At 48.5% G+C, this 115,343-nt stretch carries 97 protein-coding genes (2 of these 97 running past the window's edge); 27 read left to right on the top strand and 70 right to left on the bottom strand.

The window, feature by feature from the left end; genetic code table 11:
• From phnY to OIR97_RS12250, 4 genes are all read right to left on the bottom strand, one after another.
• On the bottom strand, positions 1-1,314 hold the 5' portion of the coding sequence (phnY, locus tag OIR97_RS12235; protein WP_169545991.1) for a phosphonoacetaldehyde dehydrogenase. Its footprint begins 123 nt before the window's first position; only the first 1,314 of its 1,437 coding nucleotides appear in the window; the start codon lies at positions 1,312-1,314; its stop codon lies beyond the left edge, outside the window.
• 14 nt (positions 1,315-1,328) lie between these two features.
• Entirely contained in the window at positions 1,329-2,567 is a 1,239-nt protein-coding gene (phnA, locus tag OIR97_RS12240) for a phosphonoacetate hydrolase (RefSeq protein ID WP_169545992.1), read from the bottom strand.
• Positions 2,568-2,744: 177 nt separating this feature from the next.
• Positions 2,745-3,473 (bottom strand): isochorismatase family protein, encoded by a 729-nt coding sequence (locus OIR97_RS12245; RefSeq protein ID WP_169545993.1) that lies wholly within the window; start codon positions 3,471-3,473, stop codon positions 2,745-2,747.
• Between the two features lie 105 nt (positions 3,474-3,578).
• A complete protein-coding gene (locus OIR97_RS12250) occupies positions 3,579-4,748 on the bottom strand; it encodes a substrate-binding protein (protein WP_169545994.1) in 1,170 nt (389 codons plus the stop codon).
• A 252-nt stretch (positions 4,749-5,000) separates the two neighbouring features.
• On the opposite strand from OIR97_RS12250, the gene OIR97_RS12255 reads away from it, so the two are divergent.
• Genes OIR97_RS12255 through OIR97_RS12270 form a run of 4 tightly spaced genes read left to right on the top strand, consistent with a single transcriptional unit; the run spans position 5,001 to position 8,264 of the window.
• Positions 5,001-5,741, top strand: a complete 741-nt coding sequence (locus tag OIR97_RS12255) for an ATP-binding cassette domain-containing protein (RefSeq protein ID WP_169545995.1) — start codon at positions 5,001-5,003, stop codon at positions 5,739-5,741.
• Entirely contained in the window at positions 5,734-6,435 is a 702-nt protein-coding gene (locus OIR97_RS12260) for an ABC transporter ATP-binding protein (protein WP_169545996.1), read from the top strand. Before OIR97_RS12255 ends, OIR97_RS12260 begins: the two co-directional genes overlap by 8 nt.
• A 9-nt stretch (positions 6,436-6,444) precedes the next feature.
• The gene (locus OIR97_RS12265; RefSeq protein ID WP_169545997.1) at positions 6,445-7,296 is read left to right on the top strand and encodes a branched-chain amino acid ABC transporter permease; all 852 of its coding nucleotides are present in this window, start codon (positions 6,445-6,447) and stop codon (positions 7,294-7,296) included.
• Positions 7,293-8,264, top strand: a complete 972-nt coding sequence (locus tag OIR97_RS12270; RefSeq protein ID WP_169545998.1) for a branched-chain amino acid ABC transporter permease — start codon at positions 7,293-7,295, stop codon at positions 8,262-8,264. The genes OIR97_RS12265 and OIR97_RS12270 overlap by 4 nt, the downstream gene beginning before the upstream one ends.
• Here the strand turns inward: OIR97_RS12270 and OIR97_RS12275 are convergent.
• The 7 genes from OIR97_RS12275 to OIR97_RS12305 are packed head-to-tail and all read right to left on the bottom strand — an operon-like array spanning position 8,254 to position 18,509.
• Positions 8,254-9,981 (bottom strand): hydantoinase B/oxoprolinase family protein, encoded by a 1,728-nt coding sequence (locus tag OIR97_RS12275; RefSeq protein ID WP_169545999.1) that lies wholly within the window; start codon positions 9,979-9,981, stop codon positions 8,254-8,256. The genes OIR97_RS12270 and OIR97_RS12275 overlap by 11 nt on opposite strands.
• A gap of 1 nt (position 9,982) precedes the next feature.
• Positions 9,983-12,016 (bottom strand): hydantoinase/oxoprolinase family protein, encoded by a 2,034-nt coding sequence (locus OIR97_RS12280; protein ID WP_169546000.1) that lies wholly within the window; start codon positions 12,014-12,016, stop codon positions 9,983-9,985.
• 31 nt (positions 12,017-12,047) lie between these two features.
• Positions 12,048-12,635: an amino acid synthesis family protein gene (locus OIR97_RS12285; RefSeq protein WP_169546001.1), complete on the bottom strand. Its 588-nt coding sequence runs from the start codon at positions 12,633-12,635 to the stop codon at positions 12,048-12,050.
• Positions 12,632-13,501, bottom strand: a complete 870-nt coding sequence (locus OIR97_RS12290; RefSeq protein WP_169546002.1) for a UPF0280 family protein — start codon at positions 13,499-13,501, stop codon at positions 12,632-12,634. The genes OIR97_RS12285 and OIR97_RS12290 overlap by 4 nt, the downstream gene beginning before the upstream one ends.
• A 3-nt stretch (positions 13,502-13,504) precedes the next feature.
• A complete protein-coding gene (locus tag OIR97_RS12295; protein ID WP_169546003.1) occupies positions 13,505-14,932 on the bottom strand; it encodes a 6-hydroxynicotinate reductase in 1,428 nt (475 codons plus the stop codon).
• The gene (locus OIR97_RS12300; protein ID WP_169546004.1) at positions 14,929-17,667 is read right to left on the bottom strand and encodes a molybdopterin-dependent oxidoreductase; all 2,739 of its coding nucleotides are present in this window, start codon (positions 17,665-17,667) and stop codon (positions 14,929-14,931) included. The genes OIR97_RS12295 and OIR97_RS12300 overlap by 4 nt, the downstream gene beginning before the upstream one ends.
• The gene (locus tag OIR97_RS12305) at positions 17,664-18,509 is read right to left on the bottom strand and encodes an FAD binding domain-containing protein (protein ID WP_169546005.1); all 846 of its coding nucleotides are present in this window, start codon (positions 18,507-18,509) and stop codon (positions 17,664-17,666) included. Before OIR97_RS12305 ends, OIR97_RS12300 begins: the two co-directional genes overlap by 4 nt.
• 186 nt (positions 18,510-18,695) lie before the next feature.
• On the opposite strand from OIR97_RS12305, the gene ung reads away from it, so the two are divergent.
• Complete coding sequence (gene ung / locus OIR97_RS12310) at positions 18,696-19,406, top strand: uracil-DNA glycosylase (protein ID WP_169546006.1); 711 nt, start codon at positions 18,696-18,698, stop codon at positions 19,404-19,406.
• Positions 19,403-20,149 carry a glycerophosphoryl diester phosphodiesterase gene (locus OIR97_RS12315; protein WP_169546007.1) on the top strand — a complete coding sequence of 249 codons (747 nt, stop codon included), beginning with the start codon at positions 19,403-19,405 and terminating at the stop codon, positions 20,147-20,149. The genes ung and OIR97_RS12315 overlap by 4 nt, the downstream gene beginning before the upstream one ends.
• Before the next feature lie 64 nt (positions 20,150-20,213).
• On the opposite strand, the gene OIR97_RS12320 is transcribed toward OIR97_RS12315, so the two are convergent.
• The 7 genes from OIR97_RS12320 to OIR97_RS12350 form a co-directional block, all read right to left on the bottom strand.
• The gene (locus OIR97_RS12320) at positions 20,214-21,083 is read right to left on the bottom strand and encodes a GNAT family N-acetyltransferase (RefSeq protein WP_169546008.1); all 870 of its coding nucleotides are present in this window, start codon (positions 21,081-21,083) and stop codon (positions 20,214-20,216) included.
• Positions 21,084-21,094: 11 nt separating this feature from the next.
• Positions 21,095-22,726, bottom strand: a complete 1,632-nt coding sequence (locus tag OIR97_RS12325) for a Na/Pi cotransporter family protein (protein WP_246202071.1) — start codon at positions 22,724-22,726, stop codon at positions 21,095-21,097.
• Positions 22,727-22,799: 73 nt separating this feature from the next.
• A complete protein-coding gene (locus OIR97_RS12330; protein WP_169546190.1) occupies positions 22,800-23,927 on the bottom strand; it encodes a 2-aminoethylphosphonate--pyruvate transaminase in 1,128 nt (375 codons plus the stop codon).
• A 173-nt stretch (positions 23,928-24,100) separates the two neighbouring features.
• Positions 24,101-25,504: a (R)-1-hydroxy-2-aminoethylphosphonate ammonia-lyase gene (pbfA, locus tag OIR97_RS12335; RefSeq protein WP_169546010.1), complete on the bottom strand. Its 1,404-nt coding sequence runs from the start codon at positions 25,502-25,504 to the stop codon at positions 24,101-24,103.
• 3 nt (positions 25,505-25,507) lie between these two features.
• The gene (locus OIR97_RS12340; protein WP_169546011.1) at positions 25,508-27,214 is read right to left on the bottom strand and encodes a putative 2-aminoethylphosphonate ABC transporter permease subunit; all 1,707 of its coding nucleotides are present in this window, start codon (positions 27,212-27,214) and stop codon (positions 25,508-25,510) included.
• Between the two features lie 4 nt (positions 27,215-27,218).
• On the bottom strand, positions 27,219-28,319 hold the full coding sequence (locus OIR97_RS12345) for a putative 2-aminoethylphosphonate ABC transporter ATP-binding protein (RefSeq protein WP_169546012.1): 1,101 nt from the start codon (positions 28,317-28,319) through the stop codon (positions 27,219-27,221).
• A 108-nt stretch (positions 28,320-28,427) separates the two neighbouring features.
• Entirely contained in the window at positions 28,428-29,450 is a 1,023-nt protein-coding gene (locus OIR97_RS12350) for a putative 2-aminoethylphosphonate ABC transporter substrate-binding protein (protein WP_169546013.1), read from the bottom strand.
• 332 nt (positions 29,451-29,782) lie between these two features.
• Here OIR97_RS12350 and OIR97_RS12355 point away from each other — a divergent pair, with 332 nt between their 5' ends.
• Together OIR97_RS12355 and OIR97_RS12360 are read left to right on the top strand one after the other, a co-directional pair.
• A complete protein-coding gene (locus tag OIR97_RS12355) occupies positions 29,783-30,670 on the top strand; it encodes a LysR substrate-binding domain-containing protein (RefSeq protein WP_169546014.1) in 888 nt (295 codons plus the stop codon).
• Between the two features lie 9 nt (positions 30,671-30,679).
• Positions 30,680-31,543 carry a DMT family transporter gene (locus OIR97_RS12360; RefSeq protein ID WP_169546015.1) on the top strand — a complete coding sequence of 288 codons (864 nt, stop codon included), beginning with the start codon at positions 30,680-30,682 and terminating at the stop codon, positions 31,541-31,543.
• Positions 31,544-31,597: 54 nt separating this feature from the next.
• Here the strand turns inward: OIR97_RS12360 and OIR97_RS12365 are convergent, their stop codons facing one another.
• Positions 31,598-32,776: an iron-containing alcohol dehydrogenase gene (locus tag OIR97_RS12365; protein WP_169546016.1), complete on the bottom strand. Its 1,179-nt coding sequence runs from the start codon at positions 32,774-32,776 to the stop codon at positions 31,598-31,600.
• 9 nt (positions 32,777-32,785) lie between these two features.
• Complete coding sequence (locus tag OIR97_RS12370; RefSeq protein ID WP_169546017.1) at positions 32,786-34,177, bottom strand: aldehyde dehydrogenase family protein; 1,392 nt, start codon at positions 34,175-34,177, stop codon at positions 32,786-32,788.
• Positions 34,178-34,459: 282 nt separating this feature from the next.
• On the opposite strand from OIR97_RS12370, the gene OIR97_RS12375 reads away from it, so the two are divergent.
• Positions 34,460-35,218 (top strand): DeoR/GlpR family DNA-binding transcription regulator, encoded by a 759-nt coding sequence (locus OIR97_RS12375; RefSeq protein ID WP_169546018.1) that lies wholly within the window; start codon positions 34,460-34,462, stop codon positions 35,216-35,218.
• A 15-nt stretch (positions 35,219-35,233) separates the two neighbouring features.
• On the opposite strand, the gene OIR97_RS12380 is transcribed toward OIR97_RS12375, so the two are convergent.
• The 4 genes from OIR97_RS12380 to OIR97_RS12395 all read right to left on the bottom strand — a co-directional run bounded on the left by OIR97_RS12380 (position 35,234) and on the right by OIR97_RS12395 (position 39,986).
• The gene (locus OIR97_RS12380) at positions 35,234-36,100 is read right to left on the bottom strand and encodes a type 1 glutamine amidotransferase (RefSeq protein ID WP_169546019.1); all 867 of its coding nucleotides are present in this window, start codon (positions 36,098-36,100) and stop codon (positions 35,234-35,236) included.
• A gap of 47 nt (positions 36,101-36,147) precedes the next feature.
• A complete protein-coding gene (locus OIR97_RS12385; protein WP_169546020.1) occupies positions 36,148-37,002 on the bottom strand; it encodes a TauD/TfdA dioxygenase family protein in 855 nt (284 codons plus the stop codon).
• Positions 37,003-37,132: 130 nt separating this feature from the next.
• A complete protein-coding gene (gene pdxR, locus OIR97_RS12390) occupies positions 37,133-38,587 on the bottom strand; it encodes a MocR-like pyridoxine biosynthesis transcription factor PdxR (RefSeq protein ID WP_169546021.1) in 1,455 nt (484 codons plus the stop codon).
• Positions 38,588-38,618: 31 nt separating this feature from the next.
• Entirely contained in the window at positions 38,619-39,986 is a 1,368-nt protein-coding gene (locus tag OIR97_RS12395) for a type I glutamate--ammonia ligase (RefSeq protein ID WP_169546191.1), read from the bottom strand.
• A gap of 390 nt (positions 39,987-40,376) precedes the next feature.
• Between OIR97_RS12395 and OIR97_RS12400 the strand changes: the two genes are divergently transcribed.
• The gene (locus OIR97_RS12400; RefSeq protein ID WP_181017955.1) at positions 40,377-42,071 is read left to right on the top strand and encodes a formate--tetrahydrofolate ligase; all 1,695 of its coding nucleotides are present in this window, start codon (positions 40,377-40,379) and stop codon (positions 42,069-42,071) included.
• 57 nt (positions 42,072-42,128) lie between these two features.
• Complete coding sequence (locus OIR97_RS12405) at positions 42,129-43,130, top strand: GlxA family transcriptional regulator (protein WP_169546023.1); 1,002 nt, start codon at positions 42,129-42,131, stop codon at positions 43,128-43,130.
• Here OIR97_RS12405 and OIR97_RS12410 read toward each other — a convergent pair.
• From OIR97_RS12410 to OIR97_RS12445, 8 genes are all read right to left on the bottom strand, one after another.
• Positions 43,127-45,169 (bottom strand): ASKHA domain-containing protein, encoded by a 2,043-nt coding sequence (locus OIR97_RS12410; RefSeq protein ID WP_169546024.1) that lies wholly within the window; start codon positions 45,167-45,169, stop codon positions 43,127-43,129. The genes OIR97_RS12405 and OIR97_RS12410 overlap by 4 nt on opposite strands.
• Positions 45,162-46,067: a methyltetrahydrofolate cobalamin methyltransferase gene (locus tag OIR97_RS12415; RefSeq protein ID WP_169546025.1), complete on the bottom strand. Its 906-nt coding sequence runs from the start codon at positions 46,065-46,067 to the stop codon at positions 45,162-45,164. Before OIR97_RS12415 ends, OIR97_RS12410 begins: the two co-directional genes overlap by 8 nt.
• Before the next feature lie 70 nt (positions 46,068-46,137).
• On the bottom strand, positions 46,138-47,238 hold the full coding sequence (locus OIR97_RS12420) for a methylenetetrahydrofolate reductase (RefSeq protein ID WP_169546026.1): 1,101 nt from the start codon (positions 47,236-47,238) through the stop codon (positions 46,138-46,140).
• On the bottom strand, positions 47,219-47,758 hold the full coding sequence (locus OIR97_RS12425; RefSeq protein WP_169546027.1) for a methylenetetrahydrofolate reductase C-terminal domain-containing protein: 540 nt from the start codon (positions 47,756-47,758) through the stop codon (positions 47,219-47,221). Before OIR97_RS12425 ends, OIR97_RS12420 begins: the two co-directional genes overlap by 20 nt.
• Positions 47,758-48,057, bottom strand: a complete 300-nt coding sequence (locus tag OIR97_RS12430; protein WP_169546028.1) for a virulence factor — start codon at positions 48,055-48,057, stop codon at positions 47,758-47,760. The genes OIR97_RS12425 and OIR97_RS12430 overlap by 1 nt, the downstream gene beginning before the upstream one ends.
• The gene (locus OIR97_RS12435; RefSeq protein WP_169546029.1) at positions 48,047-48,682 is read right to left on the bottom strand and encodes a DUF1638 domain-containing protein; all 636 of its coding nucleotides are present in this window, start codon (positions 48,680-48,682) and stop codon (positions 48,047-48,049) included. The genes OIR97_RS12430 and OIR97_RS12435 overlap by 11 nt, the downstream gene beginning before the upstream one ends.
• Positions 48,682-49,368 (bottom strand): corrinoid protein, encoded by a 687-nt coding sequence (locus tag OIR97_RS12440; RefSeq protein WP_169546030.1) that lies wholly within the window; start codon positions 49,366-49,368, stop codon positions 48,682-48,684. Before OIR97_RS12440 ends, OIR97_RS12435 begins: the two co-directional genes overlap by 1 nt.
• A 24-nt stretch (positions 49,369-49,392) precedes the next feature.
• Entirely contained in the window at positions 49,393-51,831 is a 2,439-nt protein-coding gene (locus OIR97_RS12445; RefSeq protein WP_169546031.1) for a GcvT family protein, read from the bottom strand.
• A 256-nt stretch (positions 51,832-52,087) separates the two neighbouring features.
• Here OIR97_RS12445 and OIR97_RS12450 point away from each other — a divergent pair, with 256 nt between their 5' ends.
• On the top strand, positions 52,088-53,626 hold the full coding sequence (locus OIR97_RS12450; protein WP_169546032.1) for a trimethylamine methyltransferase family protein: 1,539 nt from the start codon (positions 52,088-52,090) through the stop codon (positions 53,624-53,626).
• Here OIR97_RS12450 and OIR97_RS12455 read toward each other — a convergent pair.
• From OIR97_RS12455 to OIR97_RS12465, 3 genes are all read right to left on the bottom strand, one after another.
• A complete protein-coding gene (locus OIR97_RS12455) occupies positions 53,623-55,836 on the bottom strand; it encodes a sensor histidine kinase (protein WP_169546033.1) in 2,214 nt (737 codons plus the stop codon). The genes OIR97_RS12450 and OIR97_RS12455 overlap by 4 nt on opposite strands.
• A 153-nt stretch (positions 55,837-55,989) precedes the next feature.
• A complete protein-coding gene (hutC, locus tag OIR97_RS12460; protein ID WP_169546034.1) occupies positions 55,990-56,739 on the bottom strand; it encodes a histidine utilization repressor in 750 nt (249 codons plus the stop codon).
• An 11-nt stretch (positions 56,740-56,750) separates the two neighbouring features.
• Positions 56,751-58,121, bottom strand: a complete 1,371-nt coding sequence (locus tag OIR97_RS12465; protein ID WP_169546035.1) for a formimidoylglutamate deiminase — start codon at positions 58,119-58,121, stop codon at positions 56,751-56,753.
• A 61-nt stretch (positions 58,122-58,182) separates the two neighbouring features.
• On the opposite strand from OIR97_RS12465, the gene hutI reads away from it, so the two are divergent.
• From hutI to hutU, 4 genes are read left to right on the top strand one after another with little or no spacing between them, the layout of a single operon-like run.
• Complete coding sequence (hutI, locus tag OIR97_RS12470; RefSeq protein ID WP_169546036.1) at positions 58,183-59,412, top strand: imidazolonepropionase; 1,230 nt, start codon at positions 58,183-58,185, stop codon at positions 59,410-59,412.
• A 31-nt stretch (positions 59,413-59,443) separates the two neighbouring features.
• The gene (hutH, locus tag OIR97_RS12475; protein WP_169546037.1) at positions 59,444-60,982 is read left to right on the top strand and encodes a histidine ammonia-lyase; all 1,539 of its coding nucleotides are present in this window, start codon (positions 59,444-59,446) and stop codon (positions 60,980-60,982) included.
• A gap of 5 nt (positions 60,983-60,987) precedes the next feature.
• Complete coding sequence (gene hutG, locus OIR97_RS12480) at positions 60,988-61,797, top strand: N-formylglutamate deformylase (protein WP_169546038.1); 810 nt, start codon at positions 60,988-60,990, stop codon at positions 61,795-61,797.
• Between the two features lie 11 nt (positions 61,798-61,808).
• A complete protein-coding gene (gene hutU / locus OIR97_RS12485; RefSeq protein WP_181017956.1) occupies positions 61,809-63,476 on the top strand; it encodes a urocanate hydratase in 1,668 nt (555 codons plus the stop codon).
• A 2-nt stretch (positions 63,477-63,478) separates the two neighbouring features.
• Here the strand turns inward: hutU and OIR97_RS12490 are convergent, their stop codons facing one another.
• The 5 genes from OIR97_RS12490 to OIR97_RS12510 form a co-directional block, all read right to left on the bottom strand.
• The gene (locus OIR97_RS12490) at positions 63,479-63,790 is read right to left on the bottom strand and encodes a cupin domain-containing protein (RefSeq protein WP_169546040.1); all 312 of its coding nucleotides are present in this window, start codon (positions 63,788-63,790) and stop codon (positions 63,479-63,481) included.
• Entirely contained in the window at positions 63,768-64,436 is a 669-nt protein-coding gene (locus tag OIR97_RS12495; protein WP_169546041.1) for a TetR/AcrR family transcriptional regulator, read from the bottom strand. The genes OIR97_RS12490 and OIR97_RS12495 overlap by 23 nt, the downstream gene beginning before the upstream one ends.
• Positions 64,437-64,517: 81 nt before the next feature.
• Entirely contained in the window at positions 64,518-65,504 is a 987-nt protein-coding gene (locus tag OIR97_RS12500; protein WP_169546042.1) for a phosphatase PAP2 family protein, read from the bottom strand.
• A 103-nt stretch (positions 65,505-65,607) separates the two neighbouring features.
• Entirely contained in the window at positions 65,608-66,528 is a 921-nt protein-coding gene (locus OIR97_RS12505) for an SDR family oxidoreductase (RefSeq protein ID WP_169546043.1), read from the bottom strand.
• Between the two features lie 30 nt (positions 66,529-66,558).
• Entirely contained in the window at positions 66,559-67,026 is a 468-nt protein-coding gene (locus OIR97_RS12510) for a MaoC family dehydratase (RefSeq protein WP_169546044.1), read from the bottom strand.
• A 159-nt stretch (positions 67,027-67,185) separates the two neighbouring features.
• Between OIR97_RS12510 and OIR97_RS12515 the strand changes: the two genes are divergently transcribed.
• Positions 67,186-68,052, top strand: a complete 867-nt coding sequence (locus OIR97_RS12515) for an alpha/beta hydrolase (protein WP_169546045.1) — start codon at positions 67,186-67,188, stop codon at positions 68,050-68,052.
• Between the two features lie 26 nt (positions 68,053-68,078).
• Positions 68,079-69,050: a 2-hydroxyacid dehydrogenase gene (locus tag OIR97_RS12520; protein ID WP_169546046.1), complete on the top strand. Its 972-nt coding sequence runs from the start codon at positions 68,079-68,081 to the stop codon at positions 69,048-69,050.
• Here OIR97_RS12520 and OIR97_RS12525 read toward each other — a convergent pair.
• The 5 genes from OIR97_RS12525 to OIR97_RS12545 are packed head-to-tail and all read right to left on the bottom strand — an operon-like array spanning position 69,047 to position 74,193.
• A complete protein-coding gene (locus tag OIR97_RS12525; protein WP_169546047.1) occupies positions 69,047-70,579 on the bottom strand; it encodes an alkaline phosphatase family protein in 1,533 nt (510 codons plus the stop codon). The genes OIR97_RS12520 and OIR97_RS12525 overlap by 4 nt on opposite strands.
• A gap of 6 nt (positions 70,580-70,585) precedes the next feature.
• Positions 70,586-71,218: a PqiC family protein gene (locus OIR97_RS12530; protein ID WP_169546048.1), complete on the bottom strand. Its 633-nt coding sequence runs from the start codon at positions 71,216-71,218 to the stop codon at positions 70,586-70,588.
• Between the two features lie 2 nt (positions 71,219-71,220).
• Positions 71,221-72,936, bottom strand: a complete 1,716-nt coding sequence (locus OIR97_RS12535) for a PqiB family protein (protein WP_169546049.1) — start codon at positions 72,934-72,936, stop codon at positions 71,221-71,223.
• Complete coding sequence (locus OIR97_RS12540; RefSeq protein ID WP_169546050.1) at positions 72,929-73,555, bottom strand: paraquat-inducible protein A; 627 nt, start codon at positions 73,553-73,555, stop codon at positions 72,929-72,931. Before OIR97_RS12540 ends, OIR97_RS12535 begins: the two co-directional genes overlap by 8 nt.
• Positions 73,555-74,193: a paraquat-inducible protein A gene (locus OIR97_RS12545; RefSeq protein ID WP_169546051.1), complete on the bottom strand. Its 639-nt coding sequence runs from the start codon at positions 74,191-74,193 to the stop codon at positions 73,555-73,557. The genes OIR97_RS12540 and OIR97_RS12545 overlap by 1 nt, the downstream gene beginning before the upstream one ends.
• A gap of 281 nt (positions 74,194-74,474) precedes the next feature.
• Here OIR97_RS12545 and cysD point away from each other — a divergent pair, with 281 nt between their 5' ends.
• Both cysD and cysN read left to right on the top strand, forming a co-directional pair.
• On the top strand, positions 74,475-75,383 hold the full coding sequence (gene cysD / locus OIR97_RS12550) for a sulfate adenylyltransferase subunit CysD (RefSeq protein ID WP_169546052.1): 909 nt from the start codon (positions 74,475-74,477) through the stop codon (positions 75,381-75,383).
• Positions 75,384-75,394: 11 nt separating this feature from the next.
• Positions 75,395-77,281 carry a sulfate adenylyltransferase subunit CysN gene (cysN, locus tag OIR97_RS12555; protein ID WP_267177724.1) on the top strand — a complete coding sequence of 629 codons (1,887 nt, stop codon included), beginning with the start codon at positions 75,395-75,397 and terminating at the stop codon, positions 77,279-77,281.
• Here cysN and rfbA read toward each other — a convergent pair.
• Positions 77,278-78,153, bottom strand: coding sequence for a glucose-1-phosphate thymidylyltransferase RfbA (gene rfbA, locus OIR97_RS12560; protein ID WP_169546054.1), 876 nt, complete (start codon positions 78,151-78,153; stop codon positions 77,278-77,280). The genes cysN and rfbA overlap by 4 nt on opposite strands.
• Before the next feature lie 161 nt (positions 78,154-78,314).
• Between rfbA and OIR97_RS12565 the strand changes: the two genes are divergently transcribed.
• Both OIR97_RS12565 and OIR97_RS12570 read left to right on the top strand, forming a co-directional pair.
• A complete protein-coding gene (locus tag OIR97_RS12565) occupies positions 78,315-79,475 on the top strand; it encodes an adenylate/guanylate cyclase domain-containing protein (RefSeq protein WP_169546055.1) in 1,161 nt (386 codons plus the stop codon).
• A 79-nt stretch (positions 79,476-79,554) separates the two neighbouring features.
• Positions 79,555-83,181, top strand: a complete 3,627-nt coding sequence (locus tag OIR97_RS12570; protein WP_169546056.1) for a hydantoinase B/oxoprolinase family protein — start codon at positions 79,555-79,557, stop codon at positions 83,179-83,181.
• A 46-nt stretch (positions 83,182-83,227) separates the two neighbouring features.
• Here OIR97_RS12570 and OIR97_RS12575 read toward each other — a convergent pair whose 3' ends face one another.
• The 5 genes from OIR97_RS12575 to OIR97_RS12595 form a co-directional block, all read right to left on the bottom strand.
• Positions 83,228-84,160, bottom strand: coding sequence for an ornithine cyclodeaminase family protein (locus OIR97_RS12575; protein ID WP_169546057.1), 933 nt, complete (start codon positions 84,158-84,160; stop codon positions 83,228-83,230).
• Positions 84,161-84,242: 82 nt separating this feature from the next.
• Entirely contained in the window at positions 84,243-84,683 is a 441-nt protein-coding gene (locus OIR97_RS12580; protein ID WP_169546058.1) for a YHS domain-containing (seleno)protein, read from the bottom strand.
• A 98-nt stretch (positions 84,684-84,781) separates the two neighbouring features.
• Positions 84,782-88,489 carry a methionine synthase gene (gene metH / locus OIR97_RS12585; protein ID WP_169546059.1) on the bottom strand — a complete coding sequence of 1,236 codons (3,708 nt, stop codon included), beginning with the start codon at positions 88,487-88,489 and terminating at the stop codon, positions 84,782-84,784.
• Between the two features lie 54 nt (positions 88,490-88,543).
• Positions 88,544-89,458: a methylenetetrahydrofolate reductase [NAD(P)H] gene (gene metF / locus OIR97_RS12590; protein ID WP_169546060.1), complete on the bottom strand. Its 915-nt coding sequence runs from the start codon at positions 89,456-89,458 to the stop codon at positions 88,544-88,546.
• Positions 89,455-90,411, bottom strand: a complete 957-nt coding sequence (locus OIR97_RS12595) for an ArsR/SmtB family transcription factor (protein ID WP_169546061.1) — start codon at positions 90,409-90,411, stop codon at positions 89,455-89,457. The genes metF and OIR97_RS12595 overlap by 4 nt, the downstream gene beginning before the upstream one ends.
• A 307-nt stretch (positions 90,412-90,718) precedes the next feature.
• Between OIR97_RS12595 and OIR97_RS12600 the strand changes: the two genes are divergently transcribed.
• Together OIR97_RS12600 and OIR97_RS12605 are read left to right on the top strand one after the other, a co-directional pair.
• Positions 90,719-91,576 carry an MlaA family lipoprotein gene (locus tag OIR97_RS12600; RefSeq protein ID WP_169546062.1) on the top strand — a complete coding sequence of 286 codons (858 nt, stop codon included), beginning with the start codon at positions 90,719-90,721 and terminating at the stop codon, positions 91,574-91,576.
• A 16-nt stretch (positions 91,577-91,592) separates the two neighbouring features.
• A complete protein-coding gene (locus OIR97_RS12605) occupies positions 91,593-92,237 on the top strand; it encodes an MlaC/ttg2D family ABC transporter substrate-binding protein (RefSeq protein ID WP_169546063.1) in 645 nt (214 codons plus the stop codon).
• Positions 92,238-92,280: 43 nt separating this feature from the next.
• Here the strand turns inward: OIR97_RS12605 and phoB are convergent, their stop codons facing one another.
• The 8 genes from phoB to OIR97_RS12645 all read right to left on the bottom strand — a co-directional run bounded on the left by phoB (position 92,281) and on the right by OIR97_RS12645 (position 100,526).
• Positions 92,281-92,961: a phosphate regulon transcriptional regulator PhoB gene (gene phoB / locus OIR97_RS12610; RefSeq protein ID WP_169546064.1), complete on the bottom strand. Its 681-nt coding sequence runs from the start codon at positions 92,959-92,961 to the stop codon at positions 92,281-92,283.
• The gene (phoU, locus tag OIR97_RS12615; protein WP_169546065.1) at positions 92,961-93,704 is read right to left on the bottom strand and encodes a phosphate signaling complex protein PhoU; all 744 of its coding nucleotides are present in this window, start codon (positions 93,702-93,704) and stop codon (positions 92,961-92,963) included. Before phoU ends, phoB begins: the two co-directional genes overlap by 1 nt.
• A gap of 24 nt (positions 93,705-93,728) precedes the next feature.
• On the bottom strand, positions 93,729-94,529 hold the full coding sequence (gene pstB / locus OIR97_RS12620; protein ID WP_407696656.1) for a phosphate ABC transporter ATP-binding protein PstB: 801 nt from the start codon (positions 94,527-94,529) through the stop codon (positions 93,729-93,731).
• Positions 94,530-94,557: 28 nt separating this feature from the next.
• Positions 94,558-95,865 carry a phosphate ABC transporter permease PstA gene (gene pstA / locus OIR97_RS12625; protein WP_169546067.1) on the bottom strand — a complete coding sequence of 436 codons (1,308 nt, stop codon included), beginning with the start codon at positions 95,863-95,865 and terminating at the stop codon, positions 94,558-94,560.
• Positions 95,858-97,099 (bottom strand): phosphate ABC transporter permease subunit PstC, encoded by a 1,242-nt coding sequence (gene pstC / locus OIR97_RS12630; RefSeq protein ID WP_169546068.1) that lies wholly within the window; start codon positions 97,097-97,099, stop codon positions 95,858-95,860. The genes pstA and pstC overlap by 8 nt, the downstream gene beginning before the upstream one ends.
• A gap of 75 nt (positions 97,100-97,174) precedes the next feature.
• Complete coding sequence (locus tag OIR97_RS12635; protein ID WP_169546069.1) at positions 97,175-98,203, bottom strand: PstS family phosphate ABC transporter substrate-binding protein; 1,029 nt, start codon at positions 98,201-98,203, stop codon at positions 97,175-97,177.
• Between the two features lie 131 nt (positions 98,204-98,334).
• Positions 98,335-99,711: an ATP-binding protein gene (locus OIR97_RS12640; protein WP_169546070.1), complete on the bottom strand. Its 1,377-nt coding sequence runs from the start codon at positions 99,709-99,711 to the stop codon at positions 98,335-98,337.
• Positions 99,712-99,773: 62 nt separating this feature from the next.
• Positions 99,774-100,526, bottom strand: a complete 753-nt coding sequence (locus OIR97_RS12645; protein ID WP_169546071.1) for an SIR2 family NAD-dependent protein deacylase — start codon at positions 100,524-100,526, stop codon at positions 99,774-99,776.
• Positions 100,527-100,654: 128 nt separating this feature from the next.
• Between OIR97_RS12645 and OIR97_RS12650 the strand changes: the two genes are divergently transcribed.
• Positions 100,655-101,101, top strand: coding sequence for a hypothetical protein (locus tag OIR97_RS12650; RefSeq protein ID WP_169546072.1), 447 nt, complete (start codon positions 100,655-100,657; stop codon positions 101,099-101,101).
• Here OIR97_RS12650 and OIR97_RS12655 read toward each other — a convergent pair.
• On the bottom strand, positions 101,095-101,517 hold the full coding sequence (locus OIR97_RS12655; protein WP_169546073.1) for a VOC family protein: 423 nt from the start codon (positions 101,515-101,517) through the stop codon (positions 101,095-101,097). The genes OIR97_RS12650 and OIR97_RS12655 overlap by 7 nt on opposite strands.
• Positions 101,518-101,746: 229 nt before the next feature.
• On the opposite strand from OIR97_RS12655, the gene OIR97_RS12660 reads away from it, so the two are divergent.
• A complete protein-coding gene (locus OIR97_RS12660) occupies positions 101,747-103,543 on the top strand; it encodes a tetratricopeptide repeat protein (RefSeq protein WP_246202083.1) in 1,797 nt (598 codons plus the stop codon).
• Positions 103,544-103,963: 420 nt separating this feature from the next.
• Here OIR97_RS12660 and OIR97_RS12665 read toward each other — a convergent pair whose 3' ends face one another.
• The 10 genes from OIR97_RS12665 to OIR97_RS12710 form a co-directional block, all read right to left on the bottom strand.
• Positions 103,964-104,944, bottom strand: coding sequence for a type II secretion system F family protein (locus OIR97_RS12665; RefSeq protein WP_219821761.1), 981 nt, complete (start codon positions 104,942-104,944; stop codon positions 103,964-103,966).
• A gap of 13 nt (positions 104,945-104,957) precedes the next feature.
• Positions 104,958-105,959: a type II secretion system F family protein gene (locus tag OIR97_RS12670; protein ID WP_169546075.1), complete on the bottom strand. Its 1,002-nt coding sequence runs from the start codon at positions 105,957-105,959 to the stop codon at positions 104,958-104,960.
• The gene (locus OIR97_RS12675) at positions 105,959-107,347 is read right to left on the bottom strand and encodes a CpaF family protein (protein WP_407696682.1); all 1,389 of its coding nucleotides are present in this window, start codon (positions 107,345-107,347) and stop codon (positions 105,959-105,961) included. The genes OIR97_RS12670 and OIR97_RS12675 overlap by 1 nt, the downstream gene beginning before the upstream one ends.
• Before the next feature lie 515 nt (positions 107,348-107,862).
• On the bottom strand, positions 107,863-109,104 hold the full coding sequence (locus tag OIR97_RS12680) for a nucleotide-binding protein (protein ID WP_169546076.1): 1,242 nt from the start codon (positions 109,102-109,104) through the stop codon (positions 107,863-107,865).
• A 26-nt stretch (positions 109,105-109,130) separates the two neighbouring features.
• Positions 109,131-109,823: a CpaD family pilus assembly lipoprotein gene (locus tag OIR97_RS12685; protein WP_169546077.1), complete on the bottom strand. Its 693-nt coding sequence runs from the start codon at positions 109,821-109,823 to the stop codon at positions 109,131-109,133.
• A gap of 4 nt (positions 109,824-109,827) precedes the next feature.
• Positions 109,828-111,234: a type II and III secretion system protein family protein gene (locus OIR97_RS12690; RefSeq protein WP_169546078.1), complete on the bottom strand. Its 1,407-nt coding sequence runs from the start codon at positions 111,232-111,234 to the stop codon at positions 109,828-109,830.
• An 11-nt stretch (positions 111,235-111,245) separates the two neighbouring features.
• A complete protein-coding gene (gene cpaB / locus OIR97_RS12695) occupies positions 111,246-112,136 on the bottom strand; it encodes a Flp pilus assembly protein CpaB (RefSeq protein WP_169546079.1) in 891 nt (296 codons plus the stop codon).
• A 79-nt stretch (positions 112,137-112,215) separates the two neighbouring features.
• Positions 112,216-112,722 carry an A24 family peptidase gene (locus OIR97_RS12700; protein ID WP_169546080.1) on the bottom strand — a complete coding sequence of 169 codons (507 nt, stop codon included), beginning with the start codon at positions 112,720-112,722 and terminating at the stop codon, positions 112,216-112,218.
• Positions 112,723-112,765: 43 nt separating this feature from the next.
• Positions 112,766-112,981, bottom strand: coding sequence for a Flp family type IVb pilin (locus tag OIR97_RS12705; RefSeq protein WP_219821763.1), 216 nt, complete (start codon positions 112,979-112,981; stop codon positions 112,766-112,768).
• Between the two features lie 74 nt (positions 112,982-113,055).
• Positions 113,056-113,283, bottom strand: a complete 228-nt coding sequence (locus OIR97_RS12710; protein ID WP_169546082.1) for a Flp family type IVb pilin — start codon at positions 113,281-113,283, stop codon at positions 113,056-113,058.
• Between the two features lie 510 nt (positions 113,284-113,793).
• Between OIR97_RS12710 and OIR97_RS12715 the strand changes: the two genes are divergently transcribed.
• Positions 113,794-115,343, top strand: the 5' portion of a protein-coding gene (locus OIR97_RS12715) for a pilus assembly protein (protein WP_169546083.1). Its footprint extends 19 nt past the window's final position; 1,550 of the gene's 1,569 nt are visible here — the first part of the coding sequence; its start codon is at positions 113,794-113,796; its stop codon lies off the right edge, out of view.

A 115,343-nucleotide genomic window follows, 5' to 3' on the forward strand; every position in this document is an offset into this window, starting at 1 on the left:
ACCAGGCACTTCCCAGACATTGACGGTTCCGACTTTCAGGTCGCGGATCAACCGCTGGATAGCAGGCCAGTTATCTGTACAGACGCCCGAGGACAGTCCAAATGCTGTTGAATTGGAAATGCGAATAGCGTCGTCCAGGTCCGTGAATCGGATAACCGGCGCAACAGGTCCAAATGTTTCTTCACGCACAAGTTCGCAATCAAATGGCACATGATCCACAACCGTCGGAGAATAAACCGCACCATCCCGCTTGTTGCCGATTTTCAGGACCGCCCCTTTTTCAATCGCGTCATTCACACGATTTTCAAATTGGATGGCAGATGCTTCATTAATGACCGTTCCCATATCCATGGTTTCATCGAACGGGTCACCATATTTTATTTTTGCTGTTTTTTCTGTCAGCAATGCAACAAACTCATCTGCAATGCTATCGGCAACCAAAATGCGTTTCACTGCTGTGCAGCGCTGACCCGAGTTTTTATAGGCCCCCGCGACAGCCAGATCGGAAGCCTTATCAAGATCCGCATCCTCCAGAACGATGAGAGGATCATTTCCTCCCAGTTCAAGAATTTTGCGTTTGTAGCCTGCTTTTTCAGCAATATATTTTCCAATAGGGACACCGCCTGTAAAGGTCACAAGTTCAGCATCTTTATTGATCAGCATTTCATCTGCGATATCTTCCGGGTGACCGGTCACGACAGAGAACATCGCCGGTGGCAACCCGGCTTCGTACAGAATATCAGCCAGCAACAAAGCCGTGAGCGGCGTTTTCTCGGTTGGCTTGAGAACCATGCAGTTATTTGTTGCGATAGACGGCGCGACTTTATGCGCGACCTGATTGAGCGGATGATTGAACGGCGTAATTGCACTGATCGCCGACAATGGCTCCCGTAAGGTAAAGATTTTCCGCTCTTTACCATGAGGGGTGATGTCACAGGAATAGACCTCGCCATCGTCCAGAATGCACAGCCGTGCAGAAAGACTGAACACATCATAGGCCCGGCCTACTTCATACAGACTATCTTTCTTACAAAGTCCAGCTTCCGCTGTAATCAGGTCAGAAATTTCATCTTTGCGTTCAACAAGCAAATCCGCTGTTTTTTGCAAAATGGCGTACCGGTCGTGGCGCGAAAGGGTCGGCTGGTAATCAGATGCAGTTTGAAACGCCGCTCTTACATGCTCGACCTTACCTGCTGGAATTGTACCGACAACCTTGTTACTAAAGGGATTAACCACATTAATAACGTCCGGTGTCGCTACTTTTTCGCCTGCGATCCGCATTGTTTCAACACGGATATCCGTTGGATGTCCCATTTAGGCCCCCTTTTTTATTGAGCGTAATTCAGCGCCAAATCAAAGATATCGAAATTCCGAAGAGCGCGCCCTTCTTCCAGTCCGACAACAGGCTTGTTACACAACAACGGCACGCGCTGTTCTGAAATACCACCATGCGAGCGAAGCGGCTCTTTCAAGGCACTTAGATCGTGGCGGCTCGCGCTGGTCCCCAATACTTTATGGGCTGTAGACACAAGGATAACGTCCCCGGTTCTGTCTTCTCGCAGTTCGAACCTGGCGCACCCTTCTTCACGCGAGAGGCTTTCCATAATCCCGTCCAGGCCTTTCAGACGGGCAATGATCTCGTCCCGATTTTCTTCTGGCAAATAGGCTGTCGCAAACGAGCCAAGTGCACCGTGGTGAACAACATAAGGGTCCGTAATCGGCAGGATAACCCGTGCAGCCCCTTCCCCTAACCATTCGTCCAGAACGTCCTGAAGGAAAATGACATCCGGTTCACCCGCGTCTGTATGCTTGGATTTCATACCATGATCCGCCGTGAGGGCAATCACCGCACCGCGGGCATCCAACTCTGCCATATATTTGTCAAGCATGGCGTAGAATTCGTTCGCTACAGGCGTCCCTGGTGCATGTTTATGCTGAATATAATCTGTGGTTGATAGATACATCAAATCAGGTGCATATTCGTCCATCAGCTTAACACCACAAGCAAAGATAAACTCGCTCAGTTCGGCGGAATAAACAGAGGGTACGTCCCGGCCAATCCACTCAGCAGCATTATCGATGCCATTTTCAGCTAAGGTCGCCTCAGCTGATTTTTCTGAGGAAAAACAGATGGCCCGGCCAGATGTCACGTCCAACCCGTTCCCCAGCAAAGTCCGCAGCTTATCCTTAGCGGTTACCACTGCTATTTTTGCACCCTTATCAAAAAATGCTTTAAAAATTGTCGGCACCCGCAGGAATTTGGGGTCATTCATCATGACTTCTGCGTCAGCTTCCACGTCGTAGAAATAGTTCCCGCAAATGCCGTGAACCTTTGGCGGCTGGCCGGTAACAATGGACAGATTATTTGGGTTAGTAAAGCTCGGCACGACACAATCAGCCCGCAAATCTGCACCGGAAGCTAACGCCTTTTCCATATAAGGCATGACACCATCTTTTATAGCCTGTTCGATATAAGCAGGCTCACTTCCGTCGATACACACGACGACAACGGGTTTTTCAGGCCAGGCATAGGTCCGATCATTTACGGAAACCGGGGCATTTGACATGGAGGGGTCCTTCACTGTTCATCACTGCTTGAATTGATTGTTCTGCACTTTAAAAACAAACAATCTTACTGGTTCTGTATTTCAGAATTGTGAGGAGTATGGGAAGGAAAGGAAAATAAATCAAATCGATATTTATAATCATTTTGATCATTTCAACTTATATAATAAAAACACCCTCTATCGGACTGCTCCCACCAAATTGGCCCCGCGAGAAGCCATAAAATAAAGCCCCATATAATGCGTAATATCCTGTGGGTGCGCCGCCACCTCTGGAAGCCCCGCCCCGATCGCAACGTCTTTTGGCAAATCGTAGGTCGAACAGCCTTTATCATAAACGTGGATTTCCTTAAGGCCTGGCATCATATCGTGATTGCGCGCGCTCAGACTGGTCAACACAAAATCCATAACGCAGATATCTGTACAAATCCCCACAACCAGAATATCTGTAAGATTATGCTGCCTGACCCAGTCAACAACGGCATTTTTCCCGGACCTATCGAATGCGCCGATAAAACCGTTAATGCAATCTTTGCGGACTAATAGAGTATTCGGGTCCGTTTCAAGCCATTTAAGCTCTGGTACAAGTTCCTCCTCACCCGTTCCCTGTTCACAATGCGGCGGGTAAGGCGGCTCAGGTTTTCCCGGCTCGTGAGTATCAAGAAACGCAAGCATGGGCCATCCTTGCCCTGTAAACAACTTGGCCAACCGGTCCGTCTCCGAGACCATAACGGATACTTGTTCGTTCGGCACAGGCGGTGCCAGGTTACCCGCACCGACAGACGCAAATCCGTTCACTTCATCAACAATAATCAATCCCACCCGCTCGCAATCTTGTTCAAGATCAAGCTGGCCAATTTCCAATGGCATCTGATCGGCCAATGCATTTGTGATGTCCTGTTGTTTCATTCTACTCCTCCGCCCATCAATTTCTGGCGACCCTGCAGTGCAGATTATACAGAAAAGGGACTAATTCGAGGCGAACCAATCCCTTTCCTGCAGAACAGGATCGTGTTATCCGCATTGCCCTTCAGGGGCAATAACACCCAGTTTTTTCTCAACGTTCAGGGTACCGTTCCCGGTCTTGCCGATATACATATTCATGGCGACATGATGGTCATTCTCAGTAATCATGGCCTTACCGGTTGGGATATCAAATGACAGACCGCCCATGCCATCGATCATGGCTTCTTTATCCACCTTGCCCGCTTTTTCGATGCCTGCTTTCACAGCCATCAACGAGTTATAATGGGTCATTACATAAAACGAAACAACAGCGTCATCGCCTTCTTTTTTACGAATTTTGGAGACAAATTCCTGAACGCCGGCTTCATCTGAATTTGCAACCATCGGCAATCCAGCATACATGCCCTCCCCTTTTCCGGGTCCAAAAGCCCCAAGATAGGTTTCCGCAAATCCCAGAAAAGCGATCGTTACCTTTTTTGTCAGCCCAAACTCTTCGGCTTGTTTGATGAAGGTAATACCGTCCGCACCGGGCAGGGCAAACAACAAAATCTTAGCGCCGGAATCCGCGATTTTACGAATGACTGAAGAAAAATCTTTCACGCCAAAAGGTGTATACTCTTCGCCAACTGTCTCGCCGCCAACTGTTTTGATCATCGCGCCAGCCGCTTTAAACATATTACGGGGCCACACATAATCAGCGCCGAACATGTAATAACTATTTCCAACCCCTTCTTCTTTCAAAAAGGGAATGAGCGGTGCTGTATCCTGATTAGGAACGGTGTTAAACGAGAAAAGATACCGGTCACAAATCCCCCCTTCGTAGTTGGTCGCATATAAAAGAGGGGTTTTCAGTCGTTTCATAGTGCCTGCCATCGCATCGCGGGCAGCCGATGTAATCGGACCCGAAACTGCCATGACTTCATCCCGTTGAATGACTTTCCTTGCCCGTTCGACAGAGGTTTTAGGGTCGGTTTTATTGTCTTCGTAAAGCACTTCCACCTTGTGCCCCATAATACCGCCTGCGGCGTTTATTTCAGAAGCAGCGAGATCCAACCCCATCTGCGCTTGTTTACCAAACAGCTCCAACCCCCCTGAAAATGGTTGAACAGCCCCAATTTTGATTGTTTTTCCAGCGGCAATCGCTGGCATCCCAAATCCTGCTGTCGCCGCAACGGCGCCGGCTGAGGCTACAAAACTTCTACGCGAAATCTTTATCATTGATTACCCCCTAAAATTATTCGTTTACAAATGATATCTTCTCATAAAAAATAGGACATCACCAGCAACTTCTGTCACCCTTTATGTAGAAAAACCGGAACATCACAAGAGAACAAAATCAAAATGCGCAAAAAAGTGATTATATGATCAAAATTCAGGCATATTCTTATGTATACCTACGATAGTTTCATAGGTTTGCTGATGAATTTAAACCAAAGACCATCTGTATACTTACGAAAATGAACAAACCTTATGGCTTTTCTTGAAATAACTTCCCTCCAGAAAAGATTCGGCGGTTTAAAAGCCGCAGACAATGTCTCCCTGTCTTTGGAAAAAGGAAGCCTGACGGCGTTAGTCGGACCAAACGGATGCGGCAAATCCACATTATTCAATCTCATTACAGGGGCGATCAAACCAGACGCCGGGAAAATTCTTTTTGATGGTCGCGACATTACAGGCGGTGCCCCGCAGCAAATTGCACGGCACGGCGTTGGTCGCAAATTTCAAGTCCCCGCCATTTTCTCCGAACTGACGGTTCGTGAAAACCTGACCGTCCCCTTCTTAAGGCACCGCCGGTTATTTGGCCATAAAACCGCCGACCTGAACCGGATCAATCAAATCCTGAAGACCATTAAACTGACGGACAAATCAGACAGCACCGCAGAAGCTCTCTCCCATGGTGAAAAACAGTGGCTTGAAATCGGGATGATCCTAGGACAATCCCCCTCACTCATCCTCCTCGACGAGCCAACCGCCGGTATGACGGCCAATGAAACAGCGGCAACAGCCCTGCTTATCCGGGAAATCAATATGAAAGAGAATGTGACGTTACTGGTGATCGAACATGATATCGGGTTTATTGAACAACTGGATTGCCCGGTCAGTGTAATGGCCCGCGGCGCGATTTTAAAATCCGGCAATTTCAAAAGCATCAGAAACGACCCAGAAGTACAGGAATTATATTTTGGAAGCGCTGAGACCTCTCATGCTTGAAATAAAGGGCCTTAATTCTGGGTATGGCGAAGCTCTGGTATTGCAGGAATTTTCCTGTTTTATTCCGGAAGGAAAAATCACTGCCCTAATGGGACGGAATGGCATGGGGAAAACCACTCTGCTCAAAACCATCATGGGCCTGATCAGAGCCAGTAGCGGGCAGATCTGCCTGCAGGATGTCCCCATCCAAAAATTGGAAACCTACAAAATTTCACAGTCTGGTATAGGCTATGTCCCACAAGGCCGTGAGGTTTTTGAGCAATTTACCGTCTATGAAAATTTACGTCTGGCTGCCCTTGGCTCATCCCTGAAGAACCTGGAAATCCTACCGCAGATTTACAATTGGTTTCCTATTCTTGAGGAAAGAAGAGATCAAAGGGCGGGAACATTTTCCGGCGGTCAGCAACAGATTCTGGCAATTGCGCGAGCCCTCGTCACACGGCCCAAACTACTGCTGCTGGATGAGCCTACCGAAGGAATACAGCCCAGCATAGTCCATGAAATTGGCGTAAAGTTGTCTGAAATTGCCTCGACAACAGGCCTGACAGTCCTTTTGGTCGAACAAAATGTCGACATGGTGAAAACAATGGCAAATACCGTTGCCTTTATTGAAAACGGAAAGTTAATGGAACAGGTGGACATCCATGACCTTGAAGAAAATGATGCGCTTTTACAGCGTTACCTATCGATATAGGAAGGCATTATGGACATATTTCTATCGCTAATCGATGCCGCATCCTATATCCTGATCCTCGTCTTGATCGCCTTGGGCCTGATGATTGTGTTTGGCATGATGGGCGTCATCAATATGGCGCATGGCGAGCTTTTTATGATCGGTGCCTATGTCATGGTGGTTTGCCAATCAGTGGGCCTGCCTTTTTTTGTTGGGCTAATTGCTGCGCCGTTGGTTGTCGGACTTCTTGGACTGGTTATTGAAACCCTCCTTATCCGGCACATATACCTTCGCCCGCTCGATACAATTCTTGCGACCTGGGGGTTATCAATCGCCCTTAAACAGGCCATCGTCCTGATCTTCGGTCCAGAATCCCAAAGTATCGCCAGTCCTATAAATGAAACACTGACGATCGGGGAATTCTCGTATCCGGCCTACCGCTTACTCGTGATGTTAGCCTCGCTATTACTGATCGGCGGCACTTTCTGGGTTTTTCTGAAAACTGATTTCGGACTAAAAGCCCGCGCGGTTATCTCGCGGCCGGATACGGCGGCCACTCTGGGCATCAACACCCGTTATCTCTATCGCTGGAGCTTTATTATCGGGACGGCCTTGGCCGGACTGGCCGGTGCGCTGATAGCCCCGACCATCAGCGTGGATCCTCAAATGGGATTGGGCTACCTGATCCCTGGCTTCCTCTCCATATTGGTTGGCGGCGCCGGGCCGTTGGCTGGCGTGCTGGTCGGGGGGGCTGCGGTTGGCGGAACAAACAGCCTGCTTACTGTTTGGATTTCTCCGGTTGCCGCTCAAATAGCCGTGTTTTTGCTGGCAATCCTTGTTATTCGCCTTCGCCCCGAGGGGATTTTGGGAGGAAAGAAATGAGACATCTCCTACCCATACTGATCCTTGGCGCATTATTCGCTATCGCCCCATTTTTTCTGGGAAGTTACTGGGTTTCGCAATTGAGCTATTACCTGATCTACGGGTTGCTGGCGTTATCCTTATCCCTCGTGTGGGGTTTTGGGGGCATCCTATGCTTTGGGCAGGCTATTTTCTTTGGCATCGGCGGGTATGTTATGGCGGTCATGACCAAGGGGATGATCTCGCCGCTCCTTATCAACAGTTATCTGGGATTGTTTACCGCAGTTTTTTCATCTGCGCTTTTTGCCATTATTCTTGGTTATTTTCTATTTGCCGGAAAAGGGATCAGCGGTCCTTATTTGGCAATCGTCACCTTGGCGATTGCCATCGTTCTCGAACGATTGATGAGTAATTGGTATGATTTGGGCGGATATAACGGATTGCTGGATATTCCCCCGCTCAATATCGGGCTTTTCTGGTTTGACTATGAACTTTGGGACACGGTACCGATTTTCTACACGCTCCTGACAATCGTGTTCAGTGTCTTCATCGCTGTTTCCCTGCTGACAAAATCATCTTTCGGGATATTACTCACAGCGCTAAAAACCCACGAAAATCGCCTTTCATTCTTTGGTTTTAGTGTTTTACAAATCAAACTGACAGTCTTCGCCATCAGTGCAGCCATGGCTGGTCTTGCGGGTGCTTTATTTGTGACCGTGGATGGGTTTGCCTCGCCAACACTTATCGGGTTCACCCTTTCAACAGAAATCCTGATATGGGTGGCTCTTGGTGGCAAAGAGATGTTGATGGCCGCTTTTTTAGGGGCCGTTCTGACCAGATTTGCTGAAAACTGGCTATCCGAAATTTTTGGTGATTTCTGGATCCTATTGTTAGGCAGCGCGTTTATGATCAGTGTGGTTTTACTGCCAAAAGGGCTAATTGCAACCCCTTTGGCACTCTTGGCGAAAAGAACAGGGCTTAAGCTTTAGCCCTTCGTTTTTCGGTTTCAGACCGCAGAACCTGCCCGGTTTCATCCAGGAGAACGCCAAATCGTTCTTCTGCCTGTCCTGCTGAATAATATCCGCGCATGACATCCTCGGCGACCTGATCAGGGTCTCGCTTGAACGCCGAACCGAAGCCACCGCCGCCCGGCGTGGAAACAGAAATACTATCCCCGACTTCAATTTGAATATCCTGATCTTTTGATAAATGCGGGGGAATGTAATCCTTTCCATCCGCATGAACCAAAACGGTGTTCAAGCCACCATCTTTGCCGCCTAACGCACCCAGCGGCCCGTATCGCCCGTGATCCATTACCATGGAAGCCCGTGCCTGCCCCCGGCGTAATCTGATTTTATAATTTACGCCGAAACCGCCACGATATTCACCAGCCCCGCCAGACCCTTCATGAAGGGAATATTCTTCGAACAAAACAGGGTAATATTGTTCCATGACTTCAATAGGAGTCGTCTTAGAGATCCCAATGGTCGAGCAGCCATTCGATAGACCGTCACCGCCCTGATAGCCACCATAACCGCCTCCTGAAATGACGTACATGACATAGGCTTTATCCCGTTCAGGATCATAACCGCCAACAGCCAGATTGCCTGATGTGCCCGCTGGCGCGGCAAATAATAGTTCCGGCATAACATCAACAAGCGCGTTAAATACAGCTTCGGCAATACGCTGGCTTACTTCAGCCGCACAGCCGGAAACCGGTCTTGGATATTTCGCATAGAGGAATGTTCCCTCCGGATCCGTTATTTTTAACGGCTCAAAGGTACCTGCATTAATCGGAACTTCTGGAAAAATATGCTTTATTGCCAAATAGATAGAAGACTTTGTTGTCGCAATAACTGAATTCATCGGACCCATGCAAGGGTCACTGGACCCGGACATATCAAAATGAAGCTCGCCCCCTTTGGATGTAACCTTCATGTCAATTTTCAGGGGCTCATCCACAACACCATCAGAATCCACATAAGCGACCCCATGATAGTCGCCATCTGGAATATCCGCGATTTTCGAGCGCATCTGTTCTGATGCACGCGCCTTCAGTTCCTTGATTGACTGGCTGACAACATCTTCGCCATAACGATCCAGCAGATCTGTAAGGCGCTGCTCTCCAATTGATAGAGCCGCGGCCTGTGCCTTGATATCACCAATTCTTTGATCTGCTATTCGAATATTCGACAGAATAATCGACAGAATTTCCTCATCCAGCACACCTTCTTTAAACAGTTTAACGGGCGGCAGACGCAAGCCTTCCTGTTCAACCTCAGTGGCATTTGCCGAAAAGCCTCCTGGAACTGAGCCCCCCAGATCAGGCCAGTGCCCTGTATTTGCCAGCCAGGACCACAGTTTTCCTTTATAGAAGAAGGGCCGAACAAATTTAACATCCATAAGATGCGTGCCGCCCAAATAGGGATCATTTACAATAAAAATGTCCCCAGGCTTTACATCTTTCGCGCGCTCAATCACTGCTTGCGTCGAAAACTGCATTGTCCCGACAAAGATGGGAAGGCCCAACTCACCCTGGGCAATCAACTCCCCCGTATCCGCAGCATAAATCCCGTCTGAACGGTCGAGTGCTTCTGAAATCACCGGACTGAAAGCCGACCTGACAAATGCCAGATCCATTTCGTTGCAAACCTGAATAAGGCCGTTTTGAATCACGGCCAGCGTAATTGGATCAAGTTCTTTCATCTTACACCTCCACAATCAGGTTGCCGATAGGATCTGCCGTTACCTTGCAACCGGGCTCCACAATAATTGTGGTATCCAATTGCTCAATGATTGCGGGTCCCGCAAAGTCAAGCCGGCTTGGCAATGCATCCCTTTGATAAACCGGTGTGTCGAACAACGTGCCGTCAAACATCACAGGACGCCGTGTTCTTTCAGCCTCCTCCAGGGTTTTCTTTTGATTGCGACCGATCAAGACAGCAAGGTCAAGGCTTTCCCGACGACCAATAACCGCCGTATGTAAATTCACCAGGACGGCCTTGATCTCCGGTAACTCCACCGCAAAGCGCGCCCAGTATACTTCATCAAAGCGCTTTTGGAGCTCTTCGAGAGTCACATCAGGCCCGCTGATTTCGACACTGAGCATATGGCTCTGTCCTTGGAATTGCATATCGGCGGTAAAAAGAAACACCAATTCCTCGGTTTTAACGCGGTCCCGCTCTATCATTTTTTTACCGTCTTCAATTTGCTGACGGATGATTTCCTGCACCTGATCTATATCAAGAGATGCAAGCGGCGTATTCACAGTGTTTACAAAATCATGACGCAAGTCAGACACGACACACCCCAGTGCATTCGTGATGCCTGGCCGGGCGGGCATGACCACCCGCGGAATAGAAAGCTCTTTTGCAAGGGCAACACCATGCAATGGTCCCGCACCACCAAATGCAAACAAGGCAAAGTCACGTGGATCATGCCCCCGCGATAGACTGACCATGCGAATAGCGCCTGCCATTTTGTTATTGGCGACTTGAAGAATGGCCGTGGCCACCTCTTCCGCATTCATATTGAAATGCACACCAATTTCACTGACAAAAAGATCTTTAACTTCCTGAAGAGAAACCGGACTATCAACTGACAGGAGTTTCTCTGCGTCCAGACGCCCAAGAACCAGATTTGCATCTGTGATGGTGGGGCGTCGCCCGCCTCGACCGTAACAGATCGGGCCGGGTGTTGCGCCTGCGCTTTCCGGGCCTACCTGAAGCATTCCTGCCGCATTGACAAACGCAATCGAACCACCGCCAGCACCGATCGTATGAACATCCACCATGGGTACGTGGATCGGCATACCATATTCCAGATCAAGCTCAGCCGTCACTTGCGGCACCCCATCCTGAACCAGACCAACATCAGAACTGGTCCCGCCCATATCATAGGTGATCACTTTATCAATACCCGCTGCCCGGCAGGTTGCCGCGGCAGCCATAACACCGGAGGCCGGACCGGACATCACCGTATTGACAGCGCTCTCAGCCACAATCCGCGAAGAAACACTTCCCCCGTTCCCTTGCATGACAAGCAGATCATGGGCAAAGCCCTGATTGGTCAATTCATCCTGAAGACGATTGATATACCGATCCAGAACCGGACGGATTGCCCCATTGATCGCCGCGGTCGTACCGCGTTCATATTCTCGATATTCGGATAATATCTCATGACCCGCCGTCACAAACCGATTAGGCCACATCTCACGGGCAATTTCCAACGCCCGCGCTTCATGCGATCGGTTTTTATAGGAATGTAGAAAGTGAAGAACAAGGCTTTCCACATCCTGATCAATCAATTGCTGGATCGCCGTACGCAAGGCCGCTTCATCGAGCGGAATAACAACCTGACCATCCGCGTCAATCCGCTCAGGAACCTCAAGACGGTATTCGCGGGAAATCAAGGGTTTAAACTGTCCCTTGAGCCCATAAGGCTGCGGACGGGTTCGACGTCCCAGTTCCAAAACATCGCGAAAGCCTTTGGTGGTGATCAGGCCAACCTTGGCGATCTTCCGCTCCAACAAAGCATTGGTTGTTGTCGTTGTCCCATGATTGATTGCAAAGACTTCGGAAAGCTTTGTACCAACATTTTCAATGGCGTTAATGACACCAAATGCCTGATTATCCAGTGTGGTTGGCACCTTTGTGACGGAAACTTCCCGTGTTTCCGTATCTACGGAAATCAAGTCAGTGAAGGTACCACCAACATCCACCCCAATTACTCTGCCTGTCATATGAAAATCCGTTATCGTTGATTTTTATTAATTATCGAAGGCCGTCATTGGCGGAGATGTCATCAACCGTCAAACCGCCTAACCGTGCATGTGGACGGCCGCCTGTTGTCATGACCAGGGCAAAAACAATTTCTCCGCGCCGTGGACTATCGGGAAGGCCAACTTCCATTGCATCGAAATGGCTGCGAACGTAGGAAGCATCTTTATGGGTGATGGGTATTTCCATCCGTGCGCCCACACCTGCGACCTTTTTGGATGATGGAACAATGGCATATGCCTGACCAAGGGCTTCACGCATGGCGTAACCGCCGGCGACATGCCAGCAGGCACCATGTTCCATTTCGCCGTCTTCACCAACAATAGCACCTTTGCCGTAACTACAGATTTTCTCCGGATCACCGCCCAGCGCGTTTATCAGCTGCTTCGCAACCTTAAGTCCCAATGGTTTCAGCGCTTCCATGAAGGGAGTGATATCCTCAACATATTTGCCCGCGTAAGGGTTATCAACAACCGCAATGATGGATCCTCGCAAAATGGGGTCCTCAAGAACCGGCCCGCCTTCATGGTAGACTTCTTCGATTTGTGTGGAAATTTTCCGCACTTTAACAAGATCTGTCATGCTATTTTCCTTACTTGAATTTTTTCATCTGATAACAGGCTACAGCTCTGCCCTTGCAACGCAAAATAAGCAGACTGAATGAGCCCAGCCTCCCTCATATTTTTTGCAACGCGCATCCCTTGGGCAAGCGCATTTTTCTTTTCCACTTCCGTCAGCGGTCCAACGTCGGTTGTCACCATCATATCGCCAAGATCCGTATCGTCTCGAACGTCAAAAGCGGGCTTTTGCATAACAGCAGGGCTTTTTACAAAAACATGACCCGCAATGACCGTGGCCGCCACATCCGCTGTCGCCGCACAATTTGCCAACACTGTCACAGCATCAGCGATCCCCGGAGACAATGATCGACCTCGCCAGCCTGAAGTTGCTACGCCGCCAATCCCGTCCTGAGCCGAGATGGTAATTTTCGCATCAATCGAGGGGGCATCCTGATTATTGACAATCCCGCTTGTAAAAACAGAGCCCCTCCCCAAAAACAAAGCGATATCACCACCGTTATTCACATACAGTTTTTCCAGTCGGCGCCCCTTGAGCATGGCCGTTTTAACGTGATCAGCAACGGCTCCGGCAACCGCCGCCATTGCGGTAACAAAGTAATCATCTGAAAATTGACGGGCGGCAATCCATAAAGTTTGAGAAAGACCGTTCATTGCGGGCGCAATCTGTCCTGAAACGGGCCGTTTCAGAACACTTAAATCCTCAACAAGTGTCGAAAGAATACTCGAAAAGGCGACCGCTCCCTGTTTATAGGCTGCCTCAATTTCCTCCCGTTTGCCAAAGGCTTCTGCGACAATGTCAATTGGGCCGTGCTGAAGATGCAATCTTCGCCCGTCTACCATTAGCCTGACTGTCGCCTGACCGGTCATTTTTCAGTTTCCTGCAATTTTCACCAACCCGTCGCGGGTCAGCACATCTGAGATCGGAATGATACTGTCCTTATGGCCACCCAACGCCTCGAAATCTTCTCGCGACATTGAAAATTCAATTGGCGCAACCAAGGCCGGGGTCGGCACATATCCAAACGAATTTTCAGGCATTGCCATCACATCAACAATGACTGTAATCCCGCCACCCGGCCAAATATAAGCCGGTGCGCCCCCACAGGTAACACGCGTCAAAGCCTCTTTCACCGACCGGGTCAATCGCACTGGATTTTCAGTGACCCCCGCACGCAAAGACCCACCTGCACCTGCCATGAACAGCACGGTGCACAAAGCAGGTTCACAATTTTCGGCAATCCGATCAACAACGAGTTTTATTTCATCCGGCATCGAGGCCGGAACCGGTTTCAGTTCCTCATCCAAAACGAAATATGCGCTATCCTGACCGGTTGTGGAAACCATCAGTAATGTCATGCCCGGACGGGCCTTTTTGGGATCGACTTTGTCAATAATATCCAGTGGATTGGTGATATCCGTTCCGCCCCATCCGGCGCCATGTTCGGCTACCTGAAAATACCGACCCGGCGTTGAACGTCTTCCCCGCACTTTTATCCCTGAAACAGGCATCTCTAGAAATTGTCCAGCCTGATGTTCGGTAAGGACGCCTGTAATATGATCATCGACAACGATGACCTCGTCCACTTTTCCATGCCATTGCGGCGCAAATATACCAATGGTCGCGGAGCCGCACCCGACACGCATCCGTTCTTCTTCATCCCCATCAATGATGGGCGGCTTCCCGGCCTGAACAGTTATTTTAGCGCCGCCCTCGACTTCGAGATCAACAGCCTGTTTGTTGCAAAGCGCCAATAACGTATCACAAGTCACTCGTCCTTCTTTTTTGGACCCGCCAGTTAAATGACGGACGCCGCCGAGTGACAGCATCTGGCTGCCATATTCAGCCGTGGTAACATGGCCAACCTGCTCTCCATCGGCATATACAGCCGCCGTTTCTGGTCCAACATAACGGTCCGTATCGATCTTTACTTTGACACCGCAATAGCTGAAAACACCTTCAGAAACCACTGTAACCGTGTCCACACCATCCGCTGTTGCGCCAACAATAAAGGGTGCAGGTTTATAATCCGGATAGGTCGTTCCTGAACCGACACCCGTAACAAATGTATGCCCTTTCGGAACAAGATCGCCGTTCCACTGGCCACTGGTTTCAGTAAAAGGGACCTGTTTTTCAGCATTTTCAAGAACGACCAACGGGTCGACACGGGTAAGAACACCGTCCACATTGGCATATCGATCACAGGCGCCGGAACGCCCCGTCCGAATTCGGCAAAGCACAGGACAGGCATCACATCGAATTAACCCATCATCTTTTGCTGCTGTTTTTGCATCACTCATTGTGCGGCCTCCTTCTCGTTAAGGGCTGCCTTTAACCGATGGGGAAGAAGCGGCGCCTCAGTGACCCGCACTCCCGTTGCATGACGCACCGCGCCAAAAATAGCAGGCGCTGTTGGAACCAGTCCGGGTTCACCCACGCCCTTGGCCCCAAAAGGACCCAATGGTTCGGCATCTTCCACAATCAGTATTTCCATATCGGGCATATCCCCGAATGTCGGGATTAGATAATCATGCAGGTTTTCGGTCACACCCGGTACGAACTCTTCCATCAAGGCAAGGCCCAGCCCCTGTGCAATCCCTCCGTGGATCTGACCCTCAACCAATTGTGGATTGATGGCCTGCCCCACATCATGGGCGGCAATAATTTTAATTACCTTTGTCGTTCCCAATTGTGTATCAACCTCAACAAGGGCGATCTGAGCTGCAAACCCGTAGGTCGCATACGGCACACCCTGCCCGTTTTCATCAAGCGGTGACGTCGGTGGATCAAAATTACCGGACCCAAAGAACACATTACCCTTCTTGATTTCGGGAAGCGCTGTGAGATCAACCTCATGTTTCGCATTTTTATCGGTGATCGTGAGAATAGAGCCCTCTATTGCAAAGATGGCATCCTCACCGGCGTTCACGTGACGCAAGATCTGTTGCCGCAACTCAAGACCCGCGAGTTCCGAAGCTTTCCCAGAGACGAATGTTTGACGTGAGGCAGAGGTTTTACCCGCATCTTCCGTTAAATCGCTGTCTCCCATGATATAATGGAAATCAGAAACCGGAAGCCCGGCCGCATCGGCACAGATCTGCGGCATAATCGTATTCGAGCCCTGCCCAATATCAACGGCACCGTTATAAAGTGTAATTTTACCGTCTTTATTGATACCCACTTCCATCGTTGACGGATTGGAAAGCGATGTATTACCAATGCCGTACCACATGGCACCGATCCCCACGCCCCGTCGCAAAACACCATCACTTTTTTCATTAAAAGCACGCGCAAGCGCGTTCATTTCGCCCCAGCCAGGTTTCAGTTCTTCCAGACAGGGCGCCATACCCGCACTGGCTTGCAAAACCTGACCGGTTGCCGTGGCCTCTCCAACCCGAATTGCATTTTTTAATCGGATTTCCAGCCGATCCATTCCAAGCTGTTCCGCCAAATCATCCATCATTGTTTCATGGGCAATAGCGGCTTGCGGAACGCCGAAGCCCCTAAACGCACCTGCTGGCGGTGCATTGGTAAACAGTCCGCGGCCCGTAATATGGACATTAGGAACAAAATAAGGACCGCTTCCGTGAACGGGAACCCGCCCGGCAACCGTAGGTCCCCAAGATGCATATGCGCCAGTATCAAAGTCCGCAGTCATTTCCGCAACAACGAGTTTACCGTCCTTGTCCGCAGCAAAACGGCTTCTGACCTCCGACGGGTGACGTTTGGTGCTCGCCGCCATACTTTCCGGTCGCTCATAAACATAGGCAACAGGGCGATCATATTTCATGGCCGCGACAGCAAGAATGGGCTGTATGGACACATCCAGCTTACCCCCGAAACCACCGCCGACAGCAGTTGGAATAACCCGGACCCGCTCTTTTTCAACTTGCAGAACGTTCGCAATCTCATCCAGATCGATATGGACGGCCTGTGTGGTTACCGTTACTTCAACCCGGTCCCCAACGCGTTGCGCCCAACCTGCCTCAGGTTCAATATAGGCATGTTCAACAAACCGTGTTTGAAAAGACCCTTCCGTGACGGCTGCCGCCTCGTTCAATCCCTGCTCAATGGATCCTTTCGCCACATGACCGGAAATCAGAACATTCTCTGGCTTATCTTCATGCAGTTGCGCGGCGTTTTTTGACCGTGCTGCATCAAGTCCAATCACTGGCTCCTGCAACAGAAATTTTATCGGTAGATCATCCAGTCCTATTGACTGAACCACATCTTTAGTACCGACAACAGCAACAACAGCATCGCCGCGATACCGAACAACACCGTCGGTTAAAACTGGCTGATCCTTACCCACTGGATAAATACCAAACCGGTTAAACGGGATATCCTTATAGGTCAGTATATCGTGAAGCCCGTTCCACGCATCAATAACCGATGACATATCACCAATCTCGACACTGGCCGATGGATAGGGTGAACGCAGAATCCTGACCCAGAACGCATTTTCTGGAATATTATCCGCCCCATATTTTTCAAGGCCGTTCAACTTTTCTTCAGCGTCCAGTTTCGCAATAGACGCACCAACCGCCTGACCGGCTTCTGGCTCAAGCGTCGAGTGCTCGCCCGCTGCGTCCATGACCGCATCGACAATTTTCTGATACCCTGTACAACGACACAAAACCCCTCCCAACGCGTCTTCAACAGCGTCCCGGCTCGGCGCGTCATTTTCCGCCAACAAGCTACTTGCCGCCATCAGCATCCCCGGCGAACAAATACCGCATTGTGCTGCACCGTGGCGACTAAAGGCCTGCTGCAACTTGTTGAGAGAACCGGCCTGCGCCAACCCTTCAACTGTTGTTACAGATTTGCCTTCAGCCTGTATAACCGGCGTGAGGCAGGAACAGACCTGTTCCCCATCAAGGGTCACCGTACAAGCCCCGCAATCCCCGGCATTACAGCCTACTTTTGTGCCCGTTAGGCCCAATTTGTCCCGTAAAACCTCTGACAGGCGGGTAACGGGCTGCGTTTCAACCGATACTGTCTTTCCATTTACATTAAGTTCTATCGATCTTGTCATGATGCTGTACCCCAACTGGAAACCATACGGCGAATGAGCGTTCTAGCCGCATCTTTTCTATAAACCGCCGTTGCACGGACATCATCAATCGGGTTGAGAGATGAAAAATGAGCGTCCTGTATATTTCTCGTAAGGGTGCTGTTTATTTGCTGACCAACAAGGATGTCTTCCAGTTCGGTCAATCGGACGGCCACTTCCGAGCAGGCCCCAACAGATAAACGACAATGCGTAATCGTGCCCGAGGCATCCCATTCGACCGTTCCTGCGACCATCGCCAGTGAAATCACCAGATATTTCCGAGACCCAAGCTTCAAAAAAGAGCCCAGACTGTTCGCCGCCTGACGGACCGGAATATGTATTGCTTTCAAAATTTCTGTGGGCTGCAATGCCGTTTTTCGATTTCCCAGAACAAATTCGGATATTGACAACATACGGCTTCCTTCAGGCGAAAGGACCTCGACCGCGGCATCAAGACTTAGAAGAACGGGAACGCCGTCAGCAGCAGGGGACGCATTGCATAGATTACCACCGATGGTCCCTGAATTTTGGATCTGACGCCCACCAACTTCTTTTGCTGCAAGCTTTAAACCATCAAAGACAGGCGGCAGGTCAGCATTAACTATATCAGTCCAGCAAGTAGCTGCGCCGATGACCCAGTGATGATCAGTTTTTTCTATTCCGCGTAACTCTGAAATGGCACTAATGTCCAGAATATCGTCATCCAGCTTTCGTCCCACTTTCGCTGGATAATAATCAGTTCCACCGGCAAGAACCGTCAAATGACGACTTGGAAGCAGCGCCATTAGGTCAGACAGGTTATCCGGCCGAAAATATTCTCCCATATTTCTCGGACCTTCTTTTTGTATGTATACATATGATAATGAAGTATTATTCCACTATGTCAAGCGCTAGCCTCCTACAAAATTGAAATTATTGCTTCTTCTTTCTGTGACCCCATAATAAAACAGCAATAGTTCAACGGTAAAACGAAAAGCTGGAAGAGGTTCTTAAGTCAGGATGGTAGCCGGGTGCCCGAAATAATACTCGAAGAAAGTTGGAAAACAGAATTACAGGAAACGCTGAACCAACCTTTCATGAAAGATTTGTTTCGCTTTCTTATGACAGAGACACAACACGGAAAAACCATCTATCCCCAAAAGGACCAGGTCTTTTCGGCCTTCACCATGACTCCGTTTAACGCGGTGAAAGTGGTTATCCTGGGCCAGGATCCGTATCATGGCCCCGGACAAGCCCATGGGCTAAGTTTCTCGGTTCCTGAAACAGTTAAAACACCCCCCTCACTTGCAAATATCTACAAAGAACTGAAACGGGACCTGTCTTTACCGATCCCGAAAAGCGGATGCCTGACCAGCTGGGCCGAACAAGGCGTCCTGCTATTAAACAGTGTCCTTACTGTCGAGCAGGGAAAAGCGGGATCTCACCAAGGTAAAGGCTGGGAAAAATTCACGGATGCTGCGATCGCCGCCCTTAATAACAACGCTGATCATCTGGTTTTTCTTCTATGGGGGGCTTATGCTCAGAAAAAGGGTAAAATCATCGACAGAAAAAGGCATCTCGTTTTAAACAGCCCCCATCCCTCACCCTTGTCGGCACATCGCGGTTTTATTGGAAATTCTCATTTCTCGCAGGCAAACGAATACTTAATCAAGCATTTTCAAACACCAATAGACTGGTCCATAAAAGACCAGCAGGATAAACAGCAGGAGCTTCTGGTATGACATCCAATTATTTTTTTGACACAATGCCGCGTATCATTGGGCATCGTGGCGCAAAGGGATTGGCCCCGGAGAATACGCTGGCGTCCTTTAAAGCAGCAGCGAGAGCCGGTGCAAAATCCATTGAAATAGATGTTACCGTTACCAAAGACGACAAAACCGTTATTCACCACGACACGAACCTTAACAGATGCACCAACGGTGACGGCCCAGTTTTGTTGAATAACTTTGAGGCAGTTCGTGCACTGGATGCCGGCTCCTGGTTTGCCCCTGAATTTTCTGGTGAAAAAATACCGACACTGGCAGAGGCTCTTGAATTAACATCCGAGTTGGGAATGAGCCTCAATCTTGAGGTAAAACCAGTTGATGGCTGGCAGCTCCCCACCGCCAATATTGTCGGGCAGCAATTAAAAGAAGATCTGCCCAAGGATTATCCCATGCTGATTTCGTCGTTTAGCGAAGAGGCGTTGGTTCGCACAGGCCACTATGTTCCGCATGTTCCATTAGGGTATCTGACAGATGCTATTCCGCCGGACTGGGAACGTCGGCTGATTGATACAGGGGCAGCAAGCCTTCACGTCTACCATCCTTTTGTAACCCGCGAAATTGTTCAAAAAGTGCAGGCTGCTGGTTATAAGTTTCTAGTCTATACAGTGAATGATGAAGACACAGCAGCCCGATTGCTGGATTGGAATGTTGATGCAATCATCACAGATTTTCCGGACCGATTAGGGCGCCTCGTGTAAAAAGCCCTGCCCCTTCTGATTAATTCATTCAAACCGGGCGCTCGATATGTTTCTCAGGCTTCGCTCACCCAAAAGCCTGAGAAATAATTGCATAAGCCTCTGATTGTAGATTTTTGAGAGGTCCCTTGCCGCGAACCATAACCGGCGATGTGCCTTCCAAACAGAAACCCTCCCGCTCCATCCCCGCGCAAAAGGCTTCCTGATGGCTTAATATGTCAATTCTGAAGTCTTCGGAACGCCCATAAATCAGCATCTGAACCAAAGCACAAGCGATGGACGGGTCTATTGCGACAACAGGCCCGATCACAGTCATTGATTTCCGTGGACCGGCCATGGCATATCCCAGGATTTGACGTGTTTTCTGATCAAAAACCGCCATCGTCCGATATCCAGCGTGAAACATGGCAGTAAGAACCTGACCACGATCCACTTGATTACACTTTCTGTCAAAATCAAGAACGCCTTCCCACAAGTCAGGTGAAACAGGGTCAAATCGGCAGCCTGGCAAAGAAGGAACGGAAACCTGCGTTGAGCCGTTCGGACGCACCAAGCGATGGCAGTCAGCGATACGACGGTAACCTCTAGACTGGTAAACAGGAAAGCCGTCTCTGGTTGCAATAAGCTGGACAATAGATCGGTTCAGGTCAAGACTGTCTTCAGCAGCATCCAGCACCCGCGAGGCCAGCCCCAATCCTCGAAAACGCTGTCTTACAATGACACTGCCAATAGACGCCAGATGATCACGATATCTAAATAAAGCGGCAGTAGCGGCAATTTCATTGGCCTCGTCAACCAGCAAAAAAATCTGTCCTGATGATAAAATGATACGCCAGTTTTCAGCACTAAATCCCCAGCCGACCTCATCGGTCATCTGGACCAGATTTTCAACTTCATTTCTATGGAGTTGCCGAAACCGAAAATCTGAGTAGGTCATGGGTTTCCTTATTAAAGGTTTTCAGGTTGCCCAACGTTTTTTCTTGATTTTTCCTTCTTCTTCGCCTTTTTCATGTCTTTGAGGCGCTTCTCTTTTTCCTGAACAATGGGGTAAGCGACAGAAGAAATCAAAGAACTAACGCGCCTCAAATCACTGAGCAATCCAAGGTGAATAGCACTGGAACTTTCATCCATATTGCCATCTTTGCGCAACCGTTCCAGATGACCGTTCACCGCTTTCTGTTCGGCGTCTCGTAACGCTTGCTTCTGATGAATGAGGCTGGCCGCCTGCATCTCCTCGCGTGTCAGGAAGACACTGAAAGACAGTTTGAGATTTGACAGAAGCATATCAAAGAGTTTTTTGTGATCGACGATATCTTCGCGAGAGAACGTAACCTGTTTACTGGCTGTTCGTTCGACCAGTTCAGCAAGGTTCAAAACAACGATATTGCCCACATTTTCCAGATTAGTGGTGAATGTCATGATTTCCGTGCAGCGTCGCTCGTCTTCATCTTCCAGCATTTCCCGGCCCAATTCTGTCAGATAAGCCTTGATGCCGGCGTTAAATTCCTTGATGACCTCATCGGACTCGCGCACTTCGTTCAACAAGAAGTTATCATTCTGTGCAAACGCCACCTGTAGATCGCGGAACATTTTCTCCAGAACATCGCCCATTCTTAACGTATCTCGAACGGCATTGGCCAGGGCAAGCTGGGGGCTGTCTAGTGCGGCCCGGTCCAGATGAATTGGACGGCGGGCGTTATCGCTACCTGTTGTTTTTGCCGGAATAAGCCGCTCTGTCAATTTTCCAAGAGGGCCGGTAAAGAAAATGAAAAATAGCGCCAGACCCAAATTAAACAGAGTGTGGAAGTTGACAACCTGCCGCGCCGGATCGGCTTCAAGCTTGGCAAGCTCTGGCCCGACAAGCCCAAGGACTGGTAATAAGACAACGACACCTGTCAATCTGCACAGAAAATTTCCAAGCGGTGGACGACGGGAGGCTTCATCCCCGTTTAAAGTTGCTAACACCGGGGGCAACGCGCCGCCAAGATTAGCCCCTAAAACCATCGCCAGTGCAACATTTTGCGGGATACCGCCTGTCGCCACTAACGTCAGGATAAACAGAACAGTTGCCAAACTGGAATGAGCGACAAAAGTAATCAGAGCTCCAATAACAACGGTTAAGACAGGCTCGCCCGCCAGCGAGCTGAAGACAAATTGGGCAACTTCAGAATCTCGTATCGGACCAGACGCAACAACCAGTAATTTAAGAGCTGTCAGCATTATTCCTAAGCCAAGGAATATTCGGCCCAGGTTTTTAGCCCGCGTTGTTTTGGCTGTAGAATGGCGGATAAAGCCGATAAACAACAATGCCGGTGCCATCCAGGAAAGATCGAAACTAAGGGCTTGAGCAACCAGTGTTGTTCCCACATCAGCACCCAGCATAACGGCGATCCCGGCAGACGCGGTGACCAGGCCCCGCCCCGCAAAAGAGGCCGTCAACAAGGCCGTCGCCGTACTACTTTGTAGAAGCATGGTGACACCAAGCCCACCAAGGAAGGATTTAAACCTGTTTTTCAGACTGAAATTCAGTATTTTTCCAAGCTCCCGCCCAAATGCGCGGGTTACGCCCGTATTTACCATTCTCAGCCCCCACAAAAGCAGAGAAACTCCGCCCAGCAGGCTAATCAATACCGATGTTGCGTCCAATGCTTTTCTATTTCACTCCATCTGGTGGGGCAAAGTTTTTTACCCCCATAGCTTCACAGCTTTCTTTAATTGCCCTCAGCACTCCTTCCATCACGGTTTGATCAAGAAGGCCAATACACCCAACCCTGAAACTGTCAGCAACAGTCAGCTTGCCGGGATAAATAATAAATCCTCTGGATTTAATTTCTTTGTAAAAGCGACCAAATTCAAAATTGGGATCGTTCGGGCTGAAAAAGGTGGTGATAATAGGGGATAACCACGCATCTTCCAAGAGGGTTTCAAACCCCATCGACCGCATTCCGGAAACCAAAACATTTCGATTGTTAGTATAACGGGCAAGGCGGCCCTGAACACCCCCTTCAGCCTCGTGTAAATGAAGGGCTTCCAGGAAAGCGACAACCGTGTGAGTAGGCGGTGTAAAACGCCACTGACCGGTCTTATTCATATAGACCCACTGATCATGAACATCCAGACTAAGGGAATGACTATTACCTTTGGCCGCCTCCAAAGCATCCTTACGTGCAATCAGAAAACCAAAGCCGGGCACGCCTTCAATGCATTTGTTGGCAGAAGACACCATGACTTCAAACGGAATTTCAGAAACGTCCAACGGGACGGCGCCAAACGCGCTCATACTATCGATGATCAGCTTCCGGCCATGACGTCTGACAACGTCAGAAATTGCTTTGACCGGATTAAGGATGCCGGAACTGGTTTCACAGTGAACGACAACAACATGTGTCACGTCTTTATGTTCTGTGAGCAAAGCATCTACTTCTTCAGGCATTGGCGGCAGGTAATCGCCTTTATCAAGGGTTACATAAGCACGACCAATATAGTCCAGCGTTTTTGCGGACCGCTGCCCATAGGCCCCGTTCATCAAAATTAAGGCTTTTCCGTCTTTTGGGATGAAGGAGGCAAGAGCGGCCTCCACAGAGAAAGTCCCACTTCCCTGCATTAAGACACAATCATATTCTGCCTCACCGCCACACATCGCGACAAGACGGGTTCGGATTTCCTTGCTAACCGCTTTGAAATCATCATCCCAGGATCCCCAATCCTTCAACATCGCCGTTTTCGTTGAAGCGGCGGTGGTCAGCGGGCCGGGTGTCAGCAAATATGGTTCTTCCCCCATCGGGAAGACGCCTTGACTGGTCAAGATTTCATTTTTTGAAACGGCGTTCTGTGTCACATTCCTTCTCCTTAGTTCAGAGGAATAATTGCCTATAGGTCCATATGGCCGAGCCGTCATCGATAAGTCAAATTGCTATTTATAATCCAATATATAAGTTAAAACGATACAATGGCTTATGACACCTTTTTGATCGCTGCATCCAGAATATCCAGGGCAAAATCCATCTGATCCTGTGTCGTTATCAAAGGTGGCGTCAGCGTCAAAACATTCCCCATGGTCGTTTTAAAACTGAGGCCTTCATCAAAGGCGCGGTACAGAATTTCTTCAGCCGCGTCATTGGCACCTTCCTTTGTTGCCCTGTCCTGCACAAGGTCCAGACCCAACAAAAAACCACGCCCCCGAACATCGCCAATCAGCGAATATTTGGACTTCATATGTCGCATGCGATCCAAGGCGTAAGCCCCTATTTTCGCAGCATTTTCAACAAGCCCTTCGTCTTCAATAATCTGAATAGTGGTGAGCGCGGCGCGCGTCGTTACCGGGTTTTTCTCGTGGGTATAGTGACCAATGGCATAATCCCCTAAAACATCCAGATCAGGATGGCATAAAGTCGCGGCGATCGGCAGAATGCCTCCCCCTAATGCCTTGCCCATTACTAAAATATCAGGAACAACATCGTCATGATCACAGGCGAACATTCGCCCCGTTTTACCCAGCCCTGTCGGGATCTCATCAAAGATCAAAAGGGCACCAGCATCATTGCAGGCCTGTCGCACCATTTTCCAGAACCCTTCAGGCGGATTATAAGGAACCGCCCGGGCAGGCTCTGCGATAACGGCAGCAACATTGCCCTCTTTCTCCAGGACATACCGGATCATGTTGGCGCAGGTTGTTTTGCATAGGGACAGGTCCGGTTGGCCGTCCTCATTCACTTCATATCCGTAAGGGCATCGATAACAGGCATAAGGTGCAACATGCTCTGTCCCTGGCAACAACGGACCAATCGCCTGACCGCGGAAAAGTTGCTCCCCTCCGATACTCGAGGCACCAAACCCGGCCCCGTGAAACGCATCCCAAAACGAGATTGTCTTAAATCGCCCGGTCTTGGCACGGGCTACTTTAAGCGCCATTTCAATGGCATCGGACCCACCGGTCGCAAAAAGAACCTTGCCCAGATCCCCGGGAGAAATATCCCGGAGTTTTTCAGCAAGTTCAACAGCCGAATCACAGGTAAATCGCCGAGGAGCAAATGGCAGCTCATTCATTTGCTTGGTGATTGCCTCTTTCAATCGCGGATGCCCATAGCCGATGTGGTGGACATTATTGCCGTGAAAATCCAGAAGCTTCCGGCCCTGCCCGTCAATGATATATGCGCCGTCAGCCGCCTGAATGGTATTCAGGCATGGCGTGGAAACCGATTGATGCAGAAAAACCTGTGCGTCCCGGTCCAAAAGTTGTTTTGAGTGCGGATCAATATTTCGAGCCGCCCATTCCTGTCGCCGGGGAGAGGAATTGACATCCCCCTCCGACTGGTGGGGCTTTAACGCATCCCGCGACCCCGAACTTCCTTCTGACATAGCTTAGCGCTTTCTCCAGGCCTGTGTTCTGGCAGCCAGTCCACGCGTTAGCAGCGCATGGAAAATACGAACAACAGCAGAGGTTGCAACAATCACCATACACATCGCGGCGGCAGGTGCGACATCTCCGGCATCATCCATATTAAGAGCGGCAATAGACGCCAGTGTCGTATCTGATGAATACAGAAATATGACAGCCGAAACAGTTGTCATTGCGTTGACGAACAGATAAATCGAAATATCCAGAATGGCGGGCATACAGACCGGGATTGTTACCCTTATGAATGTCCGGAAAAACGGCACTTTCAAAGAGGCCGACACCGTTTCAAATTCTGGATCCATTTGCTTCAATGCCGTCATCGCCGTTAAGTGGCTAACCGTATAAAAGTGGGCAATCGTGACGATCACAAGAATTGCCATGGTTCCATAGATCACTTCCAATGGATTGTCGGGATGATTGAAGAAGAAAATATACGCCAGCCCAAGAACCATACCGGGCACAGCCATCGGGATCATGCACAGGAACTGAATGACCCCGCGCATAACTTTGGCACCCTTGGCTTTCTCAACCATATACGCACCGGTAAAAATGATTATGGTTCCAAAAACAGCCGTATAAGCCGCCATTCTCAGGGAATTATAAAAAGACTCCCAGCCGCCGCCATCCATCACGTCGAAATTATAGTTATTAAGGGATAATTCGAGATTATAAGGCCAGAAGGTTACAAATGAGGCATATCCCGCCATTCCAATAATGCCGATGATCATCAGGCTCACTGTCAGACAATATAGGAAGAAAATCTTATTCAGCAGGGAATGCGGTTTTGGCTGATAAGGTACGGCCCTCGCCGTCAGCATCGCCACCTGTTTTCTTTGAACGAACCTGTCCACCATAAAAGCGAGGATCGCCGGAACCAGCAGGACTACACTTACCACAGCCCCCATTTCAAAATTCTGCTGTCCAATGACCTGCTTGTAAATATCGGTCGCCAGAACGTTATACTGCCCGCCGATCACCTTCGGAATACCGAAGTCTGTGATCACCAGCGTAAAAACCACAAAGATTGCGCTGATCAAACCGTATTTTATGCCCGGTAGCGTTACTGTAAAGAACGTGCGAACCCGGCTTGTTCGCAAAGCTTCAGCGGCTTCATACAAACGCGCATCAGCAATTGAAAATGCGGCAATCAAAATCATCAAAGCGTGGGGAAAGGTGTAAAAAACCTCGCCCATAATAATCCCGATAGGACCATAAATACTGTAATCGCCCATCAATCCTTTCAAAACCCCCTGTCGCCCGAAAAGGTATACAAAAGAAATACCGGGCAATAAGGAAGGCGCCAATAATGGAAGGAGTGCCGCCCCTTTGAACAAAGCCTTACCGGGTATGGTAGACCGAGACAGGATAAAGGCGAAAACTGAGGCCAGGCTGATCGTGATGATCGTTGAGATGATCGCAATGAAGAAACTATTGTTGATCGAATAAAACAGAGCGGGCGTCGAAAAATAGTCGATATAATTGGCCAAGCCAATAAAAACACCGTCTTTGTTTTGCGTACTCTTTGACAACATGGCATAGAGCGGCATCAACAATGTAATAACCAGCCATAAGCCAATTCCCAGAATGAAGGCCCGCATGATCCAGTCATCGCGGCTCAATTTTGGTTTTACGATCGTCGGCTCTCGTTCGGATAAAGTGTGATCTGTCATCGCCTTACCCTTGTGAGAAAATATGAATACGGTTCTTCGGCAATGCGACGCGCACTGTTTCACCTACCGTAATCTTTTTATCGCGGATCAGGTTGATAGAGAAATCCGCTAAAATTTCACTATTCCCGTCGCCGTAATCCAAAGATGCCCGACAGAATGACCCCAAAAATTCCAGATCCTTCACACGTACATCGAACGAATTGTCGGTTGTCTCATCCAAGTCCCGAACAGCAATATCTTCAGGCCGGACGCAGGCGAGAACTTCATTGCCATCCAGCCGTTGTTTTTCCGCGTCAGATAGTGTCAGGGCGTGCCCGCCAAGCGAGACCGTGCCTTCATTACTTTTCTGCGCCTTGAGGAAATTCATGGTTCCCACAAACTCCGCCACAAAAGGAGAGGCAGGATGCCGGTAAATTTCCATTGGTGTACCAACCTGCTCGATGACACCATCATTCATCACGACAATCCGATCCGCCATCGTTAAGGCTTCTTCCTGATCGTGAGTCACCATAATTGTTGTTACGCCAAGTCGGCGCTGCAATTCTTTCATCTCATGACGCAAATGCACACGCACCTTCGCATCAAGGGCCGATAAAGGTTCATCTAAAAGCAAGAGACCGGGGGACATGGCCAAGGCTCTGGCCAGCGCGACACGCTGCTGCTGCCCACCAGACAATTGGGCCGGAAACTTGTCTTCCTGTCCTTCAAGTCCAACCAGCGATAATAATTCTGATACCCGGGATGCGACATCCGCTTTGGATGACCGCATATTCACCAGTCCATATCCAACATTGGCTGAAACGCTTAGATTTGGAAACAATGCATAGGACTGAAAAACAATACCAAAATCACGTTCCGAAGCGGGCAAGGCCGAAATATCGGTACCGCCCTGAAAAATGCTGCCCGATGTCTGGATATCAAGACCGGCGATTGCACGTAACATGGTTGTTTTTCCGCAACCGGACGGCCCAAGGAAGCACACGAATTCACCTTCGAAAACCTCTAAAGAAATATTCTTCAGGGCGGTAAAACTTCCAAATTTCTTGGTAATATTTTCTGCTTTCAGATAGGCGCTTTTCGCCGCATCGGTCCCACTACTTTTCATAAGGCTACTCGCATTCTCTCTTTTGACACTTTGCCAATTTACAGCTTAACAGATGGCATTCCCGCAATCTTGCGTGCGGGAATGCCTGCAGTTCACAATAGGTACGAACTATTTTGGATCTGATTTAGAATCGTAACGCTTCTGCCATTCAGCGAGAATGTTTTTGCGGTTTTTAGCCGCCCAGGCAAAGTCGTTTTTGATCATTGCTGTCGCAATCTGTGGTGGGAAATGCTCAACCGGTTTCGCAACTCCTGGATAAGCAACGACCGCATAACCTTCGTTATACATTTCGTTTGCCTTCTTGGAGACAGACCAGTCTGCCAGCGTTCTTGCCGCTTCCATATTCTTTGATCCTTTCAGGATCGCTGTCGCCTCCATATCCCAGCCGACGCCTTCGGTAGGAACAACAATTTCGAGCGGGGCGCCTTTTGCTTTGGATTTAGCTCCGCGGAAAGCGAATGAAATACCGATTGGAATTTCGCCAGCAGCCGCAAGTTTACAAGGCTTGGAACCTGAATGGGTATAACGGGCAATATTTTCATGGAGCGAGTCCATGTATTTCCAGCCCCCCTCTTCGCCGAAAAGCTGCAGCCAGGAAGAAACGTCAAGGAAGCCGGTTCCGGACGAGTTCGGATTAGGCATAATGATCTGGTTTTTATAAACAGGCTTCGTCAGATCTTTCCAGGACGTTGGAATTGGAAGACCTGCTTTTCCAGCTTCAACCGTATTATAACAAACAGAAGCAACCCAGGCATCCATGCCTGTCCACTTGGTTGGGTTTGCACTATCGCGGAATTTTGGATCTAGCTTTTCAACACCTTTTGGTGAATAAGCTTCCAGCATGCCTTCTTCACCCAGCAGCATCAGACTTGTTGCGGCCAGCCCCCAAACGATATCAGCTTTAGGATTGTTTTTTTCGGCCAGCAATTTGGCTGTAATGATACCGGTCGAATCCCGAACCCAGTTAATCTTGATATCTGGGTGATCTTCATTAAATTTTGCCGCATATTTCTTAAGGTCTTCTGCTTCGACAGCTGTATAGACAGTTAATTCTGCCGCCGCTGCTACAGATGACAAGGCAAGAATGCCTGCAACACTTCCAAGTATGGATTTGAGAATTTGTGACTTCATGGTTAGCTCCGTTCTGTTAGACACCCAATAATTTTATCGGCTCACACTTGTCACACAAAACTGTGAACCGAAAACACGCTGAACTAATGAAGGCTTATTGTTATAAATTTATGACAACCCTCATAGAACGACTTTATTTGATTATAGTTTCAAAATCTTCCAAAATATTTCTGTCAAACGACACTTTTTAAGCCAATTTCCAAATTTATGCTCAAAAATCCCACATTTTAGAATAAATGAACGAGATTCTCCCAAATCTCTTGACCAAACGATAACGCGTTTCTTAACATAATCAAAAGTTTTTTATTTTATTAATCTTATAGGCTCAGGTTATGTATCATTCTCAGTTGCGGGCATTCCATGCTGTTGCAACCCAAGGCGGCTTCTCAAAAGCGGCCGCTCATCTTGGTCTAACTCAGCCTGCTTTATCCGATCAGGTGAAAAAACTTGAAGAGCGATTTAACGTCTTATTATTCCACAGACATAAGCGGGTTGTCAGGCTGACGCAACTGGGCGAACAATTGCTGGAAATCACTCAAAGAAAATTCACACTTGAGAAACAAGCCGTTGACCTGCTGTCCGCCCATCAGAAACTTGAAAAAGGGCACTTGAATATCGCAGCGGACACGCCCCTTCATGTTATTCCGTTAATTGCCCGGTTCAAGCGCGACTTTGAAGGGATCACAATTTCACTCAGAATAGGTAACGCAGAAGAAATTCTAAACGGCTTGCAGAATTTCTCTTACGATCTGGGAATCGTTGCCGATATGCAGGAAGACAGCCGCTTTCACTCTGTTACGCTATGCCGGGACCCACTGGTTGCTTTCGTCTCGAAAACCCATCCCTGGGCGACAAAGCAAGGCGTCACCCTGAAAGAGCTTGCAAACGAGACGGAACTCATACTCAGAGAACCCGGTTCGCGAACCCGCAATCATGTCGAAAGAGAATTTTCCATGGCTGGACTTAGCTTGAAAGTTGCACTGGAAGTTCAGGGAAGAGAAGCGGCCAAAGAAGCTGTTGCCTCCAACCTAGGAGTGGGAATTGTCAGCAAACCAGAATTTGGTCACGACTCGCGTCTGGTGGAGATTCCCTTATCTGATTGTTCAGCCACCATGACAGAGTCGCTTGTTTGCCTGCGCGAAAAACTGGAACTCCGGAGCGTTAAAGCTTTTCTAAATGCCAACAAAATTGTCGAAACAGTTGCGCCTTCTGTTCAGTAAGTAAATATTTTGACCCTTACAATTATCCTCCTCGTTCTGTGTTCTGCTTTTTTGCATCCGTTATGGAACTTACTTGCAAAAAAAGACAATGAACCTCAATTCGCTTTCATTACCCTGTCGTTTGGTATTGCGGTGGTTGGTCTTATCCATGGCTTGCTGATCGGTGCTGACTTCTGGCTTGACACAGATCAATGGATGCTGATCTCTGCCTCGGTTGCCGGACAGCTTCTTTATAATCTGGCGCTGGCCGCAACGTTAAAACGTGGGGATCTTTCAGCCTATTACCCGATTATCAGAGCCTCTCCCGTTTTTATCGTTGCCTTCAGCTTTCTTGTTTTGGGAATTCACTATTCCCTTCTGGTTCTTGTCGGCATTACTCTTGTCTTGATCGGAGCCATTCTTCTTCTGTATCGCCGCGGGCACAACCTGCTGGATGATGGGAAAACGCTAGGCCTTGCGACACTCGCCATGTGTGCCACTGGTATTTATTCACTGGCGGATTCCCGCCTGATGCTCGGATTGGAACCGCCCGTTCTCTTTTTCTGGACACAACTTATTTGTTGGCCGTTGCTGGTAATAGCAAACTTTCTTATGGGGAACCGTCCGCCTCGATTTTTGGGGCTTTCGCGGTTCTTGGAAAAACCCCTCCTGAACGCTCAACTGATTGCCTGTGTCTACGGATCTTATTGTCTGATTTTAATAGCCTATTCAATGGGGGGCGATGTTGCGATTGTCACAACCATTCGCCAAGCCTCTATTCCGCTCTCCGTTATTCTGGGGGGCTATTTTTTAAATGAAGGGGCGATTGCCCGCAGACTGATCGCCTCGGCGATATTATCTGCCGGAATTATTACCGTTATTCTGTACGGGTAAGATGAGGCAGGTCATCATAACCTGCCTCTTTAACATTTTGGCTAGCTTTTAACGTCAGCTCAAATCACCTTTAACGGCTTTTAGAAACACGTCTTTATACTCATCCGCCGAAAGCTGTATGGGGTTTCCGCCAGCTGATGGATCTTCAGTTGCCATACGACCGACAAGATCGGCCTTGGCATCGTCGATGTTCAGGGCGCCTAGATCATTCGGGATCTTTAGTTCCTGACGCAAGTCCAGAACCCAATTCAACACGCCATCAAAAGACGCATTTTCCAGCCCGACATAAGCTGCCAAACGGCTCATTCTGTCTTCAATGACAGAGCGGTTGCGGATCAGGACATACGGCATCAGAATTGCGTTCAGCAACCCATGATGAGCGTCATACAAAGCGCCGAGCGGATGAGCCAGGGCATGCATGCCGCCCAAGCCACGCTGAAAAGCCGTCGCACCCATTGTTGATGAGATCATCATCTGACTTCTGGCAACCAAATCATTGCCATCCTTCACCGCTGCGGGCAAATACTCTTTCACCAACCGGATACCCTCTACCGCAATCCCTTCAGCCATGGGGTGGAAAAATGGCGAGCAATAAGCTTCCAGGTTATGCGATAAGGCATCCATTCCGGTTGCCGCCGTAATATGGGCAGGCAATCCGACAGTCAAGGCAGGGTCCGCCACCACAATAGACGGCATCATTTTCGGATGAAAAATGATTTTCTTTACATGGTTGGCCTCATCGGTAATGACCGATGCGCGACCAACCTCCGAGCCAGTTCCGGACGTGGTCGGAACCGCAACAATTGGGGCTACGCCCTCTTCAATCACGCGGGTCCAGTTATCCCCTGCATCTTCAAAATCAAAAAGCGGACGGGTCTGCCCAACCAGCAAGGCAATTGCTTTGGCCGCATCCAGCCCCGAGCCACCGCCAAAAGCGATCACGCCATCATGATTTCCCGCTTTATAAGCATCTGCGCCATCGTCTACATTCTGGCCAACTGGATTTGGCTTGATGTCGCTGAACACACCGCAGGTCAAACCAGCTTTTTCACAGCTGGTGACCGCATCGGCAATCATTGGAAGTCCTGCCAGTCCCGGATCCGTTACCAGCAAAGGGTTTCTCATACCCAAATCCCGGCATGCTTCTCCGATCCCGGCGGCTTTACCGACGCCAAAGCGAACGGCAGTTGGGTAGTTCCAGTTACCCTGTAAGTTTTCAATAGTATCAGACATTGAACTTCCTTAAATCTTGGTACGCAAATGATAGGATTTTGGACGGGTCAGGCTTTCATAACCAACCGTGGATAATGTGCACCCCCGACCAGAGTTTTTCACCCCTGTCCAAGCCAATGCAGGATCAAGATAATCACACCGGTTCATAAACCATGTTCCTGTATTTACCTGATCACCGATCGCGATGGCGGCAGCTTCGTCATTGGTCCAGACAGACGCTGTCAAACCAAATTCACTATCATTCATCAGGTTGATCGCTTCTTCATCGGAAGAAACTTTCATAATACCAACAACAGGACCAAAGCTTTCCTCAGTCATCACGCGCATAGTGTGGTCCACATCTACCAAGACCTGTGGCGCCAGATACGGTGTTCCTTCCTTGTCTGCTTCGAAGGAAGCAGGATCAATCAAGGCTTTCGCCCCCGTAGCAACGGCGTCTTTGATTTGGCCCCGCACGAAATCAGCAGCCTTTGCATTCACACAAGGGCCAAGGGTTGTCTCCGGATCCAGCGGATTACCAAGTACATAACCGTTTACCGTTTTTACGACAGCATCGACAAACGCATCATACACATCTTCATGCACATAAATCCGTTCGATACCACAACAGGACTGACCGGAATTGAACATGGCGCCGTCGACAAGGTTCTCTGCTGCATAAGCGGGATCTGCATCTGCACGGACATAGGCCGGGTCTTTACCGCCAAGCTCCAGACCAACACCAATAAACTGGCCAGTCGCCGCTTTTTCCATTGCCGCGCCGCCAGGAACAGACCCTGTGAACGCCACATAATCAACTCGACCAGACTGAATAAGACTGGCAGCAAACTGATGGGTTGCCGTTACCAGTTGAAACAATCCGTTGGGCAAGCCCGCTTCTTCAAAAGCCTGCTGCATTGTTTCGCCGCATAAATGTGTCTGCGTTGCGTGTTTCAGAATAACGGCATTCCCAGCCATCAAAGCAGGAACGATCGAATTTACTGCTGTCATGTAGGGGAAATTCCAAGGCGCAATTGTAAAGACCACCCCCAGTGGTTCCCGTTTGATATATCGGGTAAAGCCCTCTTTTTCATCAACGGCAACTGGCTGCAATGCGTTTTCTGCAACTGAAATCATGTACGTTGCGCGCTCAACGAAGCCACCGACTTCCCCCGCGCCATATCTGACAGGGCGTCCCATCTGCCAAGCGAGTTCTTCGCCAATTTTGTCTTTCTTACTTTCAAAATTCGCGACGCAACGGGTCAAAATTTCTGCGCGCTCGGCAACCGACTTATTTTTCCAGTCGGCTTGTGCAGCAGTCGCCGTATCCAGTAAACCCGGGATTGCATCCTCAGACATATAGGGACGTTCAACATAAAGGGTCCCATCGACAGGGCTGTAGGTTTTCAAACTATCGGACATATACGAAATCCCGTATCTGGCATGTGAAGAAATTAAAGAGAAGAGCAGCCATTTTTTAGCATCCATTCGCTCCTCAAAAAACAAATCGTATTTACCCACTTTCACCCATATAGCTCAACTATTTTTTTCACATATTTTACTCAAAAATCTTGGCTTTATGACGAATACCTTCATTAACTCAACAAAATTTAATACACTTTTTTGGAATTCCACATTTTGTTTTCCGTTTTCCTCATTTTATGCTACCAATTTCACCCTATCCGAAAAAAAAGTCAGCACTCCATGATAAAACAATCCAAACGCCAGCTTGAAATAATGAAGGTTTTGCAGGTTCGAAAGTCCTGCAGTGTCATAGAACTGGCAAGCCAACTCGATGTCTCGGACGAAACAATACGGCGAGATATCCGTCATCTTGCCTCTGCCGGCTCTGTTGAAAAAATTCATGGTGGTGTCATGCTGCCGCACAGCTCTTTAGAGCCGCCGTTTCTCAGTCGACTACAGGAACAACGGGACGAAAAGCTAAAGATCGCTAAGATGGCGTCTGAAATAATTCCAGACGGAACAACGTTGTTGATCGATAATGGCAGCACTTCATGCTACTTCGCAAAAGAACTGATTGCCCATCGGAACCTCACTGTTGTGACCAATTCCACAGAAGTGGCTCGAGAGCTTTGCTCCCGCAACTACAACCGTGTGTTTATGGCCGGGGGTGAAATCCGCTCAGACGATAGTGCTGCCTATGGACCAACCGCCATTGAATTCGCCCGCCAATTCACAACACAATATGCCATTATGTCAATTGGTGCCCTTCATCCGGCCCAAGGGTGTCTGGATTTCGATCTGGCAGAAGCCGAATTTAAACGGGCCGCCTTACCGATGACGGAGAAACTGATCGTGACAGCCGATCACACCAAATTCCAGAAACCGGGCATCGTTAAGGTCTGTGATCTGGACCGGATTGATTTGTTACTGACGGACAAAATGCCCCCGGACGAGATTGTTGACCAGATCGGCGCCAGTAAAATTAAAGTCGCCCCTTAGCATCAACAGCGTTCTCTATTTATTCTTGATATTGGGCTTAATTTTGTAATCAAGCCAATTTCTCAGCTCCTGACAGCGGATATCTGGATTAAGCACATCCTGATCAACACCAAGCTGCCATCTCAAATCTTTGCGTTCTGGCGACAGATGAAGCGTTTCCATCTTTTCAATAAACAGATCAGCATCTGCAATTGAGGCAAAGTTCCCTTGAGCTGTCAGCCCTTCCCGGCGCCAGCGACACAAACTGGCAATTTCATGCAGGTCATATTCAGGATGATACTGAACCGCCCAGAAGGATCCACCTTTATACGTTACGTCGACGGCCTGAACCGATGTGAAGTCATTTGAGGCAAGCAAAACCCCACCCTCAGGCAAGTGAGTAATCTCGTCTTCATGACTGGTAAACCCGTCAAACACGCTTTTCTTACCACTGAACATCGGATGCCCACGCCCTGCCCCGGTCAGGCAGATTTTTCGAGCAAGACCGAATTCACGGCCTCGGGGATTTTTCGCACAAGTACCCCCTGCAGCCGTGACTGCCATCTGAGCGGCCCAGCAACTGCCAAACATGGGCATACCGTTTTCGAACACCGCTTGGGCAAATCGAATTTGCCTGATAACCCGTTCATCCTGTTCATCATGAATGGTCAAGCTGGATCCGGTCCAAACAACTCCATCGTACGCCAACAGATCATCTCCTGACGGCAACATGCTGTCCAGATCAGCAGGAAATGCGATATCAACCTGACATCCGGGAGCACAGTCGCGTATTAAAGTCGCATAAAGCTCACCTGCCAACGTTCCCTGATTATCGGCAAGAGGCCCCCGGTGTTCTTTCGGGTAGCCATCCAAAACCAGAAAACGTGCCTGTTTAAAATCCATCCGTCATCCCCAAAACCCGCAAATCCACATCTGTTCTTTTTACCTGATCAAACAGGCCGTTTATCACCACCAATTGTCACGCGGCGCATTAAACGGCGATATTGGACATAATCGTTCATCGCATAATGCTGGGTGCAGCGATTATCCCACATCGCCACCGACTTATCTTCCCAACGAAAACGACAGGCGAATTCTGGCTGGGTAGAGAACTCATAAAGATATTGAAGGATCGGAGCGCTTTCTTTTTCAGTCATTCCCTTGATGCGAATTGTGAACATGGGATTGACGAAAATACTTTTCCTGCCGGAAACATCATGGGTCCGGATCAGCGGATGCTCGACTTCCTGTGTAACCGCATCAGAGTACGTATATTTAAGAGAGTGTTTTCCTTCATATTTCTCTGCTGTAGTCCTTGGGTCAAAGGCCACTTTGGCAGAATGAACCGCGACCAGTCCATCAAGAAGCTCTTTCATACCATCTGACAGATGATCATAGGCTTTTTCCATACTGGCCCACATGGTGTCCCCGCCGACGGGCGGTGTTTCAATGCCGTAAAGCATTGTGATCATGCTTGGCTTTTCAAAAAACGTGTTATCCGTATGCCACCCTGTCCCAAAGGATGCGCCTTCACCCGCAGGTTTTAACACTTCGATCAATTCAGGATGATCATTTGACCCTGCTACAATCGGGTGTACTTCTGGCGTACCAAACCCACGCGCAAATTCCAGTTGGCGTTCCGGCGTCAGATCCTGATCCCGGAAAAAAACCACGGAATTATCAACAAGAGCATCGTGAACGTCCTGAAACTGTTCTTCAGACAGCGCCTTGGATAAATCGACACCGTGAATATAAGCCCCTAATGAGCTGGCTAACGGTTCAATCTCAATCGTACTTGATCCCATTGTCCAAACCTTTCCATCACAAAAAATTTCACGCCAGATTTCCGCGCGGTCCTGATTACGCCATACCTTCTAGTTAGAGGATCAGGCTGCCGCTCGTTAGGTCCAATTCTAAATATTAGATAAGACCAGATTATACGGTTGACATCAAGCTGGCAATCGCGCGAATACCATCCGGAATTCGTGCCCCATCGATTGACGAAAAACCCAAGCGAAAGAAGTTACGGTTTTTCTCCGGTTCAAAAAAATGGAGATGCCCCGGCTCTATAACCACTTCTTTTTCCAATGCCCTGCGCGCAAGATTTTCAGCATCCATTACTTCATTGCCCTGCATCCAAAAGCTCGTTCCGCCGACATCTGGTATTCGACATAAACCGGGCAGATCTTTATCCAGGCAATCCTTCATGATTTCTCGGCGCTCTTTGTATATCCGATGGAGTTTTCGGATATAGGTGTCATGGTACCCAAGAGCGATGAATAAAGAGGTAGTGCGCTGATTATTGCTGGGTGCATGCCGAAGCATTAATCGCCGAAAAGCCCGTAGCTCTGAAATGAGAACCCGATCTGCCACAATGTATCCGAGGCGCAACCCTGGAAAAATCGACTTGGATAAACTTCCTACATAAATCACCCGGGCGGTTTGATCCAATGCCTTCAAGGCGAGAGACGGATTATCCTGAAAATGAATATCGCTTTCATAATCGTCCTCAATAATAATCTGGTCATGCAAAGACGCCATTTTCAGAAAGGCCGTTTTACGTTCTTCCGACATCCGGATGTTTGTTGGAGAATGATGGCTGGGCGTTAAAAATAGGTAGTCACAGGCTTTCGCTTTTCCAAAAAGACAGGCCCCTTCCCGATCAAGCGGAATTGGTACAAGTTCAGCCCCTTGAATAGAGAAGATATTCCGAGCGTCCGGATACCCTGGATCCTCGACACCGACAACCGTTCCGCGGGCCATCAATTGAGCCGCAATCAAAAATAATGCATTTTGCGCCCCGGAGGTAATCAGGATCTCACTCTCGTCAGCATAGACACCCCGTTTTGGCAATAATTTCGTTCGAATTTCATTAACAAGCTGAGGATCATCCTGGGCAAACGCATCTGTTGTCCATTCCCGCATGGCCAATTCGCTCATTGCCTGACGAGAGCATTCACGCCATGCGGCAAGCGGGAAAAGAACGGGGTCAGGCTGACCGTAAACAAAGGGATACTTATAATCTTGCCAATTGGCAGGTTTAACGATGTTGCTTTGTTGCCCCGGTTTTTTCTTGAACCGGGACTGCCAGTCGAGTGACGTCTTTTCAGAGCCGCCCTCCGGCATCACCCCACCGCGAGAAACACCGGGTAGTCCCTCCCGGACCCTGAAACCGGAACGATTGGCAGAAATCAGAAATCCGTCTTCAACGAGTTTTTCGTAAACAAGAACGACCGTTGTTCGGGAAACGCTTAGATCAAAGGAAAGACGGCGCGTTGAAGGGAGGCGAACACCGCCCTCAAGCTGTCCATTCAGGATCGCTGCGACAATTGTGTTTCGCAGCTGCTCCTGAATGCTGGTGTGACTGTTTTTGTTGATTGAGAAAAGCATGGGTTACCCAATCGCAAAAACAACAACAAGGCTAGATAATTTCAAAATACCGTTGCATTTCCCAATCAGTGATGGCTTTACGGAATTCCCGTTCTTCCCATTCACGTGTAATTGCATAGTGATCAACAAAGGCATCGCCGAACAATTCGCGGGCCGCGTCTGATTTTTTCAGGCGCTCTGCCGCATCCCATAACGTCTGCGGCAATGCCAGATGATCCGGGAATTCCTGATCATAGGCACTGCCCACAATCCCTTCGGTTGGTTCTACTTTATTTTCAATTCCCCAGAGACCGGAACCAAGCGCGGCGGCAATTGCAAGATAAGGGTTCATATCCGCGGCAGCGATCCGATATTCAACCCGCTGGGATTTGGCGTCGCCTGGAATGGCCCGCAAAGCGCAGGTTCTATTCTCAACACCCCAGCTGGCTTCCGTTGGTGCCCATGCGCCCGGAATAAGACGAGTGTAACTATTAATTGTTGGAGAAACCATGGACAGCAATTCAGGCATCAGTTTCTGCTGTCCGCCTATGAAATACCGCATTTCATCGCTCATACTATCGGCTTTTGATGGATCAAAAAAGACGCTTTTTCCATCCAATCCAGCAAGCGATAGATGAATGTGACCACTTTGGCCCGGATATTCTGTAGACCATTTGGCCATAAAGGTTGCCATCAGATCGTTGCGCTGCGCCAGAACTTTTGTAAAGGTTTTAAACAAGGCGCCCTTGTCGGCCGCTGCCAACGCTTCATCATACCCGATCGCCGCTTCAAGAACCCCGGGGCCAGTTTCCGTGTGCAGCCCTTCCAGCTCCATATCCATCAAGGTACATAGTTCCAGAAGCTGCTCGTAAAAATCAGATTCGACCGACGCCCGCAACATGGAATACCCAAAGAAGCCAGGTGTAAAATTCTCAAGATCCTTATAATGTTTTTCGCGGACCGATTTCGGCGTTTCATTGAACATGAAAAATTCGTATTCACAGGCAGCGGTTGCCTTAAACCCCATTGCTTCGGCTTTTCTCAGCACCTTGCGCAATGTACCACGCGGACAAACCGCTTCAGCACGGTCACCAAATTCAAGCAGGAACAAAAGCATATTGTCTTCCATTGGAAGATCACGGCAACTGTCAATAACGGGAACAACGTGCGCGTCCGGATAACCTGTCTTCCAACCGGTATAACTTTCCTTGTCATAAAGTTGGTCGTTGGCATCCCAGCCCAGGACAACATCACAAAAGCCAAATCCTTTTTCCAGAATACCAAAAAACTTGGATTTACTGAGATATTTTCCCCGCATTACGCCGTCGATATCAAAAATACCGACTTTTACATAGTCAAGGCCACGCTCTTCGACAATTTTCTTTGCGTCCTCAACCGTTTTGACGTCTCTCGCTTCCATCATAATGTCCAACTACCTGAAATTTATTGTTCCGGCCCAATACTCAAATTTGAGCCATATAATTAGAATGGGGAGAGAATCTCTCAAAAGGACGTTAAAATCAACAAAATTGAAGGGCCTTTCACAACAAAATTCAAACATAAATTCACAAAATTCTGATATGTCCAAATTTTCCAGTCACTTTGCAACACGCACTTTATACCTTAAAAAAGGCGTTATATACGGGCAGTCTTTATCCTTACCTTATCGTCATAAGCGTGTTTTGAAGACTAAATGTCGTATCATGGATAGCGAGAAGCCCTCCAGCGACACACTCTGTTTAATAATTCAAGTCCACGAAGAGGGTATACCCTCTCACCAATGCCAATAATCGATCAGTGGAAAAGCCAAATGACCTCACAGCACAGTAATCCTAAAAGCGATATTGAGATTGCAAACCAAGCCCGCATGAAGCCCGTTTTGGATATAGCAAAAGAGAGACTGGGCGTTGATGCCCAGAATCTAGAACCATATGGTCATTACAAAGCAAAAATCTCACTGGATTATATAAAAACCTTACAAGACAAACCGGATGGCAAGCTGATTCTGGTGACGGCGATGACGCCGACCCCCGCTGGAGAAGGCAAAACAACCACAACTGTGGGGCTGGGAGACGCGCTGAACCGAATTGGCAAAAACACGATGATTTGTTTACGTGAACCTTCATTAGGACCGTGCTTTGGTATGAAGGGCGGTGCTGCAGGGGGGGGGTACGCGCAGGTCGTTCCGATGACAGATATCAACCTGCATTTTACCGGTGATTTCCACGCCATTGGCGTTGCAAACAACCTTTTGGCGGCCATGATCGACAACCATATTTATTGGGGCAATACGCTTGAGATTGATGAACGGCGCGTTACCTGGCGGCGTGTCGTGGACATGAACGATCGGGCGCTTCGAAATATCGTGAACAGTCTCGGCGGTGTCGCAAATGGCTTTCCCCGTGAAGACCATTTTGATATTACCGTTGCCTCTGAAGTGATGGCGATTTTCTGTCTGGCATCCGATCTGAATGATCTAAAAAACCGCCTTGGCAACATCATTGTGGGTTATACCCGGACCCGCACGCCTGTGTTTGCCAAGGACCTGAACGCGCATGGTGCCATGACGGCTTTGCTGAAAGATGCGTTTCAACCCAATCTTGTACAGACACTGGAAAATAATCCGGCGTTCATCCACGGTGGGCCATTTGCCAATATTGCCCATGGATGCAATTCTGTACTCGCGACAAAAACAGCATTGAAGCTTGCTGATTATGTTGTCACAGAAGCAGGTTTCGGCGCGGATCTTGGTGCAGAAAAATTCCTCGATATCAAATGCAGAAAATCCGGCCTTCGCCCTGAAGTCGCAGTCATTGTTGCTACGATCCGCGCTTTGAAAATGCACGGCGGTGTCGGTAAAGAGGATCTTGGCAAAGAAAACGTGACGGCCGTTCGGGATGGCGCAAAGAACCTTATCCGGCATATTGAAAATATGAAGAAATTTAACCTGCCAGTTGTTGTTGCCGTCAATAAATTCTCAGCAGACACAGAAGCAGAAGTTTCTGCCGTAATTCAGATTTGTGCTGAAGTTGGTGTTGATGCGATCGTCTCGGATCATTGGGGAAATGGCGGAGCAGGCGCAGAAGCGCTGGCCCATGTGGTTGCCAATAAAATTGACGAAAATTCAAGCGCTCTTAACTTTATCTATGATGATGAAACAACCTTATGGAACAAGGTTAAATCCATTGCGCAAAACATCTATCGGGCAGATGACATAATGGCCAGCCAGAAAGTGCGCGACCAGTTTGACGATTTGCAAGCACAAGGATTTGGCCATTTTCCTGTTTGCATTGCTAAAACCCAATACAGCTTTTCAACGGATCCAACCCTGAAAGGCGCTCCTTCAAATCACTCCGTTCCCATTCGTGAAATCAGGGTAGCAAGTGGCGCCGAATTTGTCGTTGTGGTTTGCGGTGATATCATGACCATGCCGGGCTTGCCCCGTGTCCCCGCAGCGGACAAAATTGATGTCGACGAAAATGGTCAAATCGTGGGTCTTTTTTAGCGCTTAAAAACAACAATTTAAGTTGCTGGAAAATCAGAGTTGAAGTAGCGTTTTTGTATGAGTGACCTTGACCACACCTTCATTGACCGACATCCGTTGGATGGGGCCGCAGAAGCCGAATATAAAATCGGTTTCTGCCTGCTGCCTGAATTTTCATCGATCGCCTTTATTTCGGCAATCGAGCCCTTGCGGTTGGCCAATCGGGTGCTGGGCCGCAAAGTCTATGATTGGACCTGCTATTCAGAAGATGGCGAACCCGTTGTCAGCAGTGCAGGCTTGTCCTTTCCTGTCGCCGGCAACCTTGCCGAGATGCCTCACCAGAATATCCTTTTTGTTTGTGGTGGCTTGAACATTAAAACCTATACCTCAACGGGCGTCGTTGCATCGTTACGCAAAGCTGCGTCTCGCGGCACCGCCATCGGGGCCATCTGCACCGCAACCTATATATTGGCCAAAGCTGGCATGCTGTCGGGCTACCGCAGCACAATCCATTGGGAGAACACGTCCGGTATCCGCGAAGAATTCCCTAATCTGGATATAACGACCGAGTTATTCGAAATTGATCGAAACCGATATACTTGTGCGGGCGGAACAGCGTCTCTGGATATGATGCTAAGCCTCGTATCCGTACATACCAGCCATGAAACCGCCCTCGCAATTGCAGAGCAATTAATTCATCACAGAATTCGGGACGGCCATGAACGCCAGCGTATGGAATTGAGGGCCCGCTTAGGAATTTCTCACCCCAAATTGCTGGCAGCTATTTCCTGTATGGAAGAAAATCTGGAAGAACCACTAAGCTGTAGCGATCTGGCGTCAAATGTTAACCTTTCAACGCGACAGCTAGAGAGATTATTTCAAAAATATCTGCACCGGTCGCCAACCCGATATTATCTCGGGCTTCGTCTGGATCGGGCTCGGTATCTCCTCACCCAAACCAGCTTACCAATCATTGAAGTCGCACTTGCCTGCGGCTTTGTCTCGGCCTCACATTTTTCCAAATGCCACCGGGAACATTTTGGCCATACCCCAAGCGAAGAACGTAAATTACCGCATTAATCGCTTGCTGTTCTTCGCCGTCTGGTCCGTCGCCTGTTTTTATCAGCGCCATTCGATGGCTCTGTCTTTTCCGGCAGGCTGACGACTTTAGCCAGGTTGGTATAAGGTTCAGATTTGTGCGGCAAGGCCATCGCATCTACAAAATATTTCTGGAAATCAGGTTCTACCGCTGTTTCAACTTTTTCCACCTTGCTGATCAGTTCTTCTGCTTGAGAACGGGCCTGTTTATTCAACAGCGCGATACGGGCCCCAATGCCAGCCGCATTGCCAATTGCCGACACTTCCGCGAGATCACAATCGGGGACCATCCCCAATATCATTGCATACTTCGTATCGATATGACTACCAAAGGCACCGGTCAGTAAAACACGTTCCACCTCACTGACACCAAAACGGTCCATTAACAATTTGGCCCCGGCAAATAATGCGGCCTTAGCCAATTGAATGGCCCGCACATCCGTTTGATAAACTCTGATCGGATTGATCGGATCTTCGCGTAAAACATAGGCAAATGTACGCCCTTCCGCAATAATCCACTGAGACTGATCAACCAGATCTCCTTTAATCACACCATCTTCCGAAAGAATGCCAGCGAGGAACATTTCAGCCAATGCTTCAATGATACCGGATCCACAAATCCCTGTAACACCAAATCCATCGATAGCGTCTTCAAAACCCTCTTCGTTTGACCAAAGATCGCAACCGATGACTTTATACCGGGCCTGTTTTGTAACCAGGTCAATTCGGACCCTTTCTATCGCCCCCGCCGCAGCCCTCTGCCCACAGGCGATCTGCGCGCCTTCAAATGCCGGACCTGTCGGTGAGGATGCAGCGAGCAGGCGACTGTTATTTCCCAAAACCAGCTCTGCATTTGTTCCGATATCAACGATCAGAGTTACCTTTTCCTGCAGATGAGGGGCTTCTGACAGGATAACCGCTGTTGTATCCGCGCCGACATGCCCTGCAATACAGGGTAGGAAATAAACCCGACCATCCGGATTGCTGCACAGATCTATTTCTGTTGCCCACAAGATCATCCCGGAATTTGAAGCCAGTGCAAAAGGAGCCCCGCCCAGCTCTGTTGGGTCAATTCCCAACAAAAGATGATGCATAATCGGATTTCCCACGAACACTGCGCTCAAGACATTCATGGGGTCAATTTTTGTGTCTTCACAAAGTTCGGTCAGTAATTGATTAATGCCCGTTCGTATGGCGGATGTCAGAACTTTCTCGCCGCCTTCGTTCATCATGACATAAGAAACCCGGCTCATCAGGTCTTCGCCATACCGAATTTGCGGGTTCATCATCCCGTTAGATCCCATCACCTGCCCGGTCGACAGATTACAAAGATGCATGGCAATTGTAGTTGACCCCACATCCACCGCAATACCATATGCATCACTGTGAAAACCTGGCCAAAGAGCCATAATCCGTGTATCCCGATGAACGGCGACGGTAACCGCCCACTCCCCTTTTCGGAGTTCTTTCTGAAGCTTTTGAAGAATTCTGAGATCGCATTCCAGATCCCTCAGGCCCCATTGTTGTTCCAGTGCAAGAGCCAGACGTTCAAAATCCCCGGTCGGATTATGCATGTCAGGCTCCTGAACAGTCACATAATGCAACCGAACGGCAGGATCAATTTCAATGACCCGGTCTTCTGCCGCCTTTACAATGATCTGTTTATGCACCTGGCTGGACTGGGGCACATCAATGACTGTGTCCCCTTGCAACGTGACATGGCAACTCAGGCGCCGCCCGTCGCGAAGGCCTCTTCTTTCATCATATTTTTTTTCGTTTGCGGCAAGCGAACTGAGTGAATTCGAGGATGATTTCACACCAAACTTTGGAAAATCCCCGACGACAGGTTCAATTTGACAGCGGCCACAAATCCCTCTGCCACCACAAACACTATCGATATCGACCCCCAGATCCCGGGCTGCTTTAAGCAAGGATGTGCCCTTTGGAAACCGACCCCGAATACCAGAGGGGGTAAAAACGACAAGATAATCTTCTGGATTGGTGTTAATAATATCAGGCATTCCGCCGCCGCCTCCGTCCTCCGCGACGGCCTGCTCCTTCTTCTCCTTCCGCCGCGGGTTCCCGATATTTCTTAATCCACTGAGCACAGTTAGGGTCAACCCCCATAACCGCATTTGCGCCCATGACGGCAGCCATTTCAGGTTCATGCAATGGATTTGTAATCGCGGATGTCATCCCGGCACCAATGGCCATGGACAGAAACGATGCGTTCAAACCATGCCGGTTTGGAAGCCCGAAGCTGAAATTTGAAGCCCCGCATGTTGTGTTGACTTTCAGCTCTTCGCGCAATCGGCGGATAAGCCTTAGAACCTGTTTGCCCGCATCATTGATTGCCCCAACCGGCATCACAAGGGGATCGACCACAACATCGGCCGGTGAAATACCATAGTCCTGCGCCCGCTGAACGATTTTCTTTGCCACCTCAAACCGCACATCCGGATCTTCCGAAATGCCGGTTTCATCATTTGAAATGGCAACGACGGCTGCACCGTATTTTTTTACCAAGGGCAGAACCGTCTCAAGACGCTCTTCTTCGCCAGTGACCGAATTTACTAGAGCCTTGCCTTGATATACCCCCAGACCAGACTCCAGTGCGGCAACAATGGACGAGTCAATTGATAGCGGAACATCTGTTAGAGATTGCACCAATTGCACGACTTCAGCCAGCATACGCGGCTCATCCGCCAATGGAATACCCGCATTCACGTCCAGCATTTGCGCCCCAGCCGCTACCTGCGCCAAAGTATCCGCTTCCACTCGGCTATAGTCACCAGCCATCATTTCAGCAGACAACAATTTTCGTCCCGTGGGATTTATTCTTTCCCCAATTATAACAAAAGGTCGGTCAAATCCTATTACGACCTCTTTGGTGGCGGAAGAAAGAACTGTATCTGTCATTTTCGAAACCCTTCGAACGGGAGTTGGTTATATTCTTACTAGACGATCAAATTACCCCAAGAACTAGCCTTCAAACGACATGCTCTTCATCAGAAGCGGCAGCAACAGCCTCAGAGGGGTTAATTGTCTCTCCCAAATTCTCTTTCGTATTGTCCGTGGCTTCGACGACAGCCTCAAAGCCCGGATTGGCTTCTCGGGTCCAAGGTTTCCGCCCCTTCAGAACACCAGACTCATGAACAATTTCTGCAACCAGCTCTTCTTGCCGATATGCCATCACATGAGCCCCCGAAACACCTTGCATTTCCCGGACCTGCTGGAGCATTTCAATACAGATTTTCTTTCCTTCAAGCTTTTGATCATCAGCCCCTTCCATCCGTTCGATAATACTATCCGGAATATGGATTCCAGGAACGTTACTCCTGATCCAGCGCGCAGCCCGGGCAGAAGCAAGCGGTCCCACACCAATCAGAATAAAACATTTTTTGTCCAGCTCCCTGTCCCGAACATCCTGCATATAGCGCTCCAACATTGGTATATCGAAGCAATATTGGCTTTGAACGAATTGTGCGCCCGCCTCGATTTTTTTTGCCAAACGAAGGGGTCTAAAATCATAGGGAGGGGCAAACGGGTTGATCGCCGCCCCTAAAAACACCTGTGGCGGAGAGGTTATCGGTCGGCCAGAAAGAAAGCGGCCGTCATCGCGCATTTGACGAATAGTTTGCAACAGGGACATACAGTCCAGATCGAACACCGGTTTGGCACCCGGTTGGTCCCCGGCCTGTACGCCATCCCCGGTCAGACACAGGATATTATTCACACCCATCGCAGCAGCCCCCAAGACATTCCCCTGAATGGCAATTCGATTATGATCCCGGCAGGAAATCTGCATGATGGGGGAATAGCCCACGCGCGTTAAAAGCGCACAAATGCTGACAGACGACATATGACAATTTGCTCCAGACCCATCCGTCGCATTGATCCCGTCTATCCAACCGTCAAAAATGGCGCCGCGCTCGAAGACTTCATTAGGGTCAGCACTATCCGGCGGGTTCAGTTCAGCAGTGATAGCGAACTCCCCTGCCCTTAGGACCCTCTCCAGACGTCCTCTCGAAGTATGACCCGGCAAGGGTGGTAACTGCTTTTCGTTCTCATCAAGCGTCAGAAAGCCCATTTGCCTGCCTTTCTTTTTCCTTGGCCGCTTCTGATGTGACCCGCAGCCAGGATGACGTCTCCCTCAGCGAATGATCAACTGGCTTTTGAACGTTCAAAATGGTGTTTCCCGCCCGCATATTCTGGCTCCCCTTCCAGGCCTGAACCCATACGCAGGGCATGTCTGGTTCCACCTCACAATTCCCGTTCGCCCGCACACCTCCGCAAGGTCCATTTCTTAGGCTCTTCGGGCAATTCATAGGGCAAGACATACCGGTTTCACTCAACACACATTGTCCGCACATCCGACAATCAAACAAAAAGCCCTTCACAAGCTTTTCAGCCGATTTTACCGGTTTTTCAACCCGTTTATATCCTAGTAACTGCCAGACGGGATGAAGTTTTAAAAACACGTGGGCAAGCGCTTTGTAGAGGCTCTCTAACATCTTGGAGTGACGAACAGACCATAAACGCACTGTATAGAATGAACTGGATCGCGTAACCGGACTTCGCCGGGCGGGTTGATAAGCAGCTTTCGGCATTAAGCCTCCTTCCAACCGTTGTTTTTTACCAACGCACTCAATTCTGTTTCACCAATGCTGGCTTCCAACTCAGCGGCCTTTGCATCCGCCAAAGTCTGCAAGTCACCATCATAGTTCCCTAAAAGCACCCGGCGCCAGTCTTGCAGATAAGCGTCACTTTCATGTGCACCAGAACGCATCGCTGCCTGATCAATGGCCTCCTGAAACCGCTGTTCCAATAAAAGCTTGGCGGACCGCCGACCCTTTTGAACGGAAACTTGTGACGGGATATCACGCCAATAAATTATGTTAATCTGCATTCACCTGTTCCCTTATGACTGTCTCGTCGAAAAACATCTCTAGCCCCAATAATCCTGTTCGATGATTTACGAATTCCAACTCCAGTCTAGCAGCCGCCTCCTTCGCCTGTTCGACAAGCACCGGCGTCGGATTTTGAGCCAAATAGACAAGGTTTTTGTAGTTTCCGAAATAGAGTGGCCGTAATTCCGGATGCCGGTCCATTCCGAGACCCTTCCAAATCAGGCGATCAAAATGACGGACTAGAAAGTCGGTCAAATAGAACGTTCCCGGCTCCGTGTCTGACATTTTTTCAAACGTCTCACTTCCGGCATAAAATTCATAGCAATGGGCCCCGGCAATACGCTCAGCCCCCTCTTCCTCCAGAACCTCATCAATGCCACCGGCGGTCCCACAATCTCCGTATAGAACCAATATTTTTGAGTATTCTGCCTGATTGGCTCGTATTTTCCGGCGGAGCAATGCCGGTATTTTATGCGGTGTATTATGTAAATGAGCCGGTAAGCAGGTCAGCTTGATATGCCTCAGGCCGTCCTGCTCCAATACCTGTTTCGCTTCCGCTGCGAGAGCCCCGCAAGCGATGAGCAATGTTGGCGGTGTCGCAAAACCATTGCCCTTTGTTGTCATCAGGCGGCCCTGCGTTCGAGCATCTTCTGCTTGGCAAGCTCGACGGTCATGGCGGCATCCCGACCGTAGGCATCCGCGCCCACATTATCCGCGAATTCTTCGTTCAAAGGCGCACCGCCAACCATAACAATATAGTCATCCCGGATACCCTTCTCGACCATGGCGTCAATCACGACCTTCATATACGGCATGGTTGTCGTCAGCAAAGCGGACATGCCGATAATGTCCGGTTTGTGTTCTTCCAACGCCTCAAGATAATTTTCAACAGGGTTATTAATACCAATATCAATGACTTCAAACCCGGCCCCTTCCATCATCATGATGACCAGATTTTTGCCGATATCGTGAATATCACCTTTGACAGTGCCGATGACCATTTTACCTGCTTTTGGGGCTCCCGTTTCTGCAAGAAGAGGCTTCAGGATTTCCATGCCCGCTTTCATCGAATTTGCAGAAAGCAGAACTTCCGGAACGAATAATATGCCGTCCCTGAAATCCACGCCCACAATTCGCATTCCTTCGACCAGTGCATCGGTGAGAACCTGATAGGGCGCCCAGCCCCGATCAAGCAAAATTCTGGTCCCTTCAACAATCTCGTCAGCCAAACCGTCATATAGATCGTCGTGCATTTGCTCGACCAGCTCTTGATCATTCAGGCTACTCAGATCAATTTCATCTTCGTCCATATACTTTCTCCCAAACCACCGTGATCAACTACGCAAACTAATATTTTCGGGATCATAAGCAGATTCTTCGATCACCGTTGCTTCATATTTTTCTCCCAGAATATCAATTAGCAGGCTGCTTCCGATCTGGGTCGTTCCAGTTTTCACATAGCCCTGCGCTAAAGACTTCCCTGTCCAATGCCCGAAGGCACCGGCTGTCGCGCGGCCAACAATATTTCCGTCACGGTCAAAAAGAGGTTCATTTCCAATGGCGTCCGCATCCTTGATGCCATGTATTTCAAGCGCAACAAACTGTTGAGGAACACCGTTTTCTTTCTGCAAAATCAACGCCTCCCGACCGATAAAGTCGCCTTTGTCCAAATGCACAAACCGATCGAGGCCAGCTTCAAAAACGGTGTATTCGCGGGTTAGATCCTGACCCCACATGCGGTAGTTTTTCTCCATGCGCAAACTATCCATTGCACGCATACCGCACATGCCAAGTCCAAATTCTTCGCCAGCCTTCACCAAGGCATCAAAAATATGGTTTTGATATTCAATCGGATGATGTAATTCCCATCCAAGGTCACCCACAAAATTAACGCGCATCGCTCTACACGGTGCCAGACCGACGGTAATATGCTGACCCGTTAGCCACTTGAACGCTTCGTTCGACAAATCTGCATCTGTCACTTTTGACAGAATATCTCTCGCCCTCGGACCCGCAAGAACAAGCACACCATGCTGGGTTGTTACATTATCCAGACGCACGGAACCGTCCTCGGGCAGGTTTTTCAACAGATAGTCGTAATCAAACCGCTCTGCCGCGCCGGAACTAACGGCATAATAGGCATTTGGGCCATCTTTCATGATCGTAAACTCTGACCGGATGCCGCCGCGTTTGTTGAGGGCATGAGCCAAATGAATACGGCCCGTCGCTTTTGGCAATTTCCGACAGACCAGGCGATCCAGATACGCTTCTGCGCCCGGTCCGGTTATTTGGAATTTTGAAAAACTTGTAATGTCGATCAATCCCGCATTTTTACGCGTATTGATCGCCTCATTCCCAACATGCTCAAAATAGTTGGATCGACGGAAGCTCCAGTCATCCACTTGTTCAACGCCTTCAGGAGCAAACCAATTGGGTCTTTCCCAGCCATAACGCTGACCGAAGACCGCGCCTTTTGCCGCCAAACGATCATGACAGGGGCTTTGTTTTAGCGGACGGCCCGCTGCCCTTTCTTCATCCGGATAATGGATAACAAAGACATGTTCGTAACATTCTTCGTTTTTAATCTTCGTATATGGTTTCGTTGCATAGGCACCAAATCGACGAGGATCCACATCCATCATGTCGATACCGGGTTCGCCCTCGGTAATCCATTCTGCTAACTGCCAACCAGATCCTCCGGCGGCCGTAACCCCAAAGCTATGGCCTTCGTTCATCCAGAAGTTTTTCAACCCCCAAGCCGGGCCAATCATGGGGCTCCCATCTGGTGTATAGGCAATCGGTCCGTTGACAATGTCTTTGATACCGGCGTCAGCAAAAGAAGGAACACGCTTAATAACGGCCTCTACATGAGGCAGTAACCGTTCCAGATCTCCCGGAAACAAATCCTGCCCGAACGTATCTGGAACACCATCAACAAAGCACGCCGGCGCGCCTTTTTCATAGGGTCCCAAAATATACCCCTGACGTTCTTCACGCAGGTAATAAGAAGCATCGCTTTCCCTGAGGACAGCCATTTCCGGCAATCCGGCTTTTTTTCGCTCAACCAGTTCAGGCACTTCATCAGTAACAATATATTGGTGTTCAACCGGGATCACAGGAATATCCAGCCCAACCATGGACAGGGTTTGGCGGGCATAGTTGCCGGTACAGCTGACAACATGCTCTGCCGTTATGTCACCTTTGTTGGTTCGGATCAGCCATTCACCATTTAACTGTTGTTCTATGGAAAGGACTTCTGTTTGCCGATAAATCGTGCCGCCATTCTGCCGCGCGCCCGCAGCCATAGCGTTGGTTACGTCAACCGGCGCAATATGACCATCATCCGGATGATAAAGCGCGCCAACCAACCCGTCTGTGTCCGCCAAAGGCCATAACTCTTTTACTTCTGAAGGCGTTATGATTTCAAACGGAACCCCAATCGTGTTCGCGGTCCCGCAATATTTAAGATACTCATCCATTCTCTCTTGGTTCGTTGCAAGCCGCAGATTTCCTGTAACATGGAAGCTGACATCCTGACCGGTCTCTGCCTCAAGCCGCTTGTACAGATCCACACTGTATTTATGGATCTTTCCAACCGCGTAACTCATATTAAAAAGAGGAAGCAAACCCGCCGCATGCCACGTCGAACCAGCGGTCAGCTCCGTTCTCTCCAACAGGACAACATCAGACCAGCCTTTTTTGGTCAGGTGGTACAAGGTACTCACGCCTACAACACCACCGCCAATTACCACTACGCGCGCATGCGATTTCATAATCCCACCTTCTGCCTGTCTAATTTATTTTTATCTAAACAGGTTGACCTCGGCGTAGGGAGGCCGCTAATCAAACCGCGACATTCGCTGTTCCTGAAACGCCATCTTTGTTCTTCAGTCCTGATCCAGAAAATTCGACTATTCCAGAACCGCCAATCCGGGGCGCAAATAAGACGGCCCTGCGCTAGTCGCTAAAAATTGTTCTGATTAAATGAAAGAATGCAGGAGAAGGTCTTTAAAACAATGTGAGGCACCCATGACGGAAACCACGACAAGAGGCAGCAGACGCGGCAGGAGCGCACGACGGGAGGCGCGGCAAAACCGGTCGGCTCATTCCATTCCCTATATCACCCGGAATATACCGGTCTCCAATTTAATGTCGGACGAGGCAATGGAAATCATCGAGGCCAATGCCGATACAATTCTGGAAGAGATCGGCATCAATTTCGTCGATGACCCGGAAAGTATTCAACTTTGGAAAGACGCAGGCGCTGACATTGACGGCGAGCGCGTTCGGTTTCCAAAAGGCCTTTGCCGCAATCTCATAAAAACAGCCCCTTCAGAATTTACTCAATTTGCCCGAAACTCTGCTCGCAACGTCCAAATTGGCGGCAAAAACATTGTCCTTGCGCCAGTCTATGGCCCACCCTTTGTGCATTGCCTGGATAAGGGCCGGCGTTATGGCACATTGGAAGATTTCCAGAATTTTGTGAAACTGGCTTATATGGCACCTGCCATGCACCATTCGGGCGGCACCGTCTGCGAACCTGTAGACTTGCCCGTCAATAAGCGTCATTTCGATATGGTTTACAGTCATGTCAAATATTCAGACAAACCGTTTATGGGCTCTGTAACCGCCCCGGAGCGGGCGCAAGACAGCGTCGATATGGCCTCTTTGGTCTTTGGCGAAGAATTTGTCCAGAATAACTGCGTAATGTTAAATTTGATCAATGCAAACTCGCCTCTCACCTATGATGCGACAATGCTGGGAGCGCTTAAGGTATATGCGGCCAACAATCAGGCCGCGGTGGTCTCTCCGTTCATTCTTTCGGGCGCCATGAGCCCGGTGAGCCCCGCGGGCACACTGGCACAACTTCTGGCTGAAGCCATGGCAGGCATTGCCATGACCCAATTGATAAAACCGGGAACGCCAGTTGTTTTTGGCACTTTCGTTAGTTCAATTTCCATGCAATCTGGTGCGCCAACGTTTGGAACCCCTGAATCACTTCTCGTTTTGAGCGGGGCGGCCCAGCTTGCCCGCAGGCTCAATGTTCCGTTCCGGTCGGGTGGTGCGTTTACAGCATCAAAGCTTCCGGATGCACAAGCGGCCAATGAAGCAAGCCAAACGTTGCTAATGACGGTTATGTCCGGGGTCAACTTTGCCCTTCACTCAGCTGGCTGGCTGGAAGGCGGCCTTTGCTCTTCCTATGAAAAATTTGTGATGGATATGGACCAGTGCGCGATGATGGAAGTCTTGGCACGCGGTATTGCAACCGATGAAAACGGGCAAGCGATGGATGCTGTGCGTGAAGTTGGGCCCGGCGGACACTATCTTGGATGTGATCATACCCAACGCAATTTTGAGCAGGCATTTTATCGTTCAAAACTTGCCGACAACAACTCCGTAGAACAATGGGAGGCTGACGGGTCGCTGGATATGGCAATGCGGGCTAATCAGCTTTGGAAGAAAATGCTGGCAGAGTATGAAGCCCCTGCCCTGGATCCAGCTATCGATGAAGCCCTTATAGAGTTCATACAAAAACGCAAAAGCAGTTTCCCTGATTCAAACGTCTAAGCTGCATCCAAATCTTCACGTTGATTGCTGGACGATTTCTCCGGTAGGGTAACAAATATTGTTGTTCCCCTACCGAGTTCACTTTCGATAGAAATTGACCCTTTATGCATTTCAATCAATGCTTTCGAAATGGACAGCCCCAATCCGGTTCCTTCTGTTGTTTTATTCATTGTGTTCTCAACCTGATTGAAGGCAATAAAGACATCATCAATTTTGTCTTTGGGAATGCCAACGCCATTATCTTCAAATGACAAAAATACCTGACCATCCTTCCTCTGAATTCGGACGCAGATTTTGCATTTTTCGTGCGAAAATTTTACGGCATTTGTAAGAATATTGATCAACACCTGTCGGAAGCATTTTGGATCTACAAAAACACTCTTTACGTCGTCAGCATTGTCAAACTCAATGTCAATATTGCGGTCTTTAAAGCGCCCTTTGAGCATGCGGATCGCTGCCGAAAATTCATTTTTGATATCCACATCTTCGGGGAAAATTTCAAAACGCCCAGCCTCTGTCTTCGCAACATCCAGAATTTCATTAATCAGACTCAAAAGATGTCGGGCACTCATATTGATATCACTGACATAATCTTCATATCGTTCAGAGCCTAAATCACCATAAATTTTCTGAAGCATCAAATCCGAAAAACCGATCACAGCATTTAAGGGGGTCCTGAGTTCATGGCTCATATTCGCCAAAAACTCTGATTTGGCCAGGTTTGCCGCTTCAGCTTTGTTTTTTGCGACCCTAAGCTCCCGTTCAACCATGGCCCTTTCCTGAGCTTCCATCAGGAGATTAACAATATTGACGATAGACTGCATGAAGCGGATTTCACTCTCTGACCACTGGTAATCGATATCCCACTTAGCGAAATGAACAACCCCTATCAGTTTTCCTCGTATAACAATCGGCTGCGCGAGTACAGAGGCGACTTCTCCCGGTGCCATCAACAGGTTTGCCAGATTTCTGACAAGCTTGTTTTGGTTAACGTTTGAAATAACAATTTTTTCTTTCATTGAGAGAAGTTGATAAAGCTCAGGATAGTCAGAAATGTTAAGGGCAAGATTATCAAGAAACTTATTCTGTGAGGTATCATGACGGCAAAGTGACTCCAGTCGCCCCTCTTTCTGGTCCATTTTCCAAATCCCGATGCGGTCTACTTCTAATGTTTCAGCCACATTTTCAGCCAGTTTTTTGACGGCTTCCACAATCGAATTATCCTGACCAGAATCTCCCTTTACAAGGTCCGAGATCGCCTCTTCATAGTCTTTGTTCTTTCGGGCCTGCTCGCGGTTCTCCTGCAACTTGAAGTCAAGGTAATCCAGCAACTTGATTGACCGAAATACTATAAAGCACAGCAAGATCAGGGAGACGATGATGGCTAACGCAATACTCTTCAAAGAAAGCGCAAAGAGCTCTTCTCCCTGCAACTCCGGACGCCATGAAATCCACAGCCCCCCATGTTTTTCCGGCGTTTCCAGTTTGACCACAGCCAATTCTTTTTCGCCAACGGGCTCTTCTCTGGATATCTTTAAATCGGAAAAAGAAAACCTTTTGCTTAATGATTTCAAAAAAGCGACATCGAGCTTTTTTACCAGAACAAGATAATGCGGTTTCTGCAGGATTTCTTTTGCATCGGCTTCTTTTAATGAAGAATAATCTGGACGTATCTGAGCGACTGCTATTCGGTGTAAAACCCCGTCATCATCAAAAAGATAAGATGCCTTTCCTTGTCCATTATCTAAGAGCGCCGCGTCCTGATTAGCCTGAATAAATTTCTCGATCAGCGGGAAAATATCCAGCAAGTCAGTTGACGTCCGTTCGCCATCCTCGGCAGCATAGACTGTATCAAGGCGCTGATTAACAACAAAGCTACCACTTATTTTAAAGGTTTCATGAAGGTAAGGACCGATATTACCATCCGCCCAGTCCCAATCAGGGTCGACGACAGTATTGATAAGCGAGGCGTCCCAATACGCATAGTCAAGAGCCAGAGCTCGAAGAGACTCATCATCATCCTCGAAAAGCGAGACCAGTAGTTTTTCGGATGCCAAGACCGCTTTTTTATCGACAATTTTAGTTGATTGCCAGATTCCAAGAAAAACCAGCCCAAATGTCCCAATTACAAAAAGTAATACGGGAAGTATTAAGTTTGCTATCTTGCGTCTGGTGACGGACTGTTCTTGCAACAGTTGATTATCAGTCATTAAACAATAGCCCTTACAGTGACTATACAATCACGACTTAAACGTACGAACTGTATTTTATTATAAATACAAACACCTAAATAGAATAGTCTCAATATTAAGATTTGTTAATAAAAAGACTTTTTATCGATGTTACAACTGACTTGGATTTCCTCAATTTCGATCTGGAATAAACGTCCCGGCAAATTCAAAACGACTGGACGGATGGTACAGGTTTACAACTGTGATCACCCCCATCGAACAATAAGTCCTTCGTTGTAAGACGAGAACCGGTTCATGTTCCGATAATTCCAATCTGCTGCGCTGGTTCTTGGTCGCGATGGCTGCACTGATTTTATGTTCTGCATGGGTGTAGGCAATATTGGACAGAAGGTATCCACCAGTTGTCTCTCGCGAAAAATCCTGATTGAGAAAATCCGGAACCAACGTTTTATTCACATATCTGTCCTCCAACTGAACAGGTGTCCCGTTTTCCAAATGCAAACATACAGAATGATAGCTTTCTGAAGAAACCGGGCACCCCATCAATGTTGCCATTTCCTCTTGCAACGAAACTTCTTCCAGGACCAGAACCTTACAGGAATGTTCGTTTCCTCGGTTGACGATATCCTCTGCAATATTTCGAATTTCCAGTAATCCGGTCTCTAAACGGGCCGGCGAAACAAACGTCCCGGACCCTTGACGTCTAACCAGAATATTTTCCTGCGTCAGTTCCCTCAACGCCCTGTTGACAGTCATGCGGGAGGCATTCAACTCTTTGACCAGGCGATGCTCTGTCGGAATTTTATCGCCCGGTTTCCATTGCCCACTATCAATGCGACTGACAATCAGCCGTTTGATCTGTTTATACAATGGTTCCGATGGATCAGCGTCCGGACTAAAATTAAGTGCATTTGATGTCATCTGGCTTACTCTTAGAGTTTTTCAGAAAGGTCAGTCATAACCCTTTGAAAGCGTTCTTTGATACTGTCTTCCTGTATATGATGTCCGGCGTTTACAACTTGCTTCCCACGCACAAACACCTCTTTCACAACCTCATTATTGCCAGCGAATATCCAGCCATCCAAGATCTGTGAGGGCTTTTTGCCCAGTAAAGAAGGGTGATCGTCTTTCAGAATGACAAAATCAGCGGCCGCGCCAATTTGCAAGCCTGCCTTTTGCCCCGGATTCAGGACTTTACGCCCCCCAGTACAGGCAGCATCGTAGAGATAATCCCCATTAGACCGGCCAGGTTCCGCAATCAGCGTTCTTTTTTGATGCAAAAGACGCTGGCCATATTCCAGTGTCCTTAACTCTTCCGCACTTGAAATATTGATATTACTGTCTGAACCAACGCCCCAGCTTCCCTTTTCGTTCATAAACTGATTTACCGGGAACAACCCATCCCCCAGATTTGCCTCCGTTATTGGACACAGGCCAACAACGGCACCTGCAGTTGCAATGGTCTTTATTTCCGAGTCCGTCACATGGGTTGCATGTACCAGACACCATCGTTCATCCAGTTCGACTTGATTTGCCAGCCATTCTACAGGCCGCTGTGCTGACCAAGCGATACAATCATCGACTTCTTTCATCTGTTCAGCGATATGAATATGTATGGGCATATCCGCGGAGACAACATCTAGAACTGTTTTTATCTGTTCTTCTGATGTTGCCCTCAGTGAGTGGGGGGCAACACCAATACACACGCCCGCCTTTTCTTTGGACGCAGTGTTCAGCGCCTCAACCATTGCAAGATATTGATCAACATCATTGATAAATCTGCCCTGACCCGAATTAGGCGGCTGTGCCCCAAAACCGCTGTAGCTATACAAAACAGGTAGTAGCGTAAGCCCAATGCCTGTTTTTTCTGCTGCCGCCAAAACCCGATGGCTCATTTCCAGCCGATCCGAATAAGGGGCACCGCCGACCTGATGATGCAAATAGTGGAATTCGCCAACAGAAGTGAAGCCTGCTTTCAACATTTCCATGTAAAGCTGGTCGGCAATCGCTTGGAATTCATCTGGTCCTAGATGATGAAGAAAATCGTACATCACCCGCCGCCAACTCCAGAACGTATCATCTGATGGACCCGCAAGCTCGCCCAACCCGGCCATAGCCCGCTGAAATGCATGGGAATGCAGGTTCGGCATACCCGGCACCATATAGCCACGATGCTTGACCGCATCACCAGCAGGACTATTTGAAACTATATCATTTATTGTCCCGTCAGCCGAAATCGACAGCAAAACATTCTGCGCCCATTTCCCCTGAACGAAGGCAAAGTCAAAAAAATGCTTGATCATCTCGTCATTCCTATCATAATAATTTGTATATACAATTTTTAACGTTGCGAGGAAAGGGAAAATGCAAACACCCAAATGGACAACTCTGTTCACCAATGCCCGTCTTGCTACCATGACAACAAATGGTAATCCCTACGGCAGTATCGACGCCGATTGCCTTGCAATTTCTGACAATCGAATTGACTGGATTGGACTCAAATCCACCGTTCCCTTCAAGGATCTATCCGATGATTGTGAAGTGATTGATCTGGAAGGCCGCTGGATAACGCCGGGATTGGTGGATTGTCACACTCACCTGGTCTATGGCGGCAACCGGGCAGAAGAATTTGAAATGGCCCTGCAAGGTTTATCCTACGAAGAGATCGCTGCGCGAGGCGGCGGTATTGTCTCGACTGTCAACGCAACCCGCTCTGCAACAGAAGCTGAACTGCTGGCGGTCAGCCAACCAAGACTGGACGAGTCCCTCAAAGGTGGCGTGACAACCATCGAGATTAAATCAGGGTATGGTCTGGATACCGCCGATGAAATCAAGATGCTTGAAGTTGCAAAAAAACTGGAAGAAACAAATCCGGTTCGCGTCCGCAAAACCTTTCTGGGGGCCCATGCCTTACCAATAGAATTCAAAGACAACAGTGACGGCTACATGCAGAAGGTGTGTCAAGAAATGCTCCCGACCGCGCATAGCTTGGGACTGGTCGATGCAGTAGATGCATTTTGCGAAAAAATTGCCTTTTCCACAGAACAGGTCAGGCAACTATTCAAAAAAGCAGAAGCCCTCGGTCTTCCGATCAAGCTTCATGCTGAGCAGCTAAGCAATTTAAATGGGGCAGAACTGGCGGCTAACTTCCATGCCCTGTCAGCCGATCACCTTGAATATCTGGATGAAGCCGGGGTAAAGGCAATGGCCAAAAATGGGACCGTCGCTGTTCTGTTACCCGGTGCGTTCTATTTTCTTCGGGAAACAAAATTACCGCCCCTTGATTTGTTACGTAAGTATAATGTCCCGATTGCCATCGCAACCGATAGCAATCCAGGATCCTCACCGGTCACAAGCCCTCAGCTTGTAATGAACATGGCAGCCATTCTATTTCGGATGACGCCAGAGGAAGCGTTGGCAGGCTTTACGCGGAACGGAGCCCAGGCCCTTGGCTTGCAAAACCAGATCGGTACGCTCGAAGCAGGAAAATATGCAGACCTTGCGATCTGGTCGATTGTGCATCCTGCAGAACTGACTTATCGCATTGGAAGCACTCCCCTTTATCGCAGATATTTTTCAGGCCGTTTAGCTTAATGCTGACACTATTATTTTTGGAAATTTATAAATGACTATAAAGATTTTGACCGTTTCACCCGGCACTCTGACGCTTTCAGATCTCAGAACCCTTTACAACGAAACCTGCGCATTTTCTTTGGCGGATGGCTGGCAGGGCGATGTACTGAAAAGTGCGGCAACCGTCCAGAAAATCATTGATGAAGACCGGACGGTTTACGGCATCAATACTGGGTTCGGGCGATTGGCACAGGAGGTTATCCCTAGCGACCAACTGGAAAAATTGCAGACAAATCTGGTCATGTCTCATTCCACTGGTACTGGTCCATTGCTGGAAAACAACATTGTCAGACTGATTATTGCAACCAAGGCATGCAGCTTGGCGCGTGGCTTTTCAGGCGTCCGGCCGATCGTCATTGAAAGTCTTCTTGCCCTTCTGGAACACGAGATTTATCCGGCTATTCCAGCAAAAGGATCCGTTGGTGCATCCGGCGACTTAACCCCCCTTGCCCACATGACAGCGGCCTTGATGGGCGTGGGAATGGTTCGGCTGAACGGCGAGATCCTACCGGCGGCTGAGGCGTTAAAAAGTGAGGGCCTTGAACCATTAACGCTGGGACCTAAAGAAGGGCTGGCGTTACTCAATGGCACGCAAGTCTCTACCGCGCTCGCGCTGGCCGGTTTGTTTGAGGCCGAGAAACTCCTTGCCGCCGCCACGCTGGCGGGCAGTCTTTCATTGGATGCCGCCAAAGGAACAGATGCCCCGTTTGATGCGCGAATTCATGAAGTGCGCGGCCAACTCGGACAAATTGACATGGCCGCTGCCTACCGAAGCATAATCGAGGGAAGTGAGATCCGTAAATCGCACGAAGATTGCGAAAAGGTTCAGGATCCATACTGCTTGCGATGCCAGCCACAAGTCATGGGCGCCTGTCTGGATCAATTGCGCAATAACGGAGATATTCTGTTACGAGAGGCAAATTCCGTTTCAGATAACCCTTTGGTTTTCACAGATACCGATGACGTTATTTCCGGCGGAAACTTCCATGCAGAACCTGTGGCGTTGGCAGCTGATAACCTTGCCCTGGTCATTGCGGAAATCGGATCCATGTCTGAACGCCGCGTCGCGATGCTCATCGATACTTCGATCAGTGGCCTGCCCGCCTTTCTTGTTAAAAACCCGGGCGTCAATTCGGGGTTCATGATTGCCCATGTAACCGCAGCGGCATTAGCCAGTGAGAACAAACAGCAGTCGCATCCGGCCTCGGTGGATTCTATCCCAACATCGGCCAATCAGGAAGACCATGTCAGCATGGCAACCCATGGGGCGCGGAGACTACTGAGAATGGCGGATAACACAGCGGCCATTGTCGCTATCGAACTACTGGCCGCAGCACAGGGAATCGAGTTCCGTCATCCGTTAAAATCATCGTCGATACTGGAGACATTGTTCAACGTCATTCGTGAGAAAGTGCCAGCTTATGATGAAGACCGCTTTTTCGCACCTGACATAGACGCCATCAAGTCGCTGGTGAAAAGCGATGATCTGAGAAACCGGTTTAACGACCATATTCCGTCAATAGGTGTCTAAAAAACATGTCTGAAATTTTTACCCTAACAGTCGGCACGTCCCCTCTTATTTTAAGTCAGCCTCATCCAGGGACGAAATTGATGGATGGCCTGCAAGACCGGTTGACGGATGACGCCAGGAAGTTGCCCGACACGGACTGGCATATTCCGCAGTTGTATCAGGAAATCGCGTCGGATTTATCAGCAACGGTTCTCAGCGCCAGCTACTCGCGCTATGTGGTTGATCTCAATCGAGATCCAGAAGGTGCTTCTTTATATCCCGGACAAAGCGTAACAGGTCTTTGCCCGGTTGATTTGTTCGATGGATCACCACTTTATCTGGACCGGAAAGAGCCAGATGAACAGGAAGTTGAGCGCCGTCGCGACCAGTTTTGGCGTCCCTACCATGATGCGCTTCAGGAACAGATTAACAGGGTTCATCAGAAGTTTGGTTTTGCCCTTCTATATGATTGCCATTCCATTCGATCTGAAGTGCCCCGTTTCTTTGAAGGGACGTTACCGGACCTGAATCTAGGAACAGCCGATAATACCAGCGCATCAGCATCGCTCGTATCTCACTTGAAAGAAACCTTGGAAAACGGGTCTTTCAGCTATGTGCTTGATGGTCGCTTTAAAGGCGGCTACATCACCCGGCATTATGGAAATCCTGACCAGAATATTCACGCGGTTCAAATGGAAACCGCGCAATGCGCCTACATGGATGAGAGCTTTCCGTTCCAATTCGATCCACAGAAAGCTGCTCTTCTGAAACCACAACTAAAAACCCTACTGGAAGCCCTGCTGAACTGGGCCCAGAAAACATATAACCAAGCCTGAGGAAATTGAACATGACCAATCGAATTGATAATTCCCGCATTATCAAATCCCCTACGGGAACAGATTTGAATTGTAAAAGCTGGATGACAGAAGCCCCCCTTCGCATGCTCATGAACAATCTGGATCCGGAAGTTGCAGAACATCCGCATGAACTTGTTGTTTATGGCGGTATCGGCCGGGCCGCGCGTAATTGGGAAGCGTTTGATCAGATTACAAAAAGCCTCAAAGAACTGGAGGAAGACGAGACCCTTCTTGTGCAGTCAGGCAAGCCGGTTGGTGTTTTTAAAACCCATAGCAACGCACCGCGTGTCCTCATTGCCAATTCAAACATTGTTCCCCATTGGGCCACCTGGGAACATTTTAACGAGTTGGATAAAAAAGGCCTGATGATGTACGGCCAGATGACAGCAGGTTCGTGGATATATATTGGTAGTCAGGGCATCGTTCAGGGCACTTATGAAACCTTCGTAGAAGCGGGACGCCAACATTACGATGGTGATCTTTCAGGAAAGTGGATCCTGACCGCCGGTCTTGGTGGTATGGGCGGGGCTCAGCCTCTTGCTGCAACGATGGCCGGTGCGTCAATGCTGGCTGTTGAATGCCAGCCTAGCCGGATTGATTTCCGTATTCGTTCCGGATATCTCGACCGAAAAGCAGACACCCTTGAAGAGGCCATGCAAATCATTCACGAAGCCGCAGCTGAAGGAAAGGCCGTTTCCGTTGGCTTGCTCGGCAATGCTGCAGATGTTTTCCCGCAGATTTTTGAAAGCGGAGATCATCCGCATATTGTCACAGACCAAACCTCGGCGCATGATCCGATAAACGGCTACCTGCCGCGAAACTGGACCTTGGCCCAATGGGAAGAAAAGCGCGAACGTGCCCCTAAAGAAGTAGAACAGGCCGCGAGACAATCGATGGCCACACATGTAAAAGCAATGCTCGATTTTCACAAAGCAGGTGTTCCTACGGTCGACTACGGAAACAATATCCGGCAAATGGCCTTGGAAGAAGGTGTTGATAACGCTTTTGATTTCCCGGGGTTCGTGCCAGCCTATATCCGACCGTTATTCTGCCGCGGCATTGGTCCTTTCCGCTGGGCTGCATTGTCCGGCGATCCTGAAGATATTTACAAAACCGACGCCAAGGTGAAGGAGCTTATCCCGGATGACCCACATCTGCATAACTGGCTGGACATGGCAAAAGAGCGGATCCAGTTCCAGGGTCTACCGTCCCGTATTTGCTGGGTCGGGTTGGGTCAACGCCACCGCCTTGGACTGGCCTTTAACGAAATGGTGAGAACAGGCGAGTTGAAGGCCCCTATTGTTATTGGACGGGACCATCTTGATTCAGGATCGGTTGCCAGCCCGAACCGTGAAACAGAAGCCATGAAAGATGGCTCGGATACAGTATCTGACTGGCCATTGCTAAACGCGTTACTGAATACGGCAAGTGGCGCCACCTGGGTCAGCCTGCATCATGGCGGCGGCGTGGGAATGGGTTTCTCCCAGCATTCCGGCATGGTTATCGCCTGTGATGGCAGTGCCGACGCAGACGAGCGCATTGGGCGCGTCTTGTTCAATGACCCGGCAACAGGCGTGATGCGCCATGCAGACGCGGGATATGATATTGCGATTGAATGCGCAAAAGAAAATGGCCTCAACCTGCCGTCGCTAAAGTAAGTCTAAACGCTGCCCGCCTGCTCAATGACGAGTATGCGGGCAATGCCTTGAGGGTGGGCAATATGCTCATCCCCTTCCTCTGCGTGAAAAATATCGCCGGGCTTAAGTTTCCAAAGTGTCTCTTCGCCGTTTTCACGGGTAAACATGTCAACATTTCCCTCCAACACAACAAAGACCTCTGGCCCATTATTGATATGCCATTTATATGGCTGGTCCGTCCAATGAAGGCGGACGGTCGCCTCTTTGATAAACTCGATATCCAGCGCATCCCACGCCAATTTTCCGGCAAATTCAGAGGGGACGATTTTTCGCATTGGTTTCATGCCTTTCACCGTAATCGATCATCGAGTTCATGGTTTGAGAACCGACCTCATTGCGCAATAAATTATCGATCATTTCCTGATAAATGAGCACCAGGTCTGATATCTGGTAACGGCCGCCTGCTTTATACCAGGTCCCCACACTTGTCATCATACCAAGGATCAATTTTGTTGCGACTTGCGGATCAGAAACTTTCCAGACCTGTTCCTGGTTCCCCCATTCCAGAATATGGCGAAATTGACCTTCATAGCGGTCCCGTAAGGTAACAATCTTCTGATAGTTTTCCTTATTCAGGCTTCGAAGCTCCATCGTACTGATAACAACTTCCTGCTTTCGCGAAGAGTGAAAGGAGACATGGCAGTCGACATAGGCCAGCATTGCTTTTCGAGGGGTCTCTGCCCCCTTAAGCTTTCCGTTCAACTCTTCAGACAGATCTTCCATAACGGTAAGAAGAACCTGATATAAAAAATCCTGCTTATTCTGGAAATAATTATAGAGTGACCCTGCCTGAATACCAACATCACCAGCCAGTTCACGCAATGTCATTCCTGAAAATCCTTGCTGAGACAATCGGCGTAGCCCCGCTTCGCGGAGCGCACTGAGTGTCTTCTCCCCTTTTGATCCTGCTGTTCTTGTCACGTAGCCTCCCAACTTGTGATTCCAAATAGTATCCAGATGGTTGGGGAAACAACAAGTTTTATTATGCTGACAGGGAATATATTACCGGCTTTTGACCATCCACATAGCGGTCACAAAGGGCGCTAGAACAAAAAGAATGAAAACAGGTGCAAAGCCTTTGAGAACCGCATACTGCACACTATCCTGAGATATTGGCAGATATTTAAGCCCGCTGGAAATCGCAAAGAATAAAGCGAAACCCAACAATGTACGAAAAACCCGGTGCCACAAACGACCCGAATCTAAGGGGCAGCCCGTCCAGATAAGCACAAACAAAGCCAGATTTAGTGCTAGAAACGACGCGATACGACCAACATGGCCTTCGCCGCTGAAAAGCAACCCGATCGGTAAAACAAATCCAGCTACAAACAATACCCAACTGCTGCCGGAAATTGAAAAGTTAAAGCTGTCAGTTGCGAATAGCCGCCACCAGTCCAAACGATTGAGTAGCAAGGCGCTGATCAATAGAATAAACAATCCGAGACCCATTCCCGCCAAGACATCTGCCAGAAAATGCTGAGCCAGATACATACCCGAGATCATCATCAGTGTGACCATAACAACGGCTATGACCCCAAAGCGGTTCTTACGAAAGACAATTGCAAGCCCGCCCCATAGCGCAATCGCGGAACTGGTATGACCGGATGGCAATCCGAACTGATCGGAATGTGTGGCGACGGATCGGTAAGCGTTGATGATGGTGTCGGGGAGCATTTCAAAAAAAGCAAGGGTCCCCACATCCCGCAAGGCTGCCAATCCATTCAAACCACCAAAATCGTTTAATCTCTCATCTAAAAAGAAAGGTCTTGGCAAAGAAAAAACGGTCTTCAGAATATCGGTGGAAATGATGGTAATCAGGAAAATCTGGACCAGAATAAATCCTCGTTTCAAATCAACACCCAATGCGACCAAACACAAAAGGCCAACGATAAAGGTTTGATCTCCTGTCCAGGAAACCGCCTGCATAAAACTGTCGAGCCAAGGGGCCGAAAAACTTTGCAAGAACAGGTTTATATTTGTCTGAAACATCACCCCTCCCAGATTGCTCCTTGAAGAAAGGGTGTCATAAGGATTGACTATATTCAAGTGAATACCGGACTATATCAATAAACAGTCCGGTATTCTCAGTGGTCTATTGAAGCTTGATATTCAGGCCTTCAGCTGCTTTGGTCAGCATGTTCTGCGTCTGATCGTTGCCACTTGTATATTCTTTCTGCGTTTTGGCGTCAGAAATCGTATCCCAGTTCTCAGCAATTTTTTCAGGGGTTTGCTCATCTTCTGGCAACCACATTCCAGCCGTTTCGTTAATGATCGTCCGGGCATAGGTTCCCGCGCCAGCTGTAATAATCGTCCGGTTTGGCCCCTCTTCGCCGACGAGATAAAGCAACGCGGGCGTAACAGATTCCGGTTTCAACAAATCCAGTAAATTCTCAGGCATGAGATCTTCCGTCATCCGTGTTGCTGCACAAGGAGAAAGAGCGTTCACACGAATGCCATATTTTCCGCCCTCAAGAACAAGTGTGTTCATGAGCCCGATAACGCCCATCTTGGCGGCACCATAGTTGGTCTGCCCAAAGTTACCATACAGACCACTGGAGGAAGTCGTCATGACAATGCGGCCATAATTCTGATCGCGCATCAGTGGCCATACAGCCTTGGTGCAATTCACCGCACCGTCCAGATGAACGCCCAGAACAAAATCAAAATCTTCCAGTTCAACTTTACTAAATGATTTGTCTCGCAAGACGCCCGCATTGTTCACCAGAATGTCAACACGGCCCCATTTATCCTTTGCTTCTTTCACCATTGCTTCGACCTGGGCGTAATTTGTAACGTCCGCTCCATTTGCAATAGCTTCACCGCCCATGGCCTCAATTTCAGCAACAACGGCTTTCGCAGCATCACTGGAAGCTCCGCTACCATCACGGTCTCCACCCAGATCGTTAACAACGACCTTCGCCCCGCGTTCCGCCAGCCCAAGCGCATGACACCGCCCAAGTCCGTTTCCTGCGCCTGTTACAATGGCGACTCTACCGTCAAATCGAATGCTCATTGTGTCTCCTGTTTCTTGTTTGTTTGTATGTTATTCGTCTGCCAGGAACGTCATTCCCAGCCATTCGGCGATAAGAGCTGGTGTCTTCTCACCCTTGATTTCAAGCGTAACTTCGGTTGTCGTCAGATATTGACCAGGTCGTTTTTCAACAACATCCAGCACCTTGCTTTTGACACGAATTTCCGAATTTACTTTTACCGGTGCCAAAAACCGCAGTTTATTCAAACCATAATTTACGCCCATTTTCACGTTGTCAGGCTTCGGTGTAATTTGGCTGACCAGCGGCACCAGCAGCGAAAGTGACAAAAACCCGTGGGCAATGGTTGTTCCAAACGGGGTTTCTTTAGCCCCTTCCGGATCCACATGAATAAACTGATGGTCATCCGTCGCATCGGCAAATTTATTAATCCGGTCCTGATCAACCTTCATCCACTCACTCGGGCCATATTCGGCTCCTTTTGAGGCAATAAATTCTTTTTCTGAAATTGTCGCGGGCATGTCTCTCTCCCTGGTTGGAGTTATTGTTTTTTTACCGGCCTTAGCCTCTTACGCGGGCAACGATAATCAATTTTGACAAAATATCAAAAAATAAAATCTTTGTTTCACTGCCTATCTCGTTAAACTACACAAAGAATGCAGAACAGATTGGAATTATCGGTGATCGTTTACAAAGAATATGACCAAAGCAGTTTGGATGCTGAATATAACAATCAGGCCAAAGTCAGTAATTTCATGTCATATGTCAAAGAGTGGAATGCCCTTTGTGATACCACCCTGCATGAATATCAAGACCATGTGACCTATTGCTATGACGAAGGCTCTGGGCAAAAGCTTGACCTGATCTACCCCAGCGATCGACCAAATAACCCCTGCCCGGTACAGATTTTCTTTCACGGCGGCTATTGGAAAGCCCTTTCAAAGGACAACTTTACGTTTGTGGCCCGCGCGTTTGCAGAACATGGAATAGCAACAGCAATTGTCGATTATGGGCTTATTCCAATGGTAACAATGCAGGAACTTGTCACACAGTGCCGTCGGTCTGTTGCCTTTCTTTATGCCCATTCAGAAGCTTTGGGTCTGGATGCGGATCAAATCCATGTCAGCGGACATTCCGCCGGGGGGCATTTGGCAGCCATGTGTCTTGCGACAGACTGGACGGACCTGGACGCTTCGCTTCCCGCGCAGATCATAAAGTCAGCGGTCGGTGTCAGTGGTCTTTATAACTTGCTGCCGATCAAATTATGCTTTCTGCAGGCTGATTTAAAACTTGATATGGAAACCGTTGCGCAAATGAGCCCGGTTAATAGAAACGAGCCAAAAAGCGGCCTGATGCATCTTGTTGTTGGTAGCAAAGAAGGTGACGAATATCTGGCCCAAAGCAACGCAATGCACGATGCCTGGCCTGAAAAAAGCACAATGCCGCAGATCCTTTCCCCCTATAATCATTTTAGTATCATGTCCTCTTTGGCGGATCCGAGTAGCGAACTTGCGCGCCTTATCCGTCACTCAATGAATTTGGACTGACATACCCTTAAATCACGGACAACACGATGACAGCAAAACCCTGTATTCTGGTTACGAGAAAACTGCCTGACGATGTAATGGCGCGGCTCTCGGCTGGTTATAACGTCATTGAAAACGAAAATGATGAAACACTTTCCTCAGATGAAATTATCAGTCGGGCGTCGTCTGCTGATGCAATCCTGTGTGGTCCCACTGATCTCTTTAACAAAGAAGTTCTGGACCAATTGCCAGACCGGCTGAAAATGATTACCACCTTTTCCGTTGGCTATGATCATATTGATGTGCCCGCGGCATTTAAAAACGGGATCCAACTTGGCAACACCCCGGATGTATTAACTGACGCAACGGCCGATATCACGCTCCTGTGTCTATTAGGTGCGGCTCGGATGGCCCATTCATCCGCCATGGCATTACGGGAAGGACGCTGGCAAAAATGGGCAACAACACAGTTTCTTGGCATTCATGTCAGCGGTAAAAGGCTTGGCATACTGGGAATGGGACGGATCGGTCAGGCGGTGGCTCGGCGTGCGCGGGGCTTCGATATGGAAATCCATTATCATAACAGGAACCCGGTCACGGATGCCCGTGGTCTGGAAGATGCGATTTACCATGACAGCCTTGAAAGCCTTCTGGGGCAAAGTGACTTCTTTTCCATCAATTGCGGCCTTTCAGATCAGACCTTTCATCTGATCAACAATGAGACAATTGATCTGCTTCCGAAGGGTGCCGTCATTGTAAATACTGCCAGAGGTCCGATTATTGATGATATTGCCCTTATCAACGCCCTGAAATCTGGCAGGATCGCCGCAGCGGGGCTTGATGTCTTTGAAAACGAGCCTACCCTGAACCCCGGCTATCTGGCACTGGAGAACCTTTTCGTTTTACCTCATATCGGCAGTGCGACGATTGAAACCCGAAACGCGATGGGTTTTAAATGTATCGATAATCTGGATGCTTTTTTTTCGAATAAGCCCATTCCAAACCCGATTACACTTTAGGATGTTGGAGTAATCAAACCGTTCTTGGTTAGAAGATATTTGTCCAAAGCGCCATATTCGTTACTCATGCGCCAGGACAGAAGCTTTTGCGCATAATCCAGAACGACCGCCTGATAGTCTGGTTCTTCGGCCAGATTATGCATCTCGTCCGGATCATTCTGCAAATCGAACAATAGCGGTGGCAAGGCTGCGAAATGGACATATTTAAAACTCTCATCCCGATAGACGAGAAGACTGCACTCTTCATGGCTGAGGCCCAGTTCTTTTTCAATTGCCCCTTTTTCCAGATCTCTGAAATCATACAACCAATGAACCGCATCCCGCCACTTGTCCGGGATTTCACCTTTTAGCCAAGAAGTCAAAGACCGGCCGTCACATTGTGCCGGAATTGGAAGCCCGATAAGATCAAGGATGGTCGGCGTCACATCGACTGATTCAGTGAACGCCTGAACAGAATGCCCTCGTATCCCGTTCCAACTTGCTGGCGGCTTGATGATTAAAGGGATATGAAAACTTTGATCATAAAATCCCAGTTTTCCAAACAGGTGATGGTCTCCAAGCTGCTCACCGTGATCGGCTGTCACAACAATCAGAGTATCGTCATACTTACCTGTTTCTTTAAGTTCAAAAAGTAACGCTCCGATATTATTGTCCACCTCTGACACCAGCGCCGAATAGGTGGCCCGGATCTGTTGAACATCCGCTTTCTCTAGGTCTTTTGTCAGACCCGTTCCGGTCATATAAAAGGTACCTTGACGGATTGAATTAAGCGAACTTTGAAGGAACGGATGTGTTTGGGCGACATTATCAACATCACCAAAATCAATAGGATCTTTCATATCCGATGGGCGATACATCAAATGGTAATCCGGGCTGGCGATAAACGGTGGATGCGGTCTTAAATAACTGAGATGGCAAAAGAATTTATCCTGCCGATCAAAGGTCATATACTCCAGCGCCCGCTGGGTAAGCCAGGCTGTCTCGCTATGCTCTGACTTAAAAACCGTAGGCGCTTTTGTAACATGCTCACCGTCTTTCAACGAATAGGACGGATCAGGATGATAAATATCATACCCTGTTCTATTTACTGAATATCCCTGCTCTTTTAAGAATGATAGCCATGGCGTACCCTCTTCCGACAGACAAACCCCGACATCAAATCCCGGCAAAATACCTTCGTAACTTCGTAACGCAGGATCATCAGGGGCCCGATATCTTGGATCGGCTGATGTATCTGTGTAACCAAACAAAGTCGGGTTATAGCCCGCTTTTCGCGCTTCCAGAGCAATATTGGTAAGAGTCTCGTTTAGCGGGGTTCCGTTTCTGATGGACCGATGATTACTTGGATACATCCCCGTATGTAAGGTCGCCCGTGAAGGACCACAGGGCGCAGAGCTTGTATAATGATGTCTAAATAACACGCCCTCTTTCGCTAGTGAATCCAAATGGGGTGTCCGGATAAAATCGCTTCCATTTGCACCAAGCCAGTCGGCGCGCCATTGATCGATCGTAATAAACAATATGTTCATTTTATATTATCCAACCGTCGCAGTCTGAATGGATTTTACGATTTCAACAGATAACTGACGCAACAATTTGCTCATATCGGCTGCGTAGGCGCTGTAATCATTGATGACAGATACCTTTTCGAAACGGGCCGCATCTCTACCCAAAAGTTTATTATCCAAAAGACGTTTAACATTCCAACTGACAGTAAGCTTAGCCTTGCCTGTGTCATCTTGTATGAATTCACGGATTTCGATGGAAACCTGCAAACTGTTTTCTGATGGGTGAAAATTTGCTGGATAGGCAAAAACCTGCTGCGGGCGAAGAAGCATCGATACATTTTCGATTAATACCCGTTTCACACTTTCCTGAACAGGTTCTGCCCAGTGATGAAGGTCCGCCACAACCAATGTATTACCCGAACCAATAGTGACCATTTGAGGCCGATCTACATATCCCGGAATTTCAACCGGTCCAATGCCAATTTGGATTTGAGCGGGCACCTCCCCAACAGGTGCTTCATTGCTGGCTGGTGAGCCCCCGCTTAAAACATAAAACTGAGTCGGTGCCGATGGTGTAATCACACTGCATCCGGACACGCCAAATACCAGCAACGCAATCAGCAGATATTCTAAAGGAAGTTTTGAAACCAATTTAGTCATGACTAGTTATTCTTTCCGCTCAGCAGAGAGCTAGGATTGCGTTCTAGAAAATCTGCGAGATTACGCACAGACCGACTGGCTGCGGCAAGCTCCCGAAGCATTATGGACAGGTCATATTTCAATGGGGACCCATCCTTCAATAACGCATCAGCGTTCTTGAACAATGACGTTGCCGTGCCTAGAGTTTCATCCACCCTTTGCAACGCAACGCGAGTATCTCCGACAGTCGCTTCGATCGAAGGCAAGGTATTCTTGTCAATATTGTCGATCATCGATCGAACCGAAACGGCCAACTTACTGTAGTCTTTAATCGCCCGGTCCAGATCACCCGAATTTACAATCCGCTCTAACCCCTCCGCTGTGTTCAGAAAAGACTGAGAAATACGATCGATGGGCAACCGTTCGATCTTTTCAACAAGATGTGTAAGCGATGTTGTGATCTCTTCCAGTTCCATCGGCAATGTTGGGATTTCGTTGATCTCTTCGCCTCTGGCACGATAAAGGGCTGGTTTATTGGGAAACATATCCAGATCCACAATCAATTGACCAGTCAGAAAATTAGCGGATTTCAACCTAGCCCTAAGACCCCGTTCAATAAGCAGTTGTAGAACTTCACCGCGTATCTTTTCTGCCTCCAATACCGAGTAAATTTTATTCTCGCTTCCCGCGATTTTCACCCGTTGAGGCTCAATATCAATAATTACGGGGAGAAAATAATCACCCGTATCCTGATTAAATTCCAGATTGATCTGGCGAACCGAACCAATTTTCATACCTTTAAATTCGACGGCAGCACCGACTTCCAAGCCGCTTACAGAACCATCGAAGTACAAAATGTAGCTCACACGTTCTGTATATTTTGCCTCCTCCATGGCATTGCGGCTTTTATAAAGGGCAAATTCGCGCCCTTCCTCTGCAACCCATGTGTCCTTAAACAATTCAGGCGTTTCAAATTCAACCGCACCTGACAACAAGGTTTCAAAAGACTCTGATCCAACTTCAATACCCGATGTCGACAACGATACAGTCACCCCTCCGGCATCCCAGAAGCGGGACCCTTCTTGAACCAATTCATGATAAGGGGCCTCAACAAACGCATATAATTCAACCGACTGTTTATCCTCAGCCAATTTATGGCCCAGTATTTTACCAACCCGTATGCCGCGATAAATAATCGGAGTGCCCCGTTTACTATTCCCAAGGCGTTCGGTTCGCAAAAGAAATTCCCGGCCTGCTGTACTGGAGGTAATAACCGGTGCCGTATCCAAGCCGACAAAATCAAATTTTTCCTCGCCCCCATCGCCTGGATCAATTTCCAGATAAGCCCCTGACAACAAGGTTTCCAATCCAGAGATACCCTCCAGACCAATTGCCGGAGCCACAACCCAGAACCGGGCTGTATCGGTCAAATATTTTTCCGCAAATTGCTGAACAGAAACAATAACCCGGACATCACTTTCTTCATCTGGAATTTCAATCCGGTCAACGATGCCAATAACGACATCTTTATATTTCAAGGGTGTTTTGCCGGCCTCCATCCCACGTGCGGTCTGAAGTGAAATACTGATTTCCGGACCTTTTTCACTGACCGTTTTCACGACAAGCCAACCGGCGACAGCAATGGCGATCAAAGGGACGAGCCAGATACTCATCAATCCGGCATAGCCTTTTTTCACAACAGGCCGCTGCCCTTCAACATCATTCATGTCTTCAACCATTTTTCTTTTGATCCAATCGATCCCAAATCAGACGCGGATCAAATGTCATTGCTGCCAGCATCGTAAGGATAACCACCACGGCAAACGCCAATGCCCCAACTTCAGGCTCCACCGTTGCAAGCGCCTTTAGTTTCACGATAGCGGCAAGAATTGAAATCATAAAGACATCAATCATTGACCATCGGCCGATCGTTTCAATAAACCGGTATAACTTCGTCCGTTCAACCGCCCGCCATTTCACGTTCATATGCACAGAGATGACAAGATAGAATAATGCAATAATCTTGAAAATCGGCACAAATACACTGGCAATAAAAACGACCACAGCCACCACCCACTGACCAGTCGCAAAGAGCGTAAAAATACCACTGAGTATGGTTTCACTTTTTTCTTCACCAAACGATATCAATGTCAGAATGGGATAAAAATTGGCGGGAACATAAAAAATTGCCGCGGCTACTAGCAGAGCAAACGTGCGTCTTAAGCTGTTCTTTTTTCGGCTGCTGATGACAGCATGACACCGCGGGCACATCGGATAGGAAGGATCATACCGCCCCTTCTCTATCAACAAATGACAGGTTGGACAGGAAATTGCGCCAATTTGCTTCGCGGTTGTCATCAACGTTTTTGTCCCCGAACCAATGCCAGGCGTTCCCACAAGATGTCCTGATCCAACGAAATGTACGCCATGACGGTAGCCGCGACCATACACATGAACGCAATCATGGAAAGTCCGATATTTACTTCCGCAAAATCACCAAGCTTCACAAACGCAACCATGATCCCCAGGACAAATATTTCAGCCATCGCCCATGGGCGGACATGTTCCAGCATTCGGATCTGGGTTTCAGGCCACAAAGGCGTAACACCCAATTTTAAGGGTAGAAGAATTCCGATCAGAAAAAGCAGAACCAGCAGCGGAGCAAGCGCGCTCGAAATCAAAACAAGGATACCCAACATCCAGTAACTGGAATCTAAAAACTCCACCGCCCCATCGATAAGCCGGTTGACCTGCATGTTTCCGTTCATTTCGAAAATCAGGATCGGGAACAGGTTAGCCAGAAAAAAGAAGATCAAACCCGTTGCGGCAAACGCCAGTGGTCGGTTCAGCCCATTGAGTTGATGACGGAACAAAATGGCATCGCATCGACAGCAACGCCCAATGTCCCCGGAATCCAATTCGGGAGCTGCATGCAAGAGATCGCATTCCGGACAAGCGATCAACGCTTTCTGGGTTTCGTTCCGTATTTTCTTCACGCGCCCCTCAATCGTCCTTTCTCATCAAAAAAAGACTTCTTAGATTAAAATAGAAGGAATTATCGACTTTGCATCAAATATTTACACGGCACCAACTGCCATTCGATTGATTTTGATAGTCAAAAGTGAAATTCATCACTTTTTTTGAAGAATATACATTAATACACATACTTTTTGTGTGAAATATAGCTGTTTACCCTTGTAGAGGGCCTTAAAAGCCTATAACTGCTTAGGGCATAGAAACTCTTTTTTTCTTAAATTCCTTGAGTAGGCAGGCAAATATGAGCCGTTCACGACTATCCCACCTCCGTCAACTTGAAGCGGAAAGTATTCATATTTTTCGCGAAGTCGCCGCTGAATTTCAGAAGCCTGTCATGCTTTACTCCGTGGGAAAAGACTCCTCTGTCCTGATGCACCTTGCGCGAAAAGCGTTCTACCCCTCGCCTGTTCCTTTCCCGTTGCTGCATGTTGACACGACCTGGAAATTCAGGGAAATGATCGAATTTCGGGATAAAATTGTAAAAGAATATGGTCTGGACCTGTTAATCCATATTAATGAGGATGGCGTCGAAAAAGGGATTGGGCCGTTTACACACGGCTCCGCCCTTCATACCGATGTGATGAAAACAGAAAGCTTGAAGCAGGCGCTCGACCATTACAAGTTTGACGCCGCATTTGGTGGTGCCCGCCGCGATGAGGAAGCCTCACGCGCGAAAGAACGGGTCTTTTCCTTCCGGTCTGAAAATCACCGCTGGGATCCTAAAACCCAGCGCCCGGAATTATGGAACCTGTATAACGCCCGTGTCAGAAACGGGGAAAGTATCCGGGCTTTCCCACTCTCTAACTGGACGGAACTGGATATCTGGCAATATATCTATCTGGAAGAGATCCCGATCGTGCCGTTATATCTTGCTAAAGAGCGCCCTGTTGTTGAACGGGATGGAATGCTGATCATGGTTGATGACGACCGAATGCCATTGAAAGAAGGTGAAACGCCTCAGATGAAATCTGTACGTTTCCGGACCCTTGGCTGCTACCCGCTTACAGGCGCTGTTGAATCAACTGCGAACACCCTGCCTGAAATCATTCAGGAAATGCTGGTGGCGCGAACATCCGAACGGCAAGGCCGATTGATCGATAAAGATCAATCCGGATCGATGGAGAAGAAAAAGCAGGAAGGTTATTTCTAATGGGCATTCAAATGAAAACGTCAAACCATGAAATTGACCTTTATCTTAAATCGCAGGAAGAAAAAGGCATGCTGCGCTTCATCACCTGCGGAAGCGTTGATGATGGTAAAAGTACATTGATCGGGCGGTTGCTCTGGGATTCCAAACTGTTGTTTGAAGACCAGCTGGCAACCCTGACAGCGGAAAGCAAACGCGTCGGCACCCAAGGCGGCAATATTGACTACGCACTATTGCTTGATGGTCTTCAGGCTGAACGCGAACAAGGCATTACTATTGATGTGGCCTATCGGTTCTTCGCAACTGATAAACGAAAATTTATTGTCGCGGACACACCGGGACATGAACAATATACTCGCAATATGGTGACCGGCGCGTCCACCGCCGACATCGCGGTGATCCTGATTGATGCGCGCAAAGGGGTGCTGACACAAACCATGCGGCACAGCTTTCTGGTTTCTCTACTGGGCATTCGTAAAGTCGTCCTGGCCGTGAACAAAATGGACTTGAAAGGCTATGACGAAAAAACCTTTCATCAGGTGGTTTCGGATTATGAGAATTTTGCAAACCAATTGGGCTTTGAAGAAATTCAGGCAATCCCGCTATCGGCACTGAACGGTGACAATATTGCGTCTACCAGCACAAAAATGCCTTGGTATTCCGGCCCCTCGCTCATTCAATATCTGGAAACTGTGCAGATTGACGAAGACCGGGACAGCAAACCCTTTCGCCTTCCAGTTCAATGGGTTAATCGACCCAACCTCGATTTTCGTGGATTTTCAGGAACCATTGCCAGCGGTACAATCCGGGTAGGCGATCCTGTTGTAGAGCCAGCATCAGGACAAACCAGTTCCGTTAAAGAAATCGTGACCTTTGATGGTAATCTGGACGAAGCCATTGCAGGACAGGCCATTACACTGACGCTGGAAGATGAAATTGATATCAGCCGCGGTGATATGATCTGCGCGCTTCAGGATCGTCCAGCAACAGCCGACCAATTTGAAGCCAAGCTTGTCTGGATGGGGGAAGAAGAATTACTGCCCAGCCGGAATTACATCTTGAAACTGGGCACAAATTCAACCACCGCCCGAATAAGTTCGCTTAAATATAAAGTGAACATCAACACGCTGGAACATACGGCAACCAAAACCCTTGCCCTCAACGAAATAGGAATTTGCAATCTGGCCCTTGATAAGCCGATTTCGTTCGATCCATATGCGGAAAACCGCGAGACCGGTTCCTTTATCCTCATTGATCGTTTTACCAATGCAACAGTCGGTGCCGGTGTCATTGATTTTGCCTTGCGACGGGCTGACAATATCCATTGGCAATCCGTGGATATCAATAAAGAAGCCCGAGCCGAACAAAAAGGACAAAAATCTTCTGTCCTCTGGTTTACGGGGCTATCAGGCTCCGGAAAATCAACAATTGCCAATCTGGTCGAGAAAAAACTGTTTAGCCAAGGCAAGCATACTTACCTGCTGGACGGGGACAACGTACGCCACGGGCTGAATAAAGATCTTGGATTTACAGATGCTGATCGGGTTGAAAATATTCGTCGGGTGGGCGAAACAGCGAAACTTTTTGCTGATGCCGGATTGATTACGCTGGTGTCGTTTATCTCTCCCTTCCGCAGCGAACGACAGATGGCCCGCGGTCTTCTGGAGGAAAGTGAATTTCTTGAGGTGTTTATTGATACGCCGATCGAAATCTGTGAAGAGCGGGATATCAAGGGTCTGTACGCAAAAGCAAGAGCCGGCGAAATTAAAAACTTTACCGGAATTGATTCAGATTATGAACGCCCGGAAAACGCAGAAATCGTCATTGATGGCGCACAAATGACGGCTGAGGAAGCAGCCGACAGTATCATCGACTATTTAAAAGAAAAGCGCTTTATCTAAGCGCCTTTCAGCAAACTCATCAAATAAGCGCCATACCCGCTTTTTAACAGCGGGGTGGCCAAGGCTTCCAGTTGATCAGGGGTTATATAACCTCTTTGATAAGCGATTTCTTCAGGGCAGGCGACTTTCAGTCCCTGCCTTTTTTCGATGGTTTGAACAAACGACGACGCATCCATCAGGTGATCATGGGTCCCCGTATCAAGCCAGGCGCTGCCGCGCCCCAGATGTTCCATATGAAGCTGGCCTTTTTCGAGGTAAAGGCGGTTCAAGTCGGTAATTTCCAATTCACCCCGGGCACTAGGCTTAAGATTTTTTGCCATCTCCACAACCTGATTGTCATAGAAATACAATCCCGTAATCGCAAAGTTTGATTTCGGATTGACCGGTTTTTCTTCGACACCAATGACCCGCCCCTCGCGATCAAACTCGGCGACACCATATGCTTCGGGGTTGGAGACGTGATATCCAAAAATAGTGGCCCCATCCGTTCTAGCGGCTGCACTTTTCAACAGTTTGGTAAATTGGGTCGCATAAAAAATGTTATCGCCCAGGATCAACACGGATGGATCATTACCGATATGTGCTTCTCCGATCGTAAAAGCCTGCGCCAACCCATCGGGGGACGGCTGCACGGCGTAAGTGATCGAAATGCCCCATTTTTCACCATCCCCTAACAGACGCTGAAAAAGATATTGTTCTTCGGGTGTGGTAATGATCAGAATATCCCGAACGCCGGCAAGCATCAGGGTAGTCAAAGGATAATATATCATCGGTTTGTCATATACCGGCATAAGCTGTTTGCTTACACCCAGTGTCAGCGGATGAAGCCTTGACCCCGTTCCCCCTGCCAGAATTATTCCCTTATGCGCCATTTCCGTTACCCCTCGTTCGTCAGATTAAACACAACAGGCCCCCTAGCCTGTTAAGCTCTAAGTACATGCATGGGTTAAACTAAACCCGCTATGACTTGATCCAATTGTATTCATACCCGATATTTAGGATATAAACTATTAACAATCCGAAAAGAGCCCGAATGACAACAGTTGAAAAATGGCTACTGACAGAAGGCCGTCTGATTCCAGAAGTGCTGGATTTCATTGAACAACTTTGCGAACGGATCAACCAATCGGGTATTTCACTTTCTCGGCTTCGGATCGGAGTGCGGACTATTCATCCGCAAAATGATATCTGGGCCTATACCTGGACAGATGAAGATAAAAAAGCAAAAATCTGGGGGGCCGCCCATGGCATTCGTTCAACAGACAGTTACTTCGGAAGTCCCGCGGAATACGTACACTCTCAGAACAAACCGTTCCGAAAGACCCTGACAGATCTTGATCCGGATAAAGACCATCCTGTTCTTTTCGAACAACGGGATGCGGGACAAACGGACTATATTATGTTTCCCATGCCTTTCATGGATAGAAGCAAGGCATTAATCTCTTATGTTACTGCCGATCCGGCCGGATTTTCAAACGAAAACCTGACAGAACTTGGTCGACTAATTGACTATATCGCACCAATAATGGAAATCCATTCAACCCGTGAAGTCGCCATCACATTGCTGAATACATACCTTGGCCGCAGATCAGGAAAGCAGGTTATGAATGGGCAAATCCAGCGGGGTACAGGAGAAACGATTGAAGCGGCCCTCTGGTTTAGTGATATCCGTGGATATACACAGCTTTCAGAAGAACTTGCCCCCTCCGAAGTCTTCTCGCTCCTGAACACTTATTTTCAAATTTTATCTGATCTTGCATTGGAATATGGCGGCGAGGTTCTAAAATTTATCGGTGACGCTGTCTTAATCATTTTCCCTGTCGATCAGAAAATGAACGCTCAGCAAGCCTGCGAGAATGCTGTCCATGCCGCACAGGATGCCTTCAAACAGTTTGAATTGGAAAACAGAAAACGGGCTTTGAAAATACAGCCTCTTATTGATTCCGGTGTGGCGCTTCATTTCGGAGAGGTAGTATATGGCAATGTCGGTGCCATCGATCGTCTGGACTTCACGGTAACAGGACCGGCTGTCAATCTGACGGCGCGTTTGGAAGAATTGACCAAAGAAACCAAGGAACCTCTTCTTTTATCGGCTGCCCTTGCAAATCAACTCACAATACCCACCAAACATATCGGGACCTTCCCTCTAAAAGGGATCCGCGAAGCAACCCCGGTTTTCATCCTTGCCGATTAACGATCGTGTCTTGGAATGACTTTCCAATTCGCGTAAAAAAGAAATCACAAAAAATTATTCCACCCAAGGGATTAAAATAATGAACCACACCTCCGCGTCACCAAAAACACAAAAATGGCAGTTTTGGGTAGATCGCGGGGGTACCTTTACGGACCTTGTCGCCCGCACGCCATCCGGGGCAATCAAAACGCATAAGCTGTTGAGCGAAAACCCTGAACAATATGAAGACGCGGCGATAGAAGGCGTTCGGCAGCTTCTAGGTATAGAAAAAGGCCACGCGATCCCGGCTGACCTGATTGATGCTGTCAAGATGGGAACAACGGTTGCAACCAATGCCCTGTTGGAAAGAAAGGGCGAAAGAACCCTTCTCGTAACAACAAAAGGGTTTCGCGACAGTCTTAGAATTGGATACCAAACACGGCCCCGATTATTTGATTTGAAAATCACTCTTCCTGAAATGCTGTACGAAACCGCCATCGAAGTAACAGAGCGAATTGGCGCACGCGGCGAAGTCATAACACCATTGGATAAAGAGGACGCCAGACAAAAATTTCAGGCCGTCTTTGATACCGGTATCAAGGCTTGTGCCATCGTTCTGATGCATGGCTACCGATATACGCAGCACGAAGCAGAATTGGCGAAAATTGCTGCTGAAATCGGGTTCACCCAGATTTCGACCAGTCACGGAACAAGCCCTCTGATGAAACTGGTCAGTCGCGGCGATACAACCGTTGTCGATGCCTATCTCTCGCCCATTCTTCGGCGCTATGTGGATCAGGTTGCCACTAAACTGGGAGATAGCCAGTTGATGTTCATGCAGTCCAATGGCGGACTGACAGACGCTCATTTCTTTCAAGGCAAAGATGCAATCCTGTCGGGCCCTGCCGGGGGTGTTGTTGGCATGGTTCAAACTTCTGCCCTTGCCGGTTTTGAGAAGGTCATCGGATTTGACATGGGAGGGACGTCAACCGATGTCTCTCATTATGGCGGCGAGCTGGAACGCACTTTTGAAACAGAAGTCGCAGGCGTTCGGATGCGGGCACCAATGATGCTGATTAATACGGTTGCGGCCGGTGGTGGCTCCATTCTTCATTTCGACGGCGCCCGCTATCGGGTCGGACCTGACAGTGCCGGGGCTAATCCTGGGCCTGCATGCTATCGCAAAGGCGGCCCTCTAACCGTCACCGATTGCAATGTTATGCTTGGTAAACTAAATCCGGATTTCTTCCCGCCTGTTTTTGGCCCCAATGCAGATTTGCCGTTGGATGCTGATATCGTCCGAGAAAAATTCCAAGCCTTAACGGCCAAAATTAACGAAAGTACCAACAGTAACAAAACACCGGAAGAAGTTGCGGAAGGATTTCTCTATATTGCCGTTGAGAATATGGCCAATGCCATCAAGAAAATATCGGTCCAGCGCGGCTATGATGTATCCGAATATGTCCTGACCTCTTTTGGTGGGGCCGGTGGGCAACATGCCTGCATGGTTGCGGACAGTTTAGGCATCAAAAAAATTCTTCTTCATCCTTATGCAGGTGTTCTTTCCGCCTTTGGCATGGGGCTAGCCGATTTGCGAATTATGAAAGAACAGGCCGTCGAACAGGAACTAACCTCAGAAAACCTAATCTCCATTCAGACTGTTTTGGACGAATTGGCAGATAACGGAACAAAAGAGATGCAAGCACAGGGGGTACTCCCTGTTCGCATTCTTGCCGAAAAAAAACTCCACATTCGGTATGATGGATCAGATACGAGCCTTGTTGTTGATAACGATACACTGCAAAATGTCCGAGACAGATTTGAAATCGCTCACAAGCAGCGTTTTGGCTTTATCAGCCCCGACAAAACTCTAATTGTCGAGGCCGCTTCGATCGAGGTCATCGGAAAATCAGAAGAAGTTTCGCTGCCCCTGCTTGAAAAGCTCGAGAGGCCCCCTACCCTGACGGCCATAGCAACGCATCCGTTATTCACCGGAAACAAGCATCATCGCTGCCCCTTTTATGAAAGGGAAACGCTTGTTTTCGGTCAAACGGTTACGGGCCCTGCCGTTATTGTCGAAAAAACCGGAACAACGGTGGTCGAGGAGGGTTGGCAGGCTGAATTAAACAACCGCTCCGATCTGGTGCTAAGTCGCGTTGTACCTCTTGAGCGCGTGCAGGCAATTGGTACGACTGTCGACCCTGTTATGCTTGAAGTCTTTAACAACCTTTTCATGAATGTCGCCGAACAGATGGGCACTGTTCTGGAAAAAACCGCGTTTTCCGTCAATATTAAGGAACGGCTCGATTTCTCCTGCGCTGTTTTTGATCTAAAGGGTGATCTCATTGCCAACGCCCCTCATATGCCGGTTCATCTGGGGTCAATGTCGGAAAGCATCAAGTCCGTTATGCGTAAACATGGTCCGACCATGAAGGCAGGAGATGTATTCGTTCTGAATGCACCCTATAACGGCGGAACCCATTTACCCGATGTCACTGTTATTACGCCGGTTTTTGACGAGGACGGAAAAGACATTCTGTTTTATGTGGCCAGCCGGGGGCACCATGCCGATATCGGTGGCCTGACCCCAGGCTCCATGCCCCCCGACAGCCGACGGGTAGAAGAAGAAGGCGTGTTGCTGGATAACATTCTGCTGGTCGACGGCGGCCGGTTTCTCGAGGACGAAATGACGGCCATTTTGAAGTCTGGCGAATATCCGTCACGGAATACACACCAGAATATTGCGGACCTAAAAGCCCAGATCGCAGCTTGCGAAAAAGGAATACAGGAACTTCGAAAAATGGTGGACCATTTTGGCTTGGACGTGGTGCACGCTTATATGGGGCACGTTCAGGATAATGCGGAAGAATCTGTCCGGCGGGTTCTGGATGTTTTAAAAGAAGGATCCTTCACCTATCCAATGGATGACGGATTTGAAATTGTCGTCTCTGTAACAATTGACCGGAAAACCCGATCTGCCGTCATTGATTTTACCGGCACCAGCGGCCCTCATCCAACAAACTATAACGCGCCCAGAGCCGTAACCACTGCTGCTGTTCTTTATGTTTTCAGATGTTTGGTTGATAGTGATATCCCGCTGAATGCGGGTTGCCTGAAACCGCTTGATATTATTGTTCCGGACGGCTGCATGCTTTCCCCCGAATACCCGTATGCCGTTGTCGCGGGTAATGTGGAAACTTCGCAATGCATAACGGATTGCCTGTTTGGTGCATTGGGTGTAATGGCCGCGGCCCAAGGCACGATGAATAACTTCACTTTCGGAAATGAAACCTACCAATATTATGAAACGATCTGCGGCGGATCTGGTGCGGGGCCAGATTATGACGGAACAAGTGCTGTTCATACCCATATGACAAATGCCCGCCTTACCGATCCAGAAATTCTGGAATGGCGTTTTCCTGTCACACTTGAAAGCTTTGAGATCCGAAAAGGTTCAGGTGGCAAAGGCCGTCATGTTGGCGGAGATGGCACTTTGCGCAAAATAAAATTCCACGAAGCGATGACAGCCGCCATTCTCTCCAGCCACCGTAAAGTCCCGCCTTTCGGCCTTGACGGCGGGGAAAACGGAGAGCCCGGCAATCAATGGGTGATCCGAAAGGACGGCTCGAAAGAAGCTTTGGAAGGACGGGATAAAACAGAAATGGCCCCCGGCGATACATTCGTTATTCAGACCCCAACGGGAGGAGGCTATGGGCGCGAAAATTAGCGTCAGCGCCCCCCTTACGGCTTGGAATCGAAAGGTGGCCGGTGTTTCAGCAACTCATCTTCTGAACAATCATGGTGCCTGTCATCAGGTCCAGATGGGCACCGCCGCCATTTTTGAAAACAGTGATGTCAGAAGAATGGCGACGTCCTTCGCTACCATTGCACAGATCGGTAAGATCGCCCATGATATCCGCTTCGTTAATAACGCCCGCCGCCATCGGGATCATCAGCTCGCCAATTTCACCGATCGTCGTTTCTCGTGCGTCTACAAAGATTTTGGCTTTTTGCATCAAGATATCATCGGCTTCGCGCATGTCTGGCCGATAGGCACCGATCAGGTCCACATGGGTACCCGGTTTGACCCACTCTCCTTTTAGGACAGGATCCTTGGACAGAGTTGCCGTTGAAATAATATCTGCGGCTGCCGCTGCTTCGGCCAAATCAGTGGCAACGTGAACAGGAAACCCTTCAGCCAGCATTTCCTTGGCAAACTCGTCAGCTTTTTCCTGGGATCGAGCCCATATAGTGAAGGTTTCAATACTGGGAAAAACTTCGTGGTAAGCTTGAAGGAGCGTTTTGGCCACCGTCCCCGCCCCCACGACCAGATAGGATTTCGGATCATCAGCGGCGAGCAAACGAGCCCCTAGAACACTATCTCCTGCGGTTTTCCATTTCGTTACCAAAGGGCCATCAACGATTGCGGTCAACGCACCGCTGCTGCTATCGAAAAGCAACATCGCGCCTTGAATTGAAGGTTCCGGAGGTTGTTTTTGGGTATTTTCAGGAAACACAGTCACAGATTTCAAGGCCAATCCCACACCATCAATCCATGCGCCACGGCTCAGCAGACTTCGATCGCCTTTTGAAAGCAGCAAATCTCCAATTTCAGCTTTTTCCAGCTTATGACCGGCATACAGCGCATCCGCTGTTTCTTTCCAACTTAATCTGTTATCCGCGGCGTCAAAGCTAATGAATTGCATTCTGATTTTCCCGATATTTTTGATCGGGAGAGATTAGTCATCCAACCTCTAAACAGCAAGCGAGTGTTCCTCACAAAGAGTGTTATTTTTTCGCAAGATACATTTTCCAGTTTTTATCAGCGTCTTTTATCCGGGCGTCAATACCGGTTCGCTCCCAGCGGTCTTTACCCGCCTGATGCCCAAAGAAATACAACCTGCCCTGATGAATAAGCCACACACCCGGATCGATGTCGGATAAATTCCCCAGACTCATCTGGTTAGAACAATATCCGCCATATTGAGGGGCATAAGCCGCCGGCTCTGCAGCGAACAGGTCGCGGCTTTGTGCGTCTGCAAACCGCCAGGTCGCCCCCTTCCATTCAAAAAAGAAGGCTTTTTGCCCTTCAATCGGGCGCTGCGACGAGTGATAGGCCGTACTGTCATAGCCCTTCAAAGCTGTTGATCCCAGATATCCGGTATTGATTTCATCAAAAGCGAAAGCGGGAGCCGCAATGAACAGAGCAATCGCAACTGATAATGACATAAAAATTCTGGAAAACATGCTTGGCTCCCTTGCCTGACCTGTTTTCCAGTTTTCAGATTTCATCCTGAAAGGGAAATCAAAATTCCGTCATTTATCGATCAATTGCGGCTACGCGACCGATCATAGCCCAAGTTGGAGGCTAGAATACGCTCCGCTTCTATCATTGATATCTGCTTGCGTTTTGCGTAATCCTCGACCTGATCTTTCGCAATTTTCCCCACACCAAAATACTGTGCATTGGGATGGGCAAAATAATAGCCGGAAACAGATGATGCCGGCATCATCGCGTAAGACTCGGTCAGCGATATTCCAATTCTGTCTTCAACTTCCAACACTTCAAACAAACCCGGTTTTTCTGAATGGTCAGGGCAGGCAGGATAACCCGGCGCGGGACGAATACCCTGATAAGCCTCTCGAATAAGTTGGGCATTTGAGAAATTTTCATCCTTCGCATATCCCCAAAGCTCCTGCCGGACATAAGAATGCATATATTCGGCTGTAGCTTCAGCAAAGCGGTCGGCCAAAGCCTTCAGCAAGATGCTGCTATAATCATCGTGGGTCCGTTCAAAATCTGCAAGCTTCCCTTCAATTCCAAGTCCCCCCGTGACGGCAAAACCACCAATATAATCAGGAACACCTGCCTCTTCGGGCGCGATGAAATCGGCAAGACAGTGATTAGCCCGGCTATTAGTCCGGTTCATTTGCTGGCGCAGGAAATGGAACCGGTGTTTCTCAGTTGTCCGGCTTTCATCTTCATATACCACCACATCATCGCCGACACTCACCGCCGGGAAAAAGCCAACAACCGCTCTAATGGTCAACCATTTTTCTTCGATGATCTTTTTTAGCATCGCCTGAGCATCATTATATAGTTCGGTTGCCGTTTCACCGACAACGTCATCCTCAAGAATCTTAGGGAAATGCCCGGCAAGTTCCCAGGTTCTAAAGAACGGGGACCAGTCAAAAAACTCAACAATCTTTGATGGATCGATGTCATCGAACTGCTTCAAACCAATAAACGTTGGTTTAACCGGTTTAAATTGATTCCAATCGATCTTGGCGCTATTTTTTCGCGCAGCCTCTATCGGAGCAAAATTATCGGGTTTCTGTTTGCGGTAATAATTCTCCCGCACCTGTTCATATTCAGCTTTAATATCCTGAACAATCGAGTTGCTGGTATCGTCACTGATTAAAGACGTGGCGACGCCAACAGCGCGCGACGCATCAGTAACATAAATCGTTGATCCTTCATATTGTGGAGCAATCTTGAGCGCTGTGTGTACTTTTGATGTCGTCGCCCCCCCAATCAACAAGGGCTTGCTAAAGTTCCCTCGCTGCATTTCCGACGCGACCGTTGCCATTTCTTCCAACGACGGCGTAATCAATCCACTCAGGCCGATGATATCAACATTTTCGGAAATCGCTGTTTCGAGGATTTTTGTATAGGGGACCATAACGCCAAGATCAATGACCTCGAAATTGTTGCATTGCAAGACCACACCTACAATGTTTTTACCAATATCATGAACGTCGCCTTTCACCGTTGCCAACAGGATTTTACCTTTTGTTGAAACTTCTCCGCCCTTTTCTTTCTCGGCTTCAATATAGGGCAAGAGGTACGCAACAGCCTGCTTCATCACGCGCGCGCTTTTAACGACCTGCGGCAGGAACATTTTACCCGAGCCGAACAAATCGCCCACAATGTTCATGCCGTCCATCAACGGCCCCTCAATAACCTGGATAGGGCGGGCAAATCCCTGGCGGGCTTCTTCCGTATCTTCTTCGATATAATCAGAAATTCCTTTTACCAGCGCATGGCTCAAGCGATCCGCCACATCAAGTTCACGCCAGGAAAGGTCCTTCACATTATCTTTTGTCTGGCCAACCGCCTGCTCGGCAACTTCCAGAAGTCTTTCTGTTGCATCCTCGCGACGGTTTAAAACCGCATCCTCGATCCGATTACGCAAATCCTCTGGAATGTCCGAATAAACAGCCAGCTGCCCCGCATTCACAATCCCCATGTCCATGCCTGCTTGCACGGCATGATACAGGAAGACAGCATGCATGGCTTCTCGCATCGGATTATTACCACGAAGCGAGAAAGACATATTCGAAACACCGCCACTGATCTTGGCGTGAGGCAGGGTTTCCTTGATGATTTTGGTGGCTTCAATATAGTCTTTAGAGAAGTTGTTATGATCATCAATCCCGGTTGCAATTGGGAAAATATTAGGATCAAAAATAATGTCTTCAGGCGGAAAGCCGACAACTTCTGTCAGTATCTTGTAGGATCGTGTGCAAATTTCGACCATCCGCTCTTTACTATCGGCCTGCCCGTCTTCGTCGAACGCCATTACGATGGTCGCGGCGCCATACCGGCGAATTTCCCGGGCTTGAGTAATGAACGCCTCTTCTCCTTCTTTAAGAGAAATTGAATTGACGACGGCTTTCCCTTGAACCGTTTTCAACCCGGCTTCAATCACGTTCCATTTCGAACTATCGATCATAACCGGAACCCGGCAGATATCCGGCTCTGAAGCGATAAGATTAAGGAATGTTGGCATGGCTGTTTCGGCCTCCAGCATGGCATCGTCCATATTGACGTCCACCACCTGCGCGCCATTCAGCACCTGATCCCGGGCAATATCCAGCGCGGTATCATAATCGCCGTTCATCACCAGCTTTTTAAACTTGGCGGAACCAGCAACATTGGTCCGCTCTCCGACATTAACGAAACCAACTGTTTCGTCCAGATAAAGCGGCTCCAGTCCAGACAGCCGTGCAATATGGTCAGCTTCAGGAATTTGCCGCGGGGTAATTGTCGATACTGCCTCGGCTATCGCCTTGATATGTTCCGGGCGCGTACCACAACATCCACCAACAATATTTACTAGGTTACTGGACGCAAATTCTTGCAACTGCTCTGCCATATAGGCGGGTGTATCATCATATTCACCCAGTTCATTGGGAAGTCCCGCATTCGGATGAACGCTTACCCCGGTCGGTGCGATTGCTGAAACAGCCTGAACATGCGGCCTCAGGTCTTTTGCCCCTAGCGCACAGTTGAACCCGATGCTGATGGGTTGGGCATGAGCCATGGACGCCCAGAATGCTTCGGCAGTTTGCCCGGACAAGGTCCGACCAGACGCGTCCGTAATGGTTCCTGAAACCATGACAGGGTACCGAACACCAACTTCATCAAAATATCGTAAGACTGCGTAAATAGCGGCTTTACAGTTCAAGCTGTCAAACACGGTCTCAATAAGGATGATATCAGCGCCGCCATCAATCAACCCCCGCAAAGCGCCATCATAAGCCGTGACGAGTTCGTCGAAAGTCACATTTCTAAAACCCGGGTCATTCACGTCCGGCGAGATGGAGGCTGTTCTATTGGTTGGTCCCAGAACACCCGCAACAAATCTTGGTTTATCGGGCGTTTTTGCAGTCCAGCGATCAGCAACTTTACGCGCCAGTTTCGCACTTTCACAATTTATGTCGTAAACCGCACTTTCCAAACCATAATCAGCCTGCGCAATCGTCGTGCCACTGAAGGTATTTGTTTCAAGGATATCAGATCCGGCAGCCATGAACTGATCATGAATATCTTCGATGACATCCGGACGGGTCAGGGTTAGCAGGTCGCTGTTGCCTTTCAGGTCAATTGGTGATGCTTTGAACCGATCCCCACGGTAGTCTTCTTCCTGCAGGGAAAAAGTCTGAATCATCGTGCCCATGGCCCCATCCAGAACAAGAATTCTATTCTTCAGGGCATTTTCGATTGTTACGTAGGAGGCAGATTTTTTCATGGGAATGGTCCCGTTCCTGATCAATTACTTATAAATAATTCGGTTGCGCGTTACTTAACGGTTGGGCCGGACACCCATTGTGTGACAAATGGCATATACCAGATCAGCACGATTTAGCGTGTAAAAATGAAAATCCTTCACTCCGGCACGCTGTAGTTGACGGCATTGTTCGGACGCGACCATCGCCGCTACCAGATTTCGGGTTGCCGGATCATCGTCCAGTCCTTCGAACAGATGTGTGAGCCATGACGGTATTTGTGTCCCACATTGTCCACTGAACTGCCGAAGTTTGGAATAACTTGTTACCGGCAATATGCCCGGAATTATTGGAATATCAACGCCTTGGGCCTGTGCCCGGTCAATAAAGCGTAAATAGGTATCCGGATCAAAGAAAAATTGCGTGATTGCACGGTCAGCACCAGCATCCATTTTCCGCTTCAGATAATCAATGTCAGCAAGACTTGAAGCAGCATCGGGATGGATTTCCGGATAACAACCCACGCTGATCTCAAAATCGTGCATCTTCTTAAGATGCTCAATCAATTCAACGGATCCTTTAAAGCCGTCCGGATGGGCAACAAAACCGTCCTGCCCTTCCGGCGGATCCCCTCTAAGCGCAACAATATGTTTTACGCCACTTTCCCAATATTGTTCAGCCACCTCTTCGATTTCTGATTTTGAGGCACCAACACAAGTAAGATGGGCTGCAGGCTCCAGATCCGTTTCTTTCCGAATTCGGCTAACAAGGCCATGGGTTCTCTCCCGCGTGGACCCGCCTGCCCCGTATGTCACAGACACAAAAGAAGGTGAGAGAGGGCCTAGCCGCTCGACTGTATCCCATAACTTGCTCGCCATCTTCTCGGTCGTCGGCGGGAAGAATTCAAATGAAATTGATAAAGGGTTGGACCCGCCAATATTGGACAAACGTTCAGTTTCTACCCGTTCTAAAAACGTGTCGGGAAGTGTCATTCTCTCTCTCCTGAGGGATTATCAGTATTGGATTGCTCAGCAATCCAGATATTTACATTCAGCGGGTCACCCGCAAGCATATGAAAATCTTTTCTTTTAAGACCGGCTTCTTCGCACCATGACCAAACCTGGTCTGCATCAAAACCCATCTGGGTGTGAGCATGTTCTGTGCGGAGGGTTTCAACTTCATGCGGTGCAAAATCGACGAGAACAAGGCGGCCGTTCTTCCGCAATACTCTTTTTGCTTCTGCAATGACCATTTTCGGTCGATCCGCATAATGCAACACCTGATGGATGACCACGACGTCCTGTGAGTCATTTAAAAACGGGAGCGTATACATGTCGCCCAGACGCACCTGACAGTTTCTCAGATCCGCCCCCTCAATCGCCGCACGCGCGAAAGCAAGCATTTCGCGGCTGGTATCCACACCAACGGCAAACTGGGACAAAGGCCCGAAAAGCTCCAGCATTCTACCTGTACCGGTTCCGATATCCAGAAAGTCAGTGATTTCCATGTCCTGAACGGAGGATAGAATCAACCGTTCGACTTCTTTTTCAGCCACATGCAAAGACCGAATCTTGTTCCAATGCTTGGCATTTTCCCGAAAATAATCGTCCGCAGCGTCCAAACGGGCCTGTTTGATGGTATTCAGGCGCTCCAGATCCCGAGAGACGACCGGATCATCTTCAGGAACCAGATCAACCAAATACCGGGCTAATAAAGACGTCCCGCTTTTATTGGCAAGCCTGTAATACACCCAGCTCCCCTCTTGGAAGCGGTCGAGCAAACCTGCATCACAGAGAAGTTTGAGATGTCGGGAAACCCGCGGTTGGCTTTGCCCCAAAATCTGAATGAGCTCACTAACAGTCAGTTCCGCGTGACCACACAACACAAGAAGCCGCATCCGCGTTTCTTCCCCCGCAGCCCGTAAACCTTGTAGCAATTGCTCCACGCGTCAATCCAATCATCAAAATGCCTGTGTCATGATATAAACATATATTTATATCTTTGTACAGATGATTTTTGAGCGACTTTTTAGCAACATTTGAATTAATGAAATACCCGAAGGTGAGTTTCCCCACTGGTATATGCCCCCTCTCTATGATAGGTCTTCGAGATGTTTGGTAAAAAATTGTAACAAAATCATGATTTTGCTTTGGTCTAATTTTATTCTGATATAAATAAAGACTTCAGTAACGATTGTTGTGCTTTTATCATGATCGATAAGCCGCGTTAGAAAGCTAAAGCTGGGTATGAATATGAGTTCAAAAAAATTCAGAGCATCATTGTTGTCAGGATGTATAGCGACTTTGGCGCTTGGTCTATTGGGCGGCTGCACAACACCTCCAGGAGAAGATCCTGCCAATGTTGTTTATAACGAAGTTCAGGATCCGATCGAACCATTGAACCGTTATTTCTTCGATGTGAATAACGCACTCGACGCCTTGGCCCTTAAGCCGGTTGCACATATTTATAATGAAGCTCTGCCTGATGCAGTACAGGACAGCGTCACCAACTTCCTGAACAACCTGTCCCAGCCAATGTATTTCCTCAATAATATTGCCCAAGGCGACCTTGACGGCGCAGGCGACAATATGGGGGCTTTCTTCACAAATACATTCCTTGGCTTTGGCGGCCTTTTTGACATCGCCCAGATTGACTATGATGAGGAAGATCTCGGTCAGACTTTCGCGGTTTGGGGAATTCCCGAGGGCCCGTATCTGGTTTTGCCAGTCCTTGGCCCAAACACATCACGTGAAGCCGTCGGAATCGCTGGCGAATATTTCATTGATCCCGTTAATTTGATCGCACGGAACAACGACGTCGACAATGTACCGCTTTATCGTGGCATTGCCAGCGCAATTGATTTCCGCTCACGTTCATTGGAATCCCTTGATGAGATCGAGAAGAATTCCATCGATTTTTACGCGACCATTCGCAGCCTGTATCGTCAAAACAGGAAAAGTGAAATTCTGGATGGGCAGGCTGATTTGACGCCACTTCCGGATATCTCTTTTGAGCAGGATGACGATGCACCGCTGGCAACTGACAGGGTTTCCCTCTTGTTTCAGGAAGACGAAGAGACTGTAAGAAGATCTGTCCCTTCAACTAAATAAAAGGACTCTTGAAGGGATGACTTTACAAAAATTACTCGTGGTATCGGTTACTGCATTTACTCTAACCGTTGCCCCCGCTCTTGTCAGCCCTTCTTTCTTTTCAGCGCATGCTGAAGCGAGTTCAGAAAAGTCTGCAACGGCTCTTGTCGAGAATCTCGGCAAGGAAGCCGTTACGCTCCTTTCAAACGATAAACTGGATGCTGACGCGAAACGGGCCGGTTTTGATAAATTAGTGTCTCGTGACTTTGACATGAGTTTGATCGGACGCTTTGTCCTCGGGAAACATTGGCGTAAAGCCTCTTCCGAGCAAAAATCCGAGTATCAGGAACTTTTCAAAAAATACATTATTACAACCTACCAGAAGCGCATTGGTGAATATTCAGGCGAGAACCTGACTATTCTCAAAGCGAAACCTCTTAACAAAAACGAGTATCTGGTCAAATCACAGATCATCCGCCCCAAGGGCCCACCCATTAAGCTTGACTGGCGCGTTCGAACCAACAAGTCAGGCGAACAGAAAATCGTCGATATCGTTGTTGAAAATGTCAGCATGGCATTAACGCACCGCGATGAATTTTCATCTGTCATCAGCAAAAACGGCGGGAATGTTGATGGCTTGATCAGCACTTTGAAAAAACATATTGCAGCTGCTGAAAGCTAATCAGAGTTTCATGTTCTGGTGGTGAAAAGGGGATTATTTTCCCCTATTCCTTTTCAAAACAATATCCAACCGCACGAACAGTTCGAATAAGGTCAACTTCATTTTCACTGTTCAATGCTTTGCGTAACCGCCTGATATGGACATCAACAGTCCTGTCCTCAACATACACATTCTGCCCCCAAACTCCGTCAAGAAGCTGTTCTCTTGTCAGCACCCGACCGGCGCGCTCCATAAAGTATCGCAGGAGCTTGAATTCCGTCGGACCTAAATGCAGCTCTCTCCCTGCCCGACTAACTTTATACGCAACCAGATCCATAGATACATCAGCAACAGAGATCATGTCGCTTCCCAGGTTTGGGTTATGGCGCCGCAATACAGCGCGAATTCGCGCAAGTAGTTCGTTCGGAGAGAACGGTTTTGACATATAGTCATCTGCACCCACATCCAGTCCGCGAACCCGGTCGGTCTCTTCGCCGCGGGCTGTAATCATAATAACTGGCAGATTGCGCGTCTCTTGTTTACGGCGCAGCATCCGACATACTTCTATTCCGGAAATCTTTGGCAGCATCCAATCCAAAAGAACCATGTCTGGAGTTTGCTCATCGATAAGCATCAATGCTTCTTCTCCGTCCATGGCAGAGCTCACCTCGAAACCGGCACTCACAAGATTGTAGCGCAGCAACTCAATCATCGAGGGCTCATCTTCAACAATTAGGACTTTCATCAGTTTTCAGTTCCTCGGGTCGCAAGATCTTCTGGAAGGTCTATCATTGTAATGCTGGTCTTATCGCCTTTCGGACGCTTTTCCTTCGGGGCTTGACCTGTTATCTGATAAACGATGATTTCAGCGATATTTGTCATATGATCGCCTACTCTCTCGATATTTTTCGCCATGAAAATAAGATGGGTACAACTAGTTATGCTGCGCGGATCTTCCATCATATAGGTCAAAAGCTCACGGAACATGCTGTTGTATAACTGGTCAACATCACGGTCGCGCCGCCAGACGTCATAGGCCAGCTCGACATCTTCCTGAGCATAAGCGGTCAGTATGTCATCAATCATGTGACGAACCATTTCACCCATCCTTGGAATGGCAGACACCGGCCGAATGGCCGGCGCAAGGTTCAGGGCAATCACACGCTTTGCAATATTCGCTGAATAGTCAGCAACCCGTTCTAATAACGACGCTATTTTCAGGGCAGAAATCACAAGGCGAAGATCGTCGGCAACCGGATTACGCAAGGCCAATAATTTTATCGCCAGACTGTCAATTTTCTGTTCCAGTTCATCCACAGCGACATCTGCTTCAATCGTCGCCTGAGCAAGATCAGTATTGCGGTCCATAAGCGCCCGAACAGCCGCTTCCAATTGACTTTCGGCAAGCCCCCCCATCTCGATGATGGTGTTGCGCATTTCCTGAAGATCTTCGTCAAAAGACCGGACGATATGTCCTGTTCCACTCATTCTATTTCTCCTCGATCTTCAAAATTAACCGAAACGACCCGTAATATAGCCTTGTGTGCGTTCGTCTGACGGGCTTGTAAATAATTGTTCCGTGTCCCCAACCTCGACAATTTCTCCCAAGTGAAAGAAAGCCGTTTTCTGTGAGATACGGGCGGCCTGTTGCATGGAATGGGTCACAATAATGATGGTATAATTTTGCCGTAGTTCCTCGATCAACTCTTCAACCTTTGCCGTTGCAATAGGATCAAGTGCAGAGCACGGCTCGTCCATCAGAATAATGTCAGGCTGAACTGCAAGGGCGCGTGCGATACACAGCCGCTGTTGCTGTCCCCCTGAAAGGCCGGTGCCTGATGCGTTCAGGCGATCTCGGACTTCCTTTAACAACCCAGCTTTCTCAAGGCTTGTCAGGACAAGATCGTCCAACTCGTCCTTATCCTTGGCAAGGCCGTGAATACGCGGGCCATATGCAACGTTATCGTAAATCGATTTTGGAAACGGATTGGGCTTCTGAAAGACCATCCCTACTCTGGCACGCAACAACACCTCATCAACGGAAGAGGCATAAATATCCTGGCCATCCAAAAGAATAGTACCTTCAACGCGACATCCAGCAACCGTGTCATTCATCCGGTTCAAACACCTTAAAAAGGTGGATTTTCCACACCCCGATGGTCCAATCAGTGACGTAATTTCATTTTCGAAAACATCGAGTGAGACGTCCTTCAACGCCTGCTTGTTATCATAAAAAACGCTGACATCCCGCGCTTCAATCATCGCGTTTTTTTCGGCGGTGTCTGTTGACGCTATATCTGCAAGCATCTGCATATCCTTGTGTCCTTGTTCCATTGCCAGTCTACCAGCGGCGTTCAAATTTCTTGCGCAGCAAAACTGCCAGTGCATTCATAATCACCAAAAAACCGAGCAAAACCATAATTGCACCAGAGGTCTTCTCGACAAATGCCCTCTCTGGGCTATCGGCCCAAAGGAAAACCTGAACGGGCAAAACAGTTGCTGGATCAGTTACCGAGCCGGGTATATCCACAATGAAGGCGACCATTCCAATCATCAAAAGTGGAGCGGTTTCCCCAAGGGCTTGCGACAATCCAATAATCGTTCCCGTTAAAATCCCCGGCATGGAGAGCGGCAGGACATGATGAAAGGCGGTTTGTTGACGCGATGCCCCCAACCCCAGGGCTGCACTGCGGATACTATCCGGTATGGCCCGGATCGCTGCCCGCGCGGCAATGATAATGGTCGGCAAGGTCATCAACGCAAGGGTCAATCCGCCAACCAAAGGCGCGGATCTTGGAAGATGGGCAACATTCAGAAACAACGCCAAGCCCAGCAATCCAAATACAATGGAAGGAACCGCTGCTAGATTGTTGATATTGACCTCAATGATATCCGTCAGTTTATTTTGAGGCGCAAATTCCTCCAGATAAATGGCGGTCATAACACCGATGGGGAAAGCGATGACAAATGTGATCAGCAATGTATAAAAAGAACCAACCGCCGCGCCCCATATTCCTGCGATCTCCGGCTCACCGCTATCACCAGAAGTAAAGAATCCACTATTGAAAACGGTTTTCACGGCTCCTTTTCCATCAAGCTGATCAAACCAATGGATTTCATTATCTTTCACGCGACGATCGTCTTGCGGAATATCGCGTTCAATATATCCTTTATTGAACATGTCCATATCATCACTTGCGATCAGGCTCACTGTCTTCGTGGTGCCGATCAGTTCAGGGGTCTCCATCACCAATTTGCGAAGCTGAACATTAGCCCCCTTGCTAACGATACCGAACAAAGCCCTTAACTCTTTGCGCGACTTTACATCGGGAAATTCTGATCGAAGAGCATTCCGAACCAAACTACCATAACTTGCCGCCCGCAGAACTTCAGGGTCATTCGTATTTTCTGGATCCAGAATGTCTTTTGAGAAGGTGATTTCAATATCAAACCGTGTCTGTACAAAGGCGGTATATCCCTTGCTTGTGATACTTACGATAAGAGTTGTCAGCATGCACAGGGCAATAATAATTGCGCCCAATCCAAGGGATCTAAAAATCTTCTCGGAGCGATGCCGCTTTGCCAGCTTGGCACGGCTCTCTTTCGAACCCCACCCGGCGTTCTTTTTTGTCTGAGCAGTATCAGTCATATTTTTCTCGATATTTGCGAACAACCACAAGGGCAATTACGTTAAGGGCAAGGGTAATAACAAACAGCACCAACGCGAGTGCGAAAGCCGCCAGTGTCTTGGCACTGTCAAACTCTTGATCACCGACCAGCAATCCGACAATCTGTACGGTCACCGTCGTCACCGCTTCCAGCGGATTAGCTGTCAGGTTTGCGGCGAAACCTGCCGCCATGACAACAATCATTGTCTCCCCGATCGCCCGGCTGACAGCCAGCAAGACAGCCCCGACAATCCCGGGAAGCGCTGCAGGAAGTATAACCTTTCGAACGGTCTCTGAATGGGTCGCCCCCAAACCGTAAGATCCGTCCCGAAGGCTTTGCGGGACGGCCATGATAATATCGTCACTCAGCGACGAGATAAACGGAATGATCATCATTCCCATAACCACACCTGCGGCCAAAGCACTCTCCGAGACAACGGAAAGGCCTAAAGACGAGCCCACATCCCGAAAAAACACGCCTACTGTCAGGGCTGCAAAAAAGCCATAAACCACCGTTGGAATGCCTGCCAGAATCTCCAGAATTGGCTTCACAACGGCTCTAAAACCGTTCGACGCATATTCTGTCATATAGATCGCACTGAACAAGCCCAAGGGAACCGCGACGATCATCGCTATTAGAGTAATCAGCATGGTACCGGCAAAAAGCGGTATGGCACCGAATGCACCGGATGAACCAACCTGATCCGACCTCAAGGCAGTTTGCGGGCTCCAGTTCAAGCCTAGGAAGAACTCTGACAATGGTACTTTTTCGAAAAAGCTAAGCGTTTCAAATAACAGGGAAAACACAATTCCAACGGTCGTAAAAACTGAGATGGTCGATGCCAGAATTAATATGGCATAAACTGAACCCTCAAGCGTCTTACGAACCCTTAATCCCGGCTTGATATTCTGAATACCCAGAGACAAACCGGCCGCCGCGGCCAACATGGCCAGAACCGGAAAAATGATCTGATCGACCTGCTGCAGGGGCCCCGTGCTGCGATCCAACGGAAGAAGTGTGAATGCAAACCATACCAAAAATAGAAGAAGCGGCGGAAGCCCCCCCCACACCACAACATACATTCCAAACTGGTGGGGGCGACCAGCGTATCCGCCGCCGTCTGTTCCTTTTCCTGCAAGAACCTTCTTGGTTGCATACCAATAACCTGCGGTACACATGGCCAAAAGCAGGAATATCAAAGGGGAGAAACTCATTATAGCGCCTTATGCTGTCCAGCAGTCGAAGGAAGAAAGAAGGGGCAGAAAAACATTTCTCTGCCCCGCCACCACTTACATCATCAGGTTCGAAAGAGACGTACCAGCTTTACGTACCTTCGTCCGTTCTGCCTCAGAAAGAGGGATCAACCCTTTTTCAGAAAGATACCCGAACTCACCAAAAGCATCTTCACTTGTAAATTCAGCAACGAATTCCTTGATCCCGGGAATTTTGCCAACATGGGCTTTCTTTACATAGAAAAACAAAGAGCGGGAGATGCCGTATTTTCCAGAGGAAATATTTTCGAATGTCGGCTCAACACCGCCAATGACACCACCCTGAATTTTGTCAGCATTCTGATCAAGGAAACTGAAGCCGAACACACCCACCGCAGAAGGGTTTGCAACCAGTTTCTGAACGATCAGATTATCGTTTTCACCAGCTTCAATATAGGCGCCATCTTCGCGTACAGAGTGAGCCACTGCCTTAAATGCTTTTTTGTCTGATTTTCTCAGTGCTTTGAGGCTTGGGAATTTCTTCGCGCCGCCTTCCATTGCCAATTCTGAAAACGCATCCCGCGTTCCTGAGGTTGGAGGTGGGCCCAGAACTTCAATTTTTGTGTCTGGTAAAAAAGGGTCAACATCTTTCCATGTTTTGTATGGGTTATCGACGAGCTTTCCGTCAATCGGAACCTGTTTAGCAAGCGCCATGAAAATCTGCTTTTTGGTCAGCTTGATAGGAGCCGTAGATTTGGAATTTGCCAGGACAATGCCATCAAATCCAACTTTAACTTCAGTAATTTCGGTAATGCCTGCTTTGGCACATTTTTCGACTTCAGATTTTTTAATGCGACGGGAAGCATTAGTAATATCAGGATGCCCTTCACCGATACCCGCACAAAATAATTTCAGTCCGCCACCGGAACCGGTGCTTTCCACAACAGGCGTCGCAAACTTGCCTTTGTTGCCAAAATTCTCAGCAACCGTTTTGGAAAATGGAAAAACCGTAGAAGATCCAACAATTCTGATCTGATCGCGGGCAATAGCCTGTCCAGCGAATGCTACTGTCGCAATGACAGCAAGTCCGAGAGTTTTCTTTAACACGTCTAGTCTCCGTTCATTTGAGCGACAGTGTTTCCTGCCGATTTCGGGAACTTGCTCTTCGATGGTGACCGGAGTACTACATTTTTATGACACTATTGTTACAGCCCCTCAAATGGCTATTTTATAGGGTTTTATTTAACGAGTGCAGGCAGATGAATTGTAAAGCGAGAGCCTTTTCCAAGCTCAGAGTCGATTTCCAGCTGGCCCCGATGCCGACTCACAATATGTTTTACAATGGCAAGTCCCAGACCGGTTCCGCCCATTTCCCGGCTCCGGTCGCTATCCACACGATAAAACCGTTCCGTCAATCTGGGAATATGTTCAGACGGTATCCCCTCGCCCTGATCAATAATTGAAACGGCGATGCTTTTCTCCGACCCCGTCAGGGATATGGTCACAGCAGTATTTTCCTTGCCATATTTCAGAGCATTATCCACCAGGTTGGTGAAAATCTGTGCCAACTGATCCTTATCCCCTGAAACCAGCAAAGGCTCTTCTGGTGCCATAAGGTCAATTGTCTTCCCAAGATCACTGGCTCTGGTTGTGATAAGCCCGACAACCCCTCGCAGTACATCCGTGACATCGACCTGATCGGAAGGGCGTGCATGCTCGTTCATCTCGATTTGAGACAAAGATAACAGATCATCAATCAATTGGGACATCCTGCGGGACTGAGCGTGCATCATACTCAAAAACCGCGCTTGCGCTTCCCGGTCAGCGGCCGCTGGCCCTTGCAATGTTTCAATCGCACCGATCAAAATTGCCAGAGGCGTTCGCAATTCATGGCTTGCGTTCGCCACAAAATCCACCCGCATCTGTTCCGTTTTCTTGGCCGTGGTCAAGTCGTGCAACGTCAGGATAACCCGTAAATCTTTCCCGCCGTTGCCCGGAATTTGTGTCACATGTGCTTCAATATAGCGCCCTACACTTCCCGCCATTTTGAACTCAACGACCTGCGATTCAATCTCACCGCCGAGGGCAGCATCAACAGCCTTGATAAGGGATGGATGACGCAAATACGCTGTCAGGTCGGTTTCCGCTAAATCAGCACTAAAAAAATTTCTGGCCGCGCTGTTGAAGCGACTAATGCGGCGTTTTTGATCAAGAACCAAAACAGGGTCAGGAAGCAGATTGAACAGCAAAATCGCGTCGTCCTGGTGAGACCGGGCTTCCTTGAACAGGTTCTGCATACTGCGGCGATATTGCTGAATTGCCAGCAATAAATCATTAACAGGAAGCAGTCCCGACCGGATTGAGCCCGGCAACAAATGCCCAAAAAGTGGAGCGCTGGCCTCATGCTCGATCCGTTGCGACAATACTGTTGTTTCCCGAAGAAGGCGATTGTAAATCAAAACACCGGGTCCGACCGGAGTAAGAATAAGCAACACCGCATATTCAGCAGGCAATAACCCCTGCGACACCAGCCAGATTGCAACAATGGCAACTGGTGTGGTGACCAATAGAAGGAAAACCAACATTTTCCCAATAAAACCGGTGCTATTCAGCATCTAAATTCTCTTCTTTAACTGAATTATGACAAATTTAGTTCAAGACACCCACTATGAGTCATTCACGCTACAAATTTGTGACAGCGAGTAAGGGTCTCTCCGATTTCACGATTAAGCGCGAGTGTTGCAAATCTGTCGAGTGCTGTTTCTTCCCGGTTGATAATAACAAGCTCAGCACCATGCTGGCGGGCGATAACCGGAATATCTGCCGCCGGATAAACAACGAGGGAGGATCCTGCCACGACAAACAAATCACAATTTATTGCCTCCATTTCAGCGCGTTGCATAGCCTCTATTGGCATTGCCTGACCAAATGAAATGGTAGCAGTTTTAACTATTCCCCCGCATGCCGGGCAGACAGGCAACGTTTCGTCGACCTGAAAAATGGAGCGCACTTCTTCCAAGCTCATCCGTTGATGGCAATCGAGACATTTTGCGTAGGTTGTATTCCCATGAATTTCGATGACATCCTTTTCATCGACGCCTGATACCTGGTGTAAACCGTCAATATTCTGTGTAATGACAGATGACACCTTGCCCATTTGATAAAGGGACGCGATCACCTTATGGCCATCATTCGGTGCGGCTTTAGACAACACCGTTTCCATATTGAACTTTCGGCGCCAGGATTCTTTACGTGCCTCTTCAGACGCCATGAATTCAGAAAAATCAATAGGCCGGTTCTTCTCCCAAAAACCTCCGGGGCTTCTGAAATCTGGTATGCCAGACTCAGTACTTATTCCCGCGCCAGTGAAAAAAACCATATTTTCACTTTCCGCCATCAATCGCGTCAGATGGTCAATCGCGTCATCCATTCCAAGTCTCCTGTTCATTTTTTGCCAGTATAGCAACAGGCCTGAACAATTTCACAAATATTAACCACACGCGTCTTGCAATCATAGACACATACAAGGATAGGTTCCACTTGTTGAGGAGATCATAAATGACAGCGGCAAACACCAACAACATCGTCGCAAAAGAACTGTCTGATGCGCTTGCAAAATGCAAGGGACAAGGCGTTGATGAGCAAACCCTCAGAACAGGGCTTCTTACAATTACGATAGCAAATTTTGTGAACCGGATCGGTATGGCAAATACAATTTCCTTATTTCAGGCCTTACCTGAACAAATAGGATCCGGAATGTTCGATCGCTATATTGATCCAAATACAAACACGCCTCAGGCCGCACCGTATCAGGCGGCGGGCGCAAATCAATCCTATTCAAACAACGCACTGCCCGGCAACTTTATCCAGCCGAATGGGGTTCCTTCAAACGGAACCCCACCAGCTGCTCAACCGCAATATGCCCAAAACGTGCATCCCCCTGTGACAGAATATCAGGAACACCCCTCCCCTATACCGCCCACGCGGAGAAGACTAAATCAGTGACCTTCTTCACCGAGTGTTTCATCCCAATACATGGCTTCAATTTTATTACCATCCAGATCGCGGACGAAGCATCCGTAATAAGCCTTTCCATAATGGGGACGATCGCCGGGTTCGCCGTCCGGGCTGCCCCCGGCTTTTACAGCTGCTTCAAAAAAATCCACAACGGCCTGTTTTGTGCTCGCGAGAAAAGCCACATGAGTGCCATTGCCAACCGTGGCTTTCGATTGATCATGGGGCGCCTGTATCCAAAATTCAGGGAATTGCCGCCCATATGCTGTCGCATTATATTGATGCAGCTCCAGTATCCTTTTTGCACCAATGGCTGCCAGAACACCGTCATAAAAGTCTAATGCCTCTTGATAACGGTTTGTTCCAAGGGATATGTGAGAAACAATACTAGGAGGTAAATCAGTCATTTCAGGATCCTTTTATTTGATCTGTGAGGTCGCCTGCTGGCGAATAACAAGGATACTAAAACACGCCAGTGACAACTTTTGTCAGGGGCAGGACGGATAATCATACGGGATCCCAATTTTACTAAAATTTTGAGCAAATAGCCGGCCTTTTCTTAACAGTTTTTAAGGATGAATTGGCTATTGTTACCCCTTATTCAGTATTGGATTGGGAGGACGCACCGTGTCCCGGATGAACAATATGCTTTCTATGAACAAACTTGCCTTGCTTATGACGACAAGTTTAGTTGTTGCAGGCTGTAATACGACAGACAATACCCCTGCAGCTTCGAACACGATGGAACCGCCAAAAGCCCCTGTTGCTTCGGTGCCACAAAGCGCAACCAAGGGAATGTCCGTACAAAGCTTAATGCGTATTGCAGACCGTGCCTGGAAAAAAGGCAGTCCTGCAACCGCGTTGCGCTTATATACAATGGCAGCGCATAAAAGCCCCAAAAACCCGGCTCCTGTTCTTGCGATGGCAGATATCCTGAGGAAAACCAAAAAACCAGACGCTGCGATTGAGCTTTACAAAAGCGTTTTGGAAACATCTCCGGATGTTATCGCCGCGCATACAGGTATTGGATACAGCCTACTCAATCAAGACAAGCCCTATATGGCCGCACAGTCGTTTGAATCAGCGATCGCCCTTGATCCCAACAATGCGCGCTCTCTTGGGGGGATGGCGGTGTCTCTGGATACAGCCGGCGAACATGGCAAAGCGCAGGATTATTACAGGCTCGCCATCAAGGCGGATACCAACAATCTGACTTACCAGAACAATCTGGCCTTATCATTGGCGCTGTCCGGGCGCACAGATCAAGCCATTGCCATGTTGGAAATCATTACCACGCATCCTCATGCCAATGCGAAACACCGTCAAAATCTGGCGTTGGTTTACGGAATGGCTGGTAAGTCTGCGGATGCAATGCGGTATTCCCGCATGGATTTGAGTGAAAAAGAAGCACGGAACAACGCCCTTTATTTTAAGGCGCTAAACCAGAACACTTCTGACAACCTTAAGGAACAGGAACAGCAGGCAAGTTTAATTGCCCAGCACAACAATATAGAGTACCGGGCGCCGGAAACCTCTCGCAAGCCACATAACCTGCTTGTTGCCCGTGAAGAAAGCACAGAGCTTAACACCGTTGCACAGGTTGCCGAGACAAAGAGCACACTGCCGACCATCCCTCGCACACCTCATTTTGAACAATATGCGAAGGCTCCGGCTCCAGCTGAAATGGTTGCCAGCATCGGCGAACAACAGCCAAAAACTGAAGGACCAAAAGTCGCGGCGGCTCCCGTTGCGGATGTTGAAGCGGACGCCCTTTCCAAACCTGTGACCTATAGTAAAGTTGATCCTGACTTCAGTAGTTTCGATACCCCTACCGCCAAAAATGAAGTCTTCGCCCCGAAGGCCGAAGTCTCCAGCGCGAACACAGTCGCAGACATTCCTGAAAAAGTGGACATGAAATCTGAAGACACCTCGCTTGCAAAGGCGGATATTACCCCTGTTGTTGAACATAACAATTTCGAGGCGACTGACAAGGTGATCGGTGAACAGGTTAGAACCCATGACTATTACATACAGCTTGGGTCATTTAAATCTGAAGACCGTGCCAATAGAGGGTGGTCACTTCTGCAGAAACGCCATTCTGACCTGCTTGGCGATCATAAGCCATTGATTGCCAAAGTAGAACTTGGCGAAGAAAAAGGAACATTCTATCGGGTACGGGTGGGCGCATTTTCAAATGCCGCAACACCAATGACAATATGCGAAACCCTCATTAGTCGTTCTGAGGCATGCTACACACCGCGTGTCCGCATTGATACCGTTGAAAACCAAACCAACGAGCAAAAGTCCAGCCCGCCTACACCAGAAAATGTTGTGGCTGCGATTGTCGACCCGACAACACATTATTCTACCTTAAGATCATATAATCAAGAATGGTCTCAGCGTATTACGGATATTGGATCTGGGTCCTACTAACACTGCTAATCATTAAAAAAACCCGCCTCGTTATGGCGGGTTTTTTTATCCCTTATCCTTGAACAAGGATCGCCTTCATTCCCTCGCCGATCCCAGCACCAGCGATATGGAGTCCACACTGTATGAAGGCGCAGAGGAGAAGAGAACAAGCTTTTTCCTATAATAAATGGCACCACGCCCGTGCCTTATTCCCAACAACTGCAGTACCGACGTTTTGAGCGTCGAATGGACCTACGCATATAACAGGAAATGTTGATGAGACTGCTGATAGATCGGTGCGAAAAACGGACCCCTCGCGCCTTGTTCCGCTATGAACAGTTTTATTATTATGTCCTTGCAGCTGCCGATCAGGACAGCCTGGGAAAATAAGAAAACCGAATAGGCGATATAGGCTAATCGCAATTGGAGAAAGCCTGCGCGTTAGCCACCACTGAAGGCATCAATTGCTTTAAGAACGGCCGGGCCGATCAGCACAATGAACAGGGATGGCAGAATAAAAACAATCATTGGCACTGTCATGATCGCAGGAAGTCGGGCGGCTTTTTCTTCTGCTTTCATAAGCCGTTCATCCCGCATTTCTGCAGATAGGACGCGCAAAGCGACCGCAAGAGGAGTACCATATTTTTCAGTTTGAAGGAGAGTATTGACCAAGGTGGTCATGGATTGGAAATCCACCCGTCTGGCAAGGTTCATCAATGCTTCCTTGCGGTCCGGCAAAAAGCCCAATTCGATGGCCGTCAGTCCAAATTCGTCTGCTAGCTCCGGTGCGGAGTTAGAAACTTCGCGACAGACACGATCGAGACCACTATCCAGATTAAGACCTGCTTCTGTACAAATCACCAACAAGTCCAGCGCATCGGGCAGGCTTTTCCGCATAGCCGCATACCGCTTTGATATCTGGTTTTTTAGTATCAGGCGCGGCAACGCATAACCGATTAGGGCAAGAAAGGCTGACGCCCCAAGTGAAACAGAGGGCACCCATTCGAACGGATTGGTCCCAAAAAGATAAAGTGCCCCCAAACCGCCAAAGACTATCGGCAGACAAATGCGGGCGAAAAGATAGGTGACCAGGGCATCTTTTGAACGCCAACCACCCTGCGCAAGGTGAACGGATATCTGCCGTGCCTTTTCCCCCTTCATCAACTGCATCTTTTTAACAACACGATGCATCATGGTTTCTCGGGCAATAAGCTGACTGCGCTGCCGAGTCTGGTTGACCACGTCTTCCCGCAATTTATTTCGGCGTTTTTCAAGATTTTTGATTCTGTCAGGCAGTGTATCCTTGACCAGCAATGCGTTCCATATAATCAGGAAAGAGGCCATTGCTGCGATACCGGCGATCATTGCCAGAACATCTTCAGATTTGAGCCAATCAGGAAGTAACGTTGATAAGTCGACCATCTTTCATTCCTTCCTAGATTTCAAATCGAACCATTTTTGCCATGACACCAACACCCGATGCGATCATGACAAGGCCGACACCGATCATATAAACGCCGCGAGGATCTTCGACCAACGCCATGACATAACCATCATTAGCAAGCCACAGTAGGAAGAACATGATGAAAGGCAGGGAGCCGATAATCCAGGCACTTGCTCGTGCTTCTGAAGACATGGCCTTAATTTTTAATTTGATCTGACGACGTTTACGCAAAGTGTTGGCAAGGCCGCCCAATGTTTCCGCCAGGTTACCACCTGTTTCCCGCTGAATTGAAATCGCGATGATTAGAAACTTGAAATCAGGAAGATCAATTCGTTTTGCAACGTCCCAAAGGCTTTCTTCTAAAGACTTACCCATGCGAACCGCATCCGCAATTCCGCGAAATTCTTCACCTACAGGATCCGGTGCATCTGTACCGACAGTAACAATTGCCTCGCTGATCGGCAAACCAGCGCGCAGGCTTCGAACAAGCAGTTCAATTGCTTCTGGGAAGGTTTTCATAAACTTGTTAATCCGGCGTTTTCCTAAATACCCGATCACAAAATGGGGAAAAAACAATCCACAAAAAATCGCTGCTGGTATGGCCAACATCATTCCAAAATCGTAAAGGACAGTCAGAATAATCAGGGCAAAGGCAATCACCACAACAACCATAAGAGAGTATTCCGCAATGGTCAGTTTCATCCCCGTCTTTTCAAGACGACTGCGTAATTTGGCCGGATTAGGGACAAACTTTCGAACAATCATATCCAAGATTTTGATACTGCTTTGTTGGTCGTTCAATCGCGCTGTATTCCGGCGTGTCGGTTTCGTTGGCATAGGGCCATCGCCCCGTCCAACCTCAGCTAAACGCCGTTTTGTGTTCGCTCCGACTTCATTGCCGCCCATCAACGCAAAACCAAGGATAAGCGCAACAATGAGGGTCGCGCCCCCCACAACCAAAGTCATCATCATTTGATCTTCTGCGCCGATCATTACATTGCTCCTATCAACATTTTATCCAGTCCGAAATAGGCCGCTCTTGGTGCAAAATGAGGTCGTAGACCAGACGACTTAAAGTCACCGATCAGGCGGCCACCTTTATCTTCACCCTGGAATTCATACCAAAACAGATCCTGCATGGTGATCACGTCTTCTTCCATGCCAACAACTTCGGAAATATAGGTGATGCGGCGCATACCATCGCGCATTCGGCTAACCTGCACGATCAGGTCAATTGCTGACGCAATCTGCATTTTAGTAGCCTTTGCAGGGAGGTTTACCCCTGACATACCCACCATGTTTTCCAGTCGGGTCAAAGCCTCACGCGGTCTGTTGGCGTGAATAGTAGACAGAGAGCCATCATGGCCCGTGTTCATTGCCTGAAGCATATCAATGGCTTCACCGCCCCTGATCTCGCCCAGAATAATCCGGTCCGGGCGCATCCGAAGGGAGTTTTTCAGCAAATCGCGCATTGAAATCTCGCCGCCACCTTCAAGATTTGCAGAGCGGGTTTCAAGACGCACAACATGCGGCTGTTGCATTTGCAGCTCGGCAGCGTCTTCAATCGTTACAATCCGTTCACCGGGATCAATCAGCTGTGAAATTGCGTTCAACAACGTCGTCTTACCAGAGCCCGTACCGCCTGAAATCAGGATGTTAAGGCGACACCGACCGGCCACCCGTAAAACTGTTGCCGCAGCAGGCGACAGGTTTCCCTGCTTTTCCATGACATCAAGGGTAATTTTTTGCTTGGCAAATTTACGAATGGAGATGCTGGGGCCGTCAATGGCAAGTGGCGGGATAATAATATTAACACGGCTACCATCTGCAAGGCGGGCATCCACCAATGGATTGGATTCGTCCACCCGGCGTCCGACATGACTCACAATTCGGCTGGCAATACTCATGACATGGGCATTATCGCGGAACTGGCAATCAGAAAGGATCAACTTCCCTTTTTTCTCCACATAGACCTGTTTCGGGCCGTTCACCATAATGTCCGTTACGCCGTCATCAGCCAGTAGAGGTTCCAATGGTCCCAGCCCGAGCATGTCATGCATCAGGCTTTCGATCAGTTCCCGTTGTTCACGTTGGTTGAGCTGAATTTTCTCTTCCAGCAAAATATCGCCGACAATGTCAGAAATATCTCGTGCAAGATCCAAACGGTCCATAGTAACAGCAGCGCTGATATCGATGCGTTCAAGCAGCAAAGGTTGCACCCGTTCTTTTACAACCTCTGTTTGGGACGCGGCACGGGGGGCCGCTTTTTCAGTGACAGCCTGAAGCCTCAGCGTATCGCTGGTATCCTCTGGTTCCGGGAGTGGCTCTGGTGAGATTACTGGCGCTGTTTTCGGCTCCGGACTGGATGCTTTTGGGATAATCGGCTCGGGATAATCCTCGCCCTCTTCAAAACTATCCGGGTCACGAACCGGTACGTCGACCGGCTGTTCGAATTGAGCTTTCACTTCAACAGGCGCCGCCGTGTCTGCGCCGAACACTGTGATCCCTTCTTCAAGGATCTGAGTTGCATCTGGAATGGACTGGTCGCTTGTGACGTCCCCCTGAATACCGGGATTTTCCGCTTGTTCCAGCTCTGGTTCTACAATCTTTTCAGCTGCGTCAGCAAGCAGTCGCTTGGAGACGGTTGCAACAAGGTTGCGTTGCTCTAAAACGTTTAGTTCGACCTTTCGTTGAGAAAGTGTCTCCCGAACAAAAACCTTAACCTGCTGGGCAACATCGTTGCGCGGAGTAGTCGCATCGAACCCGTCCAACAGGGCTTCTCGCGCAAGCTCTCCAATACTATCGGCCAGCGCAGCACTATCGGTCTCCGGAACTTTATTAGGACCGGAATTGTCTTTCCCGCGCTGATTAGAAGATGTTGAAGAACGCCATAAACTCACGAATTATTACTCTCTACCTTGGATTTGCTTTTTTTCATGCGGCCAAAAAAGCCTTTTTTCTTCGGTTCCTGATAATCAGAAACAACCGCAGCCAATTCTCTCAATGCCTTGGAAATGGGCGCCTTCGTTGCAACAGATGGAATGGCCTTTCCTGCATTTGCACAAATTGTCAGGGTTTTCGCGTCCTCTGGTATCGTGCAATCGATTGGTTCTTCCAGTGCGCGGGCGAAGTCAGATTTTGAAACCTGTGCTGCTCTGTCCGCGCCGACCCGGCTAACCACTCGAAGGATACGGCCTTTCGTTGAAAGAGATGTCATGGCTTGGGTAATCCGGTTGATATCTCGAATACCCGCCAATGTCTGATCCGCAACCAGGACAACGGTATCTGCGGATGCAAGCAATGCCCCTTGAGACGGAAGTAAATGACGTGGCAGGTCTATGACAACCTGATTATAATCCTGATTTACTTCACCGATCAGCGCATCAACTGAGTCCGGATTGATATCAACAAATTCATCGATCGGCTCTTCTGTTCCCAAAACCGCGAGCTTGTCGCCTGATTTTGAAATAGCACTATCCAAAAACAGCTTGTCCAATCGATGAGGATTTTCCAGCGCTTCTCTGAAGCCGCCGCCCGTTTCAATATCGAGCGCAAGCGTGGTTGTTCCAAAATGCAGATCAAGATCGATCAGAGCCGTCGTCAGTTTCTCTTCATTTGCCATTATCCATGACAGATTTGTTGCGATCGTCGAGGCGCCAACGCCTCCGCGTACGCCGATAATAACCGTCAGCCGGCTTCCTTTTGACAATTTGTTGGCAGAAGACGCCTGATCCAGTCTTTGAACCGCATCGGCCAACAGTTCTGGGGTAATCGGCTTAACCAGATAATCACTCGCCCCCAGCGCGACCATGCGACGGAAAACGCTAACGTCATTTGACGCGCCAAGAATGACCAGCGAATTATCAGGTCCCATTTTACGCACAAGCCGGGTCACGTCCCCTTCAGGATCGAGACTTCTGCTAATATCCGCGAAAATTATTTTGGGAGAGTGTCCCGCTTCAATGCGATCCACCGCAACATGAATACCTCCGTCCAGAATGGCGTCAACGGACCATCCGTTTTCTGACGCTTCCTGACGGAAGATCTCCAGAGTCTGCTCATCGTCAACGAAAGCCATAAAGTCTTCATTGACCTGGTTTCCGAAAAGCGTGCTTAAATTAGATGCTGCACTCGCCATTTGTCATGCCTTCCAAATATTAAGACTTACTTTTTCCCGCCAGAAGGCGCTGGTTTTCCGGCTGCACTCTTGCCGCCGGAACGATACTTCAAGATAGACTGCGCGGCCCTGTGTCCGTCATAGGCACCCATTGTCTTCGGATCGACCAGATCTTTCGGATCGGCAATCATTTGAGCAAGTGAAGACGCTGTCGAGCACCCCATATGTGGCAAGGGAAGATTCTCATAGTTCGTGCCTTCTGGACGCCGCCAGCCTTTTGCGCAGTCCGGATCGACTGTTGCTACATATTTGGTGTAGTAAACACGCAACGAATTTTCCAGACCATCCCGGGCGAGCTTAGGTTCAACAACAAATCCCTGATCTTGTAAAAAGCTTCCAATGGCGCCGAACCGGGCTTCATTGATACCGGCAGAATCCGAAAATGGCGGCAATTCTACTTGAAGCGCATCTCCGAAACCGGTGCCTTGTGCTTCCAGAAACCCGAGAAGACGACCTTTTTCCAGATCGGAAAAGACATCATCATTTTGCGGAAAGTTGACGACAAATGTTGGCGTCACCTTGGACACATTGATCTGCTTATTCAGCGTTGAATTTTCAGGGTTCGCCCGCAGGACCTTTTCCCCCGTCACAGGATCTGTTGGTGCACAAGCCCCAAGAGCGAGAAGCCCCAGCCCAATCAAGCCAGCCTTTTTAGAGAATTTTGAAGTATTGGACATCATCTGATCACTCCATGATAAATCCGGCAGGGCCGAGTAACTTGACATCCTGAGACGCTGTTTCTGTATTTTTCGGCTTTGCAGGTGCCTGAGACGTTTCATCCGCCGGACGGAAATTCTTACCGTCCTTGTAAAGATCCGTATCATTTGGTGGTGTATAACCATCCGTTGGCAACGCAATCCGCGAACTTGTAGGCTTCACAAGATAAGGCGTTACGATAATTACCAGTTCGGTCTCATTTTTCTGAAACGAACTTGAGCGGAAAAGCGCTCCGATTATCGGTAGGTCGCCCAACAAAGGTGTCTTGGATACATTATTGTCTGTGTCACTGTTCAAAAGGCCTCCCAGCACAAAGCTTTGACCACTTGCCAGCTCAACTGTAGTTTCCGCACGTCTTGTGACAAGTGATTGAATAAAAATACCGCCAATATTAAGGGCCGAATTCGAAGAAAGCTGACTGACTTCCGGTTTCACCTTAAGATTGATCCGATCGTTTCCAACAAGGTTGGGCGTAAAATCCAGTGACACACCAAACTCTTTATATTCAACGGTTACTGCGCCATCTTCACCCGGCACCGGAATAGGAAACTCACCGCCGGCTAGAAAACTTGCTGATTCACCGGAAAGGGCTGTCAAATTCGGTTCTGCCAATAACGTGATCAGTCCTTCATCTTCGAGCGCATCAATCAATGTATTAATCGAAGTCGTACCGTCATTAAATCCTAAAAGAGCACTGGAAACTGTTCCTGTCCGCGTGACAGTGGCCGCCCCGCTAATGACATCCCGACCTGTTCCCAAGCCAACCGCAAAATTACCGATATTCGCAAGGTTTTCCCAATTTACGCCCAGCTGCTTGGTCACGGAACGGGCGACTTCTGCTACCTGCACCCGTAAATTAACCTGAACAGCACCTTCGACAACGATACGGTTGAAGACTTTACTTTTCGCACCGTATAAAGAAGCCAATTGAAGTGCACTTGCAGCGACTTCAGCAGAAGAGGCCTGGCCCGACAAAATGATGCCCTCATTCATGGAATGGGCTTTTAAATTCGAGTTTGGTGATAAGTCCTTCAACGCGGCGTCAAGTGCTGAAATGTCATGCTCAATAATAACCGGCGAATTAATCAGAACCTGTCCTTGTCCATCCAGCGCAAACAAGTTTGTTTTGCCCGGCTTTTTGGCAAAGATATAAATAATACGAGGGGACTGAACATGCACATCTGCCATTTCAGAATTACCGACAAAAACAGATGTTGCTGATTTTTCAAGCCGGATCAGCTTACCTGCATTAAGGGTAATGTGAAGCGGATCACCGACATCATTCACAACCTTCGCTGCATTTCCTGTCGCAGGTATGGTTAAGGCCGTTATGAACAGCAGACCTATAGCAGCAATTACGTGTAGACTTTTCATTGATTTTGCCCCTATTCGAACGACTGCTGATCAAGTTTTCCTGCACGGAAAATGATAACTTTGCGAGCAACTGTGCCACCAACATTCGGTGCTGAGATCAACGCGCTAACATCACTATCGCGTGTATATCCCCGGCCCCGTTCTTTTTTCATAACCGGAGATCCGTCCGCATTTTTTCGGCCATCTTCAATCCGCGCAATACTGCGCAAGGAAAGCGACAAACGTCCTAATTCCCGACTGACAGAAACCATCTCGGCTTCTTTCGGGCTAACCTCCAAAGTCGCTACGCGGCGGATGGAGGCTTCCTGCGTTTGATCATCTGTTGATTGATCCATGGCAACAACACGAACATCTGTCAAAATGGTTTCACTGGCCCGTGATGCGGCGACATTTTCGCCTTCATTGGCCTGCGCAAGATCCATGGTCAAAATCATATCAACCCGATCTCCTGGGAAAACAAACCCTGCCACACCGGATGTCGCATCCACTTCAATTGATATCGCGCGTGTCCCTGGCCGTAAAACAGCTGCAAGAAAACCACTTTGGCCCGGTTTAACCAGACGTCCGTCCGTAACCGGCTCACCATTTGCAATACCTTGCCGAACAACCGTTCCAATCAGTTCTTCAATTGGCCGTTTATTCTCGACAATATACTTGTCTTCAAGGCTTTCATCTTCAGGCCATGCCTGCCACGTAACATGCTCATCCCGAACCAGCGTCCCTGCGGGGAGGTCGCTCGCGGCAACAAGAATTTTCACCGTTGGTTTAACGGGTTCAGCTTTTAGTTCAGTGACCGTCTGTACAACAGTCTGCCCCTGATTTCCGGCCCAGTTCCGCACAAACCAGACGGTCGTACCGGCAATGATAAGGGCGAACAGGACTAATATAAGTTTACGTGCCATAACCTTGGTTCCAGCAGTTGAAATGATTCTTAGAATACCGCACCAGTACTTAATTTCCTGTTAAGTACAGCAACGTTCTTTAGGTCCCGGTGACATTGGCATAATTGTAAAAAATGACGATGCCACCGAGAGCAATTGCGACTCCATACGGAACCTGGAGTTTTGATCTCAGATTTATTTTGAAAGAGGCTAAAAACTGCCCCCCATTCGCGGCTTGCTGAATGGCGTTCCGAACCAGAATAAACAAGACCAGAACACCACCCGCCAATGCGACACAGAATAAAAATGAAAGGATCAATTCTGGGCCTGCCCAAAAACCAAGGGCAGCTAGAATTTTCACATCTCCCCCACCGATCAGTCCAGCTGCAAATAATGCAAAACCTAGAACCAAAACAATTAAACCGGTTAAGAGACCCCCAATCCAGTTAATCTCAACAGGAGACACCAGAACGACGGCGGCGTACAAGGCCGTGATGGCCACGCTTATCCAGTTTGGTATTGTAAGGGATTTATAATCGGAGAAAGCGGCATAAAGGCTTAGTAAAAAAGCGATGATGACCACGATCATATATAAAGATGTCATCATTTAAAGCCAACTCTTTCCCGGTAAGTAAGCAGAGCGGAATATATCAGAAGCTACAGCTTCCATCCCCCGCAACTGTGAGTGAAAAACTCCCACCGACTGCAGAACAAAAATTTCCTGCTATGTCTGTATAAGTTTCAGTGATCGTACCGCCTAAAGCCGTGTAAGCCACGATTCCGACGATGGCGACCAAAGAAGCAATCAGTCCGTATTCGATAGCTGTCGCGCCGTTCTTGTTTTCAATGAAAATAGAAATACCCACAACTACCTCCTGCTTTTTGCTTCGAAAAAAGAAAAGGGTCGCGTTAATAGCGACCCTTAACCTAAGCATGTATATTAGCTGAAGGAACAATCACCAGCTGCAGATTTCGTAGAATCTGTGTATGTACCACCGGCACCAGTACAAAGCTGATCAGCAACTTCGTCGAAAGATTCCATCACAGTATCACCGAGGGCGGTAAAGGCTACAACACCCACGAGGGCGACCAGAGCGGCAATCAAACCATACTCAATCGCTGTTGCACCGGACTCGTCTTTCAAAAATGAGCGAACCATTTTAATCATTGTCATTCTCCTAATAAGCTACAGGATACATATCCTGAAAATCAAAACCTGGCGTTAAATCCGAGAGTTTGTTCTCTCGATCTTCAGACTTCCTAAGCTTGCAGTTGCTAACCGGGAAAGCCCCTTATTGTTTAAAGCGCTTTCCAAGCTTTTCTTCTTGCCTGCGCTGATTGAAATTTGCCCTAAAATCATTAATCAATAGTTAAACAAAGTAATTTTTCTGAAAAAAACATAAAAAAATATTGAATAAAATTTTATATAACTTCCTATACAAATAAATAAGTGTTCTATACTGATTTTTTACTTCGTTTTTATTTATTATTTATTTAAATAAAATTTTCACTTTGCATTAAACTAAAAATTAACCACGTATTTGTTTTTGTTATTTATTGAGTATTTATTTTTACTATAAATTTAGCGAAATTCGACCGGTAAGTTTAGGCAAACTTAATAATTCTATGCGTAAATAAAGCAATATTGACTTTCCCAAACTTTAGAACTGGTAGTCACATGAGTATTTCGCACATTTTTCAAATATATCGTCGTAAGATATCAGCTTTCGTCCGCGACACCCGGGGGGTATCTGCAATTCTGATTGCACTGATCGCTATCCCGCTTTTTGGTTTTGTTGGCCTCTCTGTCGACCTTGGTAGGGCTTATGTCTTGAAATCAAAGCTTTCGACAGCCTTGGATGCTGCTGGATTGGCCGCGGGCCGGAATATATTTGCAAGCGACAGCGAGATTTACGCCGACGCTCAGAAGTATTTTGATGCAAACTTCCCTTCCGGATACATGTCGACGACCCCAATAACCCTTGACAGTTCTAATCTAAAATGGAATTCCACGCGGGAGACAGTGACTCTAAATGTTCATGTGGACCTTAATACAACATTTATGAATGTGTTAGGACTGCCAAGCCTGACGGTTGGTGCTTTAGCAGAAGTGAACCGTGAAAACAGAGGCATGGAACTTGTACTGGTTCTGGACAATACAGGCTCTATGAATTCATACACTTCCGGTGCAAAACGGATCGACACGTTAAAAACAGCATCAAAGAACCTGATTGATATCCTATACGGTAATGACGAAATCAAGAAAAAGCTTTGGGTTGGCATTGTGCCCTACACAACTCAGGTAAATGTGGGTCCTCAGAATGTTAATTTTCTGTCAAATGCTGATCGCGACAACATTCTAAACAACACGACCAGTATCTTTACGGCAGACAGTAACAATACAGCGCTTGGCCGCAATGTGAACGGGAGCGGCGGAAATGATACTGTTTATGGCTGGAAAGGATGCGTAGAAATGCGGGATCATCTTGACGGCGGAACAAAAGACCTGTCCGACGATCCGCCAAACAATGATTTTGTTCCTTATTTCTATAACTCCACAGAATCTTATTCGACCAGCTATAAGAACGAGTGGGCCACCAATGGTGTCAGCGGAAGCCGTGGTCCAAATAAATACTGCCCACCACCTGTTTTACCACTGACCGCCGAAAAATCGACGATCAAAGGCCATATCGATAAAATGGAAACATCTGGTCCAACGGCCGTCAATATTGGTCTGATCTGGGGATGGCGCGCACTATCACCACGCTGGAACGGCCATTGGTACGGATCTTCCACGGTGAACCTTCCTTCCGGGTATTCTGCACTGCCCTTACAATACGGCGAGGAATTCATGGACAAAGTGGTGATTCTGATGACCGACGGTGAAAACACGCTTGGTACATATGGTATTTATCATGCTTATGGTCGCCAGAAACAGTTCGGGATCAAACAGGGCGAACCTGGTTACGATCCACACTATCACACGTCTGGCAGCGGCAATCTGGCCAGCAAAAGCAGCAGCTACTACAAAAATTTGGATGATCAGAAAACTGCTCAGGCCTGCACTAACATGAAAGCCGCCGGCGTAATCATATATTCGGTTATCTTTGTGTCGGGGAATGAAACCCTGTTTCAAAACTGCGCAACGTCACCCAAACACTATTTTAAAGCCGCTACAGCAGACGCGCTCATTGACGACTTTAATACAATTGGGGAAGAGTTGAGTAA

Origin of the sequence: Sneathiella aquimaris (assembly GCF_026409565.1) — a bacterium.
Taxonomy (GTDB): Bacteria; Pseudomonadota; Alphaproteobacteria; order Sneathiellales; family Sneathiellaceae; genus Sneathiella; species Sneathiella aquimaris.

What these genes read in the sequence shown, in the direction of transcription:
- phnA (WP_169545992.1), bottom strand. Translation starts at nt 2,567, where the DNA reads ATGTCAAATGCCCCGGTTTCCGTAAATGATCGGACCTATGCCTGGCCT.
- OIR97_RS12245 (WP_169545993.1), bottom strand. Translation starts at nt 3,473, where the DNA reads ATGAAACAACAGGACATCACAAATGCATTGGCCGATCAGATGCCATTG.
- OIR97_RS12250 (WP_169545994.1), bottom strand. Translation starts at nt 4,748, where the DNA reads ATGATAAAGATTTCGCGTAGAAGTTTTGTAGCCTCAGCCGGCGCCGTT.
- OIR97_RS12255 (WP_169545995.1), top strand. Translation starts at nt 5,001, where the DNA reads ATGGCTTTTCTTGAAATAACTTCCCTCCAGAAAAGATTCGGCGGTTTA.
- OIR97_RS12260 (WP_169545996.1), top strand. Translation starts at nt 5,734, where the DNA reads ATGCTTGAAATAAAGGGCCTTAATTCTGGGTATGGCGAAGCTCTGGTA.
- OIR97_RS12265 (WP_169545997.1), top strand. Translation starts at nt 6,445, where the DNA reads ATGGACATATTTCTATCGCTAATCGATGCCGCATCCTATATCCTGATC.
- OIR97_RS12270 (WP_169545998.1), top strand. Translation starts at nt 7,293, where the DNA reads ATGAGACATCTCCTACCCATACTGATCCTTGGCGCATTATTCGCTATC.
- OIR97_RS12275 (WP_169545999.1), bottom strand. Translation starts at nt 9,981, where the DNA reads ATGAAAGAACTTGATCCAATTACGCTGGCCGTGATTCAAAACGGCCTT.
- OIR97_RS12280 (WP_169546000.1), bottom strand. Translation starts at nt 12,016, where the DNA reads ATGACAGGCAGAGTAATTGGGGTGGATGTTGGTGGTACCTTCACTGAC.
- OIR97_RS12285 (WP_169546001.1), bottom strand. Translation starts at nt 12,635, where the DNA reads ATGACAGATCTTGTTAAAGTGCGGAAAATTTCCACACAAATCGAAGAA.
- OIR97_RS12290 (WP_169546002.1), bottom strand. Translation starts at nt 13,501, where the DNA reads ATGACCGGTCAGGCGACAGTCAGGCTAATGGTAGACGGGCGAAGATTG.
- OIR97_RS12295 (WP_169546003.1), bottom strand. Translation starts at nt 14,932, where the DNA reads ATGAGTGATGCAAAAACAGCAGCAAAAGATGATGGGTTAATTCGATGT.
- OIR97_RS12300 (WP_169546004.1), bottom strand. Translation starts at nt 17,667, where the DNA reads ATGACAAGATCGATAGAACTTAATGTAAATGGAAAGACAGTATCGGTT.
- OIR97_RS12305 (WP_169546005.1), bottom strand. Translation starts at nt 18,509, where the DNA reads ATGGGAGAATATTTTCGGCCGGATAACCTGTCTGACCTAATGGCGCTG.
- OIR97_RS12315 (WP_169546007.1), top strand. Translation starts at nt 19,403, where the DNA reads ATGACATCCAATTATTTTTTTGACACAATGCCGCGTATCATTGGGCAT.
- OIR97_RS12320 (WP_169546008.1), bottom strand. Translation starts at nt 21,083, where the DNA reads ATGACCTACTCAGATTTTCGGTTTCGGCAACTCCATAGAAATGAAGTT.
- OIR97_RS12325 (WP_246202071.1), bottom strand. Translation starts at nt 22,726, where the DNA reads ATGGTAAATACGGGCGTAACCCGCGCATTTGGGCGGGAGCTTGGAAAA.
- OIR97_RS12330 (WP_169546190.1), bottom strand. Translation starts at nt 23,927, where the DNA reads ATGGGGGAAGAACCATATTTGCTGACACCCGGCCCGCTGACCACCGCC.
- pbfA (WP_169546010.1), bottom strand. Translation starts at nt 25,504, where the DNA reads ATGTCAGAAGGAAGTTCGGGGTCGCGGGATGCGTTAAAGCCCCACCAG.
- OIR97_RS12340 (WP_169546011.1), bottom strand. Translation starts at nt 27,214, where the DNA reads ATGACAGATCACACTTTATCCGAACGAGAGCCGACGATCGTAAAACCA.
- OIR97_RS12345 (WP_169546012.1), bottom strand. Translation starts at nt 28,319, where the DNA reads ATGAAAAGTAGTGGGACCGATGCGGCGAAAAGCGCCTATCTGAAAGCA.
- OIR97_RS12350 (WP_169546013.1), bottom strand. Translation starts at nt 29,450, where the DNA reads ATGAAGTCACAAATTCTCAAATCCATACTTGGAAGTGTTGCAGGCATT.
- OIR97_RS12355 (WP_169546014.1), top strand. Translation starts at nt 29,783, where the DNA reads ATGTATCATTCTCAGTTGCGGGCATTCCATGCTGTTGCAACCCAAGGC.
- OIR97_RS12365 (WP_169546016.1), bottom strand. Translation starts at nt 32,776, where the DNA reads ATGTCTGATACTATTGAAAACTTACAGGGTAACTGGAACTACCCAACT.
- OIR97_RS12370 (WP_169546017.1), bottom strand. Translation starts at nt 34,177, where the DNA reads ATGTCCGATAGTTTGAAAACCTACAGCCCTGTCGATGGGACCCTTTAT.
- OIR97_RS12375 (WP_169546018.1), top strand. Translation starts at nt 34,460, where the DNA reads ATGATAAAACAATCCAAACGCCAGCTTGAAATAATGAAGGTTTTGCAG.
- OIR97_RS12380 (WP_169546019.1), bottom strand. Translation starts at nt 36,100, where the DNA reads ATGGATTTTAAACAGGCACGTTTTCTGGTTTTGGATGGCTACCCGAAA.
- OIR97_RS12385 (WP_169546020.1), bottom strand. Translation starts at nt 37,002, where the DNA reads ATGGGATCAAGTACGATTGAGATTGAACCGTTAGCCAGCTCATTAGGG.
- pdxR (WP_169546021.1), bottom strand. Translation starts at nt 38,587, where the DNA reads ATGCTTTTCTCAATCAACAAAAACAGTCACACCAGCATTCAGGAGCAG.
- OIR97_RS12395 (WP_169546191.1), bottom strand. Translation starts at nt 39,986, where the DNA reads ATGGAAGCGAGAGACGTCAAAACGGTTGAGGACGCAAAGAAAATTGTC.
- OIR97_RS12400 (WP_181017955.1), top strand. Translation starts at nt 40,377, where the DNA reads ATGACCTCACAGCACAGTAATCCTAAAAGCGATATTGAGATTGCAAAC.
- OIR97_RS12405 (WP_169546023.1), top strand. Translation starts at nt 42,129, where the DNA reads ATGAGTGACCTTGACCACACCTTCATTGACCGACATCCGTTGGATGGG.
- OIR97_RS12410 (WP_169546024.1), bottom strand. Translation starts at nt 45,169, where the DNA reads ATGCCTGATATTATTAACACCAATCCAGAAGATTATCTTGTCGTTTTT.
- OIR97_RS12415 (WP_169546025.1), bottom strand. Translation starts at nt 46,067, where the DNA reads ATGACAGATACAGTTCTTTCTTCCGCCACCAAAGAGGTCGTAATAGGA.
- OIR97_RS12420 (WP_169546026.1), bottom strand. Translation starts at nt 47,238, where the DNA reads ATGGGCTTTCTGACGCTTGATGAGAACGAAAAGCAGTTACCACCCTTG.
- OIR97_RS12425 (WP_169546027.1), bottom strand. Translation starts at nt 47,758, where the DNA reads ATGCCGAAAGCTGCTTATCAACCCGCCCGGCGAAGTCCGGTTACGCGA.
- OIR97_RS12430 (WP_169546028.1), bottom strand. Translation starts at nt 48,057, where the DNA reads ATGCAGATTAACATAATTTATTGGCGTGATATCCCGTCACAAGTTTCC.
- OIR97_RS12435 (WP_169546029.1), bottom strand. Translation starts at nt 48,682, where the DNA reads ATGACAACAAAGGGCAATGGTTTTGCGACACCGCCAACATTGCTCATC.
- OIR97_RS12440 (WP_169546030.1), bottom strand. Translation starts at nt 49,368, where the DNA reads ATGGACGAAGATGAAATTGATCTGAGTAGCCTGAATGATCAAGAGCTG.
- OIR97_RS12445 (WP_169546031.1), bottom strand. Translation starts at nt 51,831, where the DNA reads ATGAAATCGCATGCGCGCGTAGTGGTAATTGGCGGTGGTGTTGTAGGC.
- OIR97_RS12450 (WP_169546032.1), top strand. Translation starts at nt 52,088, where the DNA reads ATGACGGAAACCACGACAAGAGGCAGCAGACGCGGCAGGAGCGCACGA.
- OIR97_RS12455 (WP_169546033.1), bottom strand. Translation starts at nt 55,836, where the DNA reads ATGACTGATAATCAACTGTTGCAAGAACAGTCCGTCACCAGACGCAAG.
- hutC (WP_169546034.1), bottom strand. Translation starts at nt 56,739, where the DNA reads ATGACATCAAATGCACTTAATTTTAGTCCGGACGCTGATCCATCGGAA.
- OIR97_RS12465 (WP_169546035.1), bottom strand. Translation starts at nt 58,121, where the DNA reads ATGATCAAGCATTTTTTTGACTTTGCCTTCGTTCAGGGGAAATGGGCG.
- hutI (WP_169546036.1), top strand. Translation starts at nt 58,183, where the DNA reads ATGCAAACACCCAAATGGACAACTCTGTTCACCAATGCCCGTCTTGCT.
- hutH (WP_169546037.1), top strand. Translation starts at nt 59,444, where the DNA reads ATGACTATAAAGATTTTGACCGTTTCACCCGGCACTCTGACGCTTTCA.
- hutG (WP_169546038.1), top strand. Translation starts at nt 60,988, where the DNA reads ATGTCTGAAATTTTTACCCTAACAGTCGGCACGTCCCCTCTTATTTTA.
- hutU (WP_181017956.1), top strand. Translation starts at nt 61,809, where the DNA reads ATGACCAATCGAATTGATAATTCCCGCATTATCAAATCCCCTACGGGA.
- OIR97_RS12490 (WP_169546040.1), bottom strand. Translation starts at nt 63,790, where the DNA reads ATGCGAAAAATCGTCCCCTCTGAATTTGCCGGAAAATTGGCGTGGGAT.
- OIR97_RS12500 (WP_169546042.1), bottom strand. Translation starts at nt 65,504, where the DNA reads ATGTTTCAGACAAATATAAACCTGTTCTTGCAAAGTTTTTCGGCCCCT.
- OIR97_RS12505 (WP_169546043.1), bottom strand. Translation starts at nt 66,528, where the DNA reads ATGAGCATTCGATTTGACGGTAGAGTCGCCATTGTAACAGGCGCAGGA.
- OIR97_RS12510 (WP_169546044.1), bottom strand. Translation starts at nt 67,026, where the DNA reads ATGCCCGCGACAATTTCAGAAAAAGAATTTATTGCCTCAAAAGGAGCC.
- OIR97_RS12520 (WP_169546046.1), top strand. Translation starts at nt 68,079, where the DNA reads ATGACAGCAAAACCCTGTATTCTGGTTACGAGAAAACTGCCTGACGAT.
- OIR97_RS12525 (WP_169546047.1), bottom strand. Translation starts at nt 70,579, where the DNA reads ATGAACATATTGTTTATTACGATCGATCAATGGCGCGCCGACTGGCTT.
- OIR97_RS12530 (WP_169546048.1), bottom strand. Translation starts at nt 71,218, where the DNA reads ATGACTAAATTGGTTTCAAAACTTCCTTTAGAATATCTGCTGATTGCG.
- OIR97_RS12535 (WP_169546049.1), bottom strand. Translation starts at nt 72,936, where the DNA reads ATGGTTGAAGACATGAATGATGTTGAAGGGCAGCGGCCTGTTGTGAAA.
- OIR97_RS12540 (WP_169546050.1), bottom strand. Translation starts at nt 73,555, where the DNA reads ATGACAACCGCGAAGCAAATTGGCGCAATTTCCTGTCCAACCTGTCAT.
- cysD (WP_169546052.1), top strand. Translation starts at nt 74,475, where the DNA reads ATGAGCCGTTCACGACTATCCCACCTCCGTCAACTTGAAGCGGAAAGT.
- cysN (WP_267177724.1), top strand. Translation starts at nt 75,395, where the DNA reads ATGAAAACGTCAAACCATGAAATTGACCTTTATCTTAAATCGCAGGAA.
- rfbA (WP_169546054.1), bottom strand. Translation starts at nt 78,153, where the DNA reads ATGGCGCATAAGGGAATAATTCTGGCAGGGGGAACGGGGTCAAGGCTT.
- OIR97_RS12565 (WP_169546055.1), top strand. Translation starts at nt 78,315, where the DNA reads ATGACAACAGTTGAAAAATGGCTACTGACAGAAGGCCGTCTGATTCCA.
- OIR97_RS12570 (WP_169546056.1), top strand. Translation starts at nt 79,555, where the DNA reads ATGAACCACACCTCCGCGTCACCAAAAACACAAAAATGGCAGTTTTGG.
- OIR97_RS12575 (WP_169546057.1), bottom strand. Translation starts at nt 84,160, where the DNA reads ATGCAATTCATTAGCTTTGACGCCGCGGATAACAGATTAAGTTGGAAA.
- OIR97_RS12580 (WP_169546058.1), bottom strand. Translation starts at nt 84,683, where the DNA reads ATGTCATTATCAGTTGCGATTGCTCTGTTCATTGCGGCTCCCGCTTTC.
- metH (WP_169546059.1), bottom strand. Translation starts at nt 88,489, where the DNA reads ATGAAAAAATCTGCCTCCTACGTAACAATCGAAAATGCCCTGAAGAAT.
- metF (WP_169546060.1), bottom strand. Translation starts at nt 89,458, where the DNA reads ATGACACTTCCCGACACGTTTTTAGAACGGGTAGAAACTGAACGTTTG.
- OIR97_RS12600 (WP_169546062.1), top strand. Translation starts at nt 90,719, where the DNA reads ATGAGTTCAAAAAAATTCAGAGCATCATTGTTGTCAGGATGTATAGCG.
- OIR97_RS12605 (WP_169546063.1), top strand. Translation starts at nt 91,593, where the DNA reads ATGACTTTACAAAAATTACTCGTGGTATCGGTTACTGCATTTACTCTA.
- phoB (WP_169546064.1), bottom strand. Translation starts at nt 92,961, where the DNA reads ATGAAAGTCCTAATTGTTGAAGATGAGCCCTCGATGATTGAGTTGCTG.
- phoU (WP_169546065.1), bottom strand. Translation starts at nt 93,704, where the DNA reads ATGAGTGGAACAGGACATATCGTCCGGTCTTTTGACGAAGATCTTCAG.
- pstB (WP_407696656.1), bottom strand. Translation starts at nt 94,529, where the DNA reads ATGCAGATGCTTGCAGATATAGCGTCAACAGACACCGCCGAAAAAAAC.
- pstA (WP_169546067.1), bottom strand. Translation starts at nt 95,865, where the DNA reads ATGACTGATACTGCTCAGACAAAAAAGAACGCCGGGTGGGGTTCGAAA.
- pstC (WP_169546068.1), bottom strand. Translation starts at nt 97,099, where the DNA reads ATGAGTTTCTCCCCTTTGATATTCCTGCTTTTGGCCATGTGTACCGCA.
- OIR97_RS12640 (WP_169546070.1), bottom strand. Translation starts at nt 99,711, where the DNA reads ATGCTGAATAGCACCGGTTTTATTGGGAAAATGTTGGTTTTCCTTCTA.
- OIR97_RS12645 (WP_169546071.1), bottom strand. Translation starts at nt 100,526, where the DNA reads ATGGATGACGCGATTGACCATCTGACGCGATTGATGGCGGAAAGTGAA.
- OIR97_RS12650 (WP_169546072.1), top strand. Translation starts at nt 100,655, where the DNA reads ATGACAGCGGCAAACACCAACAACATCGTCGCAAAAGAACTGTCTGAT.
- OIR97_RS12655 (WP_169546073.1), bottom strand. Translation starts at nt 101,517, where the DNA reads ATGACTGATTTACCTCCTAGTATTGTTTCTCACATATCCCTTGGAACA.
- OIR97_RS12660 (WP_246202083.1), top strand. Translation starts at nt 101,747, where the DNA reads ATGAACAATATGCTTTCTATGAACAAACTTGCCTTGCTTATGACGACA.
- OIR97_RS12665 (WP_219821761.1), bottom strand. Translation starts at nt 104,944, where the DNA reads ATGGTCGACTTATCAACGTTACTTCCTGATTGGCTCAAATCTGAAGAT.
- OIR97_RS12670 (WP_169546075.1), bottom strand. Translation starts at nt 105,959, where the DNA reads ATGATCGGCGCAGAAGATCAAATGATGATGACTTTGGTTGTGGGGGGC.
- OIR97_RS12680 (WP_169546076.1), bottom strand. Translation starts at nt 109,104, where the DNA reads ATGGCGAGTGCAGCATCTAATTTAAGCACGCTTTTCGGAAACCAGGTC.
- OIR97_RS12685 (WP_169546077.1), bottom strand. Translation starts at nt 109,823, where the DNA reads ATGATGTCCAATACTTCAAAATTCTCTAAAAAGGCTGGCTTGATTGGG.
- OIR97_RS12690 (WP_169546078.1), bottom strand. Translation starts at nt 111,234, where the DNA reads ATGAAAAGTCTACACGTAATTGCTGCTATAGGTCTGCTGTTCATAACG.
- cpaB (WP_169546079.1), bottom strand. Translation starts at nt 112,136, where the DNA reads ATGGCACGTAAACTTATATTAGTCCTGTTCGCCCTTATCATTGCCGGT.
- OIR97_RS12700 (WP_169546080.1), bottom strand. Translation starts at nt 112,722, where the DNA reads ATGATGACATCTTTATATATGATCGTGGTCATCATCGCTTTTTTACTA.
- OIR97_RS12710 (WP_169546082.1), bottom strand. Translation starts at nt 113,283, where the DNA reads ATGATTAAAATGGTTCGCTCATTTTTGAAAGACGAGTCCGGTGCAACA.